Annotated in this window: 113 protein-coding genes, 5 tRNA genes and 5 pseudogenes (1 of these 123 running past the window's edge); 72 read left to right on the forward strand and 51 right to left on the reverse strand. The window is 45.1% G+C overall.

Annotated features, from left to right (window positions below):
- Nucleotides 1–102: 102 nt before the first annotated feature.
- Entirely contained in the window at nt 103–1,407 is a 1,305-nt protein-coding gene (gene tyrS / locus N5P32_RS10180) for a tyrosine--tRNA ligase (RefSeq protein ID WP_265728973.1), read from the reverse strand.
- A 106-nt stretch (nt 1,408–1,513) separates the two neighbouring features.
- Here tyrS and N5P32_RS10185 point away from each other — a divergent pair, with 106 nt between their 5' ends.
- Nucleotides 1,514–2,923 carry a peptidoglycan DD-metalloendopeptidase family protein gene (locus N5P32_RS10185; protein WP_265728974.1) on the forward strand — a complete coding sequence of 470 codons (1,410 nt, stop codon included), beginning with the start codon at nt 1,514–1,516 and terminating at the stop codon, nt 2,921–2,923.
- Between the two features lie 65 nt (nt 2,924–2,988).
- On the opposite strand, the gene trxA is transcribed toward N5P32_RS10185, so the two are convergent.
- The 6 genes from trxA to lptM form a co-directional block, all read right to left on the reverse strand.
- Nucleotides 2,989–3,315 carry a thioredoxin TrxA gene (trxA, locus tag N5P32_RS10190; RefSeq protein WP_265728975.1) on the reverse strand — a complete coding sequence of 109 codons (327 nt, stop codon included), beginning with the start codon at nt 3,313–3,315 and terminating at the stop codon, nt 2,989–2,991.
- A gap of 103 nt (nt 3,316–3,418) precedes the next feature.
- Nucleotides 3,419–4,132: an HAD family hydrolase gene (locus N5P32_RS10195; RefSeq protein ID WP_265728976.1), complete on the reverse strand. Its 714-nt coding sequence runs from the start codon at nt 4,130–4,132 to the stop codon at nt 3,419–3,421.
- Nucleotides 4,129–4,794 (reverse strand): DUF484 family protein, encoded by a 666-nt coding sequence (locus N5P32_RS10200; protein WP_265728977.1) that lies wholly within the window; start codon nt 4,792–4,794, stop codon nt 4,129–4,131. The genes N5P32_RS10195 and N5P32_RS10200 overlap by 4 nt, the downstream gene beginning before the upstream one ends.
- A gap of 7 nt (nt 4,795–4,801) precedes the next feature.
- Nucleotides 4,802–5,632, reverse strand: a complete 831-nt coding sequence (gene dapF, locus N5P32_RS10205) for a diaminopimelate epimerase (RefSeq protein ID WP_265728978.1) — start codon at nt 5,630–5,632, stop codon at nt 4,802–4,804.
- 10 nt (nt 5,633–5,642) lie between these two features.
- A complete protein-coding gene (gene lysA / locus N5P32_RS10210) occupies nt 5,643–6,896 on the reverse strand; it encodes a diaminopimelate decarboxylase (protein WP_265728979.1) in 1,254 nt (417 codons plus the stop codon).
- Between the two features lie 14 nt (nt 6,897–6,910).
- A complete protein-coding gene (gene lptM / locus N5P32_RS18235; protein WP_338265453.1) occupies nt 6,911–7,030 on the reverse strand; it encodes an LPS translocon maturation chaperone LptM in 120 nt (39 codons plus the stop codon).
- A gap of 176 nt (nt 7,031–7,206) precedes the next feature.
- Here lptM and N5P32_RS10215 point away from each other — a divergent pair, with 176 nt between their 5' ends.
- Entirely contained in the window at nt 7,207–8,028 is an 822-nt protein-coding gene (locus tag N5P32_RS10215) for a hypothetical protein (RefSeq protein ID WP_265728980.1), read from the forward strand.
- Between the two features lie 58 nt (nt 8,029–8,086).
- Here N5P32_RS10215 and argH read toward each other — a convergent pair whose 3' ends face one another.
- Nucleotides 8,087–9,487: an argininosuccinate lyase gene (gene argH, locus N5P32_RS10220; protein WP_265728981.1), complete on the reverse strand. Its 1,401-nt coding sequence runs from the start codon at nt 9,485–9,487 to the stop codon at nt 8,087–8,089.
- A gap of 154 nt (nt 9,488–9,641) precedes the next feature.
- On the opposite strand from argH, the gene hemC reads away from it, so the two are divergent.
- From hemC to N5P32_RS10245, 5 genes are read left to right on the forward strand one after another with little or no spacing between them, the layout of a single operon-like run.
- Complete coding sequence (gene hemC, locus N5P32_RS10225) at nt 9,642–10,565, forward strand: hydroxymethylbilane synthase (RefSeq protein ID WP_265728982.1); 924 nt, start codon at nt 9,642–9,644, stop codon at nt 10,563–10,565.
- A 17-nt stretch (nt 10,566–10,582) separates the two neighbouring features.
- A complete protein-coding gene (locus N5P32_RS10230; RefSeq protein ID WP_265728983.1) occupies nt 10,583–11,128 on the forward strand; it encodes a uroporphyrinogen-III synthase in 546 nt (181 codons plus the stop codon).
- 44 nt (nt 11,129–11,172) lie between these two features.
- The gene (locus N5P32_RS10235; RefSeq protein ID WP_265728984.1) at nt 11,173–11,343 is read left to right on the forward strand and encodes a hypothetical protein; all 171 of its coding nucleotides are present in this window, start codon (nt 11,173–11,175) and stop codon (nt 11,341–11,343) included.
- Complete coding sequence (locus N5P32_RS10240; protein WP_265728985.1) at nt 11,336–12,553, forward strand: uroporphyrinogen-III C-methyltransferase; 1,218 nt, start codon at nt 11,336–11,338, stop codon at nt 12,551–12,553. The genes N5P32_RS10235 and N5P32_RS10240 overlap by 8 nt, the downstream gene beginning before the upstream one ends.
- Nucleotides 12,550–13,779 carry a heme biosynthesis HemY N-terminal domain-containing protein gene (locus tag N5P32_RS10245; RefSeq protein ID WP_265728986.1) on the forward strand — a complete coding sequence of 410 codons (1,230 nt, stop codon included), beginning with the start codon at nt 12,550–12,552 and terminating at the stop codon, nt 13,777–13,779. The genes N5P32_RS10240 and N5P32_RS10245 overlap by 4 nt, the downstream gene beginning before the upstream one ends.
- Nucleotides 13,780–13,880: 101 nt before the next feature.
- On the opposite strand, the gene N5P32_RS10250 is transcribed toward N5P32_RS10245, so the two are convergent.
- The 3 genes from N5P32_RS10250 to N5P32_RS10260 all read right to left on the reverse strand — a co-directional run bounded on the left by N5P32_RS10250 (nt 13,881) and on the right by N5P32_RS10260 (nt 16,683).
- On the reverse strand, nt 13,881–15,428 hold the full coding sequence (locus N5P32_RS10250; protein ID WP_265728987.1) for a methyl-accepting chemotaxis protein: 1,548 nt from the start codon (nt 15,426–15,428) through the stop codon (nt 13,881–13,883).
- An 85-nt stretch (nt 15,429–15,513) separates the two neighbouring features.
- Entirely contained in the window at nt 15,514–16,443 is a 930-nt protein-coding gene (locus N5P32_RS10255) for a hypothetical protein (protein WP_265728988.1), read from the reverse strand.
- A gap of 54 nt (nt 16,444–16,497) precedes the next feature.
- Nucleotides 16,498–16,683, reverse strand: a complete 186-nt coding sequence (locus N5P32_RS10260) for a hypothetical protein (protein ID WP_265728989.1) — start codon at nt 16,681–16,683, stop codon at nt 16,498–16,500.
- A 91-nt stretch (nt 16,684–16,774) separates the two neighbouring features.
- Between N5P32_RS10260 and yaaA the strand changes: the two genes are divergently transcribed.
- Nucleotides 16,775–17,557, forward strand: coding sequence for a peroxide stress protein YaaA (gene yaaA, locus N5P32_RS10265; protein ID WP_265728990.1), 783 nt, complete (start codon nt 16,775–16,777; stop codon nt 17,555–17,557).
- 43 nt (nt 17,558–17,600) lie between these two features.
- Here yaaA and prmC read toward each other — a convergent pair whose 3' ends face one another.
- From prmC to hemA, 3 genes are read right to left on the reverse strand one after another with little or no spacing between them, the layout of a single operon-like run.
- Nucleotides 17,601–18,440, reverse strand: a complete 840-nt coding sequence (gene prmC, locus N5P32_RS10270) for a peptide chain release factor N(5)-glutamine methyltransferase (protein WP_265728991.1) — start codon at nt 18,438–18,440, stop codon at nt 17,601–17,603.
- A gap of 44 nt (nt 18,441–18,484) precedes the next feature.
- Complete coding sequence (prfA, locus tag N5P32_RS10275) at nt 18,485–19,573, reverse strand: peptide chain release factor 1 (protein ID WP_265728992.1); 1,089 nt, start codon at nt 19,571–19,573, stop codon at nt 18,485–18,487.
- Nucleotides 19,574–19,576: 3 nt separating this feature from the next.
- Nucleotides 19,577–20,845, reverse strand: coding sequence for a glutamyl-tRNA reductase (gene hemA / locus N5P32_RS10280; protein ID WP_265728993.1), 1,269 nt, complete (start codon nt 20,843–20,845; stop codon nt 19,577–19,579).
- A gap of 198 nt (nt 20,846–21,043) precedes the next feature.
- On the opposite strand from hemA, the gene N5P32_RS10285 reads away from it, so the two are divergent.
- The 13 genes and pseudogenes from N5P32_RS10285 to N5P32_RS10345 all read left to right on the forward strand — a co-directional run bounded on the left by N5P32_RS10285 (nt 21,044) and on the right by N5P32_RS10345 (nt 28,935).
- Complete coding sequence (locus N5P32_RS10285) at nt 21,044–22,849, forward strand: tetratricopeptide repeat protein (RefSeq protein ID WP_265728994.1); 1,806 nt, start codon at nt 21,044–21,046, stop codon at nt 22,847–22,849.
- Nucleotides 22,849–23,427 (forward strand): lipoprotein insertase outer membrane protein LolB, encoded by a 579-nt coding sequence (gene lolB, locus N5P32_RS10290; protein WP_265728995.1) that lies wholly within the window; start codon nt 22,849–22,851, stop codon nt 23,425–23,427. Before N5P32_RS10285 ends, lolB begins: the two co-directional genes overlap by 1 nt.
- Nucleotides 23,412–24,286 (forward strand): annotated as a pseudogene (gene ispE / locus N5P32_RS10295) (4-(cytidine 5'-diphospho)-2-C-methyl-D-erythritol kinase). The gene lolB and the pseudogene ispE overlap by 16 nt, the downstream one beginning before the upstream one ends.
- A gap of 72 nt (nt 24,287–24,358) precedes the next feature.
- Nucleotides 24,359–25,306 carry a ribose-phosphate diphosphokinase gene (locus N5P32_RS10300; protein WP_072842118.1) on the forward strand — a complete coding sequence of 316 codons (948 nt, stop codon included), beginning with the start codon at nt 24,359–24,361 and terminating at the stop codon, nt 25,304–25,306.
- 69 nt (nt 25,307–25,375) lie between these two features.
- Entirely contained in the window at nt 25,376–25,954 is a 579-nt protein-coding gene (locus N5P32_RS10305; RefSeq protein WP_265728996.1) for a 50S ribosomal protein L25/general stress protein Ctc, read from the forward strand.
- A 21-nt stretch (nt 25,955–25,975) separates the two neighbouring features.
- Nucleotides 25,976–26,560: an aminoacyl-tRNA hydrolase gene (gene pth / locus N5P32_RS10310; protein ID WP_265728997.1), complete on the forward strand. Its 585-nt coding sequence runs from the start codon at nt 25,976–25,978 to the stop codon at nt 26,558–26,560.
- 22 nt (nt 26,561–26,582) lie between these two features.
- Nucleotides 26,583–27,674 (forward strand): redox-regulated ATPase YchF, encoded by a 1,092-nt coding sequence (gene ychF, locus N5P32_RS10315; RefSeq protein WP_265728998.1) that lies wholly within the window; start codon nt 26,583–26,585, stop codon nt 27,672–27,674.
- A gap of 113 nt (nt 27,675–27,787) precedes the next feature.
- Nucleotides 27,788–27,862 (forward strand) — tRNA-Gln (locus N5P32_RS10320).
- A gap of 10 nt (nt 27,863–27,872) precedes the next feature.
- Nucleotides 27,873–27,949: transfer RNA gene (locus N5P32_RS10325), tRNA-Met, on the forward strand.
- 14 nt (nt 27,950–27,963) lie between these two features.
- Nucleotides 27,964–28,038 (forward strand) — tRNA-Gln (locus N5P32_RS10330).
- 28 nt (nt 28,039–28,066) lie between these two features.
- Nucleotides 28,067–28,143 (forward strand) — tRNA-Met (locus N5P32_RS10335).
- 22 nt (nt 28,144–28,165) lie between these two features.
- Nucleotides 28,166–28,240: transfer RNA gene (locus N5P32_RS10340), tRNA-Gln, on the forward strand.
- 113 nt (nt 28,241–28,353) lie between these two features.
- Nucleotides 28,354–28,935 carry a TIGR04219 family outer membrane beta-barrel protein gene (locus N5P32_RS10345; protein WP_265728999.1) on the forward strand — a complete coding sequence of 194 codons (582 nt, stop codon included), beginning with the start codon at nt 28,354–28,356 and terminating at the stop codon, nt 28,933–28,935.
- Between the two features lie 79 nt (nt 28,936–29,014).
- Here N5P32_RS10345 and clpB read toward each other — a convergent pair whose 3' ends face one another.
- The 3 genes and pseudogenes from clpB to rluD form a co-directional block, all read right to left on the reverse strand.
- Nucleotides 29,015–31,597: an ATP-dependent chaperone ClpB gene (gene clpB, locus N5P32_RS10350; RefSeq protein WP_265729000.1), complete on the reverse strand. Its 2,583-nt coding sequence runs from the start codon at nt 31,595–31,597 to the stop codon at nt 29,015–29,017.
- A gap of 125 nt (nt 31,598–31,722) precedes the next feature.
- A pseudogene (pgeF, locus tag N5P32_RS10355) lies at nt 31,723–32,468 on the reverse strand (peptidoglycan editing factor PgeF).
- Between the two features lie 63 nt (nt 32,469–32,531).
- A complete protein-coding gene (gene rluD / locus N5P32_RS10360; RefSeq protein WP_265729001.1) occupies nt 32,532–33,515 on the reverse strand; it encodes a 23S rRNA pseudouridine(1911/1915/1917) synthase RluD in 984 nt (327 codons plus the stop codon).
- Nucleotides 33,516–33,673: 158 nt separating this feature from the next.
- Between rluD and N5P32_RS10365 the strand changes: the two genes are divergently transcribed.
- A complete protein-coding gene (locus N5P32_RS10365) occupies nt 33,674–34,516 on the forward strand; it encodes an outer membrane protein assembly factor BamD (protein WP_265729002.1) in 843 nt (280 codons plus the stop codon).
- 35 nt (nt 34,517–34,551) lie between these two features.
- Here the strand turns inward: N5P32_RS10365 and N5P32_RS10370 are convergent, their stop codons facing one another.
- The 3 genes from N5P32_RS10370 to N5P32_RS10380 form a co-directional block, all read right to left on the reverse strand.
- Nucleotides 34,552–35,064, reverse strand: a complete 513-nt coding sequence (locus N5P32_RS10370; RefSeq protein ID WP_265729003.1) for a glutathione S-transferase C-terminal domain-containing protein — start codon at nt 35,062–35,064, stop codon at nt 34,552–34,554.
- Nucleotides 35,048–35,212, reverse strand: coding sequence for a glutathione S-transferase N-terminal domain-containing protein (locus tag N5P32_RS18035; protein WP_322783857.1), 165 nt, complete (start codon nt 35,210–35,212; stop codon nt 35,048–35,050). The genes N5P32_RS10370 and N5P32_RS18035 overlap by 17 nt, the downstream gene beginning before the upstream one ends.
- Nucleotides 35,213–35,323: 111 nt before the next feature.
- Nucleotides 35,324–35,536: a cold-shock protein gene (locus N5P32_RS10380; protein WP_265729004.1), complete on the reverse strand. Its 213-nt coding sequence runs from the start codon at nt 35,534–35,536 to the stop codon at nt 35,324–35,326.
- A 459-nt stretch (nt 35,537–35,995) separates the two neighbouring features.
- Here N5P32_RS10380 and N5P32_RS10385 point away from each other — a divergent pair, with 459 nt between their 5' ends.
- The gene (locus N5P32_RS10385; protein ID WP_265729005.1) at nt 35,996–37,207 is read left to right on the forward strand and encodes an ammonium transporter; all 1,212 of its coding nucleotides are present in this window, start codon (nt 35,996–35,998) and stop codon (nt 37,205–37,207) included.
- Between the two features lie 160 nt (nt 37,208–37,367).
- On the opposite strand, the gene dctP is transcribed toward N5P32_RS10385, so the two are convergent.
- From dctP to N5P32_RS10400, 3 genes are all read right to left on the reverse strand, one after another.
- The gene (gene dctP / locus N5P32_RS10390) at nt 37,368–38,393 is read right to left on the reverse strand and encodes a TRAP transporter substrate-binding protein DctP (RefSeq protein WP_265729006.1); all 1,026 of its coding nucleotides are present in this window, start codon (nt 38,391–38,393) and stop codon (nt 37,368–37,370) included.
- A 121-nt stretch (nt 38,394–38,514) separates the two neighbouring features.
- The gene (locus N5P32_RS10395; protein ID WP_265729007.1) at nt 38,515–39,915 is read right to left on the reverse strand and encodes a heavy metal sensor histidine kinase; all 1,401 of its coding nucleotides are present in this window, start codon (nt 39,913–39,915) and stop codon (nt 38,515–38,517) included.
- A gap of 39 nt (nt 39,916–39,954) precedes the next feature.
- Nucleotides 39,955–40,632 carry a heavy metal response regulator transcription factor gene (locus tag N5P32_RS10400; RefSeq protein ID WP_265729008.1) on the reverse strand — a complete coding sequence of 226 codons (678 nt, stop codon included), beginning with the start codon at nt 40,630–40,632 and terminating at the stop codon, nt 39,955–39,957.
- 284 nt (nt 40,633–40,916) lie between these two features.
- Here N5P32_RS10400 and N5P32_RS10405 point away from each other — a divergent pair, with 284 nt between their 5' ends.
- The 9 genes from N5P32_RS10405 (at nt 40,917) to N5P32_RS10445 (ending at nt 49,818) form a co-directional block, all read left to right on the forward strand.
- Nucleotides 40,917–41,930: a LacI family DNA-binding transcriptional regulator gene (locus N5P32_RS10405; RefSeq protein ID WP_265729009.1), complete on the forward strand. Its 1,014-nt coding sequence runs from the start codon at nt 40,917–40,919 to the stop codon at nt 41,928–41,930.
- 343 nt (nt 41,931–42,273) lie between these two features.
- Nucleotides 42,274–43,329 (forward strand): ABC transporter substrate-binding protein, encoded by a 1,056-nt coding sequence (locus tag N5P32_RS10410; RefSeq protein ID WP_265729010.1) that lies wholly within the window; start codon nt 42,274–42,276, stop codon nt 43,327–43,329.
- Between the two features lie 81 nt (nt 43,330–43,410).
- Nucleotides 43,411–43,815 (forward strand): ATP-binding cassette domain-containing protein, encoded by a 405-nt coding sequence (locus tag N5P32_RS10415; RefSeq protein ID WP_265729011.1) that lies wholly within the window; start codon nt 43,411–43,413, stop codon nt 43,813–43,815.
- Nucleotides 43,788–44,228 (forward strand): ATP-binding cassette domain-containing protein, encoded by a 441-nt coding sequence (locus N5P32_RS10420; protein WP_265729012.1) that lies wholly within the window; start codon nt 43,788–43,790, stop codon nt 44,226–44,228. The genes N5P32_RS10415 and N5P32_RS10420 overlap by 28 nt, the downstream gene beginning before the upstream one ends.
- Complete coding sequence (locus tag N5P32_RS10425) at nt 44,225–45,484, forward strand: sugar ABC transporter permease (protein ID WP_265729013.1); 1,260 nt, start codon at nt 44,225–44,227, stop codon at nt 45,482–45,484. The genes N5P32_RS10420 and N5P32_RS10425 overlap by 4 nt, the downstream gene beginning before the upstream one ends.
- A 28-nt stretch (nt 45,485–45,512) precedes the next feature.
- Entirely contained in the window at nt 45,513–46,244 is a 732-nt protein-coding gene (locus N5P32_RS10430) for an SDR family oxidoreductase (protein WP_265729014.1), read from the forward strand.
- Nucleotides 46,245–47,891 (forward strand): FGGY-family carbohydrate kinase, encoded by a 1,647-nt coding sequence (locus tag N5P32_RS10435; RefSeq protein ID WP_265729015.1) that lies wholly within the window; start codon nt 46,245–46,247, stop codon nt 47,889–47,891.
- Nucleotides 47,885–48,601 carry an HAD family hydrolase gene (locus N5P32_RS10440; RefSeq protein ID WP_265729016.1) on the forward strand — a complete coding sequence of 239 codons (717 nt, stop codon included), beginning with the start codon at nt 47,885–47,887 and terminating at the stop codon, nt 48,599–48,601. The genes N5P32_RS10435 and N5P32_RS10440 overlap by 7 nt, the downstream gene beginning before the upstream one ends.
- A gap of 122 nt (nt 48,602–48,723) precedes the next feature.
- Nucleotides 48,724–49,818 (forward strand): MBL fold metallo-hydrolase, encoded by a 1,095-nt coding sequence (locus tag N5P32_RS10445; RefSeq protein WP_265729017.1) that lies wholly within the window; start codon nt 48,724–48,726, stop codon nt 49,816–49,818.
- 22 nt (nt 49,819–49,840) lie between these two features.
- Here the strand turns inward: N5P32_RS10445 and N5P32_RS10450 are convergent, their stop codons facing one another.
- Nucleotides 49,841–50,734, reverse strand: coding sequence for a LysR family transcriptional regulator (locus tag N5P32_RS10450; protein ID WP_265729018.1), 894 nt, complete (start codon nt 50,732–50,734; stop codon nt 49,841–49,843).
- A 245-nt stretch (nt 50,735–50,979) separates the two neighbouring features.
- On the opposite strand from N5P32_RS10450, the gene N5P32_RS18040 reads away from it, so the two are divergent.
- The 3 genes and pseudogenes from N5P32_RS18040 (at nt 50,980) to N5P32_RS10455 (ending at nt 52,952) form a co-directional block, all read left to right on the forward strand.
- The gene (locus N5P32_RS18040) at nt 50,980–51,387 is read left to right on the forward strand and encodes a TonB-dependent receptor plug domain-containing protein (protein ID WP_322783858.1); all 408 of its coding nucleotides are present in this window, start codon (nt 50,980–50,982) and stop codon (nt 51,385–51,387) included.
- A pseudogene (locus tag N5P32_RS18045) lies at nt 51,372–51,422 on the forward strand (hypothetical protein); the annotation flags it as partial. The gene N5P32_RS18040 and the pseudogene N5P32_RS18045, both read left to right, overlap by 16 nt.
- A complete protein-coding gene (locus N5P32_RS10455) occupies nt 51,423–52,952 on the forward strand; it encodes a TonB-dependent receptor domain-containing protein (RefSeq protein ID WP_409371098.1) in 1,530 nt (509 codons plus the stop codon).
- An 86-nt stretch (nt 52,953–53,038) separates the two neighbouring features.
- Here the strand turns inward: N5P32_RS10455 and N5P32_RS10460 are convergent, their stop codons facing one another.
- The gene (locus N5P32_RS10460) at nt 53,039–54,415 is read right to left on the reverse strand and encodes a glycine--tRNA ligase (protein ID WP_265729019.1); all 1,377 of its coding nucleotides are present in this window, start codon (nt 54,413–54,415) and stop codon (nt 53,039–53,041) included.
- Between the two features lie 271 nt (nt 54,416–54,686).
- Between N5P32_RS10460 and N5P32_RS10465 the strand changes: the two genes are divergently transcribed.
- From N5P32_RS10465 to N5P32_RS10480, 4 genes are all read left to right on the forward strand, one after another.
- The gene (locus N5P32_RS10465; RefSeq protein ID WP_265729020.1) at nt 54,687–55,127 is read left to right on the forward strand and encodes a DUF3429 domain-containing protein; all 441 of its coding nucleotides are present in this window, start codon (nt 54,687–54,689) and stop codon (nt 55,125–55,127) included.
- Nucleotides 55,128–55,203: 76 nt separating this feature from the next.
- A complete protein-coding gene (locus tag N5P32_RS10470; RefSeq protein WP_265729021.1) occupies nt 55,204–55,596 on the forward strand; it encodes a thiol-disulfide oxidoreductase DCC family protein in 393 nt (130 codons plus the stop codon).
- Between the two features lie 36 nt (nt 55,597–55,632).
- Nucleotides 55,633–56,358: an SDR family NAD(P)-dependent oxidoreductase gene (locus N5P32_RS10475; RefSeq protein ID WP_265729022.1), complete on the forward strand. Its 726-nt coding sequence runs from the start codon at nt 55,633–55,635 to the stop codon at nt 56,356–56,358.
- A 90-nt stretch (nt 56,359–56,448) separates the two neighbouring features.
- Entirely contained in the window at nt 56,449–56,916 is a 468-nt protein-coding gene (locus N5P32_RS10480) for an Lrp/AsnC family transcriptional regulator (RefSeq protein ID WP_265729023.1), read from the forward strand.
- 19 nt (nt 56,917–56,935) lie between these two features.
- On the opposite strand, the gene N5P32_RS10485 is transcribed toward N5P32_RS10480, so the two are convergent.
- The gene (locus N5P32_RS10485; RefSeq protein WP_168822450.1) at nt 56,936–57,196 is read right to left on the reverse strand and encodes a DUF5062 family protein; all 261 of its coding nucleotides are present in this window, start codon (nt 57,194–57,196) and stop codon (nt 56,936–56,938) included.
- Between the two features lie 316 nt (nt 57,197–57,512).
- On the opposite strand from N5P32_RS10485, the gene N5P32_RS10490 reads away from it, so the two are divergent.
- From N5P32_RS10490 to N5P32_RS10540, 11 genes are all read left to right on the forward strand, one after another.
- Nucleotides 57,513–58,247: a GntR family transcriptional regulator gene (locus tag N5P32_RS10490; protein WP_265729024.1), complete on the forward strand. Its 735-nt coding sequence runs from the start codon at nt 57,513–57,515 to the stop codon at nt 58,245–58,247.
- A complete protein-coding gene (gene prpB, locus N5P32_RS10495) occupies nt 58,244–59,122 on the forward strand; it encodes a methylisocitrate lyase (protein ID WP_265729025.1) in 879 nt (292 codons plus the stop codon). Before N5P32_RS10490 ends, prpB begins: the two co-directional genes overlap by 4 nt.
- 61 nt (nt 59,123–59,183) lie before the next feature.
- A complete protein-coding gene (prpC, locus tag N5P32_RS10500; RefSeq protein WP_265729026.1) occupies nt 59,184–60,323 on the forward strand; it encodes a bifunctional 2-methylcitrate synthase/citrate synthase in 1,140 nt (379 codons plus the stop codon).
- A gap of 40 nt (nt 60,324–60,363) precedes the next feature.
- Nucleotides 60,364–61,851 carry a 2-methylcitrate dehydratase gene (gene prpD, locus N5P32_RS10505; RefSeq protein WP_265729027.1) on the forward strand — a complete coding sequence of 496 codons (1,488 nt, stop codon included), beginning with the start codon at nt 60,364–60,366 and terminating at the stop codon, nt 61,849–61,851.
- A 227-nt stretch (nt 61,852–62,078) separates the two neighbouring features.
- Entirely contained in the window at nt 62,079–64,091 is a 2,013-nt protein-coding gene (locus tag N5P32_RS10510) for a methyl-accepting chemotaxis protein (protein WP_265729028.1), read from the forward strand.
- A gap of 19 nt (nt 64,092–64,110) precedes the next feature.
- Nucleotides 64,111–64,281 (forward strand): hypothetical protein, encoded by a 171-nt coding sequence (locus tag N5P32_RS10515; RefSeq protein ID WP_265729029.1) that lies wholly within the window; start codon nt 64,111–64,113, stop codon nt 64,279–64,281.
- Nucleotides 64,244–65,230 carry a tRNA(Met) cytidine acetyltransferase TmcA domain-containing protein gene (locus tag N5P32_RS10520; RefSeq protein ID WP_265729030.1) on the forward strand — a complete coding sequence of 329 codons (987 nt, stop codon included), beginning with the start codon at nt 64,244–64,246 and terminating at the stop codon, nt 65,228–65,230. The genes N5P32_RS10515 and N5P32_RS10520 overlap by 38 nt, the downstream gene beginning before the upstream one ends.
- Nucleotides 65,158–66,192: a GNAT family N-acetyltransferase gene (locus tag N5P32_RS10525; protein ID WP_265729031.1), complete on the forward strand. Its 1,035-nt coding sequence runs from the start codon at nt 65,158–65,160 to the stop codon at nt 66,190–66,192. The genes N5P32_RS10520 and N5P32_RS10525 overlap by 73 nt, the downstream gene beginning before the upstream one ends.
- 257 nt (nt 66,193–66,449) lie before the next feature.
- Nucleotides 66,450–67,442: a TRAP transporter substrate-binding protein gene (locus N5P32_RS10530; RefSeq protein WP_265729032.1), complete on the forward strand. Its 993-nt coding sequence runs from the start codon at nt 66,450–66,452 to the stop codon at nt 67,440–67,442.
- A gap of 161 nt (nt 67,443–67,603) precedes the next feature.
- Nucleotides 67,604–68,281 carry a TRAP transporter small permease gene (locus N5P32_RS10535; RefSeq protein WP_265729033.1) on the forward strand — a complete coding sequence of 226 codons (678 nt, stop codon included), beginning with the start codon at nt 67,604–67,606 and terminating at the stop codon, nt 68,279–68,281.
- Nucleotides 68,282–68,297: 16 nt separating this feature from the next.
- Entirely contained in the window at nt 68,298–69,911 is a 1,614-nt protein-coding gene (locus tag N5P32_RS10540; protein ID WP_265729034.1) for a TRAP transporter large permease, read from the forward strand.
- A 96-nt stretch (nt 69,912–70,007) separates the two neighbouring features.
- On the opposite strand, the gene N5P32_RS10545 is transcribed toward N5P32_RS10540, so the two are convergent.
- The 4 genes from N5P32_RS10545 to N5P32_RS10560 form a co-directional block, all read right to left on the reverse strand.
- Nucleotides 70,008–70,751, reverse strand: coding sequence for a sulfite exporter TauE/SafE family protein (locus tag N5P32_RS10545; RefSeq protein ID WP_265729035.1), 744 nt, complete (start codon nt 70,749–70,751; stop codon nt 70,008–70,010).
- Nucleotides 70,752–70,888: 137 nt separating this feature from the next.
- Entirely contained in the window at nt 70,889–72,247 is a 1,359-nt protein-coding gene (locus tag N5P32_RS10550) for a sigma-54-dependent transcriptional regulator (protein WP_265729036.1), read from the reverse strand.
- A complete protein-coding gene (locus tag N5P32_RS10555) occupies nt 72,247–73,974 on the reverse strand; it encodes a PAS domain-containing sensor histidine kinase (RefSeq protein WP_265729037.1) in 1,728 nt (575 codons plus the stop codon). Before N5P32_RS10555 ends, N5P32_RS10550 begins: the two co-directional genes overlap by 1 nt.
- Nucleotides 73,962–74,531, reverse strand: a complete 570-nt coding sequence (locus tag N5P32_RS10560; protein WP_265729038.1) for a cache domain-containing protein — start codon at nt 74,529–74,531, stop codon at nt 73,962–73,964. The genes N5P32_RS10555 and N5P32_RS10560 overlap by 13 nt, the downstream gene beginning before the upstream one ends.
- Nucleotides 74,532–74,657: 126 nt before the next feature.
- Between N5P32_RS10560 and N5P32_RS10565 the strand changes: the two genes are divergently transcribed.
- Both N5P32_RS10565 and N5P32_RS10570 read left to right on the forward strand, forming a co-directional pair.
- Complete coding sequence (locus tag N5P32_RS10565) at nt 74,658–76,010, forward strand: FIST N-terminal domain-containing protein (RefSeq protein ID WP_265729039.1); 1,353 nt, start codon at nt 74,658–74,660, stop codon at nt 76,008–76,010.
- A gap of 46 nt (nt 76,011–76,056) precedes the next feature.
- On the forward strand, nt 76,057–77,175 hold the full coding sequence (locus tag N5P32_RS10570; RefSeq protein ID WP_265729040.1) for an EAL domain-containing protein: 1,119 nt from the start codon (nt 76,057–76,059) through the stop codon (nt 77,173–77,175).
- 22 nt (nt 77,176–77,197) lie between these two features.
- Here the strand turns inward: N5P32_RS10570 and epmA are convergent, their stop codons facing one another.
- Both epmA and N5P32_RS10580 read right to left on the reverse strand, forming a co-directional pair.
- On the reverse strand, nt 77,198–78,175 hold the full coding sequence (gene epmA / locus N5P32_RS10575; RefSeq protein WP_265729041.1) for an EF-P lysine aminoacylase EpmA: 978 nt from the start codon (nt 78,173–78,175) through the stop codon (nt 77,198–77,200).
- Nucleotides 78,176–78,399: 224 nt separating this feature from the next.
- Nucleotides 78,400–79,128 carry an SDR family oxidoreductase gene (locus N5P32_RS10580; protein WP_265729042.1) on the reverse strand — a complete coding sequence of 243 codons (729 nt, stop codon included), beginning with the start codon at nt 79,126–79,128 and terminating at the stop codon, nt 78,400–78,402.
- A gap of 258 nt (nt 79,129–79,386) precedes the next feature.
- Between N5P32_RS10580 and N5P32_RS10585 the strand changes: the two genes are divergently transcribed.
- The gene (locus N5P32_RS10585) at nt 79,387–79,827 is read left to right on the forward strand and encodes a DoxX family protein (RefSeq protein ID WP_265729043.1); all 441 of its coding nucleotides are present in this window, start codon (nt 79,387–79,389) and stop codon (nt 79,825–79,827) included.
- Nucleotides 79,828–79,914: 87 nt separating this feature from the next.
- Here N5P32_RS10585 and N5P32_RS10590 read toward each other — a convergent pair whose 3' ends face one another.
- Together N5P32_RS10590 and efp are read right to left on the reverse strand one after the other, a co-directional pair.
- Nucleotides 79,915–81,585 (reverse strand): sensor domain-containing diguanylate cyclase, encoded by a 1,671-nt coding sequence (locus tag N5P32_RS10590; RefSeq protein WP_265729044.1) that lies wholly within the window; start codon nt 81,583–81,585, stop codon nt 79,915–79,917.
- Between the two features lie 144 nt (nt 81,586–81,729).
- Nucleotides 81,730–82,305 carry an elongation factor P gene (efp, locus tag N5P32_RS10595; protein WP_265729045.1) on the reverse strand — a complete coding sequence of 192 codons (576 nt, stop codon included), beginning with the start codon at nt 82,303–82,305 and terminating at the stop codon, nt 81,730–81,732.
- 187 nt (nt 82,306–82,492) lie between these two features.
- Here efp and N5P32_RS10600 point away from each other — a divergent pair, with 187 nt between their 5' ends.
- Both N5P32_RS10600 and N5P32_RS10605 read left to right on the forward strand, forming a co-directional pair.
- Nucleotides 82,493–83,269: a KamA family radical SAM protein gene (locus N5P32_RS10600; protein WP_265729046.1), complete on the forward strand. Its 777-nt coding sequence runs from the start codon at nt 82,493–82,495 to the stop codon at nt 83,267–83,269.
- Nucleotides 83,266–83,517 carry a hypothetical protein gene (locus tag N5P32_RS10605; protein WP_265729047.1) on the forward strand — a complete coding sequence of 84 codons (252 nt, stop codon included), beginning with the start codon at nt 83,266–83,268 and terminating at the stop codon, nt 83,515–83,517. Before N5P32_RS10600 ends, N5P32_RS10605 begins: the two co-directional genes overlap by 4 nt.
- 41 nt (nt 83,518–83,558) lie before the next feature.
- Here the strand turns inward: N5P32_RS10605 and N5P32_RS10610 are convergent, their stop codons facing one another.
- Nucleotides 83,559–84,872 (reverse strand): ribonuclease J, encoded by a 1,314-nt coding sequence (locus N5P32_RS10610; protein WP_265729048.1) that lies wholly within the window; start codon nt 84,870–84,872, stop codon nt 83,559–83,561.
- 191 nt (nt 84,873–85,063) lie between these two features.
- Between N5P32_RS10610 and N5P32_RS10615 the strand changes: the two genes are divergently transcribed.
- The 3 genes from N5P32_RS10615 to N5P32_RS10625 all read left to right on the forward strand — a co-directional run bounded on the left by N5P32_RS10615 (nt 85,064) and on the right by N5P32_RS10625 (nt 87,662).
- Entirely contained in the window at nt 85,064–85,930 is an 867-nt protein-coding gene (locus tag N5P32_RS10615) for a hypothetical protein (RefSeq protein ID WP_265729049.1), read from the forward strand.
- 127 nt (nt 85,931–86,057) lie between these two features.
- On the forward strand, nt 86,058–86,534 hold the full coding sequence (locus N5P32_RS10620; RefSeq protein ID WP_265729050.1) for an NYN domain-containing protein: 477 nt from the start codon (nt 86,058–86,060) through the stop codon (nt 86,532–86,534).
- 132 nt (nt 86,535–86,666) lie between these two features.
- Nucleotides 86,667–87,662 (forward strand): GGDEF domain-containing protein, encoded by a 996-nt coding sequence (locus tag N5P32_RS10625; RefSeq protein ID WP_265729051.1) that lies wholly within the window; start codon nt 86,667–86,669, stop codon nt 87,660–87,662.
- 53 nt (nt 87,663–87,715) lie between these two features.
- On the opposite strand, the gene N5P32_RS10630 is transcribed toward N5P32_RS10625, so the two are convergent.
- A complete protein-coding gene (locus tag N5P32_RS10630) occupies nt 87,716–87,937 on the reverse strand; it encodes a VF530 family protein (RefSeq protein ID WP_265729052.1) in 222 nt (73 codons plus the stop codon).
- A gap of 184 nt (nt 87,938–88,121) precedes the next feature.
- Here N5P32_RS10630 and N5P32_RS10635 point away from each other — a divergent pair, with 184 nt between their 5' ends.
- Together N5P32_RS10635 and N5P32_RS10640 are read left to right on the forward strand one after the other, a co-directional pair.
- Nucleotides 88,122–88,409 carry an HlyU family transcriptional regulator gene (locus N5P32_RS10635; RefSeq protein WP_265729053.1) on the forward strand — a complete coding sequence of 96 codons (288 nt, stop codon included), beginning with the start codon at nt 88,122–88,124 and terminating at the stop codon, nt 88,407–88,409.
- 18 nt (nt 88,410–88,427) lie between these two features.
- On the forward strand, nt 88,428–89,444 hold the full coding sequence (locus tag N5P32_RS10640) for an alpha/beta hydrolase (RefSeq protein WP_265729054.1): 1,017 nt from the start codon (nt 88,428–88,430) through the stop codon (nt 89,442–89,444).
- On the opposite strand, the gene N5P32_RS10645 is transcribed toward N5P32_RS10640, so the two are convergent.
- The gene (locus tag N5P32_RS10645; RefSeq protein WP_265729055.1) at nt 89,441–90,274 is read right to left on the reverse strand and encodes an SDR family NAD(P)-dependent oxidoreductase; all 834 of its coding nucleotides are present in this window, start codon (nt 90,272–90,274) and stop codon (nt 89,441–89,443) included. The two genes, N5P32_RS10640 and N5P32_RS10645, sit on opposite strands and share 4 nt — an antisense overlap.
- A 156-nt stretch (nt 90,275–90,430) precedes the next feature.
- Here N5P32_RS10645 and N5P32_RS10650 point away from each other — a divergent pair, with 156 nt between their 5' ends.
- Nucleotides 90,431–92,053: a methyl-accepting chemotaxis protein gene (locus N5P32_RS10650; RefSeq protein WP_265729056.1), complete on the forward strand. Its 1,623-nt coding sequence runs from the start codon at nt 90,431–90,433 to the stop codon at nt 92,051–92,053.
- Nucleotides 92,054–92,145: 92 nt separating this feature from the next.
- Here N5P32_RS10650 and N5P32_RS10655 read toward each other — a convergent pair whose 3' ends face one another.
- From N5P32_RS10655 to N5P32_RS10665, 3 genes are all read right to left on the reverse strand, one after another.
- A complete protein-coding gene (locus N5P32_RS10655) occupies nt 92,146–92,916 on the reverse strand; it encodes a helix-turn-helix transcriptional regulator (RefSeq protein WP_265729057.1) in 771 nt (256 codons plus the stop codon).
- Between the two features lie 34 nt (nt 92,917–92,950).
- Nucleotides 92,951–93,484, reverse strand: coding sequence for a YbhB/YbcL family Raf kinase inhibitor-like protein (locus N5P32_RS10660; RefSeq protein WP_265729058.1), 534 nt, complete (start codon nt 93,482–93,484; stop codon nt 92,951–92,953).
- A gap of 139 nt (nt 93,485–93,623) precedes the next feature.
- Nucleotides 93,624–94,976 (reverse strand): sigma-54 interaction domain-containing protein, encoded by a 1,353-nt coding sequence (locus tag N5P32_RS10665; protein WP_265729059.1) that lies wholly within the window; start codon nt 94,974–94,976, stop codon nt 93,624–93,626.
- A 223-nt stretch (nt 94,977–95,199) separates the two neighbouring features.
- On the opposite strand from N5P32_RS10665, the gene N5P32_RS10670 reads away from it, so the two are divergent.
- The 3 genes from N5P32_RS10670 (at nt 95,200) to N5P32_RS10680 (ending at nt 99,535) form a co-directional block, all read left to right on the forward strand.
- Nucleotides 95,200–96,081: an MBL fold metallo-hydrolase gene (locus N5P32_RS10670; RefSeq protein WP_265729060.1), complete on the forward strand. Its 882-nt coding sequence runs from the start codon at nt 95,200–95,202 to the stop codon at nt 96,079–96,081.
- An 81-nt stretch (nt 96,082–96,162) separates the two neighbouring features.
- A complete protein-coding gene (locus N5P32_RS10675) occupies nt 96,163–97,803 on the forward strand; it encodes a bifunctional protein tyrosine phosphatase family protein/NAD(P)/FAD-dependent oxidoreductase (protein WP_265729061.1) in 1,641 nt (546 codons plus the stop codon).
- A gap of 13 nt (nt 97,804–97,816) precedes the next feature.
- The gene (locus N5P32_RS10680) at nt 97,817–99,535 is read left to right on the forward strand and encodes a SulP family inorganic anion transporter (RefSeq protein WP_265729062.1); all 1,719 of its coding nucleotides are present in this window, start codon (nt 97,817–97,819) and stop codon (nt 99,533–99,535) included.
- A 79-nt stretch (nt 99,536–99,614) separates the two neighbouring features.
- Here N5P32_RS10680 and N5P32_RS10685 read toward each other — a convergent pair whose 3' ends face one another.
- From N5P32_RS10685 to N5P32_RS10705, 5 genes are all read right to left on the reverse strand, one after another.
- A complete protein-coding gene (locus N5P32_RS10685; RefSeq protein ID WP_265729063.1) occupies nt 99,615–100,796 on the reverse strand; it encodes an amidohydrolase in 1,182 nt (393 codons plus the stop codon).
- Nucleotides 100,797–100,825: 29 nt separating this feature from the next.
- Nucleotides 100,826–101,089, reverse strand: a complete 264-nt coding sequence (locus tag N5P32_RS10690; protein WP_265729064.1) for a Txe/YoeB family addiction module toxin — start codon at nt 101,087–101,089, stop codon at nt 100,826–100,828.
- Nucleotides 101,086–101,328 carry a type II toxin-antitoxin system Phd/YefM family antitoxin gene (locus N5P32_RS10695; RefSeq protein WP_255826352.1) on the reverse strand — a complete coding sequence of 81 codons (243 nt, stop codon included), beginning with the start codon at nt 101,326–101,328 and terminating at the stop codon, nt 101,086–101,088. Before N5P32_RS10695 ends, N5P32_RS10690 begins: the two co-directional genes overlap by 4 nt.
- A 515-nt stretch (nt 101,329–101,843) precedes the next feature.
- Complete coding sequence (gene fghA / locus N5P32_RS10700; RefSeq protein WP_265729065.1) at nt 101,844–102,674, reverse strand: S-formylglutathione hydrolase; 831 nt, start codon at nt 102,672–102,674, stop codon at nt 101,844–101,846.
- Between the two features lie 65 nt (nt 102,675–102,739).
- The gene (locus tag N5P32_RS10705; RefSeq protein ID WP_265729066.1) at nt 102,740–103,855 is read right to left on the reverse strand and encodes an S-(hydroxymethyl)glutathione dehydrogenase/class III alcohol dehydrogenase; all 1,116 of its coding nucleotides are present in this window, start codon (nt 103,853–103,855) and stop codon (nt 102,740–102,742) included.
- Nucleotides 103,856–104,023: 168 nt separating this feature from the next.
- Here N5P32_RS10705 and N5P32_RS10710 point away from each other — a divergent pair.
- Together N5P32_RS10710 and N5P32_RS10715 are read left to right on the forward strand one after the other, a co-directional pair.
- A pseudogene (locus N5P32_RS10710) lies at nt 104,024–104,913 on the forward strand (LysR family transcriptional regulator).
- 80 nt (nt 104,914–104,993) lie between these two features.
- Entirely contained in the window at nt 104,994–105,257 is a 264-nt protein-coding gene (locus tag N5P32_RS10715; RefSeq protein ID WP_265729067.1) for a DUF3820 family protein, read from the forward strand.
- On the opposite strand, the gene N5P32_RS10720 is transcribed toward N5P32_RS10715, so the two are convergent.
- The gene (locus N5P32_RS10720) at nt 105,254–105,712 is read right to left on the reverse strand and encodes a GNAT family N-acetyltransferase (protein ID WP_265729068.1); all 459 of its coding nucleotides are present in this window, start codon (nt 105,710–105,712) and stop codon (nt 105,254–105,256) included. The genes N5P32_RS10715 and N5P32_RS10720 overlap by 4 nt on opposite strands.
- A gap of 195 nt (nt 105,713–105,907) precedes the next feature.
- Here N5P32_RS10720 and N5P32_RS10725 point away from each other — a divergent pair, with 195 nt between their 5' ends.
- Together N5P32_RS10725 and N5P32_RS10730 are read left to right on the forward strand one after the other, a co-directional pair.
- Complete coding sequence (locus tag N5P32_RS10725; RefSeq protein ID WP_265729069.1) at nt 105,908–106,363, forward strand: GNAT family N-acetyltransferase; 456 nt, start codon at nt 105,908–105,910, stop codon at nt 106,361–106,363.
- A 110-nt stretch (nt 106,364–106,473) separates the two neighbouring features.
- Entirely contained in the window at nt 106,474–107,166 is a 693-nt protein-coding gene (locus tag N5P32_RS10730) for an aspartate/glutamate racemase family protein (protein ID WP_265729070.1), read from the forward strand.
- Between the two features lie 95 nt (nt 107,167–107,261).
- Here the strand turns inward: N5P32_RS10730 and N5P32_RS10735 are convergent, their stop codons facing one another.
- From N5P32_RS10735 to N5P32_RS10755, 5 genes are all read right to left on the reverse strand, one after another.
- Nucleotides 107,262–108,638, reverse strand: a complete 1,377-nt coding sequence (locus N5P32_RS10735; RefSeq protein WP_265729071.1) for a class II fumarate hydratase — start codon at nt 108,636–108,638, stop codon at nt 107,262–107,264.
- Nucleotides 108,639–108,653: 15 nt separating this feature from the next.
- A complete protein-coding gene (locus tag N5P32_RS10740) occupies nt 108,654–109,010 on the reverse strand; it encodes a hypothetical protein (protein WP_265729072.1) in 357 nt (118 codons plus the stop codon).
- 241 nt (nt 109,011–109,251) lie between these two features.
- Nucleotides 109,252–109,731, reverse strand: a complete 480-nt coding sequence (locus N5P32_RS10745; protein WP_265729073.1) for an FKBP-type peptidyl-prolyl cis-trans isomerase — start codon at nt 109,729–109,731, stop codon at nt 109,252–109,254.
- A 119-nt stretch (nt 109,732–109,850) separates the two neighbouring features.
- The gene (locus N5P32_RS10750; RefSeq protein WP_265729074.1) at nt 109,851–110,438 is read right to left on the reverse strand and encodes a DUF1439 domain-containing protein; all 588 of its coding nucleotides are present in this window, start codon (nt 110,436–110,438) and stop codon (nt 109,851–109,853) included.
- Nucleotides 110,438–111,310 (reverse strand): mechanosensitive ion channel family protein, encoded by an 873-nt coding sequence (locus N5P32_RS10755; protein WP_265729075.1) that lies wholly within the window; start codon nt 111,308–111,310, stop codon nt 110,438–110,440. Before N5P32_RS10755 ends, N5P32_RS10750 begins: the two co-directional genes overlap by 1 nt.
- Nucleotides 111,311–111,437: 127 nt before the next feature.
- On the opposite strand from N5P32_RS10755, the gene N5P32_RS10760 reads away from it, so the two are divergent.
- From N5P32_RS10760 to N5P32_RS10775, 4 genes and pseudogenes are all read left to right on the forward strand, one after another.
- Complete coding sequence (locus N5P32_RS10760) at nt 111,438–111,863, forward strand: YebG family protein (protein ID WP_265729076.1); 426 nt, start codon at nt 111,438–111,440, stop codon at nt 111,861–111,863.
- 410 nt (nt 111,864–112,273) lie between these two features.
- Nucleotides 112,274–113,080 (forward strand): aspartyl/asparaginyl beta-hydroxylase domain-containing protein, encoded by an 807-nt coding sequence (locus N5P32_RS10765; RefSeq protein ID WP_265729077.1) that lies wholly within the window; start codon nt 112,274–112,276, stop codon nt 113,078–113,080.
- 171 nt (nt 113,081–113,251) lie between these two features.
- Nucleotides 113,252–115,086 (forward strand): annotated as a pseudogene (locus N5P32_RS10770) (ABC transporter ATP-binding protein).
- A 148-nt stretch (nt 115,087–115,234) separates the two neighbouring features.
- On the forward strand, nt 115,235–115,343 hold the 5' portion of the coding sequence (locus tag N5P32_RS10775; protein ID WP_265729078.1) for a multicopper oxidase family protein. The gene runs 1,205 nt beyond the window's last position; 109 of the gene's 1,314 nt are visible here — the first part of the coding sequence; it begins with the start codon at nt 115,235–115,237; its stop codon lies off the right edge, out of view.

Consider the following 115,343-nt stretch of genomic DNA (forward strand, 5'->3'; position numbering starts at 1 on the left):
TTCATTATTTTTCAAATTGATGGAAAAAGAGCAAAAAACAAAAAAAGACACCGAAGTGTCTTTTTTGCATATCTCATTGAGCCAGTCAGTTAGCATCATGCTCTACAAAACAAATAAGTGATGCTTCTTCTTACCTAGCTTGACTAGGAAGTATTTACCGAAGTAGCCATTCTCAGCAGTGAAAATGTCGGCTGCCGCCATATTGTCATCCAGGCCTTTCGCAACACCATTAACAAATACAGAGCTGCGTTGCAGTGCATCTTTGACTTGCTTACCGCTTGCCGCCAAGCCTGCATCAGCCATCAAAGTAGTCAATGGCGTCTCGACAAGATTCATACCTGACAAAGAGCTACTCGGCAAACCATCAAGCTGAATCTGCTCTAAATCCTGTTCACTCAGTTTATCTGCTTCACCACTGAATAATGCATTAGTAATCCGCTCTGCGGCCTGTAAACCTTCCTCACCATGAACCAACTTAGTTGCTTCACGAGCAAGAATGGATTGCGCTTGCGGTTTAACACCACTTTCCTGATCTGCTTTTTCAATAGCATCAATTTCTTCAAGACTTAAGAAAGTGAAGAACTTCAAAAACTTATACACATCAGCGTCAGCCGTATTCATCCAAAACTGGTAAAAGGCATATTGACTCGTTTTAGCAGGATCTAGCCATACCGCTCCAGATTCCGTCTTGCCAAATTTCGTACCGTCAGACTTAGTAACCAATGGCACAGTTAAACCAAAGGTCTGTGCTTGATTTTGTCGACGAGAAAGATCAATACCTCCAACGATATTCCCCCATTGATCACTGCCACCAATCTGTAGAGTACAATCGTAAGCGCGATTTAATTCAGCAAAGTCCATCCCCTGCAACAAAGCATAAGAAAACTCCGTAAAAGAGATTCCAGCCCCTTCTCTATTCAGGCGCTGCTGTACAGACTCTTTATTAATCATTGCATTGACTGAGAAGTGTTTGCCAATATCGCGCAAGAAGTCCAGAACACTCATTTCTCCTGCCCAGTCCAAGTTGTTTACAACTCGCGCTGGGTTAGAAACGTTATCAAATTTAACAAATTGACTTACTTGACCACGAATTTTTTCAGCCCAACCCGCCACTACATCCGATGTATTTAGTTGCCGCTCTGCAGCTTTAAAGCTTGGGTCACCAATTAACCCTGTTGCACCACCAACAAGAGCAATAGGGTTATGGCCTGCGTCCTGAAAACGTTTCAACACCAAAAGAGGAACAAGATGACCTAGGTGCAAGCTGTCTGCCGTTGGATCAAAACCACAATAAAGCGTACGACTCTCACCATCTAGATGTTTTTTTAGCTCTTCTTCCGCCGTCATTTGGGCGACAAGTCCACGAGCTTGCAAGTCATTCAACAGGTCTTTACTGCTTACAGTCATTATTTTGATCCATATCCTAGTTAGTTTATCGTACTTAAGCATTCAATTATAAAAGTAATATTGGTAGGATTATAAGGCTTTTATAAAGATTTTTCGGGTACATATTTTGATAAAGTTATTACCAACAAAGCATTTACTGTTGATTGCCGCTGTAAGTGCACTTCTGGCCATAGTACTTATAGCCATTCCAGAAGAAGAAACCGATGGGAACGAACTGATCTCCATTGACGCCAGTTTTGAGATAGTCGATCAGTCGAAACTTATGCTGCACGACCTACAAAGTCTTAGCCCAAACACCACACAACCTTTAGTCAACACAACACAGAACACAAGCATTGCTAGTAATAGCTATGATATTCCAGCGCCCGAAGCCTTAGTCAAAAAAACCAGCGCACCAACATTCAAAAAGCAGTCCGTTGAAGTAAAGCCTGGGGATTCACTATCAAAAATACTATCCAATGCGGGGATCTCAGCCCAAGATATTTACAAGGTGTCACAAGCAGATAAAAAGCAAAAAACACTAGTCCAGATGAGACCGGGGCAAACCATTCAATTTACAACCAATGAGGCTTCGGGTGAATTATCAGAATTAACACTGACTTTAAACAGACTAGACAGCGTCACCTTTGAACGCAACGAAGACGAGTATAAAAGAAGTGAAGCTTCAAGAACCCCTGACATTTCACAAACTTATAAAGAAGCCGAAATTAACAACTCATTATTTGTTGATGGGCTTCGTGCTGGAATAGACCAACCACTACTTATCGAATTAGCGAATATTTTTGGCTGGGACATCGACTTTGCATTAGATATCCGCAAAGGGGATAGCCTTAGCGTGCTATACGAAGAAAAATTTCTTGATGGTGAAAAAATAGCAAATGGCAACATCATTGCTGCACAGTTCATCAACAATGGCAGAACGTATCAAGCCATTAGGTATAAAACGGATAAAGGAGCCAACTACTACACACCCGATGGCTTAGCGATGCGAAAAGCATTTATACGCACCCCTGTCGATTTCACAAGAATTTCGTCCAAATTCAATCCAAACAGACTCCATCCTATTTTCAAAACAAGCAGACCACATCGAGGTGTAGACTACGCGGCGGCGAGCGGCACTCCAGTCAAAGCAGCTGGTGATGGAAAAGTATCTTTTGCTGGTAAACAAAACGGTTATGGTAATGTCGTCATCATTGACCACGGTAGAGGTTACCAAACCCTTTATGCCCATTTGAAAGGTTTTGCAAGAGGTATAAAACGAGGTAGCCGAGTTCAACAAGGCAAAATCATTGCTTATGTCGGCCAAACGGGCTGGGCGACTGGCCCACACTTACATTATGAATTCAGAATAAACGGCACACATAAAAATCCAGTTACAGTCAAATTGCCCAATGACGATCCTATGCCAAAAAATGATTTAAAAGAATTTTTACCTTATGCCAAGAAAGTGGTTGCCACTTTAGCCAACTCACACTCGCCTTCATTTGCACAAAAGCTGGCCTCACTTAAGGAGTGAACCATCAAACAGGCATAAAAAAAGCAGCCTGTTGGCTGCTTTTTTTTATGAAACTCAACACTAAGTTAGATTGCGCCGTTCACAAAATCAATCAATTGAGATTTAGAAACTGCACCCACTTTAGTTGCAACCACTTCACCACCTTTAACGATTAGCAATGTAGGAATGCCACGAACGTTATATTTAGGCGCTGTTTCTTGGTTTTCATCCACGTTCAGCTTAACCACTTTGATTTTACCAGCGTATTCAGCTGCAACGTCTTCCAAAACTGGTGCAATCATTTTACATGGACCACACCAAGGCGCCCAAAAATCCACAAGTACTGGGATATCTGAATTCAATACGTCTTCTGCAAATTGAGCATCTGTAATCTGGATTGTATTCTCACTCATTTATAAGTCCTCAAAATCTATGTTTAACCAATGAATGTGGCTAGTGTATCACTAAATGATTTGGGTAAAAATGCGTTCAAACAAATTAAGATAATAGAAAAAACTATCTTAATAAAGAACGAATCACTGTCGGTAATTCTAGCAACGAATGCACCTCAGCATGAGACCGAGCACCCCACTCGTCTCCCCAGTGTTGCGCCCCATGGCGATTAAACCAAATACTTTTCGCGCCTGCGTTAGATGCGCCAAAGACATCATCCACAGGGTGATCTCCCACATGAACAAGCTCAGATAAATCTACGCCCGCTTTTTTTGCTGCTATTGAAAACACATCAACAGCAGGCTTAGCGATACCAACTTGATCAGCCCGAACTGCAAAATCAAAATACTGTCCAAGCCCAACATAAGGATGAAAAACATCGGCATTACCATTCGTAATGACCGCTAACGAGTACTCTTGGCTTAACGCCTCCAACACATCAATGGCATGCGGGTACAGATCCACTTTTTGGCGCCACTCACAAAAATGAGCCAGCGCAGCCGCTGCAACAGACTCAGCTTCTTCGGATGGAAGCCCAAATTGTTTTAGCGCCAATTTATAAACAGCAAGGCGGAGCTGTGTGAGATTAGGAGCAAGTTCTGGTGTTACCGAGAGCACTTTTTTCTTTAGTTCGTCTTGTACTGACAAAGAATAGGCAGAGGAAAAGCCAGGAAAACGCACCTCAAACCAAGCCGCCATGGCGTATTCAGCCCGAGTAATAACAGGTGAAACATCCCACAGGGTATTATCTAAATCGAAGGTAATCAAAACGGTCATGGCAATAACCTCAACACAATCGCACTTAATAGGTCTGCAATGTATTGAAGAAACAAAGCTCCCTTTTCTTTATCAAACGCTGACTTACTCTCGGCTCCCAGCACAAGCACGCCGCACTTTCTCACCTCTCCTCCTTCTCGTGAAAGAAGCGGTAAAACGGCAACAGAGTGAATTGACGAAGCGTCATCAGGGAAAAGAAAGTTCATTTCATTGGTTGGCAACATGCCACAGAAACAATTGATAAAGCCTGCAGAGTGAGATAAAAAGACATCGTCTTCCACCAGCTTATGACTTCTCACAGCGCTGTCAGGAAAATCACCAAACAATACCAATGCATGATGGGATACTTCAAAGTCGTCTCTCACCATGTCATCGATAATAACAGCCAAGTCATCCAAAGAACGGCAAGTCAGCCCCGCTAATACCAAGCGACGACTTTTCTGCATGGTCGATTCGTTTTCACGAGCCACTTTTATTAGACGATCAAATTCAGCTCGATACTCAGCTGTCGTTTTACGCAATAAATGCACTTGATATTCCAGTAACGACGTCACCTTTCCATTAACTGGATGAGGAAGATTAAGACTCTCCAACAAATCAGTATTCCGAACAAAAAAGTCCGGCGTATTTGACAAGTATTGAATAACTTCTTCTTCGCTCATAATTCCTCTATAGGTAAATTTGACCTTCGAATACTTTCTCAGCAGGACCCGTCATTAAAATGGGAGTCCCCTCACCTTGCCATTCAATGTGCAGATCACCACCACGCAAATGAGCGGTTACTTTAGGAGATAACCACCCTTGCTTAATGCCCGCAACGACAGCGGCGCAGGCTCCAGTGCCACAAGCTTGTGTTTCACCTACCCCACGCTCATAAACGCGCAAGTTGATTTCATCAGGGCTAATAACCTGCATAAAACCCACATTCACCTTTCTAGGAAAACGTTCATGACACTCAATCAAAGCCCCCACTCTAGTGACTTCCTCATCAAGAAGCTGATCCACTTTGATCACAGCATGAGGATTACCAACGGACACAGGTGTCATAAAATACTCTGTATCACCAGCCATAATACTATAAAGCCCATTACAAGGATCGGCCGTAAATGGCAAATCTTGCGGCTCAAAACTCGGCGATCCCATGTCTACTGTCACCAAGCCTGCGTCCAGTACGCGCAATTGAATCGAGCCACGTTTTGTTTCTACATTGATAATGCGTTTATTCGTTAACTCACGGTCTAAAACAAACTTAGCAAAACAACGAGCACCGTTTCCGCAATGCTCAACTTCACTGCCATCCGAATTATAAATGCGGTATCGAAAGTCCATGTCAGGATCAGTGGGCGGCTCAACCACCAAAAGTTGATCAAAACCGATCCCCCAGTTACGATCACTCAGTCTCTCGATCTGCTGCTTATTAAAAAACACCTTACGAGACACCGCATCCACTACAACAAAATCATTTCCTAAACCATGCATTTTGGTAAATTTTAATAACACGATGAACTCCTCAGTCTGGCAAAATTTGCTCACCAGCTAACTGATGTTCAATCGTTTCACGAGCACGGATCAAATACGTTTTGTCACCGTCCACCATCACCTCGGCGGCGCGATTACGGCTATTGTAATTCGATGACATAGTAAAGCCATAAGCCCCAGCCGAACGAACAGCCAACAAATCACCAGCCTGAATGTCCAACTCTCGATCTTTACCTAAAAAGTCACCTGTCTCACAAATAGGACCAACAAGATCATAGTTGCGTTTACCTTCTGGCGTCGGCAACAAAGACACAGGAACAATGTTCATCCAAGCGCCGTACAAAGAAGGGCGAATAAGATCATTCATTGCGCCATCAATAATGGCGAAGTTTTTATGTGGATTGCATTTCAAAAACTCAACTTGAGTCACTAATACACCAGCATTAGCCGCAATAGAGCGCCCGGGTTCGAACGCCAATTCGAAATCCATACCTTTTACTTTATCCAATAAGAGCTTGGCATATTCAGCAGGCTCAGGTGGTACTTCGTCACGATAGCGAACCCCCAAACCACCACCCAAATCAAGGTGTTTAATCTGAATACCTTCTGCTGACAGCTGATCCACCAAGCCAATTAGGCGGTCAAATGTGTCCAAAAAGGGTTTAAGTTCAGTTAATTGGGAACCGATATGACAGTCCACGCCCATGACATTTAAATGTGGCAGTGAGTGCGCAATTTTATAAATTCGAACCGCGTCCTTGATATCGATTCCAAATTTATTTTCTTTCAAACCTGTGGAAATGTAAGGATGGGTTTTTGCATCCACATCAGGGTTAACACGCAAAGACACAGGAGCAGTCTTACCCATTTCCCCAGCCACCTCATTTAAGCGGTACAGTTCTGCTTCAGATTCCACGTTGAAACAGTGGATGCCCACTTCCAACGCTCTGCGCATTTCCACCGCCTGCTTGCCTAACCCGGAAAACATCACTTTTGATGGATCGCCACCCGCTTTCAAGACCCGCTCTAGCTCACCGATGGAGACAATATCAAAGCCTGATCCCAAACGAGCCAAAACGTTCAAAATAGCAATATTCGAACACGCTTTTACTGCATAGCAGATAAGTGTTGGGTGTGACGCAAACGCATCGGCATAGGCCTTATAATGACGTTCCAGTGTTGCTCTTGAATAAACGTAACATGGTGTACCATATTGATTAGCAATATCAGACAACGCCACATTTTCAGCATGCAGTGCTTGATTAGAATAATTAAAAAAGTCCAAAAGGGGATCCTCAGCTATAAAGACGATTCTTGTTGCGGCATATCAGCTGTGTCTGTTGGCAAATAAAGCGCCCCTTTATTTCCACAAGCGGCCAAAAAAACAGCCAAAACACACACTGAAATCCACTTCACCATCGTCTTATCTCTTCTATTTTTGATTCAGACAGTATACCTTGCAGCCAGTTCGTTTCCCAACCCCAGCAGACCAATTACACAGATATTCTTTTCTTAAAATTCTTTACTTAATGGGCAAATATCTCTGTGTTTAAATTTGGTATATTAATCTGAGACAAGACATTCACTGATACAAAATGGGCTCTACTATCGTCAACCAACCAGATCAAGACACAAAACCATCCATAAAACACCGAGTGGCGCCATGGGCGACAGCACTGTTGTGCGCAATATCGATACATATACTGATACTGAACCTGATGCAGGTCCAACAGTGGTTTGACATTGATACACCAGCATCACAGTTTGAGATGCTACTACTGCCAACCCAACCTGAAGGCTCAACGCCTGAAACACCCAAAGCGATAACCGAGACGACACAGTACGATACCGCCAACGATCAAGACGCGCCCAGTTTTTTAACGCCCGACATTGAAAGCACCCAACCCGCACCGAATACCCAAGACGTATCCTCTATCCGAGACATAGGGCCTATTAACGAAGTAGACATTGTAAATGACAACATTACCCCTGATGAAACAACCTCAAGCTTGACGCCCTCAACAATAGACTCTTCCAAGCCAGCCTTACTGGACTTATCTAACATTTCGCTTTCAGCTGACACAAAAGACACCGCTTTAGTGGGTGTCTTTTCAGAAGAGTTACGAAACAAAATCTCGGCATCCAAAGAAGCCCAAAAAGAATATCTTAAAGGCCTAACAAAAGAGGTGGATTATCCCATCACAAAAGACGCAGACGGAACACGCTATGTGAATATAAAAGGAGTCTGTTGGCGACTTCCACCAGAGGGCAGTAATGAAGGATGGGCTATTGTATTCGATGGTTGCGGAGTGAAATCCGATTTATTCCACTTCGAGCTAAACATTTCACCCAGCGTGCTTACGAATGAATTACTAGGTCCGGATTCACCATTCAACCTAAACCAGCCCACAAAATAAAATGGCCACCCTAAGGCAGCCACTCTTCAACGCAAATAGCACTCACGAAGCAAACGAACTATCGTTTTAGAAGCTCCGCTTTTGCACGCTCTACCGCCTGTAAAACTTGAGCAGGTGCTGTGCCACCAATATGGTCACGAGCAGCGACAGAACCTTCAAGTGTCAAAACATCAAAAACATCCGCTTCGATCATGCTACCGAAAGACTGCAGTTCCTCTAACGTCATTTCAGACAAGTCTTTGCCTTCTTTCACGCCATAACCCACCGCTTTACCAACCACTTCGTGAGCATCACGGAAAGCGACACCATAACGAACCAAATAATCCGCCAAATCGGTCGCAGTAGAAAAGCCTCGGCGAGCGGCTTCGTACATATGCTCTTTACGAGATTCGATCGCTGGGATCATATCGGCAAAAGCACGCAACGAACCTTTTAGCGTGTCTACTGTATCAAACAATGGCTCTTTGTCTTCTTGATTGTCTTTGTTGTACGCCAGACACTGAGATTTCATCAAAGTTAACAAGCCCATCAAATGTCCGTAAACACGGCCGGTTTTACCTCGAACCAATTCTGGCACATCAGGATTTTTCTTCTGCGGCATAATAGAAGAACCAGTGCAGAAACGGTCAGGTAGATAAATAAAGTTAAACTGAGCAGACACCCACATCACCATTTCTTCCGCCCAACGAGACAAATGCATCATAATAATAGACGCTGTTGCCGTGAATTCGATGGCAAAATCTCGGTCACTGACGGAATCCAAAGAGTTGTAAGTCGGACGCTCAAACCCCAGCAATTCTGCTGTCATATGACGATCAATCGGATACGTTGTTCCAGCAAGTGCTGCCGCACCCAATGGCAAAATATTAATACGCTTACGGCAATCCACTAAACGCTCATAATCACGTTGCGCCATTTCATACCACGCCATTAAATGATGGCCAAATGTAACGGGCTGAGCGGTTTGCAAATGCGTAAAGCCAGGCATAATGGTATTGGCTTCTTTTTCAGCCAAGCTCAAAATACCTTGCTGCAGGCGAGTCACTTCTTCTAGCAAGAAATCCACTTCATCGCGCATGTACAAACGAATGTCTGTTGCAACTTGGTCATTACGAGAACGGCCAGTGTGCAGCTTCTTACCCGTGATACCAATTTTTTGCGTTAAACGAGCCTCAATGTTCATATGAACATCTTCCAACTCGATCGACCAAGCAAATTCGCCACGAGCAATTTCATCTTCAATTTCGGTCAGACCCTGAATAATCTGATCTCGTTCTTCTGCCGTCAAAACCCCTACGCTGGCCAACATTTTGCCGTGCGCAATGGACCCTTGAATATCCTGCTTTGCCATACGTTGATCAAATTCAACAGACGCGGTAAAACGCGCAACAAACGCATCGACAGGCTCAGAAAAACGACCACCCCATTGCTGGTTCGTGGTTTTATTAGTATCAGTCATTCGGTTGGTTCCCACACAAATTCAAACAGCTGCCAAGAGTACATTAAGCGCCCCGACTTATAAAGTATTGAAAGATGACGAGTGTCGTCATAGCGAGTATCATAATGCCGATATTTTAGAGACATTTATCCCACCAAACTCACTAGGAGACGCAGTGAAAGATAAAATTGTGATCGCAACCCGAGAAAGCCAACTTGCCCTTTGGCAAGCAAACAACGTCAAAGCAAAACTCGAAAGCCTTTACCCAGAGATGACGGTAGAACTGCTTGGCATGACCACAAAAGGCGATCAAATTTTAGATTCACCACTGTCGAAAATTGGCGGCAAAGGTCTGTTTGTAAAAGAGTTGGAAAGCGCTCTAATGGATGGTCGAGCAGACATCGCCGTTCATTCTATGAAAGACGTCCCTATGGCTTTTCCAGAAGGCTTAGGCCTAGCGGTCATTTGTGAACGAGAAGACCCCAGTGACGCTTTCGTTTCAAACCAAGTTAACGCACTGAATGACTTACCAAGTGGCGCCGTTGTCGGTACATCCAGCTTACGTCGCTCATGCCAATTAAAAATGCAACGCCCAGACCTCGTCATTAAAGACCTTAGAGGCAATGTAAACACACGTCTGCGTAAAATGGACGATGGCGAATACGACGCAATTATTTTGGCCACAGCCGGGCTAGTCCGACTAGAAATGCAAGACAGAATCAAGCAGCGCATTCCAGCAGAAACCAGTTTACCTGCGGGTGGACAAGGTGCCATGGGCATCGAGTGTCGCTCTGATGATGTACAAACCATCAATTTATTAGCGCCGTTACAGCATGAAGAAACCGCCATTCGCGTTATTGCCGAGCGCGCTGTGAATGAAAGACTAAACGGTGGCTGCCAAGCCCCCATTGCTTGCTTTGCGATATTAACTGGCGATTCTATTTGGTTAAGAGGCCTCGTTGGTAGCCCAGATGGAAAAACCATGATTGAAGGCGAAATTCGTGGCCACAAAGACGATGCAAAATCGCTTGGTGTGCAATTGGCTGACGACTTACTCGCTCGTGGCGCAGACGTCATTCTTGACGCCTTATATAAATAGGAAAAGGCGTAATAGTAGTGCAAGACTGCCGTATTCTGATTACTCGACCGGAACCTGAAAACACTCTGACCTGTGAGCGCGTTCGCGCTCATGGCTGGACTGCCGTATCACTGCCTATGCTGGACATTGCGCCTTTAGATAATGCGGATCAGCAAGCACTAATACGGTCACAAGTTTTCGATATCGACACCTTTGACTACGTCATTTTTGTGAGCAAAAATGCCGCGAGAATCGCTTGTGAATGGCTCGATGCCTGCTGGCCAATGCTGCCTATTGGCGTTCATTGGATTGGCATTGGCGAAGGCACGACCAACACACTGCGAGAAGAAGGCGTTCCTGCACTCTCTAACCCAGGCCATACCACTGAAGCGTTACTTGACTGGTTGAAGCCAGCCAAAATGACCAATCAGAAAATTCTGATTGTACGTGGACTGGGTGGTCGCCCTGAACTGGGTCTCAAATTAGAAGAAAGAGGCGCGAAAGTCAGTTATCTTTCTCTCTATGAAAGAAAAAACCACACTACCACGCTCAAACTTTCTTTATGCTGCCCGATATCAATTTAATATGGGTCACCAGTGGCGAAAGCTTAAGCAATCTTTCAGAATACGTGACATTACATACACCAGAGTGGAAAACACTCCCTATACTGACACCCAGTATCAGAGTGAATCAGCAAGCGATAGAAATGGGTTGGATAAATGCATCGTGCGCACAAGGTGCAGACGATAACAGCTTGATCAAAGCGACGGAATTTCACACAGGAAAACAGAATGACTGAGAACAACAAGCAAGAGCTCAACCTAAACGACGCTAAAGAGACGTCTCCTGTTCCCCCTCAAAACAATCAGGATACTAAGTCAGGCACTCCCATCGTCGCCGCCCTGTCTATTGGTATTTCAGCAATCGCCTTGGCGACCAGTGGCTGGTTGTATTTTCAGTCAACACAAAACACCGCAGAAAAAGACATAGCCGCATTAACGATTCAGCAGGCAGCGCTTAATAAAAAGCTCGACTCCGACGTATCGAATAAAGACCAACTCAAGCAACTAATCGCACAAGTTCAAAGTGCGGAGCAATCCATCCAAACGCAAAAAGAACATATAACGACACAGCAGACACGACAAACTGAAAAAATTCAGTCGCTGGAGTCCAAATTAAACAGATTGAATAACACCACAAAAGAAGACTGGAAACTTGCGGAAGCTGAGTATTTAATTCGTCTGGCCAACCAAAGATTACTGCTTGAATCAGACAATAATGGAGCGGTCACACTGCTTGTGAATGCCGATGACATACTAAACGAGCTAGAAGACCCAATCGCCTTCGCCACACGCAAAGCGTTAGCAAAAGACATCCAAGCCTTAAAATCCATAAGTTCATTCGATTTAGAAGGCGCTTATCTTAAATTAAACGCACTTTACAACGATGTCGCCAACCTGCCACAAAGAGAACCCTCAAAAGAATGGCAAGCTAATAACGCCAATACTGAAACGCAGATCAGCGATGCCAGCACAAATCGTTTCACAACGGCGCTTGAAAGCTTCTGGCGCTCCATCCGCTCTTTAATCGTCATCAACTACAACCACAAACCCATCAAAGCCTTACTACCACCAGCAGAATACCAACAGCTCATTACTGGGCTGCAACTGCAAATAGACGTCGCTCAAGTGGCTCTGGTAAAAGGAGAGCCAGTCATTTACCAACAGGCACTGTCTCGCATCGCTACGGCCACGACGGAACATTTTGAAACACAATCAAAAAATGTGGTGTCTTTTTTGGCCAGCTTAACGGCATTGCAACAACTGAATCCCTCTCCAGACCTTCCATTGCCAAGAGAGTCGCTCATGGCCATGAAAGCCTTAATGAAGGAATGGAACAACCGCGACGTGAAGACCAGCACAACCATAGAACAGAACGACACTGACACAACCGCTCCAGATCAACAAAGCACAACAGAAACGCAAATCGAGCCAGGAGATCAAGCATGAGAAAACTTCTTTTCTTATTGGTCATCATGATGGCCGTTGGTGGCGTATTAGGGTTACTGATGCGCCAAGACAGTGGCTACGTACTTCTGGCTTATAACGGCGTGACGGTTGAAACCAGCTTATGGGTATTGATTGTTGCCATGATCATCGCCTTGTTTGTGCTTAGCTGGGTAAAACGAATCTTATTCATTGCCCTTAGACCGAGCAATTCATTGGCAAAAGTAACCGGAAACTTAGCGCAAAAAAGAGCGTCTCGAAATACCATTAGAGGCATGTTAGAGCTGGTTGGGGGCAACTGGAACAAAGCAGAAAAACTGCTTACCAACAGCGCCGATAAGGTCCCTTACCCACTAATCAATTACATTGGTGCCGCTTATGCGGCCAGCGAGCAAGATGAACACGAACGCTCGAAAGCACTGTTACGCTCTGCACACAAATCAACACCAGAAGCCGAATTCGCCATTGGTTTTGCGCAAAGTCAGCTGCAGATTAAACAGGAACATTACGAAGGCGCTCTTGCCTCATTACTTCGCCTTCAGAAACTCAAGCCAAAACACAGACAAACCCTAAAAATGTTGGTCACTGTTTACACTAGATTAAAAGATTGGGATGCTTTACTGGCGTTAACACCAACATTGAAGAAAGACGGCATATTTGATGATGACAACATGCTTGAGCTTGAAAGAAACGCATTTTTGGCACTGTTAGATAAAATTAAATTTCGTAACAAACTAGGGCAAAACAAAAAAGACCTAGTGACAGAAGTCGAAAGCCTATGGAATAAATTGGACACCTTGTCTCAAGATGATCGCATGAGACAATTGTATGCCCAGACGCTGATTCATTTTGGTGATGACAGCAAAGCAGAAAATTTTATAAGAAGCAGCCTAAACCAAAAATGGTCTGAAGAGCTGATCTATGAATATGGCAACATCAAGCAAGACAACGCTAAAAAACAGCTGGTCAATGCGGAAAATTGGCTAAAAAAAGAGCCTGCCAGTGCAAATTTATACCTTGTCTGCGGACGCTTAAGCCAATCCATGATGCTATGGGGAAAAGCCAGAGACTACTACGAGCAGGCGCTTTCACTTGATACTCAAAATGAAGCATTGGCTGAACTGAGCCGCTTACTTAAAGCAATGGGAGATACCAAGGCAAGCCAAGATCTCATGATGATCAATTTGAATCAGGCAAGCAATCAACTTAAACCACTTCCTCTGCCTTAGTAAGGCCCACTATAAAACCAAAAAAAACGCGATGATAAAAATGTTATCGCGTTTTTTATTGTTTTTTTCTCTGTTACTTACTTATTTTTCTATTACTTTTTCTATTTAAAGCGAACCACCAGCTCGTGCATATTGTCCGCCACATTTTGCAGCGAACGAATACTGTCACTGGATAAATTAGACTTCTCAGAACTTTGCACAGATAAGTCAGAAATGCGCACAACCTGTCTATTTATGTCCTCAGACACATGCGCCTGTTCTTCCACGGCCGCCGACATCTGAATCGCCATATCCGAAATATTTGACACCGCTTCAACGATGCTCACAAAAGAACTCTCCATCTCCACGATTTTTTCCAATCCAAGCACGGCATCTTGCTTGCCTCGGTTCGCAATAGACACCGAGTTTTTGGCCCCGCTGCGTAACGTCTCAATAATATGGTGTATGTCTTGGGTAGACCCTTGTGTTCTTTGTGCCAATTGGCGCACCTCATCCGCCACAACGGCAAATCCTCGACCATGCTCGCCCGCCCTTGCTGCTTCAATCGCGGCATTTAGCGCCAGTAAATTCGTTTGCTCGGCAATTTGATCAATCATTTGCGCAACCTGCGCTATCTTTTCAGAGTGGTCCGCCAACTCTTGAACTGTTGCACTAATGTCATTTACTGTCTCACTCAATTGACGTATTGAATGCCGAGTTTCATTGACAATGATTTGACCGCTTTTCGCCGACTCAAAAGACGATTTAGCGCTGTCTGATGTTGCTTGAACATGCTGAGCAACATCATTAATCGTTGTGGTCATTTCTTGCATAGCGGCAGCCACGTCTTGGGTTTCATGCTGCTGACTCACCATGCCTTTTGTTGTTTCAATGGTGAGCTTAAGGCCAATTTTGGACTGAGCGGACACTTTTAACGATTCATCCTCAAATCGGGTCAGAACCGCGTCCATTCGGGACAGCAAACTTTTCACACCAACATCCAGTGTAGCGATATCCAAGGCACTGTCTGAATAGGTAATACCGGCCAAAGGATGCAAAAAAGACGTTGATAAACGCTTTCTTAAAATAGATTGCAGTTTTGTGTGATTCAATAAAAACAAACCATTGGCCACGATACTGCCAACAAGCAAAACACCCACCCCATAACGAATATCAATACTGCCTGCAATCACTGCAGCAATAAGACTGACAACAGGTAAAATGACTCGCCAAGACAAATAAGCGCGAGGCATGACGTTCTTACCATTAATAATGCGTCGATAAATCTTTTCTGCTCTAGCCACATCCGCTCGACTAGGAACCGTTCGAACGGATTCATAGCCAACCACTTTTCCAGCGTCAGTGACCGGCGTCACATAGGCATCTACCCAGTAAAAATCACCATTCTTACAACGATTTTTCACCAACCCCATCCACGCCTTACCTTGTTTAAGCGTGTCCCACATGATTTGAAACGCTTCTTTAGGCATATCAGGATGACGAACAATATTGTGAGGGCTACCGATTAATTCGCTTTTATCAAAACCGCTGATTTTTACAAACGCATCATTACAGTGGACAATTTTGCCCTTTAAATCCGTTGTAGAAATGAGTTTCTCGTTTTGATCGAAGGTTTTTTCTTGGTTTGTGATTGGCATATTCTTACGCATCGAATAACTATCCTTATAGAAAAATGGTAAGACACGTCCCATCAGACAACGTAATCATCTTAGTAGGAAGTGTAAACGAAGCACATTAGTCTTTGCTGTTATTTAACTTTAGTAAGCATCTGTTTAACCAGCGAGTAAAAACAGGTAATAAATATGTAGGGATTTGTAAAGCACCCGCCAATGGTAAAAATGCAGGTCCTAATAACACACCAGCGATGCTGTATGTCAGCAAGACGTTTCGGTTTCCCGATGTAATCGCGGCCGTTAAAGCGATATCTTGCCCCTGTTTACGGTAAAAAAAGTATGACAAAGCAAAAAACACCGCGCACAAGCCAGTGGCAATCATAAAATAATTCAGCGCCATCATCGGATCATGATCAAAAAGCACACGAAAGCTTCCAACCAAACCAAAAGGAAAAGCAAACACCAGCAAAATTGTAAAAGGGGATATTTTTACTAGAAAGCGACTTAGAGACTCTTCTGGCAACGACCAATGAACAAGAAATGAAAACAGCATTGGGCCGAAGATAAATACGATTAGACGAATGAAGTAACTCCCCCAATCTAACTCCACCTTTTCAGTCTGATACAGTACTAGCACAACAAAAATGGACACGGGGAGAACCAGTGTGGTCGCGATAGTCATGGCCATTGCTTGTAAGCTATCAAAACCCAGCGCCTTTACTATCGCCGGAGTCGCAAACAAAGACCCTGTAGCGGCAACCGCCACCACAGCCAACAGAAGGTCAGCTTCAAACGAAAGCGCCCAACCAATAGCACCAACCACCAACATAAACACAGCGGAATGCAAAATAGCATAACGCCATATGGAAAAACGTCTTAATCGCTGAATGAGTACATTTTGCTTCATACCCAATAACGTCAACGTCATTAGCGTAAAAAGCACGACCGGAAGGAAAGGAAAAAATGCCAGTGAGACAGAAGGCAATAAGAAACCCAGAATAGCAAAAACAAACATGAAAGGAAGAGAGTGACGAACAAGGAACAACAGCATGGGGATTACACCTTAAACAGGCAGCCCATTAGAAAAACAACAGAACTATTCTAATTATTTTTTTGAGCCACTATATACTTTATTATTTTCAGGCAACTCAGCAATCTCAACCACCCAATCAGCTCTTGCTTGGTCAAATGCTTCACGCAGAGCAAGAAGTTCGTCACTTGGCGTAAGTGAGCTTTCTTGTTCGTTGCTAGGCTGACGAGCGACAGGAAATGGTATCAGATTATTCTTCATAAATTATCTCTATTAAAGCATTGTCTGGATATCTATCGACACTCTATGGATAATCTTTAGGAAACGCAATGATCAAGCCAATGGAATAACTATGAAGTTTTTAATCTCACCAGCCAAAACGCTGGATTTAACATCAGCACCTACGGTCAGTCAATTCAGCTCCCCAGAGCTATTAGATGAGGCACAACAACTCATCACCACCATAAAACCATACACACCAGCCGACATCGCTTCCTTAATGAAACTCAGCGATAAACTTGCCACACTCAACGTGTCTCGCTACCAAGAATGGGAAAAAGAACATACCCAAGACAACAGCCGTCCAGCCATTTATACCTTCATGGGCGACGTCTATACTGGTCTCGACGCTTATTCATTAAAAGAAAACGACATGCAATATGCCCAACAGTCTTTGCGTATTTTAAGCGGTTTATATGGAGTGCTAAAGCCGTTAGATTTAATGCAAGCCTACCGTCTAGAAATGGGCACCAGTCTCAAAAACGAGAGAGGTACTAACCTTTATCAATTTTGGGGAGATATTATCGTTAACAAGATTAACGAGACCCTTGATGAAGGCGAACTATTGGTCAACCTGGCGTCCAATGAATACTTCAAAGCAGTGAATAAGAAAAAGCTAACGGCGCCATTAATCACACCGAACTTTCTTGACGAAAAAAATGGCAAGTTCAAAGTCATCAGTTTTTATGCAAAAAAAGCCCGTGGTTTGATGGCTCGCTACCTGATTGAAAATCGCTGCGACACCTTAGAGGAACTTCAAGCATTTGATTTAGCGGGTTATCGTTACGACCCTCAACAATCAACCAAAGACAGTCCCGTCTTTATTCGCCCAGAAAGCGCCCAACCTAAAAAATAACGCCCATAGAAGCAGTAAACACTAACGACTGCGTTTGCTGCTTCTATGGATATTGCCCAATAGTCACTCGGTCGTTCTGACCTAAATCCTGAAAACTCTCTACACCAACAAATCCCGCGGCCTTTAAAGCCTCGCGCACTGCCGCCGCTTGATCATATCCATGCTCAAACATCAAATAGGCATTGTGCTTCATAAAACGCTGTGCAGACTGAATAATATGCTCAATATCCGCCATGCCATGATTGTCAGCGACTAATGCACTTTTCGGCTCGAAGCGCACATCACCTTGCGACAAATGCACGTCATTTGGGTCAATATAGGGTGGATTTGAAACGATCAAATCAAATGGCTCACAGTTTTCCAACGCATCAAACCAACGGCTTTGCATGAAGGCCACATTGTCTATCTTGTTTCGTAAGGCGTTACGTTTTGCCAACTCAACGGCTTCTTCAATTAGATCTACGCCAACAACGGCCGCTTTAGGTTGCTCTGCTGCAAGTGATAACGCAATCGCACCCGTTCCGGTACCAAGATCAAGAATCCGGCTTGTCTTGCTCACATCCAGCACAGACAATGCCACTTCCACTAAGCGTTCAGTGTCCGCACGAGGGATCAAGGTACAAGGCGCAACTTCCAGCTCCAGACTCCAAAACGCCTGATGTCCTAGCAAATACGCTACGGGTTCGCCTTGCGCCCGTCGAGTCAATAACGTATTAAATCGTTCGATATCAGCCGCATCGACTTGTTTATCTGGCCACGTATAAAAATACGATGTTGAAACCGACAAAACATGTGCCAGTAATAGCTGAGCGTCTAACTGCGCCGTTGCAGACGCAAAAGTAAGGCGCTCGAAAGCGCCTTTAAGCAGTTCATCTATTCGCATACGCGATGATTACCTTGATAGTGTAAGCAGCAAAAAAAACGAAATTAATTATCACCACTCAGTGCCGCTAATTGCTCTGCTTGGAATTCATTGACCAATGGATTGATTAACACATCCAAATCCCCTGCTACGATCTCATCCAACTTATACAAGGTTAAGTTAATACGGTGATCCGTCACTCGGCCTTGTGGATAATTGTAGGTACGAATACGCTCAGAGCGATCACCACTGCCGACGAGGGATTTACGTGTTTCAGATTGCTCACTCGCCGCTTTTTCCAATTCGGCCGCTTGCAAACGAGACGCTAGCAAAGACATGGCCTTGGCGCGGTTTTTATGCTGTGAACGCTCTTCCTGACACTCGACCACAACACCCGTTGGGATATGCGTCAGACGAATAGCAGAATCGGTTTTGTTGACGTGCTGACCGCCCGCACCCGAGGCTCGAAAAGTATCAATACGTAAATCGGATTTGTTGATGATAATGTCATCCACTTCATCCATCTCAGGCATGACAGCAACGGTACAGGCCGAAGTGTGAATACGCCCCTGAGACTCGGTCGCTGGAACACGCTGTACTCGATGCGCGCCAGATTCAAACTTCAGTTTAGAATACGCACCTTCGCCCACAATACGAGCGATGACTTCTTTATAGCCACCGTGCTCGCCATCACTGGCACTAACAATTTCCACCTTCCAGCGCTGTGTCTCGGCATAACGAGAGTACATGCGGAATAAGTCACCGGAGAATATCGACGCTTCATCACCGCCCGTTCCGGCACGCACTTCTAGGAAGACGTTGCGAGAATCGTTAGGGTCTTTAGGCAACAATAATTTTTGTAGAACCAGCTGCAGCTCTTCTTTTTGCGCTTGCCCAGCTTTGTATTCTTCAACGCCCATCTCTTTAATATCTGGATCAGCGTCGGTCATCATCAACTCAGCTTCGGCGATGTTTTCGTCGATTTGCTGAAACTCATTAAAACATTTCACCACAGGCTCAAGCTCAGCGTACTCTTTTGAATAAGCACGGAACAATTCTTGATCCATAATGACTTCGGCCACACCCAGTAACGCCGCTAACTCATCATAACGATCAGATAAACTTTCTAATTTTAACTTTATCGATTCTTTCATTTTTTAATTGTCTTTTTCTTCGTAGATGCCCAATACATTTGAGGCAATGGTTAATGCGTCTTGGTCTGCGTCCGCCCCAGCATCACGTAAATAACGTGTTGGGGCATGAATAAGTTTATTCATTAAACCATGCGCAAGCTTACTAACCACTTGCTCAGGAGACTGTCCCATTTCAAGACTTTTCAATGCTTTTTCTAATTCTGTATTCTTTACCGCTTCGGCAGACTGTCTAAACGAGACAATCAAGTCCGACACTTTTCTCGACTCCACCACGCGACGATAAGCGTCGACGCCTTCTTCGATCATTTGCTCTGCGGCTTTTGCCGCATCTTGCCTTGCTCTGACATTTTCTTCAATCACTGAATGAAGATCATCCACCGTATAAAGATAAGCGTCGTTGACTTCATCCACTTCCGGTTCAATATCGCGAGGAACAGCAATGTCGATCAATAGCATGGGAGAATGGCGACGTTTCGACGTTGCACGCTCTACCATGCCTTTACCTATAATGGGCAATTGGCTCGCCGTCGAAGAAATGACGATATCGGCCTGAGATAAATAGTCGCCGATCTCACCCAACATAATGGCTTCAGCATTCAATTCATTTGCTAACGTTTCCGCTCTGGCCAAGGTTCGGTTCGCAACAATAATTCGTTTAATACCATTTTCTTTCAAATGCCTTGCGACCAGCTCAATCGTCTGCCCAGCACCAATCAGCAATGCGGTACTGTTTCGAATGTCTGCAAAAATACGTTGTGCAAGACTCACCGCCGCGAACGCAATCGACACCGGATTTTCACCAATTGCCGTATCAGTACGAACACGTTTAGCGACCGAAAAAGTGCGTTGAAACAGGGATTCCAGCTCAGGACCAATACAGGATCCTTCTTGTGAAACAGCGTACGCGGACTTCACTTGCCCGAGAATTTGCGGCTCACCCAATATCAAGGAATCCAAACCTGATGCCACGCGCATCACATGTCGCACACTGTCATCATCACTGTGCGTATAGCAGTATTGCTGTAATTCTAACAAGGCAATACCGTGATATTCCCCCAACCAAGCAATTACTTCTTCTATTTTAGTGGCGTCTTCAACCGAGCAATATAATTCCGTACGGTTACAAGTCGAAACGATGACGGCCTCATTGGCTCTTTTCTCCGCAATAAGCGAAGACAAGGCGTCTATCATTTTTTCAGGCGCAAAGGCCACGCGCTCACGTATCGAGACTGGCGCAGTTTTATGATTCACACCTACAGTAATTAGCGGCATTCAGGGCTCTTCTCAAAGATCGAGATCTTAAGGTAATGACAGGAGCAAGCACGGCTCCAACATGACTCTTTACATAAAGAAGACACATTATACGAGAAATTCGCTTTTTTTCGCACCCCATATGAGCAATAAAAGTAATAGGATTAGTTTATAGTTATGCCTGACATAACGTGCCGCTAGCGATACCATAAGGGTTGTATGAATTTAGTATTGAGAAAACGCATGCCTTTTGTTTTTAGGCTCACACAAAAAGTTCGCGCAAGTGCATCAGCGAAAAAACGGCTGTCTCTTTTTATTATCCTGAGCGTGCCGTTGTTGACGGCCTGCAGTCATGATACGACCACGCCCCATGCCGCGTCATTGGCAACTCAAGCACCCCACCCCGTTTCTTCTGCAAGCAATACCGACATCGAAGCCTTGCTAAACGCAGAGTTCATATTACAAAGAGAAGGGCCAAACAAAGCCTTCGAGTCTTTTTATGCACTCGCCAGCCAATCTAACAACATCGACTTAATCGAACGACTAACACACATTGCATTGTTGTCTCAAAATCACCTATACATAGAAAGAAGCGCAAATCTCTGGCTGGCCGCGGCTCCCTCGTCAGAAACAGCTTATTCATTGAAGCTGCAAATTCTCATAAAAGACAACCGTGCAGAAGAAGTGGCAACCTTGCTAATAAACGCCATGAGACACAAAGTATCATTGCGATTCCTACCCCTATACCTAGAAGAAAACATTCGTGAAAACGATCAGGTTTCTACAATAGAAGAAGCCATTTCATTGCTTCCTATGGAGAATCAGAACAATCCCAATATTCAGTTAAGCCACGCTCATCTATTGCTGCTTTCAGGAAAATACCAGCAGGCCATTACCACCTCTGAACAGTTATTATCCAAAGATGGGATGACTAAAAACGAGGCTCTGTACCTTATTCTCGCCTTCAGCCAAAAAAATCTGGACCTGCTTGAAGACGCAATCAAGACGCTCAAAACAGCACTCATACAACAACCAAAGAGCACTAGGCTCTTAACGCCCTTGATCGACTTTCTCGTAGATGACAACCAACCCACAAGTGCAGTGGACATTTATCAAACCGCAGCGCTAGACACGCCTGAAAAGCTACAAGTTGGCATAAACTTAATGCGAACACTATTGGAACACCAACACGCTGAACTGGCATTGCAAATCGCCAGCAGCTTACCCCAAAAGCAGCTTGGCCTTTCGGATCAAATTAATTATTTAACGGCTATTGCGCTTGCACAATTAGGGCAAAAGCCACAAGCCATCGACACCATGGAAAAAGTGGACGGCACATTACGAGCCAACGCCACCAATCAATTGGCCATATGGTTCTATGAAGAAGGCAAAGAGCAGGACATCAACACTATGGTTCTGCGCAGAACACCGCGTGAAAACATGCCAGAACAAGTCGCTGCCATCAGCCACCTTCATGAAGAAAAGGGTCAAACGGATTTATCCTACGAACTGGTAAACAACGCCCTTGTAAACCTTCCTGAATCCGCGCCATTACGATACAGAAAAGCCTTGCTTGCCGACACCCTTGGCTACTGGGATATTACCGAGTCAGAACTAAAAACATTATTGCAAAAAGACTCGGATAACCCTCAATATTTAAACGCTCTTGGCTATACGTTGCTCACCAGAACAGATCGACTCGATGAAGCCATGCGCTACATCGAATCTGCGTACGATAAAAACAATGAAGACCCCGCTATTATCGACAGCTTAGGGTGGGGATTCTTCCTTAAAGGAGAGTTAGAGCAGTCTTCTTATTACTTAAAAAAGGCCTGGTCGATATTACCAGACGCAGAAATCGCAGCGCATTACGGCGAATCTTTATGGAAACAGCGACACTACAAAGAAGCCTTATCCATATGGAAAACAGCACTAGAAACAGCGCCAGATACACCGCTATTACTCGACACCATAAAACGACTGTCACCGTCGTTACTTGAAGACTTAACACAGGACAAGCCATAATGAATTATCGCACACTTGGCGTTATCGCCTTCACCGCACTGATTAGTGCCTGTAGCACACGCCCCACAGGACCGATCACCCCTCCACCAGAGAATGTTCAAGCCATATCGAAATGGGAAACCTCTGGCCGCGTCGGCATTCGTACCCAAAATGACGCGGTGTCTGGCAACTTTTCTTGGCAAAAAGCCCCAGATACATTTGAACTAAACATCGTGGGACCTTTTGGACAGGGCGCCACCAAGCTTGATCAATCTGTCGATGGGGCTGTCACCTTGTCATATGAAGATACCGTGGTAAAAGGCAACGACCCAGCCACACTTCTACAACAAGAGCTCGGCTGGGAGTTTCCAGTTCAGCAAGTCACCTACTGGATAAGAGGTTTGGCGTCACCTAACTCATCCGCCACCATTACCAAGAACGCTGACAGCCAATTACCCAATCAAATAGAACAAGACGGTTGGCTCATCACTTACAGCAATTTCACAAAAGTAGATGGCTTGTCCTTGCCACAAAAAATGCAGGTTTCTAACCCTCCATTTAAAGTAAACCTAATCATCAATCAATGGACTATTCAGTAACTAAGATGCGACTACCTTCTCCCGCAAAATTAAATTTATTTTTACACATTACTGGCCGACGAGAAGACGGCTATCATGAACTGCAAACGCTGTTCCAATTTATTGATCTGTGCGACACCATTGACTTCACATTGACACGTAACAATCAGATCACTATTTCGCCGATAATCGAGAACCTACCAGCTGAGGACAACCTAATTTATAAGGCCGCAAAATTGCTCACGCCCTATAAAAAAGACGCCCATTTCGGCATCGATATTATCCTGACAAAACAATTACCTATGGGTGGCGGAATTGGCGGCGGCAGCTCAAACGCAGCCACCGCCCTACTGGCCTTAAACGTCCTATGGGAATGCCATCTCCCATTGGAAAAGCTCGCTGAGCTGGGCGTGCAATTAGGTGCTGATATCCCTGTTTTTGTTATGGGTTTTGCGGCCTTTGCTGAAGGGGTTGGCGAAAAGCTGCAAAAAGTGGAACTGAAGACCCCTATTTTTTACTGCTCAAACCCAATTGTCACGTCTCAACTGGTCAAATTTTTACCGATAAATATTTGACAAGAGACACCCCTCCCATCAGAATATCGCACGCCTTGAAGCTGGGTGGGCATAATGATTGCTTAGACGTGGTAAAAAAGCACAATCCTGAAGTCGAAGAAGCGTATTTATGGTTGCAAAATCATGGGGATGCGAAGCTGACAGGAACTGGCGCTTGCCTCTTTTTAGCATTTGATAATATGCGCGACGCAGAACGAGTAAGATCGCTTACACCAAATAAATGGCAGAGTTGGGTTTGCCGCGGTTGTAACACTTCTCCTACACATGATGCGCTTAGCCAGTGGATTGAGCAAAATCGAGGGTAGTCTGTCGCTTTTCGAAGCCACTATTTCTCAGCCAGTCTGTTTCATCGCTACAAAATACAAAGGGTATACACAGTGTCCAAGTTGATGGTTTTTACCGGTAATGCAAACCCTGAACTCGCTCGCAGAGTAGTTCGCCGTCTAGGATTACCTATTGGTAACGCAACAGTCGGCAAGTTTAGCGACGGAGAAATTACCGTTGAGATCAATGAAAATGTTCGAGGTAAAGACGTCTTCATTATCCAATCTACCTGTGCACCTAGCAATGACAACTTGATGGAACTTATCGTCATGGCAGATGCGTTACGCCGTGCGTCCGCCACTCGTGTCACTGCTGTTATTCCTTATTTTGGATACGCTCGTCAGGATCGTCGCGTACGTTCTGCTCGTGTGCCCATTACAGCAAAAGTGGTTGCAGACATGATCTCTGCCGTTGGCATCAATCGCGTATTAACGGTTGATTTACATGCAGACCAAATCCAAGGATTCTTTGATATCCCTGTTGATAACGTTTATGCAACCCCTTTACTACTTGACGATTTGCAGCGTCAAGGCCATGAAAACATCACGGTTGTTTCACCTGATGTAGGTGGTGTTGTTCGTGCTCGTGCTTTTGCAAAACTACTTGATGATGCGGACTTAGCTATCATTGATAAGCGTCGTCCGCGAGCCAACGAAGCACAGATCATGCATTTGATCGGTGACGTTGCAGGCAAAACATGCGTTCTTGTCGACGACATGTGTGATACCGGTGGTACTTTATGTGCCGCAGCAAAAGCGCTAAAAGAACACGGCGCTGCCAAAGTGCTTGCTTACTGTACTCACCCAGTACTGTCTGGCAAAGCCATTGAAAACATTAAGAATTCCGTGCTTGATGAGTTGGTCGTGACTGATACCATCCCATTGACACAAGAGGCGCTTAACTGCCCTCAAATACGCCAATTGTCGATGTCTGACATTATGGCGGAGGCTGTTCGTCGCGTTTGCAACGAAGAGTCTATCAGTGCCATGTTTGGGGCCTAAGCCAAACATTAACGCTCGGAGCGGGTCGCATCTCTGGGCACAAACTTTATTTATTATTAGGAAATTACCATGTCATTATCTATTAATGCCGTAGCACGTACTCAAGAAGGTAAAGGTGCGAGCCGCCGCCTTCGTAACGAAGGCCTAGTGCCAGCTGTTATTTATGGCGGTGAGACTGCTCCAGTATCTATCTCTTTGAAAGACAACGAACTACTTAAAGCTGTTGGCACTCCAGGCTTCTTGACTGGCCTTGTTGAAGTAACAGTTGAAGGTAAAACTGAGCAAGTTCTTGTTAAAGCCCTACAACGTCACCCATCTACTGGCGCTGTAATGCACATGGACCTTCAGCGCGCTCAAGCTGACAAAGTGATCACAACTCGTGTTCCTTTAAGCTTCATCAACGCCGCTCAAAGTGAAGGTGTTAGCAAGCAAGGTGGTCGTTTGACTGTTGAATCTAAATTGGCTGAAGTTCGTTGTTTGCCAGCGAACCTACCTGCTGTATTGACAGTAGACGTGATCAAAGGCCAACTTGATCAAATCTTCCACCTATCTGATGTTATCCTTCCTGAAGGCGTAGAGTTGGTTTCTTTGTTGAAAGGCGAAGATCACGACCAACCTATCGCTCGTATCGGTAAGTCTAAACGTTAAGATCTCATTGAAGGCAGCATTGTGGCAGGTTTCAGATTATTAGTAGGCTTGGGAAACCCAGGCAGCGAATACGAGAACACTCGCCATAATGCAGGCGCTCAGTGGATTGAGGCATTGGCTCGTCAGAGCCAATGCTCTCTTCGTTCTGAAAAGAAGTTTTTCGGCCAATTTGGCAAAGTTTATATAGCTGGTGAAGAGTGCTATCTCCTTATTCCCACCACCTATATGAATTTAAGTGGCAAAGCGGTTCAGGCTGTCAGCCAGTTTTACAAAATCCCTCCAGAAGAAATTCTAGTAATCCACGATGAATTAGACATCGCTCCGGGCACCGCAAAACTGAAACAGGGTGGCGGCCATGGTGGACACAACGGATTAAAAGACATCATTGCAAAGCTTGCCAATAACCGAGAGTTCGGCCGCCTGAGAATTGGCATTGGCCATCCAGGGCATGCAAGCCAAGTCGCTAACTATGTACTAAAAAAAGCAGCGCCTGACGACTACGCAAAGATCGAACAGACAATCGACGAATCATTACGCTATATTGATGACATCGTTCGCGGCAACCTAAACGCCGTGATGAATCAACTTCATAGCTTCAAAGCATAATCATTTAATTAGGAATCTCACTATGGGTTTTAATTGCGGCATCGTTGGGCTACCTAACGTTGGTAAATCGACTCTATTTAATGCATTAACCAAAGCAGGCATTGGCGCTGAAAACTTCCCATTCTGCACCATTGAACCAAATGCTGGTGTTGTCGCTATGCCTGATCCACGTCTGGATGCACTAGCAGAGATTGTTAAACCAGAGCGTGTACTGGCTACTACAATGGAATTTGTTGACATTGCAGGCCTAGTAGAGGGCGCATCAAAAGGTGAAGGCCTTGGCAACAAATTCCTTGCTAACATTCGTGAAACAGATGCAATTGCTCACGTAGTTCGCTGTTTTGAAGATGAAAACGTCATTCACGTTTCAAATCACGTAAACCCAAAATTAGACATTGAAGTCATTAACCTTGAGCTGATATTTGCTGACATCGAATCCATTGATAAGCAACTGTTCCGTACCGCGAAAAACGCAAAAAGCGGCAACAAAGACGCCATTGCCCATAAAGCCTTCCTAGAAAGCATCAAAGCTCACCTAGAAGACGGTTTGCCAGTACGTTCTATGTCTTTGTCAGACGACCAGAAGAAAGAAGTCCGCTCATTGCACTTATTGACAACCAAACCAACCATGTATATTGCCAACGTGGCGGAAGACGGTTTTGAAAACAATCCGCATCTTGACCAAGTGCGTGAAATTGCAGAAGCAGAAGGCGCCATGGTGGTTCCAATCTGCAACCAGTTAGAGGCTGAAATTTCTGAACTAGACGCCGAAGAGATGCAAGAGTTTCTTGATGAGATGGGCATGGAAGAACCAGGTCTAGACCGTGTAATACGTGCAGGCTATGAACTATTAGGCCTACAGACCTACTTCACAGCAGGCGTCAAAGAAGTTCGAGCTTGGACAGTAAAACAAGGCGCAACCGGCCCACAAGCCGCTGGTGTGATCCACACAGACTTCGAGAAAGGCTTTATCCGCGCCGAGGTAATTAGCTACAACGACTTTATCCAATATAAAGGCGAAAGTGGCGCAAAAGAAGCCGGAAAATGGCGCCTTGAAGGCAAAGACTACATTGTAAAAGACGGTGATGTCATGCATTTCCGCTTTAATGTTTAACCTTTAAAAAAACATTTTAAGAAAACACTTGACCCATTAACAAGTTATATGAATAATATCGCGCCACAGAGGCAGTAGATCGATTTGTATAAACTGTTTTTGTGTCAGTCTGTTGGGGTATAGCCAAGCGGTAAGGCAACGGGTTTTGATCCCGTCATGCGTAGGTTCGAATCCTTCTACCCCAGCCAACAGACGAACGGCTATGTAGCTCAGTTGGTTAGAGCACATCACTCATAATGATGGGGTCACTAGTTCGAATCTAGTCATAGCCACCAACAATTCGATATGTTGGGGTATAGCCAAGCGGTAAGGCAACGGGTTTTGATCCCGTCATGCGTAGGTTCGAATCCTTCTACCCCAGCCATCGACGCGTTTATTATATATACAGTTAAGGCTATGTAGCTCAGTTGGTTAGAGCACATCACTCATAATGATGGGGTCACTAGTTCGAATCTAGTCATAGCCACCAACTTATAAAAGAAATCCTTTATTGGGGTATAGCCAAGCGGTAAGGCAACGGGTTTTGATCCCGTCATGCGTAGGTTCGAATCCTTCTACCCCAGCCAATTCTTCTCGATCCTTTCAAGTAACTGACACTCTTCCTTTATTTCACTGGATTTTGTTTTTCTACGTCCTATAATTATACAAACTCTTCTCAACTTGTTAATGGACAATACTCATGAAATCAGCCCTTTTACTCTCAACCGCTTTATTGGCAAGCGCTGCGCATGCCGATGTTCTTGGTTTAACCGCTGAGACTGGATCTTTCATCACTAACGATGGAGAAGATTTTAACTCATACTTTGGTGTTGCGATTGAACACCCAATCCCAGTCATTCCAAATATTCGTCTACAAAATCAAAGTCTAAAGAAATTTGGCGACTCCAACCTTGACCTTTCCTACAATGACTACACTCTTTATTATGAGTTTCTTGATGGTTTATTGTGGTTGGATCTTGATGCAGGTGTTACTTTCCGCAAGATTGATGACGCAGGCAATTCTGACATTGATGGCACTTATCCTCTAGGCTATGTGTCCGCTTACGTGAGTATTCCAGGAACAGCACTGTCTGTTGGCGGTGAAGTTAAGACTGGCGGCGGAAGCGATGCAGACATTACTGACACGACCTTTAAAGTCAAATTCCAACCTCTAATATTTGCAGGCATTGAAGCAGGCTACCGCACAGTAACAGAAGACTTCTCTTCGGCTGGCAAGTATGAGCCAAAAGGCGCTTTCATCGGCGTGTTTGTTGATTTCTAAGCACCTCATATAGAAACGAAAAATCCCGCTGAATCATGAATCATCATTCAGCGGGATTTTTTATGACTACAATCGAAGACTAATTGGTTTTTGAAAAGCCAATTTGCCCATCAATAACATCGGCAACAATCTCATCACCCGTAACAAAATGACCGGACAATAACTCATTGGCCAATGGGTTTTCTATCCATTTCTGAATAGCTCGCTTCAACGGTCTTGCACCATACACGGGGTCATAACCCACTTCGACCAATTGATCTGAAGCCGTGTCCGTTAACGTCAGTGTCATTCCCATTTCAGCCAAACGCTCATTTAAATGAGATAACTGAACCGCTGCTATACCTTTAATTTGCGTTTTCATTAGCGGATGAAACACGACCGTTTCGTCAATACGGTTAATGAATTCAGGGCGAAAATGCGTCCCTACCACACCCATCACTTTGGCTTTGATCTCTTCATATTGATCCGCAGACCGATATTCTTGGATAAAGTCCGACCCCAAGTTAGACGTCATCACGATCACTGTATTTCTAAAATCCACCGTGCGACCTTGTCCATCGGTTAGGCGACCATCGTCCAAGACTTGCAAAAGAATATTGAACACATCTGGGTGCGCTTTCTCGACCTCATCAAGCAGCAACACGGAATAGGGGCGACGTCTTACTGCCTCCGTCAAATACCCACCTTCTTCATACCCCACGTACCCTGGAGGCGCACCAATCAAACGGGCCACTGAGTGTTTTTCCATAAACTCAGACATATCAATCCGTACCATCGCCTGCTCGGTATCAAAAAGAAACTTCGCCAAAGACTTACACAGTTCCGTTTTCCCCACGCCTGTAGGCCCTAGGAATAAAAATGAGCCATTAGGTCGGTTTGGGTCAGCCAAGCCAGAACGAGAACGACGCACCGCATTAGAGACCGCCAAAACGGCTTCATCCTGTCCCATTACGGATTCATGCAATGCCTCTTCCATGCGCAACAACTTATCACGCTCACCTTCCAGCATTTTATCTATGGGAATTCCCGTCCAACGAGACACCACAGTAGCAATCTCTTCTTCTGTTACTCGTCGTTTTAACAAGAGCGTTTCCGTACTTTCTTCTGCCTTGCTGGCTTTTTCAATCTCAGCCTCCAGCATGGGAATCACACCATACTGTAACTCAGACATTTTCGCCAAATTACCACTACGACGAGCCTCCTCCATTTCCTGACGGACAGACTCCAATTCTTCCTTGAGCTTTTGTGCACCTTGTACGGCGGCTTTTTCAGCGTTCCAAATTTCTTCTAAATCTGAGAATTGCTTCTGCAAGCCATCTATTTCAAGATCAAGCTCAGCCAGACGCACTTTAGACGCTTTGTCCTTCTCTTTTTTCAGCGCTTCTTTTTCAATCTTCAATTGAATCAAACGACGCTCTAAACGGTCCATGTCTTCTGGCTTAGAGTCCATTTCCATGCGAATACGACTGCCTGCCTCATCGATCAAATCAATGGCTTTGTCCGGCAATTGACGATCTGTGATGTAACGTTGCGACAGTTTCGCTGCCGCTATGATGGCCGAATCGGTAATATCCACACCATGATGTACTTCATAACGCTCTTTTAGACCGCGTAAAATAGCGATGGAATCCAAAACACTTGGCTCTTCCACCAACACTTTCTGAAAGCGTCGTTCCAGAGCCGCGTCTTTTTCAATGAACTGTCGGTATTCATCCAACGTGGTGGCCCCAACACAATGCAGTTCGCCACGGGCAAGCGCAGGTTTCAGCATATTTCCGGCATCCATAGAGCCTTCTGATTTACCCGCCCCCACCATGGTGTGAATTTCATCAATAAATAAAATCACCTGGCCTTCTTGCTTAGCCAATTCATTCAACAAGGCTTTTAGACGCTCTTCAAACTCACCGCGATACTTAGCCCCCGCGATTAACGCCGCCATATCAAGTGAAAGTACACGCTTGTTTTTTAACCCTTCTGGCACTTCACCGTTAATGATTCGCTGTGCCAACCCTTCTACAATAGCCGTCTTACCCACACCAGGCTCGCCGATTAAAACCGGGTTATTCTTACGTCGACGCTGCAGAACTTGAATCGTTCGACGAATTTCATCATCGCGCCCAATGACCGGGTCAAGCCGACCTTCCGCCGCTCTCGCCGTTAAATCCACCGTGTATTTATCCAATGCTTGACGACTTTCTTCCGCATCAGGGTCATTCACAGAGTCACCACCGCGAATATTATCTATCACCACCGCAATGTCAGCCTTGGTCACGCCACTGGCTTTAAGGCTTTTAGCAAGATCATCTTTGCCATCAAACATCGCCATTAATACCAGCTCAGAGGAAATGTACTGATCTTTTCGCTTCTGCGCCTCTTTGTCTGCAAGGTTCAGTAATCGACCCAACTCAGGAGACATCTGCACATTGCCATCGTGGTCATTCACTTTTGGCAGGCGCGTCAATAATTCATTAAGGCCATCTCGAAATTTGGCCACAGGTATCCCTGCCTGCTGCAAAATAGGGCGAGTACTTCCACCCTGCTGATCCAACAACGCCATCATTAAGTGAAGCGGCTCAATGTAAGAATGATCTTGCCCAAGCGCAACGGACTGAGCATCGGAAAGGGCAAGCTGTAATTTACTGGTTAAGCGGTCTATACGCATAATCTGACATCCTTTAATAAACATAAGATGAACTGGTCAATTAATAGCTTAATAATCCCCAATTTCAGCTTTTCAAGATTGGCAGTGTCATTTTTTTGACACTGATCAGTAAAACCCATCAAATTTTACCTATCCAACCAAATAACAGACGCCATTCTCCCCGTTACAGCTTCTCGTCGATAAGAATAAAAACGCTCAACATCGCGAAAAGTACAGTAATCACCGCCATAAATGTGCTCCACACCAGCTTTTTTAATCGCTGCGCAGCCAACATATACAGGTTGCCCAGCCACTTACCACTTTCGCCAGAAGGCTTAAACGCCTCCTTCGCCTCAGACAAAACAGAAACAAAGGCCTCTTTTACTTCGTCTCCCACTTCAAAAGCATCTGGACCAATTGCAGGCCCCAGCCACACCATCACCTTGCTCTTATCGTCAAACTTGGCCAATGTGGATTCCAACACACCGGCACACAAACCACGCCAGCCAGCATGCGCTACTGCCACTTGCGTTCCTGCCTGATCGCAAAAGAAAACCGGCAAGCAGTCAGCTGTCAGCACCACACACACCTGATTAACGTCTCTCGTCATGGCGGCGTCCGCTGCCGCTGGCAAATATTCGCAAGGCAGGGTCACAACTTCTGTACCATGAACCTGATTTAACCAAATCGCAGAGTCCGGCATATCAATATAGGACGCAAACAATCGTCGATTTTGATCAACAGCAACAGGGTCGTCTTGAACGTGAAGACCTAAGTTCAGCGCATCATATGGCGCACCGCTTACTCCACCAATACGCGTAGACACATAAGCACGAACAGAACTTGGCGCAGGCCAAGTAGGCAAAATAAAAGAAGCACTATTTGCAGACATCGATATCCTCGGAACCAAAAATGAAAAAGGCAGCTCGAAGCTGCCTCTGTTAATACCCTATGCTTAGAAATATTCGGAATCGTTACTGCCCGACTCCACCATATCCCTTTTAAGCGCGTCCAAAAGCTGCTTCATATCATCTGGTAAATCAATTTCCCATTGCATCCACTCACCTGTAATAGGGTGAGAAAGCTCTAGCTTCTTAGCATGCAACGCCTGACGACGGAAGTGACGCAATTCGTCCTGCAACTCAGGAGAACACGCTTTTGGCATTTTCAGGCGACCGCCATATTGCGGGTCGCCCACCAATGGGTATTGGATGAACGCCATATGCACGCGAATTTGGTGCGTTCGCCCTGTTTCAAGCTTCAAACGAATGTGCGTGTGATTTTTAAAGCGCTCTACTAAACGGTAGTGAGTCACAGCGTCCTTACCGTTTACCGGCTCAACTGCTTGCTTTTGACGATTATGGGGATGGCGGCCGATTGGCTCGTCAACGACACCGCCGCCGGTCATGACACCAATGGAAATGGCTTCATATTCGCGCCCCATACTGCGTTCTTGTAACTGAAAAACCAAATCTGTTTGCGCAGCCAATGTTTTAGCAACCACCATCAAACCTGTGGTTTCTTTGTCCAGACGATGGACAATCCCCGCTCTTGGAATATGAGCGGTTTCTGGTGCGTGATGAAGAATCGCATTCATCAAGGTGCCGTCTCGGTTGCCTACAGCAGGATGAACAACCAAACCAGCAGGTTTATTAATAATGATGATATCGTCGTCTTCATAGACAATATCGAGCGCCATTTCTTGCGCTTCATGATCCGCTTGCGCCTCAATCACGATATCAAGAGTCACAACCTCACCACCAAATAACTTCTCTTTTGGCTTAGTGATTTTGCCATCAACTTTCAAAACCCCTTCTTTGATCCAAGTCTGGATACGAGAACGGGAATAGTCGCTGAACAATTCTGTTGCGATTTGATCAAATCGGCTCCCTCCTAAATCGAAGGGAACTTGGGCTTCTTTTACTATTCGCTCTGCCATACAATGTACTTTAATCTGTTGTTTTCAGCGCAATAATTTTATCATTGGCTGAAAGTGAAAAAACGTGTAGCGCCTTGCACTTCATCATCTTTCGCAATTTAACGCTACAAAATGCCGATTGAGGCTAATCTACTACCATATCAAGGTTTTGATTATACATGGGATTTCATCACTCGTTGCTCCGATTCTCTGGAATAGTAAGTTTTTCTTTGTTCATTGTGGCCTGCTCTAGCCAGCCAGTACAAGAACCCGACCTCCCTGAACGAGTTTATTACGACAAAGCTCAACAAGCGTTAGAGGAAAATCTTCCTTCAACGGCGATCAAACATCTAAAAGACTTAGATTCTCGCTATCCGTTTGGTGAGTTTAGCACTCGCGCCGAACTCGACCTCATCTATGCTCAAATGGAAGCAAGCGACTTTATCGCTGCGCACGCCACAGCAGAGCGGTTCATCAAGAACCACCCCGAGCACGACTCTATTGATTACGCTTACTACATGCGGGCCCTGTCTACCTATAAAGGCGCCGAAAGCCTGATGTCTCGTTACCTCGACTTAGACCCAAGTGAAAGAGACTCAAAGGAGCTGTCAAAAGCCTTCAACGAACTGGCAGACTTCACTTCTCGCTACCCAAAAAGCAAGTATGCCCCTGACGCGAAAGCTCGTATGTATCACCTTCGCGAAATGGTGTCACGACACGAACTGCAAGTGGCTCGTTATTACTTAAAAAGAAAAGCCCCACTTTCTGCATTGCGTCGCAGCCAAGAAGTGATTTTGCACTTCCCTAGCACCCAATCAGTAGAAGAAGCGTTAGCGATCAGCGTGCAATCCTACAAGGATTTGCAACAGGCCGATTTAGCGCAGACAAACCTCGCGGTATTAAAACAAAACTTCCCAAAATCTACACACCTAGACGAGCAAGGAAACTTTATTCCGCTAACGCTTCCCAGTGATGCGGACCCAAGTTTCTTATATTGGGTGACCTTTGGCTTAATTGACTGACCTTCGGTTTAATTAATTTAAAGGTACGTTTGTATTCAGCGGGCAGGAAACACCACGTTTTCTTGCTCGCTTGTCCACATCGGATATTTCTTCATAACCACATTGTTAAAGAGTGCAGAGTCTAAAAATAGTGACAACCATTTTTTGACATTATCGTATTCACTTTCATCAAATCTTTTCTGATTCACCGCCGCAAACTGACGCACAAATGGGAATACCGAGATATCCGCAACACTCAACTTCTCCCCCATTAAATACGAACGCAAACCCAAACGACGATTCAGTCGCCTTAAAAATACCTCGCATTGAGCAAAGTAATAGGATTCGCTGAATTCAGTATAGCGATCGGCGTACTTATAACGATCCAACCATTTTTTAAAAAACACATCATTATATCTGATCCAAGCGCTCATCTTATTACGCTGACACGCATCAGAAGGCCATACGCTATTCACCTTGATTCGATTATTACTTTTGGATAAAGCCCATAAGATTATATCCATACTTTCAGGATAACGCGCACCATCCATATCAACCAGCTGCGGCACACTCGACCTCCCCTAATGACAGCAGCGCTTCAGGTTTCGCTTTAAGCACGACCTCCCTGAGATTCACTGGAACATTCAAATACGCAATCGTGTATCTCGCACGAATCGCATAAGGGCAGCGCCTAAAGGAATACAAAACAGGTAACAAGCACCCTCCTAACTTCTACATATCATTTATTTAAGGCATAAAAAAACCATGCTTATCTATCGCCAATAAGGCCAAGAAAAAGCATGGTCTTTGAGAATATCAAAGATTCAATTATACGATGGTAACATTTTCGGCTTGAGGACCTTTTTGGCCTTGAGTCACTTCAAATGTAACGCTCTGGCCTTCTTGCAAAGTGCGGCGACCATTACCATTAATTGCACGGAAGTGAACAAAAACATCTGCTCCGCCTTCACGCTCAATAAAACCAAATCCTTTTTCGTCGTTAAACCACTTAACAATACCTGATACTAACTGACCTGACATAATAACCTCATTTTATGCTGCTCTTAAATGAGCAATCTTTTAACTTAGCCAAAATGAATTTGACCTCAAGCAACGATTCAATATTAAGTGTATTAAGAATGAAACATTAGCATTCCAAAATATACTTACTTCTCGATAATAAGTCGTTAGAAATAAAATAGAAAGTATCTGCATAAGAGTATTGTTAAAAAAGGTAACTTGATTGCGGATACATTCATTAACTGGCTTCGGTTCATATTCCCAGAACAAACCAAGAAAAACAAAAAAGCACCAATTTAGAACAAGCATTAAGAAAAAAACACCGAAAGCACCAAAAAAAAGCATCATGGAACAATTATTGCTAGTTGTTATGAAATACATTTGTCGCTCTATGATAAGGCACCCAAAAAGCCCCAAAAAAGAGCATCAGATCAGGCGTTATAACCATAACAGTGCAAAAAGAACATTAGGAGTCGCCCCGTGTCACCCACAAACAGTGCAGTCGAAATGCTGGTTTCCAGCTCAAATACGCTTTTCATACTTCTTGGCGCCATCATGGTCTTTGCCATGCATGCAGGGTTTGCCTTTCTCGAAGTCGGAACCGTCCGTCATAAAAACCAAGTCAACGCATTAGTTAAAATAATGACGGACTTCGCCGTATCTGCGCTTGTGTACTTCTTTATTGGCTACCACATCGCTTACGGCGTGACTTTTTTTGACAGCGCAGCCGTGTTGGCTCAAGAAAATGGCTACAGTCTGGTGAAATTCTTCTTCTTAATGACGTTTGCCGCTGCCATCCCTGCGATTATCTCCGGTGGTGTTGCTGAACGCGCCAAGTTTTACCCGATGCTGGTTTCAGCCGCGATCATTGTTGGTGTGGCTTATCCGTTTTTTGAAGGGATTGTCTGGAATGGCAATTATGGCTTCCAAGATCTTTTAGAAACGCACTTCGGTGCGCCATTTCATGATTTTGCTGGTTCGGTCGTCGTACACGCTTTTGGCGGTTGGGTCGCATTGGCAGCCATCATATTATTAGGCACTCGACGTGGTCGCTTTAGACATGGAAAACTGGTGGCATTCGCCCCTTCTAACATTCCTTTTCTTGCTTTAGGGGCTTGGATTTTATGTATCGGTTGGTTTGGCTTCAACGTCATGTCGGCACAAACATTAGACGGCATCAGTGGATTGGTTGCTGTTAACTCATTAATGGCTATGGTGGGCGGTATTATCGCAGCCATGTTGTGTGGTAAAAACGACCCAGGCTTTATTCATAATGGACCACTGGCTGGATTGGTGGCAATTTGCGCGGGTTCAGACATTATGCACCCAATTGGCGCCCTCGTAACCGGCGCGATAGCTGGAGCAATCTTCACTATTTTATTCACACACATCCAACAAAAATTCAAACACACTGACGACGTGCTAGGTGTTTGGCCTTTGCATGGCGTTTGTGGTGCATGGGGTGGCATCGCCGCTGGCATTTTTGGTTCCGAAACGCTAGGCGGACTTGGTGGTGTTAGCTTTACCTCCCAATTAATAGGAAGCCTAGCAGGAATCGTCATTGCAACAGCAAGCGGATTTGCTGTGTATGGTATAGTGAAAACAGTGAATGGATTACGCCTCAGCGAAGAAGAGGAATTTAACGGTGCCGACTTATCCATTCATAAGATTGGCTCAATAGGTAAGGAATAACCCCTCACCCGCGTTACCTAATAAAAGTGCTGCTTATATTAGGTAACGTCACCTCAGGTTAAAGCTAATCAAACGTCATGGTGTTTAATGACCACTTATTGATAAAATCCTGCAAACAAGAAAATGATGCTACTGGTAACCTTAATATTAACCTGTTTACTTAATGGTTGTATGTATTAAGGATTTGAGTGACACGATCAATAACGCTAAAGGCAGTTTGATTGTCGCTTGGCAAGTTTTTCGCCCAGTCACGTTGGTGTGCAGCAAAATCAGACGTTTTTGCCCATGCTTTAATTTCTTCATCCGTCAGCTCTCTAACAGAGTTTCCTTGCTCTTTAATCAGGCTCACCATTTCGGCGTAACGTTTGTCCATTAAGTGCCCCAAATAACGATAAGAATATTCTGCTGCACGACTAAAGGCTTGTTTGTCTTCTTCTGCCAACTTTTCCCACACGTCATTATTGATGGCGATAATGTATAAATGACCTAACCAAAGTTGTTGAGAAATAAGTGAGTGCTTCGCTGTTTTATGAAGGTTTAGGTTATAGGCACTGTCGATGTTAACCAAGATTCCGTCTAGTCGACCATCATCAAGGGCATCGTATACTTCTGGTCCCCAATGCATTTTTACTGGCTCTGCCCCCACACTTTTTAGAAAATCTAAGTGCCAGAAACTCGCTGAGCGCCATTTCTGATTCTTGATCTGTGCAATATTCGGTAATTCGGAAGTGCCAAAAAATCCGGCAGGGAATCCGGTTGATAAAAAGATGGGACGGATATTATTACTATCAAGCTCTTGGCTGAACTCTGGAATTCGATCATACACTTCGCGGAAAAATTCAACTTGCTTGGCACCAGATGGCCCAACTGGAAAACCTTTGAATATCTGATGAAGAGGCATTTCTTTGGCTTTATATTCTGGAACAATAACGCTGATATCGTTTTTACCGGAGCTTAATGCTGGTAACGCATCGTATGCAGCAGCTAACTCGCCATCCCAATGTCGTTCGATGACAACTCGACCTTTAGACTCTCTTTTAACCGCGGGAAAGAACACTTCATTCAGAAACTGCATTCGCATGCCATTTAGAGGTTGGTGGTCACTGTATTTCAATACCGTTTCAGCTTGAACTTGGGCAATGCTTAACAGCACACAAGAGACCGTTAGTAACTTTTTGATAAACATAATCGAGCTTCCTCTAAATAGACAGCAGTTTGATTTTAAGATGAAAACTAACGGTTTAAATAGCTTGAACTCGTTAGCTTTTACTTACTCTATCAAATGCTCCATGTCACAAAGCTGACCGCTAGCTTACGTTTTTGTCAGAATTTTCTTGATCCAGTGCTAAGGTAAAGCCGAAAGTATTACTACCATTTTCACTCTGCACAAAAACATTGCCTTTGTGCATTAACGCAACAGCCTTCACGATAGAAAGCCCCAATCCGTGGTGGATATGGCTGCCACTTCGGGACGAATCGACGCGATAAAAACGCTCAAACAACCGCTCCAAGTGTTGATTTTCTATCATCTCGCCCTGATTCGAAACAGCAACCGAAGCAAGGTTTTTGTCTTGTTGAATCGTCACCTTTATCGTTGAGTTGTGACGCGCGTGTTGAACACCGTTGCCTAGCAGGTTGGCTAAGGCTCGATGGAAAAGCCGATGGTCAATACAGGCGATCGCATCACCTTCGATTTCAACAGTAAGGTTATTTTCTTCGAGCAGGGTTTCAATATAGTCCAAGGTTTTTTGCGCTTCTTGGTGTAATGACACAGTAGTGATTTGCGTTGCGATTTCCCCAGCTTGGGCATGTGACATAAAAAGCATGTCATTCACAATCGACGTCATACGCTCGAGCTCTTCTAAGTTCGATCCGAGCAAGTCTTCTAGCTCCGCTATGTCATGTTGATGAGACAGACTAAGCTGAGTTTGTCCGATCAAATTGGTCAGCGGTGTTCTCAGTTCATGAGCAACATCAGCATTGAAACTTTCGAGCTGTTGCCATGCGACTTTTTGTCGATCTAAAACACCATTAAAAGACATCGCCAATGTTTGTAACTCAGTGGGAAGTTGAGTGGTATCTAAACGTTTATCATAGTTGCCTGGCTCGAATGTTTTTGCTTGTAAACTGAGCTTTTTGACTGGCCTCATGCCCATCGTCGAAATACCGAACCCCAGTAACGCCACCAGCGAGATGCCAAAAATACTGATTAAGACTAACGTTCGGGTAAACTCATTCAGCGTTCCCACATAGGCGGTTGAGTCAATAGAAACAGAAAAACGTAACTCTTTGTTTTCATCATCAAACGAAGTAAACGTCGTGTAGAGATAATGATCTGATGACATCGCGCTGTTCGATGAAATCAGGCTAAATCCCTCCGTTAGCGGCACTTGTCCCATTTCAGTCAAACTGTTATCGCCGAGCAATACGGTTGAATCCGAATCAAACACCCAATACTTAACACGCCCTCCCTCAGCTTCCGTTAAATCAGCAAGTTTTTTTACCAAGCGTTGCCACGCGTCTGGGCTAGTGCGCGAGCCTATCCAAGGCTCAATTAAATTGGCTCTGAATATCAGTTCATTGTGCATCTGCTTGGTCAATGAATCGTCCAAAGACGACCTTAGTAATAAGCCATAAGCAGATAATGTAAGCATGGAGCACAAGGCAAACATAATGGATAATCGGCTGGCAATGGAGCTGGTTTTCATAACAATCTTCTACCTACAATCACCTAATTTCGATCTAAATTAGTCTCTCGTTTCAAGCACGTAACCCATGCCTCGAACCGTGTGTATTAATTTTTCTGTATAAGGTAAATCGACCTTACTTCTTAAACGTTTCACGGCGACCTCTACCACATTGGTATCGCTGTCAAAATTCATGTCCCATATTTGCTCCGCAATCATCATTTTCGACAATATTTTGCCCTGATTTCTGACCAACAAACTAAGCAACGCAAACTCTTTTGCGGTTAGCTCTAAACGGTCATTGCCTCGGGTGACTTTTCTCGCGATTAAATCCAGCTGCAAATCATGAATGCTTAAATGCGTCATTTCTGCGCCATCCACTTGCTGCCTTCTTAGCAATGCTTGAATACGAGCCACCAGCTCACTTAAAGAAAAAGGCTTACATAAATAGTCATCCGCACCGTGACGTAGCCCCTTAACACGTTCTTCTACAGAGCCTTTGGCCGACAGCATAATAACGGGAGTGTTTTTATGACCTCGTAACCGATCCAAAATGCTATAACCATCTAAACCGGGTAGCATGACGTCTAAAATAATCGCCTCATAATCATGCTCCATGGCTAGATGCAAGCCATCTAAACCATCAACTGACACATCAACATTAAAGCCAAGTTCTTTTAATGCTCGCTTGATATAGGCTGAGGTTTTTTCCTCATCTTCGACCAAAAGTAGTCTCATAACGCTTCTCACTAAACAGCTTAAAATGACATTGCTCTCTCATATTAGAGGTTCAGGACTGACTTAGCATGGATATTTTTCTGACAAAAATGTCAGAAACGACCGATTTGATTGGCTTTAAAAAAGTAAAATACGCTTGCAAGACAGACTATGATCTTGTTTAGTGACGCAAATTTAAAGCACAGTTAAACGTTTTACAAAAAGCTTGCCTATCCCATTAATCATCTGCTAGCCTTACAGCTGTTAAACGTTTAACTACAAATACAAAAAAAGGTACGTTTACAATGAGAAAGCCTTCAATCCGTGAAGTCGCCAAATTAGCCGATGTGTCGACGGCAACAGTGTCTAACGTCTTTTCTGGCAAAAAACCTGTTAATGACGAACTAAAAGACAGAGTACGCAACGCTGCGGCTCAACTCGGCTATCAAGTGGATCGCGCTGCGTCCCAACTTCGTTCACAACGCAATAAAGTAGTGACGGTGTTGGTGCCAAATATCACAGATACCTTTTTTGCTACCATTGTTTCCCACCTTGAAAACTTGGCTTTTGAACATGGTTACGATGTCATTGTGGCAAGTTCTCATGATCGTGATGATGTGGAAGCGTCACGCGTAAAAGCCTTAATGAGCTGGAAACCGGCAGGCATGATCGCCATTCCTTGCTCTGGTCAATTATCAGAATCACTGCTTAATTTAAGACACCTTTGTCCTACGGTATTAATTGACCGTGTCGCCGTTCACGCAACGCCCTTTGATACCGTCACCATAGACAATCGATCTGCTGGTGAAATGGCATGCCAACACCTCACTCATGCTGGCCATGAAAACATCTTAATTGCAGCATCAAATTTGTCCTTTCCACCGATTCGAGAGCGGGTGGAAGGGGCTTTTTTAGCCATAGAAAAAGCCAACTTAGCCAAGCCTGATGTCATTGAATTAGGCTCGGAGCTAGAGGGCGGGGCGATAAAAATCGCAGACTGGTTGGCAAACCATCCCAAGCCGACGGCCATATTCGCGCTAACCAACGTCACGACACTGAGCACACTTACCGCATTGGCAGAATGCAACATCAAAGTCGGACAAGACATTTCTTTAGTGGCTTTCGATGATTACGCTTGGATGTCTGCAAGAAGTACCAGCCTTACCGCAATACGTCAGCCTGTTGAAGAAGTCGCTGCAAGTGCATGGTCTAAATTGCTAGAACGCATTGATTCGGACAGAAAAAACATAGATCCCAATGCCACAGTTCTTGATGCAACGCTGATAGAGCGCCACTCAGTGAAAAAAATAGAAAAGTAGATTTAAGACTCTAAAAATGGAGAGCGATCGGATTACGATCCTTTAAATTACAACTGTTGAAATCTAAATAAGGAGGCCAAGATGCAGAGTTAAGAAGCGAAAAAGAAGCCGGTAACACTGACGTTTTACCATAACCCATTAACCCTACACCTTAGCTAAGGTTAGCACTCAATAAAGATGTCTAACCGACTTCCATCACTGTTGCAGCAGTTTTGAAAGCCGTGTTCAGTGTATTACATCTGAATTTTATAACCAATAGAGCAAGACAGGGTAACAAAACATCAGCCACTCATTTGGCTGTTGTGGGCGACTTTCGCCTAAATTATTGATCGGAGTGTAAGTAATGAAATCTATAGCAATAAAAACAATCGGTTTTACTACGCTTGCCGCTACGTTTGGCGCCTTATCAGCACACGCTGAAGCATCGTCAACCGTGGCGTTCTTGATGCCAGATCAGGCATCAACTCGATACGAAGAACATGACTTCCCAGGCTTTAAAGCCGCCATGAATAAACTCTGTTCAGACTGTAAATTAATCTATCAAAATGCCAATGGCGATGTGACTTTACAGCAACAACAATTTAACTCTGTGATCGCACAAGGTGCCAAAGTCATTGTACTTGACCCTGTGGATTCCAGTGCCGCTGCCTCTTTAGTGAACTTGGCTCAGAGCCAGGGCGTTAAAGTCATTGCTTACGACCGCCCTATTCCCGGAAAAGCCGCTGACTTCTATGTTTCTTTTGATAACAAAGGCATAGGCAAAGCCATTGCGGAAAGTCTCGTTAAACATTTGGAAAAAATGGGCGTACCAAAAGACAAAGGCGGGATTCTGCAGATTAACGGTTCTCCTACCGATGCAGCAGCGGGGTTAATCCGTGACGGCATTGACGAAGGCCTAGACAACAGCGGGTACACCACACTGGCTGAGTACGACACGCCGGATTGGGCGCCACCAAAAGCGCAGACATGGGCGAATGGTCAAATCTCTCGCTTCGGTTCCAATATTTTAGGTGTGGTTGCCGCGAATGATGGTACGGGTGGGGGAGCCATTGCCGCGCTAAAAGCCGCTGGAGTAAATCCTCTTCCTCCCGTTACGGGCAATGACGCGACGATCGCGGCACTTCAGCTGATCATTGCAGGTGATCAATACAATACGATTTCCAAACCTTCTGAAATCGTTGCCGCCGCCGCGGCCAATGTCGCTGTGCAAATGCTTAATGGAATCACACCTGTTGCTAAAACGACTCTGTATAACACACCTTCGGAGCTTTTCGTTCCTGAAGTCGTGACTCGCGAAAACATCAAAGAAATCGTCTTTGATAGCGGTGTTACCTTCGCAGGTGATGTGTGTACTGGTCGATATTTAGCCGGCTGTAAAGAGCTAGGTATTTGGCGATAACGACGCGCTGAAACACGAATGCTCCGCCGCTCGATAGACCAGAGCGGCGTTTTTCCTAACATAATCCCAGTGGAGAAAACCATGTCTTCCAACGCTTCTGCGCGTTTAGAAGGGCTTCAGCCTATTCTAAGTTTGCGTAAAGTTTCTAAAAATTTTGGTGCGGTTGCCGCACTCACTGATATCGATCTTGATGTTTATCCCGGCGAAGTGGTTGCCCTAGTAGGTGACAATGGAGCAGGGAAATCCACGCTTATTAAAACCTTAGCAGGCGCCCATTCACCGACTTCTGGCACGATTCATTTTGAAGGGAAAGAAGTGGTCATGAGCGGCCCTAGTGATGCTTTGGAGTTAGGCATTGCTACGGTTTTTCAGGATCTTGCTCTGTGTGAAAACTTAGATGTTGTCGCCAATATTTTTTGGGACAAGAAAAAAGCCCTTTACACCTGGATGAAACAGAAATGGAAGTCACCTCATGGACCTTATTAAACGAGCTAGCGGCGCGCATTCCTAGCGTACGCGATGTGGTGGCCTCTTTGTCTGGCGGCCAACGTCAAACGGTGGCGATTGCACGCTCATTATTATCAAACCCCAAAATCATCATGCTTGACGAACCGACAGCTGCATTAGGCGTCGCCCAAACTGCCGAAGTGCTAAACCTAGTCGAACGCGTTAAAGCCAAAGGCTTGGGTGTGATTATGATTTCTCACAACATGCAAGACGTAAGAGCCGTTGCCGATCGCGTGGTGGTGTTACGACTGGGTAAGAATAACGGTGTGTTTAATGCAGAGGCATCCAACGAAGAGTTAATTGGCGCAATCACTGGCGCCACAGACAATGCTGTTTCCAGAAGAGCAAAACGTTTAGCCGCGGCTGAGCAACAAGTCGAGGAGTTACCATGAGCGACCCAATCAACAAACCCGTAAAAGAAACCGTCTATTTAGACCGAAGTGATGTGCGTGTCACGCATTCTGATAGCGTCTCAGACAGCATTAACGCCTTTATTGATCGAATCAAATCGGGCGATTTAGGCTCTCTGCCAGTGGTGATTGGTTTGGTATTAATTTGGAGTATTTTTACCGCAATCAACCCTATTTTCTTATCACCTAATAACCTAGTGAATCTGCTGTTTGATTGCTCAACTGTGGGCATTATCGCCTTAGGTATTGTCTGTGTTTTGATGCTCGGCGAGATTGACCTTTCCGTTGGTTCCATGAGCGGTGTTGGTTCTGCTTTACTGGGTGTTTTATGGGTAAACCAAGGCTGGCCGTTGGCTTTGGCAATTGGAGCAAGTTTGTGTGTGGGCGCCATGATGGGCTTTGGTTACGCGTTCTTGCGAACCAAGTTTGGGATGCCAAGTTTTGTGTCTACGCTGTCTGGATTAATGGCCTTGTTGGGATTCCAGCTGCTGATACTAGGTTCAACAGGCTCCATCAATTTGCCGTATGGTTCTTCTATGGTGAATTTTGGTCAACTCATGATCATGCCTGCATGGGCGGCGCATTCTTTTGCCTTCGTTCCAGGTCTTGTGATTGTTGCTATGGGCAACCGTGTCCGTAATAAACGTCAATCCGTCAACCTATCCGCCAAAAGTCTGAATAGCATTTTATTCAAAGCCTTGATTGTTACCTGTGCTCTGCAAGCGGCGGCATTTTATCTAAATCAATCTCGTGGCGTGCCATGGATGTTTGCGCTGTTTGTCCTGTTGGTTATTGCGATGGATTACGCCCTAACGAGAACGAAATGGGGTCGTTATATGTTTGCGGTAGGCGGCAACGCCGAAGCGGCTCGTCGCGCCGGTATTAATGTTAAAGCCATCTATATCAGCGCCTTTGTCTTGTGTTCATCTTTAGCGGCGTTAGGCGGTGTGTTAGCGGCCTCTCGTTTAGCTTCAGCAAGCCAGCAAGCGGGTACTGGGGATGTCAATTTAAACGCGATTGCTGCTGCTGTTATTGGCGGAACCAGTTTATTTGGTGGTCGTGGTTCTGCTTGGTCGGCATTACTGGGGATTATTGTAATTCAATCCATTGCCAATGGCTTAACACTGCTCAACCTTTCATCCTCTCACCGTTACATGATCACAGGCGCAGTATTGGCCATCGCAGTCATCGTGGACAGTGTCGCTCGTCAAAGTCGTGTTTCTCACGGTAAAGCATAAATAACGTTATCGTTTAGGAGTAATGGTTATGAATACAAGTTTAGATGGAAAAGTTATTGCGATAACGGGCGCTGCATCAGGAATTGGCCTAGCATGCACAAAAGCCTTTATTGAAGCTGGTGCTGAGGTTGTGCTGATTGATCGATCTGCAACGGCATTAGAAAATGCGTGTCAGGAATTGGGGAATAGAGCCCTTCCTTTAGTGGTTGATCTTTTGAATAACGACGATGTTGACCATATGCTAAAAGGCATCTTGTCTTTAACCGAGGGACGTTTAGATGCGTTCCACGCAAACGCAGGAGGTTATGTTGGTGGCGTTTTCGCAGATGGCAATCCTGACGAATGGGACCGTATGCTGAATCTTAACATCAATTCGGTATTTCGCTCTGTGCATGCGGTTTTGCCTCATTTAATCGCACAAAAAGGCGGCGACATTATTGTCACCAGCTCCATTGCCGGCATTGTTCCTGTTGTTTGGGAGCCTATTTATACGGCATCAAAACACGCTATTCAGGCATTCGTACACACACTTCGTCGCCAATTAAGTGTTCACTCTATTCGCGTTGGCGCCGTAGCACCGGGGCCTGTGGTGACGGCACTATTGGATGATTGGCCAAAAGCCAAAATGGAAGAGGCGCTTGCCAATGGGAGCTTAATGCAACCTGACGCTGTCGCGGATTCGGTTGTCTTTATGTTGACAAGACCCGCCAACATAACAATACGTGACCTTGTTATTTTACCTAACAGTGTGGATTTATAAATGAGCCAATTATTGCATGATGTGTCTGCGTCCTATGTGATTGGTGTGGATGTTGGGACAGGAAGCGCGCGCGCTGGTTTATTCGATTTACAAGGCAACATGTTGCACGTCGTCAAACAGGACATTACGACCTTTCAAGATGACAATGCGCGTTTTGAGCAGTCATCAGAAAACATTTGGCAGGCTATTTGCACCTCTGTAAAAGCAGTTGTATCGGCTTCAGCTTTACCGACTAAGTCGATTGTCGGACTGTCTTTTGATGCCACTTGTTCATTAGTCGTTATGGGGCAGGACAATCAGTCACTGCCTGTTGGCGAGCATGGCATAGCAGAGCGTAATGTGATGGTGTGGATGGATCAGCGAGCTACGGAGCAAGCTCGTATGATCAACAATCTTGGTCACTCGGTTTTAAATTATGTGGGAAACCGCATATCCCCTGAGATGCAAACACCAAAGTTATTGTGGTTGAAAACACATCTACCTGAAACCTATCACAATGCTCAGCACTTTTTTGACTTGACCGATTATCTCACCTTTCGCGCATCAGGGTCACTGGCCCGTTCCATTTGCACTGTAGTGTGTAAATGGACCTATTTGGCGCATGAAAATCGCTGGGATAACTCCTATTTCGAAGCCATTGGATTGGAGGAACTGTCCGCGACGCAATTTTCTAAAATTGGTACGGATATTGTTCCGCCGGGAACCGCACTAGCCGATGGATTGACTGATGATGCAGCCGAACAACTTGGATTACTCGCGGGTACCGCCGTCGCGGCAGGATTGATTGATGCTCATGCTGGTGGCGTTGGCTCTGTCGGTGCACGAACAGAAGAAGGTACAGCATCGCCTGCAGAGTGTTTGGCTTATGTGTTTGGGACATCAGCTTGTACATTAACCACATCCTCGTCGGCGACGACTGTTCCCGGTGTATGGGGGCCGTATTTTTCGGCAATGATTCCGGGAACATGGCTAAACGAAGCGGGGCAATCTGCCGCCGGTGCGGCGATTGATCATCTGGTATCAATGCACCCGGCGGCACCAAAGGCAAGCCTTCTTGCCAAAGATGCAGGCTTTCCTTTAAGTGTTTGGCTATCTAAACAAGCGCAAACCAAGATAAGTCACGCCAGTGATGCCGTTAATTTGGCGAAAAATGTACATGTAGTTCCTGAATTTCTAGGCAATAGAGCGCCATTTGCAGAGCCAAATGCTCGGGCGATTATCGCGGGGTTGGACATGGATAAATCCATTGATAGTCTGATTACGCTTTATATTGCTGGCATCTGTGGTCTTGCTTACGGCTTGCGTCAAATTATTGAGGCACAAGCAAACCAAGGCTTAAACATAGCGCATGTCGTAATCAGCGGGGGAGCTGGTCAAGACCCTCTAGTTCGCCAGCTTATTGCCGATGCCATTGGCAAAGAAGTAATCGCACCCAAGGCGGATGAGCCAGTGTTGCTTGGTACAGCTATGTTAGCAGCGGTTGCAGCTGGCAAGCACTCCAACGTAGAAAGTGCAATGAGAGCCATGTCTTCTTTCGGGGAGAGATATCCACCTAACCTATCCGCGGAACACCAGAAACACGAAGGCCGCTATTTGGCGTTTCTCAAGCTGCAATCTGCTGCTAGGGAGCTTCAGTCCATATGTTAAGTAGAATCAGAAATGCTCAAAGTATCAATAAGACATCCATCGATTTGATTATCTTTGATTGTGACGGGGTTTTGGTGGACAGCGAATTGCTGTCCATTGACGCCTTACATCATTTGATCATAGCGCAAGGCGGCGCCCTGAGCAAAAGTCAAGTCATTCAGCAATTCCAAGGGCGCAGCATGAAATCTGCACAAGAAGAGCTTTTTGCAACTCAAGGCGTTGAACTAACACAAGCATCAATAGACGACATGAACATGCACTTATTTACTCGCTTTAAAGCCGAGCTTCAAGTTGTTACTGGTGTAGAAGCGTTTATTGAATCATTAACAATACCTTGCTGTGTCGCCTCTTCCTCTCACCCAGAGCGGATCGATGTTAGTTTAGAAGCCACTCAGCTTAAAGCGTATTTTACGGGCAATGTTTTTTCTTACACCATGGTGAAATATGGCAAACCTGCTCCAGATTTATTTCTTTTTGCTGCTGCAAAAATGAAAAGCACGGCTGACCGAACTTTAGTGATTGAAGACAGCCCAGCAGGAATAGAAGCCGCTCGACGAGCCGATATGTTGTGCATTGGGCTAACGGCTGGCTCCCACGCAAAAAATCCCAGCCATAAACAAAAGCTGATAGATGCCGGTGCAGATTGGGTTGTTGATAGCTACGAAGAGGTATCAGATATCATTACCTCTATAGTATGTAAGCGCATTTAAAAGAAATAAGGAAAAGCGGCCAGCATGTTTGTCTAATTTTAAGGAACGCGTTGCAATTCCACTATTAGCCCAAATTATAGACAGCTTACTACTTACTTTCTCGTTAAAGGGTGCAGTTATTAATGTTAGCCATTAAAGTCATTTTGTCTGTATTAGCCATGCTTGGTCTTGCCATTTATTTTATTAATGTAAATTTAGTCGCCAAACCAGCTCCTACTGCGAATGCAGAATCTGAGCATTTCTATGGCAATAAATTCCATAATGAACAACCAAGAACTCCCTTGTCTTTTAAAGACACAGCCGCTTTGTGGGTGCGATTTTTTACTGAGAAAAAAGTCGATACAACACCTGACATTACGATCCCTGTCGTGCCTATGCAACGAGCCGATTTGGACGCTCTGAGCAACGACGCGCTGCATTTGGTGAAACTTGGTCACTCTTCCGTTTTGTTGAAAGTGTATGGTGAGTATTGGCTAATTGATCCCGTTTTTTCAGAACGTGCGTCGCCTTTTTCGTTCGTTGGGCCAAAACGATTCCATCAACCGCCGATTGACCTAAAAGATTTACCCCCTATCGATAAAGTACTGATTTCTCACAATCATTATGATCATTTGGACAAAGCAAGCATCAAAGCTTTAATGGCCAAAACACAGCAATTTTTGGTTCCAAAAGGCATAGATGGCGACTTAATTAATTGGGGGATTGAGGCCAATAAGATCATCACGTTCGATTGGTGGCAAGAGCTTCAAACTCACCAAGGTTTGATTGCTTTTACGCCTACGCAGCATTTTTCTGGCCGTGGCATGGGCGATGGCAATTCAACACTGTGGGGATCTTGGGTGATTAAAACGCCGAAGGAAAGTCTCTTCTTTAGTGGAGACTCAGGTTATTTTGCAGGCTTTAAAGCGATTGGTGACCGATATGGGCCATTTGACCTAACCTTAGTAGAAACAGGCGCTTATGATAAAGACTGGGCGGATATTCACATGACGCCAGAACAAAGTGTGCAAGCTCATATCGACTTACAAGGTAAGGTGATGATGCCAATCCATAATGGTACTTTCGATTTGGCCTTTCATACTTGGCACGACCCATTTGATCGGGTGGTCAATGAGGCAGAAAATCGAAACGTGGCCCTAAGCACACCGAAGTTTGGCCATGTATTTTCTTTAGATACGCTCCCACCACTGACACCTTGGTGGAAAGCGACGCAGTAATACAACACAGAGGCAAAGCGGCTTAATAAAACGCTTTCGCCTCTTCACGCAAATGCTGAATTAAAGTTTGCATTTTTTTCGGCAAATGCCCAAAAGGGTATTGCAGGTACACAGGTAAGGTTTTCCCTTTCCATTCAGGTAAGCAGGAAACAAACACGTCTGGATGACGGTGTAGATGTTTTTTCGCAAAATAATGCGGCAATAATCCGACGCCTTTTCCACGAGCTATGGCATCCGCATGCAACGCATACTGATCCACCGTAAGACGAGATGGCGGTAACTCAAATGACACATTACCCTGTGTTTCGTGATCCAATGTAATGTTGTTTTGATCATTTTTTAAGGTATCAACCCACGCAAAATGATTCAGTTCCGCTGGATGATTTAACATACCGATACGTTCCAAGTAGGCCGTACTGGCATACAAACCTTGACTTAATTCGCCAATTTTTTCGGATCGCAACTGATCGTTAGTTGGTTCCCCCACCCACACACAAATATCGTTGCTTTTTATCTCTTGAAAAAGCTGATTGCCTGTCCGAATTTCAATATTGACCTGAGGAAACTCATCCAGAAAATCAAACATCAACCCTGTAAACCAGCCTCTCACCAGAGTTGTGTGAACATACGCCACAATGGATCCACTGACCTCTTCTTTTAATTCTTCAACCGCCTTATGACCTTCGTCTGCGACATTCAGCATTTTCTTAGCAAAGGGCAAAAATTTGATGCCAGCTTCATTGGCAATTAAACGATTGGCTTGTCGACGAAGTAAAGGCTGTTTTAAAGCGTCTTCTAAATGGCTAATACGGCGGCTCAAAGTGGATTTTGATACCCCTAATTGTTGAGCGCTTTCTTTTAAATTGCCTGTCTCCATAACAGACACAAACGTTCTTACTTCATTTAGATCGTACATTCATTTTCCTCAGATCCAACTTTTAAGATATTCCAGAACGCCAATACGAAGTGCTGATCTCTCCTGCTAGCAGCAAGAAACAGCTTTGGTCCTTAACTTTGCTGATGTTGCGCAAAGAGGAACAAAACGTACCACCACAAATCGATCACATTACTAGATAATACAAATGATAAGCATTCTTAATATCTTTTAAGATTCAATTATACAAAATTAGTTCCCTTTCAACTATGGAGAAAATGTTCATAATGACCCCTTCACACCGTCACTATAAACTTACCGTTCTTGCTACCATCATTAGTGCTACAACGCATTCCGCAACGCTACTAGCCGAAGAAAATAGTGTCGACCTAGATAAATTGGTTGTAACGGCTGCAGGCTATGAGCAAGAAGTCGCAAGCGCTCCAGCATCAGTGAGTGTCATTAGTCGAGAAGAAATTGAATCGCAATCTTACACAGATCTTACTGATGCATTACGAAACGTTCCTGGGGTTGTTGTTACTGGTGGCGGAGCAGGTGATGGTGGTGTTGATATCAGCTTACGTGGAATGCCTGCAAATTATACTTTGCTACTCGTTGATGGTAAACGCATATCCAGCCGTGAGAGTCGCCCTAATGGAAATGCTGGTTATGAAACAGATTGGCTACCCCTCTAGATGCTATAGAGCAAATCGAAGTTGTAAGAGGCCCCATGTCGACACTGTATGGTTCCGACGCGATTGGCGGTGTTATTAACATCATTACACGAAAAGTAAGATCGGAATGGTCCGGTAGTATTCAACAAGACGTGACCTTTCAAGAAAACGACGATTCGGGAGATTACAAACAAACCAGTTTCAACATAGCAGGCCCTCTGATTGAAAACTATTTAGGTATACAAATATATGGTCGCAACTATAGCCGTGATGAAGACAATATTTTAAACGGCTATGAAGATAAAGATTTGAACAGCCTATCCACAAAATTAACCTTTACACCCAACAGCAATCACGATTTTACATTAGAAGCAGGTCAAACAAATCAACGACGTATTTCCTTAATGGGAAAAACGGCGGCAACTGAAGGTTGTCGTGGTGGTTGTACTGACTCAAATACAAAAACAGTTGAAGACCATTTCGCTATATCTCATACAGGGCGTTGGGATATAGGTACAACAGAAACCTTTATTCAACGTGAAAAAACAGATAACCAAGGACGCGATATCAGTATTACTAATACCTCGGCAAAAACCAGTTTTGTGATGCCATTCGATTCGCAAACATTCACAGTTGGCGCCAACTTTGAACATGCTGAATTGAACGACCAAGACTCCAATACTATCTCTGATCGCACACAAATCAAATCAACTCAAACGGCTATTTTTGTAGAAGATGAATGGTACGCAACGGATGAATTAAGCATCACAGGTGGCGCTCGTTTAGATCATGATGAAAACTTTGGTGACCACATTAGCCCTCGCTTATATGGTGTATGGCAAATGTCATCTGACTGGATATTAAAAGGTGGGGTATCTGGGGGATTTCGCTCTCCAACTTTAAGGGAAATCACCTCTGACTGGGGACAGACTAGCCGTGGTGGCAACATATATGGCAACCCAGACTTAAAACCTGAAACGTCCATTAGCAAAGAAATCAGTCTAAATTATAATGGCGCAAATCAACTAAACGCATCTTTTACTATTTTCCATAATGACTTCAAAGACAAAATTACACGAGTAACATGCCCTACAACTATTTGTACCGATGGTGCTAACACCTATGGGGCCGATCCAACATATCGGATAAACGTTGATGAAGCCGTAACGCAAGGAATTGAAGCAAGTATTACTAAAGGCCTAACTGCAAGCTTGGATATTAATGCTAGCTATACTTTCACCCATTCAGAACAAAAAACAGGTGAGTATAAAGGAGAACCTCTGACTCAACTCCCAAAACATCTATTTAGCGCAGGATTAAATTGGCAGAATACAAAAAAGCTTAATTCATGGGGACGATTAACCTACCGTGGGGAAGAAAGTCAGCCAAATACCGGCCCTTCATCCAGCGCCATTGTTGCACCATCTAGCACCATTCTTGACGCAGGCATAGTTTATAAATTAACACAAGAATTCACGCTTAAAGCAGGGATCTACAACCTACTTGACGAAGAAATTCTTTATGATGAATATGGATATGTTGCAGATGGCCGTCGATATAGCGCCGCTGTAAACTACGTATTCTAAGGTTTTTTTAAACCTACATTTGCAATAAGGCAAACACAAAAAAACCACGCCCTCCAAAGGCGTGGTTTTTTTGCCATCAACAAAAATTAGTTTTGGTTGATGAAGTAATTAATCACGTAAGCTGGCAATTCTGCCGCTGGCACAACAATTTGCTCCATTGTGTCACGATCACGAACCGTTACTGGCGCGCCTTCTTGTTCAATAGAGTCAAAATCGACAGTGACACAGATTGGCGTACCCACTTCGTCGTGACGACGGTAGCCTTTACCTACGTTACCCGTGTTTTCATAAAGAATACGGCCAAGACCAAGCTTCTGTAGCTTGTTCTTCAATTCTTTAGCAAGCGCAACGATTTCTGGCTTATTCTTCTTAAGCGGCATAATAGCGACTTTGATCGGTGCTAGATGCGGTTTGAACTTAAGAACCGTACGAGTCGTACCGTTTGGTAGCTCTTCTTCTGTATAAGCTTCTGTCATCACAGCCAATAGACCACGATCTAAGCCCGCAGAAGGTTCGATACAGAAAGGCACTTCCCACTTATTTTCTTCCAGATCACGAATTGCCAGTTTAGCCGTTGAATGTTCGTTCTTCTTCACTTTTGCAGAAAGACCGAATTCTTCTTGAGCTTTAGTATGAGAACCTAGATCGTAATCGGTACGGTTCGCCACGCCTTCTAATTCTTCAAAACCATGTGGAAACTTGTACAAGATATCCACAGTCGATTTAGAATAATGTGCCAAGTCATCACCAGTCACGTATTCAAACTGGATATTCTCTTCCGCTAGACCTTGATCCAACCACCACTGTTTACGAGTGTTGACCCAGAAGTCATGCCATTTTTCATCTTCGCCTGGCTTACAGAAGAATTCCAATTCCATTTGTTCGAACTCGCGAACACGGAAGATGAAGTTACGTGGCGTAATTTCATTTCGGAAAGATTTACCTATCTGTGCAATACCAAATGGCAAGGTACGAGAAGTAGAATCGACCACGTTTTTGAAGTTGGTGAAGATACCTTGTGCAGTTTCTGGTCGAAGGTAAGTGTAAGACTCTTCGTTCACCATTGGCCCAACGTTCGTTTTAAACATCAGGTTAAAATCACGTGGCGCAGTAACATTCGTTGAACCACAGTTATCACACACTTTAATGTCTTTCATGTGGTCGGCGCGCATACGAGACTTACATTCGTGGCAATCGACCATTGGATCGGTGAACGTGTCTTCGTGACCTGAGTATTTGTAAACGTGTTTGTTTTGAATGATGGCAGCGTCTAAGCCTTCAACATCATCACGCTCGTAAACCATTGAGCGCCACCAAGCGGCTTTTAGGTTGTTTTTCAATTCAATACCTAGCGGACCGTAATCGTAAGCACCTTGCATACCACCGTAGATTTCACTGCCTTGGAAAATAAATCCGCGACGTTTACATAGGGAGACGAGTTCATCCATTGTTTTAGCTGGCATTTCTAAACACACCTTAAGCAAAATTCGTTAATAAAGACGCAAAGACCGTTGCGGCATCACGTTCAATTCAAATATAGCCGACCATTGTACTCTTTGACCGTATCTCGCTCAATGGCGATTCATCATGAGTAAAGACAAAAAACTTTACACTTTTATGCACAAAAATAGGACAAAACAAGGTCATTAAGTACTGTTTTACGGCCCAAATTATTAGATAATTCGCATTGTTTTCATATTTGTATTTTTAACCGTACTTTTTATAGGTAACAACATGCGTTCTTATAAGCCCGTAGTCATAACACTTGCTACGTTGAGCATTCTTCCTTTTCTTTTGGCAACCTATTTAAACCTTGCCAACGACACCTTATTTGGCAAAACTGGGGTGACATTTTTTGCGACCTATGGCGCCATTATTTTAAGCTTCATTAGTGGTGTATTGTGGGGGCGAGTCATTGAGCAACCTGAAAATAACACAGGCAAAACGCTGCTAATCTCAAGCAATATTATTTTGCTGTCTGCTTGGTGCTCTTTATTGATGAATACACCCGAACTTTCCGTGGTGCTGCTGTTACTTGGATTCATTAGTCTTTACTGGATTGAAGCCCGCTGGTTAAAGCCAACCAAAACAATCAAACCGTATTTGTCGATGAATTTCGGACTGACTTCCATTGTGTGCGTCATGCACTTACTGGTTTTGTACCCTCACTATTAAAAGATCGAGCCAAACTGATCTAATCTTTTCTTAACCTCGTATCATTACTCATCAATCAGATTAAGAGTAATGATACATGCTGACGATCTTCTACGATGGCCACTGCCCGCTTTGTACCGCTGAAATGCAAACACTTCGGTCATTAGACCATCATAATCAGCTCCAATTAGAAGACATTCACGCTGACGGTTTCAAGAATAAATTTCCACATATCGACCCAATCGAAGCGGATAAGCTTCTTCATGGCCAATTGTCGTGTGGAAAAATACTCAAAGGATTAGACGTCACCTGTCTTGCGTGGAAACTCGTGGGCAAACACAAATGGATGCAGGCACTCCGATGGCCAGTCATTCGGTTTTTTGCCGATATGGGCTACAAGGTTTTTGCTCGTTACCGTCATCCAATATCTGCTTTTGTGACTGGCAAACCACGCTGCGCATCATGCCTTAAAGATCGCTGTGACCTTTAGCGGATTTCGCCACTTTCGTTTTTTTGGAGTTTTAACATGCCCACTTTCTACGCTCTCGTAATAGGCGCGAGCAGCACGATAGCTCAAGCCGCAATTCAACAATTTGAAGGCGATCAAGACTGCCTTGGAATATTGGCAGTCAGCCGGTCTTTACCAAACAATCCAGTTGATGAAAAAACTCAATGGCTAGAGTCTGATTATACGGAAGCCAGTATTCAGCAAGTCTGTAAAAAACTGACGCCTTATTCTGGAAAGATAAATAAAGTCTTGATCTGCAATGGTGTTTTGCATGACGAGAGTATGATGCCAGAAAGAAAGCTAGAAGAAATCAGAGCTTCTCAGCTAGAAACAATATTTCATACCAATACCATCATTCCCATGCTGTGGCTCAGCCAGTTATTACCCGTTTTACAAGGCGAGCAAGCTACACAAGTTGCATTATTCAGTGCTCGAATTGGTAGCATTTCAGATAATAAAACTGGCGGCTGGTACAGTTACCGAGCCTCAAAAGCCGCTCTCAATATGCTGATTCAAACCAGCGCAGTGGAATACGCCAGAAGAGCAAAAAACGTCAAGCTTATTGCTTTTCATCCCGGCACCACAGACACACCGCTATCCAAACCTTTTCAACGATCTGTGCCAAAAGACAAACTTTTCACTGCAGACTTTGTTGCCACACAGCTTTTATCCATTATGAAAAGTGTCACCATGGACAACAAAGCCGCGTATTTGGATTGGAATAACCACCCCATAGACTGGTAATCAGCCTCAAATCCAGCATTACCCAACAAAGTGTTGAATTAAACACCGAGAATCTCTTATCGTTAATACTACTTTAATGAGATGCACTCTATGGAAAACCTAGACTCGACCGATCGTAAGATTCTTAATTTTTTACAACACGATGGCAGCCTCAGCGCGACAGACATCGCAGATAAAATAGGCTTGTCCCAATCGCCTTGCTGGCGGCGCATTCATCGTTTGCAACAAGAAGGCTACATTCGTTCGACACAAGCGATTTTAGACAGAAACAAGCTGGGATTGGGTATCGTCGTCTTGGTGAACATCAAACTCTCTTCCCATGGCAGAAAGATGTTGGATGAATTCGAGCAAGCCATTGTCGACTACCCTGAAGTGGTCGAATGCTGGACGATTTCTGGCGCGATGGATTACAGCTTAAGAGTGGTGTCCAACAGCATCGAAAGCTACGAACACTTCCTACGCAGCCAGTTATTGCAACTGCCACACATTCAGGAAGCGCAGAGTCATTTCACCATGCGCGAAGTGAAAAACATCACCACACTGCCGCTGGAGATTTAATAACGAACACTACAACAATTTACTTAAGCAGTGGATCGTCTTTTGGAAGCAGTTTTTGAATCCACAACGCAAGCTTGTGCTTCATGCTGGGTAAGTCTTCTTTGTCCGCAGGCAACGCCACCACCAACTTATCCAATACCAATAATCGATAAATGGCTTCGGTTTTTTCATTCGCCGACATGGTGGAAGAAAAACCCGCATAGCCACGTTTAAGCGCATAATTTTCGCCAACTTGAATGGCTTTTTTACTCAGTGCCGCTTCATTTTTAATTTTTTTCATCGTTTCCCTTCTCTTTGATATTGTCTAATCCACCATTCACACAAGGTTATTGTCGACAGATTAGATCATGAGGATATTGACAGCCTTTTCACGACTCTATCAGTTTTTGCCACTCAACCAAGCATTCCTCACCAATAAAAAGAAAAAACCACTTAATAAACACAATGTTAGTGACTGAACGCTCTCTCAACACGGATATGTCTACGACTAAAGAATAAGATGAAAAACCAGAAACTGTTGACAATCTATATTGATAAACACACAAAATACGACTATAACTTTCAATATTGTCAACAATAAAGCGCTTCGTCCTTTTATGAACAACCTTATTTCGATCAAATCCGCGACCCTGTCTGAAGACATCGCACAGCAACTGACTAATGCCATTGTGCAGGGAGATATTCCCCAAGGCAGTAAGATATCAGAGCCAGAGCTCGCCAAACAATACGGCGTTTCTCGCGGGCCATTAAGAGAAGCCATCGTCAAACTAGAAGGCCTAGGCCTAGTCACCCGCACCGCCAATGTGGGCGCTCGTGTTATTCAGCTCAACACGCAAGACATGCTAGACACCTTTACTATGCGCGAAGCATTAGAAGGCATGGCCGCTCGGTTAGCCGCCAGCAATATGCCATCGGATGAAATAGACAGCTTGTACGCATTGCTCAACAAGCACCAAGCGCACCTAGATGCCAATCAAGACGAACATTACGTGCAACAAGGCGGCAACGACGATTTTCATTTGCGCATCATTCACGCCAGCGATAACGCCAAGCTGATTCGTTTATTGACCGAAGAACTGTATGCAGTAATTCGCATGTATCGTCGTCATACCGCAGACCAACGCAGCGACCCGCGTCAAGCGTTACGCGAGCACAAAGCCATTTTGGATGCGATAGCGAACCATGAAGGCGACCTTGCTGAACTGTTGATGCGACGCCATATCAGCCGTGCCAGAAAACTACTGGAACAAGCGATGCAACAAGCAGCAGCCAGCTCACAGCCGCCATCCATTCACCACACATCGAATAAAAATAAGAGAGGAAATCAATGAGCAAATTGTCCGCAGGCGCCCGTTTTAGACACGCCGTCGCCACCCAGTCACCACTGCAAGTGGTGGGCGCGGTAAACGCATATTGCGCCATGATGGCGGAACAAACGGGCCACCATGCCCTTTATTTGTCTGGCGGCGGCGTTGCTAACGCCTCTTATGGTTTGCCAGACTTAGGCATGACAGATTTACACGATGTGTTAGAAGACGTTAGGCGCATTACGGCCGCTTCAAACCTGCCACTCTTAGTCGACATTGACACAGGTTTTGGTGGTGCCTTTAACATCGCCAGAACCATTCAACAAATGGAAAAAGCCGGCGCGGCGGCTGTGCATATTGAAGACCAAGTCCAACAAAAGCGCTGTGGTCATCGCCCCAATAAAGCCATTGTCAGCCAAGACGAAATGGTCGACCGTGTAAAAGCCTGCGTAGATGCGCGAGTTGACGACGACTTTGTCATCATGGCGCGCACCGATGCCTTGGCAGTTGAGGGTATGGAGTCGGCTATCGAACGCGCGATTGCGTGTGTTGAAGCCGGTGCCGATATGATTTTCCCCGAAGCCATGGTCACCTTGGACCAATACAAAGAATTTGTCGCTGCGGTGAAAGTGCCAGTACTGGCAAACATCACTGAGTTTGGCGCAACACCATTGTTCAGCAAAGAAGAATTGGCCAGCGCTGGTGTGGATATTGTGCTTTACCCACTCAGCGCATTTCGCGCCATGAACAAAGCCGCCTTAAACGTCTATCAGCACTTATTAAACGATGGTCACCAGCGCAAGGTAGTCGACACAATGCAAACCCGTAACGAGCTTTACGAGTTTCTCAACTACCATGAATACGAAAACACATTAGACGCGCTCTTCTCCAAAAAGTAAGAGTCCCCGTTTTTTAGAAATAACAATCTCTTCTCTAACAATAAGAAAAAGGAGTAGAAAAATGGCTAAAGTACTTTCTGGCGCGGGTCTACGAGGCCAAAGCGCAGGCGAAACCGCACTCTGTACCGTTGGCAAAGCCGCTTCCGGATTAACCTATCGTGGCTACGACATTGATGTCTTAGCGGACAAAGCGAACTTTGAAGAGGTCGCGTATCTCCTGCTATACGGCAAATTACCTAATCGCACACAACTGCACGATTACGAGCAAAGATTAATGAGTTTACGCAGCTTGCCTGACGAGCTAAAAGCGGTTTTAGAACTGATTCCCGCCAGTGCTCATCCAATGGACGTGATACGCACAGGCTGTTCTTTTTTAGGCAACCTTGAACCTGAACTGCCGTTTGAAAAGCAACCCTCGATGGCTTTACATAGCGCCGATCGATTGGTCGCGACGCTGCCGGCTATGGTGGTTTATTGGTATCGTTTCACCCACGATGGCGTACGCGTTAATACACACAATGCCAACGTACCTTCTTTGGCAGGTCATTTCCTCACCATGCTGCATGACAAAGAACCAAGCGCCCTTCACACCCAAGTGATGAACGCCTCTTTGATCTTGTACGCTGAACACGAGTTTAACGCCTCGACCTTTACCGCTCGTGTGTGCGCTTCTACTTTGTCCGATATGTTTTCCTGTGTCACCGGCGGCATTGGCAGCTTACGTGGCCCACTTCATGGTGGTGCAAATGAAGCGGCGATGGACATGATAGAGCCATGGAAAACCCCTGAGGCAGCCGAATCTGCCTTGATGCAAAAACTCGCCAATAAAGAAAAAGTCATGGGCTTTGGTCACGCTATTTACAGTGAGCGAGACCCACGCAACGACATCATTAAAAAGTGGGCCAAAAAGCTCAGCGAAGACGTCGGCGACGATCACTTGTACGCCGTGTCAGAGCGCTGCGAAGCTGTCATGTGGCGCGAGAAAAAACTCTTCTGCAACGCCGACTTTTTCCACGCCAGCGCGTATCGCTTTATGGGTATTCCCACCAAGTTATTTACGCCGATTTTCGTTTGCTCCCGTGTTACTGGCTGGGCCGCTCATGTCATGGAGCAAAGAGCGAACAATCGCATTATTAGACCAAGCGCCGATTATATTGGGCCGGAGCATTCTGAGTGGATCGACATCGACGACCGCCATTAATCCAACATAAGCATAAAAATTTAACGATTAAGGATCACAAATGAGCAATAACGTAGACCTAAACAACCGCCCAGATTACGACCAAGTCATCCAAGATATCGCGGATTATGTACTGAATTTTAAAGTCGAAAGCCAAGAAGCGCTCGACACAGCACGCAATTGTTTAATGGATACCCTCGGCTGTGGTTTGCTTGCCCTACGCTTTCCAGAATGTACTAAACACCTTGGCCCCATTGTACAAGGCACAGTGGTGCCGAATGGTGCTCGCGTTCCGGGTACGTCTTTGTCCCTCGACCCCGTGAAAGCCGCGTGGGACATTGGCTGTATCATTCGCTGGTTGGATTACAACGACACCTGGTTGGCGGCAGAATGGGGACATCCATCTGATAACTTAGGCGGTATTCTGGCCGTCGCCGATCACCTTTCACAAGTTCGACTATCCCATGGCGAAAGCCCAATGACCATGCGTGAAGTGTTAGAAGCCATGGTGATGGCACACGAAATTCAAGGCGTTATCGCCCTAGAAAACTCGTTCAATCGCGTGGGTTTGTGTCACGTTTTATTAGTGCGCGTAGCCTCAGTTGCTGTGGTGACCAAGATGATGGGCGGTGACAGAGAGCAAATAATGGCGGCGATTTCGCAAGCGTGGGTCGATGGTTCCGCCCTGCGGACTTATCGCCATGCGCCAAATGCTGGCTCGCGTAAATCTTGGGCGGCGGGCGATGCAACGTCTCGTGCGGTGCGTTTGGCCGATATGTCAATGCGAGGAGAAATGGGCATTCCCGGTGTGTTAACGGCCGATCAGTGGGGCTTTTATGATGTATCTTTCTCGAAAACCAACAAAGACCAAGCCATCAAACCTGATGACAAACGTGAGTTTTCTTTCTCGCAGGCTTACGGCACCTACGTGATGGAAAACGTCTTGTTCAAGATCTCTTTCCCAGCCGAGTTCCACGCTCAAACCGCCGCCGAAGCGGCCGTTACCTTGCACCCTCAAGTAAAAGATCGCTTAGCAGAGATCGACAAGATAGTGATTCGTACTCATGAATCCGCGATTCGTATTATTTCCAAATCTGGCCCATTGGCAAATGCCGCCGACCGCGACCATTGCTTGCAATACATGGCCGCCGTGCCGTTGGCCTTTGGTAACTTAATCGCTGAGCATTATGAAGACGACTTTCATGCCGCCAACCCCATCATCGATGAACTGCGTGACAAAATGGAAATTGTCGAAGACAAACGCTTCACCGCGGAATATTTAGAAGCCGACAAGCGCTCTATCGCCAACGCAATTCAAGTGTTCTTTAAAGATGGCAGCAGTACCGAAGAGGTCGTGGTGGAGTACCCTGTCGGACACCGTCGTCGTCGCGAAGAAGGCATTCCCTTATTAGAACAGAAATTTAAAAACAACTTGGCTACGCGCTTTCCACATGGTCAATGCCAAACTATTTTTACACTTTGCAAAGACCAAGCTGAATTAGAAGCCACTCCTGTGAATCGCTTCATGGACTTGTTTGTTATCGGGTAAAACAAATCGAAAAACCTATAATGCCCCCATAAAACTGGGGGCATTGTTACCTCTAAACCGCCCTGCCTTTTATTCCCCGTCGTTAAAAACAATTCTTAATTATTAAGCAAATTGATTCATTGTATTGTCAATCTGTATACTTGGGTGTATGTTCACCTTAAATAAGAATGATTCTTATAAACACCCCCCAGTAACAGTAACTAATTACCCATAAGGAAATAAACCTCATGTTGTCTTTCGTTAAGAAAGCCTCGTTGCCTAAACAACTTGGTCTCGGCACGTTCATTGCTATTCTTGTTATATTCACCGTGGTTGTCTTGATCATTGATCGACTGTTTAGTTACGAAATCAACAATATAGTAACAAGTCACCAAGAAAAAGAAGTCGCACTGATTGCACAGCAACTTGAAACAAAGTACCAGCTACTAACCAAAACGGCCGATCGATTCAGCGATATGCTGGCCACACAGCTCAATACACTGTCGGTGGATACGAGCCAAACTCGTCCGACACTCACCTTGAAAGGTGTTTCACTTAACAGCGATGCCACCCTACTAAACGAATTCGCACGCTCAGCACAATTAGAAGCCAGCATTTTAACCAAGACCGCAAATGGCTTGGTGCGAATCAGTACGACGTTAAAAAATCAAAATGGCCAAACGGCAACAGATAGCATAGTAACCGTTCCTAGCGCCATCAAAGCATTGCAAACACATACAGCGCAAACGGCTCAGACCACGCTTTGGAATAAAAAGTACATCAGCCATTATGCCAGCCTAAGCAACCAACCCAATGTGGTCATTGAGCTGCTTATTCCCTATTCCGCTATTTTAGAATCGTCAGCTCAGTCGATTAACAGCATGCAATTTGGTAAAACAGGTTATGCCTACGTCACCGACACAGGGGAAAATGAGGGCACGATTCTTATTCACCCAAGTTTGGCCGGAAAAAACTTGTATTCTGAATTTCCTGATTTAAAAAACATCTTCCAACAGATGTACCAAGCAGACAGTGGAATTGTGACCTATGCGGTAGAAATCCCTGGTAAAGGGAAAGAAGCTCGCTCTTCTAAAGCGCTCTATCAGCATGTAAAAGGCTGGGATTGGGTAGTGACATTAAAATCCTATAACGATGAATACCAAGAAGAGATCAATAATATTGTCTGGGCTATTGTCATCGTCTGCGTGCTTGCAGCGTTACTGCTCAGCGCTATTCTATGGTTCTTTATTCGATCGTCTTTGGCGCCATTGAAAGAGATATCATCTGGACTTCATCAATTAGGTGAAGGCAATTTGGCGTTTCGCTTTAAAACCAAAAAAGACGCTGACAGCAACAACGAGATGGATTTATTACAAAACGATGCCATCCAGATGCGTGACAGTTTAATCGCGTTGGTTAATAACATTCTGACCACAAGCAAAGCGTTGTTACAGTCTACTGACGGCATTTCTTCGGCTAACAATACGCTGCGTAACAGCGCTAATAACAGTCAAGATTCAAGCGCACAAGTGGGTGCCGCGATTTCACAAATCGCCATGTCGATTCAAGAAGTCGCTCAGAGCTCTAATCAGGTATCGGAAGAATCGGTGGAAGTGCGCCAATTAACCCAAGAAGGTAACAGTGCGGTTGAACAAGTGGAGCACACTGTCAGTGACTTGTTGCATGCCTTTAGCAAAGCGTCAGACACCATTCAAGAAGTTGAAAGCAGCTCTAAAAACATTGGTGAAGTGGTTACCGTCATTAGTAACATCGCCGAGCAGACCAATTTGCTTGCCCTTAACGCAGCCATTGAGGCCGCACGCGCAGGCGAGCAAGGTCGAGGCTTTGCCGTGGTAGCCGACGAAGTTCGAGTGCTGGCACAACGTACACAGCAATCGACAGAAGAAATCCGAAACGTCGTTGAACGCCTGCAAAATAACAGCCGTTCTGCTGTAAATGAGATGGAGCAAGGTCGCAATCAAGTTGACGCCAGCGTTCAACAAGCCAATCATGCCAACAGCCTTTTGACAAAGATTTATCAATCCATGCAAAACGTTGAAATTGGTATCAATAATGTCGCCGCCGCAACCGAAGAGCAAAGCGTCGCCTCGACTCAAATTCGTCAAAACTCAGAAGATCTTCAAAAGTCGGCATTAGACACATTGGCACAGGCCAATACCTCGCAAGAGCACAGCCAAAATATCAGTGAGCTTGCTTCTAAGCTGCAGAAGGACTTGGCTATTTTCACATTGAAAAAATAGTCTAACCGCAAGGAATTTTATGACTCAGTCTGACAACCACCGCCATTGTTTGCTTTTAACAGGCTCGCCAAATGAGGTGCTGTCAGACTTCCGTCAGCTCTGCGAACATTTTTCCTCTGTATTGATTTCGGCTCATGATGTGGGCCAATACGATGAGTTACTTGCTTCACCTTCCTCACTCCCCCCTTAAAACGTGTTCTTTTAAACACGCTCGACAAGAGCTTGGCAGCAGTCACGATGCCATTTTAGTGGATTTATCTCAGGGTGTTTCAGCCAGTGCATTGGCCATATTGGCAGGTACCGTTCGAGGTAATGGAGTATTTGCGATTGCACTGCCCAATGAAGATTGGCTCTCAATGACCGATCAGGACTTAGCGAGATATTTGCCTTGGCCTTACGAACCTGCACAAGTCACTTCAGCGTTTAAGCGCTATCTGCTAGATCAACTTCAAAGCGAGGCATCGCCTTTTCGCTCTGTACCCGATCAGGTTACCGCGCTACCAGCATTGTCTCCAGTAAACGCCAATGCGCCACTGACCAAAGAGCAAACTGACGCCCAAGCCGATTTGTTTGCAGAACAAGCCAAATCCTATGTGCTTATCGCTCCACGTGGACGCGGTAAATCCACCTTGCTTGGCGATTCAATCGCAAAGCTGATTCAAGCAGGAAAGCGCGTTGCTGTTTGCGCACCAAATCAAGAAGCGATTGTTAGCCTAAAAGCACGCTTTGATCAGCAGATGAATCAAAACCACATAAGCCTGCCTTTTTTTGCGCCTGACGCATTAATAAGCGATTCCTCTTATTGGGATTTTTTGTTTGTAGACGAAGCGTCGATGATTCCATTGCCGTTGCTCATGACATTGAACAACAAAGCCGAACATGCTCTTTTTAGCACCACGGACTACGGCTACGAAGGCGCCGGGAAGGGCTTTGGCATTCGTTTTTGCCATCATTTAGCTTCGCAAAAAACACCCCATAAACACGCCTTAAAAACACTCACACTGAACCAACCGATTCGATGGGGGGAAATGACCCACTTGAGAATTGGATCAACAACTGCTTCTTTTTGGCCCCACCAGAGAACAACGCCAACACCATCAAGGATGTCGATAAAGCGACCATCGAATATTCAAAACTGACAGGCGAGCAATGGCTCACCCGCTCGCCATTGCTCGCCGATACCTTCCAATTACTGGTAAGCGCGCATTATCAAACCTCCCCAGATAACTTGCGTTGGGTTTTGGACGACCCTTCAGTATCAACACATGTATTGCATCGCGCCGGACAAGTACAAAGTGTTGCCATAATGACAAAAGAAGGCAATTTACCAAACACACTAAGCCAAGAAGTGATGCAGGGAAAACGCCGACCAAGGGGGCACTTGGTGCCGCAGTCCTTACTGGCCCATGAAGGAATAGAAAACGCGGGACAGTTCACTTACTGGCGCATCAGTCGTATTGCCACCGACCCAAGTCTGCAAAATCAAGGCTTAGCGTCTCAATTGCTGGCGCAAATAAACAGCGCAGCACAGCAAAATTGCGACTTCTTGTGCAGTAGTTTTGCGGCGACCATCGATGTGGTGTCTTTTTGGTTAAAAAATGGCTATGTTCCCATCAGAATGGGCACCGCCAAAGATCACGCCAGCGGCGGCTATTCGCTGATGGTGGTAAAACCCATATCAGACTCAGCACGCCACTTAACCAGCAAATGGCAAGCCACCTTCATTGAGCAATTTACCCTCAATCTACTGCTGCAATATTCTGATTTACCCACGGAATTGATTCTGCTTATGTTGGGACAATGCTCGCCAGCGCAAGGTAAACTCCCCACTCTGGCGCAATTATCAGCAAAAGACTTACAGGATATTGCGTTGTTTGTAGAGCATCACCGTCCTTTTGACAGTATCCGTGCTGTTTTCCTCAAAGCAACGCTATCGCTTGCCCTACAAGGTCAATTAGACTCCCAAAAAGCCACTCATAGACTGTTATTAGAAGCCGCATTAGGCAGAAACACCGAACATTCTCGCCAAGACGCCAAGTTAGCGGGCAAAAAAGCCATGCATCAAAGTTTCAAAGCCATCTTATCGACACTCCTTCTTTAAAATGGGTGAATACCCACCCATTTTTAAATTCACCATGTGTGCAATCCCCCTATTACATACAGTTTAGTCTTTTAAAAATGCAGCCATTTATTTTTTATTTATAACAAAATCAATAGGTTAAAAACAAATTAAAGAATTGGCACAGATTGTGTAAACAGTATGACAAGCGCCACCTGTTTTGCTCGGTCGGTTTTGGTAACAAATCCTACTAAAAGTCAGGTAAACAATAATAATTCAGTTTTTGGAGTCTTATAAAAATGAAAAAAATCAGCTTAGCTCTTACATCTCTAGCACTTACTCTTTCTGCTGGCACAGCGATTGCGAACTGTGACCCAGGTGAGCGTGTTGTTAAATTCAGCCACGTAACAGGCGGTACTACTCACCCTAAAGTGGTTGCGGCAAATAACTTTGCAGAACGTGTAAACACAGAAATGAATGGCAAATTGTGTGTTGAAGTTTTCCCTAACTCCACACTATTTGGTGATTCAAAAGAACTTGAAGCCCTACTACTAGGTGATGTTCAACTACTTGCTCCATCATTGTCTAAATTCGGTTCTTACACAGACAAATATGGCGTATTCGATCTTCCTTTCATCTTTAAAGACATGGATCACGCGATCCGTTTCACCAAAACACCTGAAGGTAAAAAACTTCTTACAGAGATGGATGAATACGCAGGTTTTGTTGGTCTAGGATACTGGATGTCTGGCATGAAATATTTCTCTGCCAACAAACCTCTTTTGGTTCCTAGTGATGCGAAAGGTTTGAAATTCCGCGTACAAACGTCTGACGTTGCTAAGCAAATGATCGCAGCGATGGGCGCATCTCCTCAAGCAATGGCATTCTCTGAAGTATACGGTGCCTTGCAAACTGGCGTTGTAGATGGTCAAGAAAATACGTGGTCAAACATCTACACGAAAAAATTCTACGAAGTACAAGACAGCACAACAGAAACGAACCACCAATTGTTGGCTTACTTATTCATGACATCGTCTGAATTTTTGAAGAGCCTATCTCCAGAAGACCGTGCTCAGTTCACTCAAATTGCGGATGAAGTTACTCAAGCAGCTAACTTGAACGTAAAAGCAGCAGAAGCGGCTAACCGTGAAAACATCCTAAAAGCCGGCGGCAAAATCAATACGCTGTCACCAGCTCAGCGCCAAGAATGGGTGGACACTATGAAACCCGTTTGGAAGCAATTTGAAAGCTACATCGGTAAAGATTTGATTGACGCTGCTGCCGGCGCTTAATCACTCTACTACCCAGCAGTGAGCTGACCTTAGCAGGTCAGCTCTTGTGATTTCCCCTGTGCTCACTTGATAACGGCCTGATGTTGGCCAACCTCAGACACAGATGACACCACTAAGCTGCTTTTTACTCTGTTCTGGTCCACTTAGTTAAGGAGACCCCCATGGCACTTTGGCCGCATCTTTACTTACTTATTTTCATCATTATTCTTTGGGTGCTGGAAAAACGCTTCCCAAAAGTCATGGAACGAGCGGAAGAAAACCTGTTAATCATCGTTATTTCTTCCATCATGGCGGTATCGTTTGGACAGGTTATCGCACGTTACGGCTTTAACACAGGCTGGGACGCCGCACTCGAATTTAATACCGTTGCCTTTTCATGGTTGATCCTTTTGGGCATGAGCTACGGTATCAAAACGGGCCTTCATCTTGGCGTCGACATTGTGCTTAACGCCGTTCCAAAACGCATCACAAAAGCCTTGTCTTTATTTGGTGCGGCGGCGGCCATGCTATACGGTCTGATCCTGCTCGATTCCACTTGGTTGGCGATGTTGGGTGTCGACGTTAGTGGTGGCGCAATCGAATATTGGTTAAAAATGTTCAAAATCGGCATAGGCTCTGAAGAATTGCGTTACCCAGAATTTGTTCAAGAAATGTTTGGTTTACGTCCACGCGTCCATCGTTGGATTGTGTTGGTTATTCTGCCAATCAGTTTGGCTCTACTTTCTTACCGATCTCTGCAAGCCTTTATTGATATCGCACGTGGCAAACGTGACATGTTGATCAGTGGTCATGAAGCGCAAGATCTTGTTAAAGAAAATCAAAACGTCTTGAAAGACTAGGCGTAGGAGCTTAATTATGGAATCAATCATTCTATTTTCACTGGTTATTGTCCTGCTATTTATTGGCTTGCCAGTGGGTATCTCGTTGGGCTTATCGTCCATCTTGTTTATTACTTTTTTCTCACATGACTCTTTGTCATCGGTTGCTATTTCTCTGTTTGGGGCGGGTCAGCACTATACGCTGTTGGCTATCCCGTTTTTCATTATCGCTTCGTCTTATATGTCGACAGGCGGCGTAGCGAAACGTTTGATTAATTTCGCGATTGCCAGTGTTGGTCATTTCCGTGGTGGCTTAGCGATGGCGTCTGTGTTGGCGTGTATGATGTTTGCGGCCTTGTCTGGATCGTCTCCAGCAACAGTGGTTGCCATCGGCACTATCGCCATTGCGGGTATGACTCAAGTAGGTTATTCAAAAGAATTCGCCGCAGGCATCATTGCTAACGCGGGTACATTGGGTATTTTGATCCCACCATCCATCGTAATGGTAGTGTATGCGGCGTCCGTAGACGTGTCTGTTGGTCGTATGTTCTTGGCTGGGGTTATTCCTGGCTTGATGGCTGGCGGTATGTTGATGTTGGCCATCTATGTGGTAGCGCGTATCAAAAAGCTACCAGCGGAAGAATGGAAAGGCTTTGGCAATCTAATTCGTGGTGGTAAAGAAGCGGGCTGGGGCTTGTTCCTAGTTGTGATCATCATGGGTGGTATTTACGGTGGTGTGTTCACGCCAACAGAAGCGGCGGTGGTTGCGGCGGTTTACTCTATGTTCATCGCACTGTTTGTTTACCGTGACATGGGCCCGTTAAAAGGCCAAACATGGACAAACGACAACGACGCACCTCATGCGCGTGTTGGCTTTAACGGTACCGTTTATGGCGTGTCATTCTTCCTAGTGTGGGAAATCATGTCGTTCTTCATGTTCGCTGACAGCGAAACAGTGACAGGCGGCGATCGTGCTACTTGGGGTGCGATCATGTCCGTTGCCTTGGCGATCTTCTACGTTTACAAACGTTCTAGCAAACTAGAACAATCGATTGGCGCTTGTTTGACGGCGGGCATGCCAATTTGGGGTCGTAACTTATCTATGATGCTTCGTGGTTTCTTCCCATCTTTGTTTGGCGAAGAGTCTCGCAAAGTTATGTTGGAAGGCACAAAAACCACCATCATGCTGATGTTTATCATCGCCAACGCTTTGTTGTTTGCGCATACATTATCGGCAGAGCGCATTCCACAAATGATCACCGAGTGGATGCTTGGTGTCGGCTTTAACTGGTTTACGTTCCTAATCGCTGTCAACATCTTGCTGTTGATCGGTGGTCAGTTCATGGAACCATCTGGTCTATTGGTTATCGTTGCCCCTGTGGTGTTCCCAATCGCAATGGAGTTGGGCGTTGACCCGATTCACCTAGGTATCATCATGGTGGTAAACATGGAAATCGGTATGATCACACCACCGATTGGTTTGAACCTGTTCGTAACGTCCGGCATCACCGGTATGAGCTTGGCGCGTGTGGTAAAAGCCGCCATGCCATTCGTACTCGTATTGATGGTGTTCTTGGTGATGGTGACTTACATCCCTGCATTGTCTACCGCATTGCCTTACAGCATCATGGGACCAGAGATCGTTCAATAACGGTCTCATTTACCCAAACTGTAAGCAGAAAATTTATAGAGTTTAGCGCCCTTCGGGGCGTTTTTTTTGCGCTCGACTCTGCAGATGTCCTTCAAACTACAGCAATACAATCGCTTGCCAAATCAAGCGCAGCGCCATGATGGTCAATACAATGTTAAAGATCCGATGAAAATGACGATCTGGCATACGTTTCAGCAATCTAAGACCCACCCAAGTTCCTAGCGCACCACTCAACACCATACAAAACAATAACGGCAGCCAAGCGCCTAAAGGAAAACCTGCCGCTTCAAACACGGTTACTTTTAAAACATGTTGCAATGACATGGCCGTGGCAAACGTGGCAACGGTGCGAAATCGATCCGCATGAATCTGTTTTACAAATGCCGCGACCAAAGGCCCTGTCGCTCCAGCAAACAAGGTGATAAATGTCGTAACGGCTCCCGCTATGACGGTTCCCCATGTGCCTAAAATCATTTTGGGTAATGTTGGCCCCCAGCATAAATACAAAATAAACAAAGCAATGGTGAGATACATAATCGCCGGTGGTAAAGCCACCAAGACAAAGCTACCAATAAAGGCTCCCAGCAGTGCACCAGGCAAGAAAGCCGCAATCAGCTTCCAATCGATATGTCGCCAGCTCATCGCCGCTCTGCCTGCGTTTGAACCCAACTGAGCAACACCATGCAACGGAATAATCAACTGAGGCGGTAGCACTTGCGCCATCACACCCAATAGCATCACACCACCGCCAGCACCAAAGCTCGCGGTGAAAAAAGACGTGAGCCCTGACACAACCACCAACAAGACGACAATGTGCGGGGAAACTTGCTCAAATAGCACAGAAAAAAGGTCATAGGCACCGATTTCGTAAGGAGGGAAACAAGGGAGAATAGCAAAATGGGCAGTAAAAATCTTAGCCTGCCCATTCTTATCAGTGATACAGAAAATTAGGAGTTAAAAAGAGACTATTTAGGCAATTACTGCTTATAAAGGTCTTTATCCAAATCATACTTACGCATTTTGTCGTAAAGCGTCTTACGCGGTAAGCCAAGCGCGTCCATGGTGTCTTTAATAGACCCTTTTTGACGCAACAACTCCTGCTCTAACAGCGTTTTCTCAAAGCGCTCCATTTGCTCAGGCAATGTCATGACCCCTGGGTTATTTTCATTGATAATGATTTGATCAAATTCAAAAGACCCCGCTTCCCCCATTAGGACATAACGTTCCGCAAGGTTTCGCAGCTCACGCACATTGCCCGGCCAGTCGTAGCTCAATAAACTGTGCATTCGCGCCGCAGACAATGGTTCAGATTCACGCTTGTACTGAGCAATAGCCACCAAACAAAAGTGCTGCCACAGCAATGAGATATCGTCTTTTCTCTCTCGCAATGGTGGAATATCCACACGTACAACGTTAAGCCGATAATACAAATCTTCGCGGAAAGTACCGCCTTCACTTAGCTGTTTCAGATCAACTTTGGTCGCGGCCAAAATCCGTAAATCCAAGTCGATGGCCGTGTTAGACCCCAAACGCTCCAAGCGTCGCTCTTCTAACACTCGCAATAAACGAATTTGCATCGACATGGGCATGCTTTCTATTTCATCTAAAAATAGCGTGCCACCGTTCGCGTGTTCGAGCTTACCGATCCGTTGCGTTTTAGCATCGGTAAACGCGCCTTTTTCATGACCAAACAGCTCAGATTCCATGATCGAATCAGGCACCGCGCCGCAGTTAATCGCCACAAAAGCATGACCACGCCGGGAACTGTGTTCGTGAATATAACGGGCCACCAGCTCTTTACCGGTTCCCGTTTCACCTTGAATCAGAATATCTGCAGCGGTGTCCGCCACATGCAACAAAGCCTGACGTAAACGATGAATACCCGGTGTGTTGCCAATGATACGAGGCCCCGGAGCGTTTTGCGCAGCCAACTCTAGACGTAAATTGCGGTTTTCAAGGGTTAAGCGGCGTTTCTCTGAGGCTCGACGAACCACCTCTATAAAGTCTTCATTCGAGAACGGCTTTTCAATAAAGTCATACGCGCCGTCACGAATCGCACTCACCGCCATGCTAATGTCACCGTGCCCCGTGATCAGAATGAACGGAATTTCTGCATCAATTTTTTTGACGTCTTCAAACAGCTCTAAACCACTTTTGCCGGGTAAGTTAATATCGCTCACAATCACCCCAGACCAATCCAGTGACAATTGCTCAATCACACCTTGAGCGGTTGCAAACTCAGTCACATCAAAATCTTCAAGTTGCAATGTCTGAGAAATCGCGATGCGAACCGCTTGTTCATCATCGATCAATAAAACTTGCTTGCTGTCCGGCATTAAGATTCCTCTTTGGCAATAATGCTTTGCGGGCTAAATCGGGGTAGCCTAACACAAAATTCTGCACCCCCAGAGTCTCGATTTTGCGCACTGATCTGTCCGCCCATCGCTTCAACGATACGCTGACTAATAGACAAGCCCAATCCCAATCCTAAACCAGAAGATTTGGAGGTAAAAAAAGGTTCAAATAAATGTTTGGTGGCTTCTTCGCTCAAACCATTACCCGTATCTTGGACACTGATAATAATTTGCGCGTCCGTTGCTTTTTGCTCTATTAAGACCCGACGCTCGTTCGTGGCGTCTTCCGCTATCGCATCCGCCGCATTGGCCAACAAATTCACCAACACCTGTTCCAAAAAGACCATGTCACCATTCACAATAAAGCCCAAATCCTCCCCGACTATGAGCTCAATATTGGCCTCTTTATAGCGTGGGCTCATAATCTTTAGAGCACCCACAATGGCCGTCTGCACTGCAATTGGCCCCTGCTGCACATCCCCTTTTCGAGCAAATACCTTGAAGCGAGCAATAATATCACCCATGTGGTGACCAAGCTGGCTAATGTGTTGCAGATTCGCATGGGCTTGCTCATATTGCCCACGGTCTAAAAATTTCAATCCATTTCCGGCAAACGCTCGGATCGCCGTTAAAGGTTGGTTTAACTCATGATTCAGCCCCGCACTAAGCTGCCCTAACACAGCCAATTTAGCAGTTTGTATGAGCTCGCGCTGCGTGCCTTTGTGCTCTTCAATTTCTTGGCGTAATCGCGTGTTGGCACCTTGCAGCTCAACGGTACGTTCTTTGACTCGCTCTTCTAGATCAATACGCGCTTGGGTGATGTCTTGTTCGTAACGTTTCCGCTCAGTCATGTCATGAAAGGTCACCAAATAACTGCGTCGATTAGGCAGCTGCATCTCACACAAGGTCATTTCTACCGGTACTGATTGATTTGAATAACACAAATGCCCCTCACGAGTGAGAACCTTAATGCCTAAATCACTTGCGGCGTCCAAAAAATCATCCTGAGAAGTTGTGATAACTGAACTTTGTTCATCGGGTTGAAACAAGGTATCCAATGTCTGTCCCACCAGTGGTGCCAGTGGTTGCCCCACCAGCTTTTCAACCGCCGGATTAAAGGATTCTATTTTGTGATGCTCATCCAATGTCACCAAGCCCGCTTGTGTGTTTTGAATCACTTCGCGAATGTAGGCTTGATTGTGTCGCGTCATTTCATTGGCATCAGAACGCTCTCGTAGCATTCGGCTTCGTAACATAGCCAAGCCAAAAAGCAACGCTGTGATGGTCACACCGCCAGCAAAAATAGCGCGCCATAGGGAAATCTCTTCATTAATGGTTTTTAGTGGCGCCAATATCGAAATTTTGAAATCCAATAAACGAATCGGGCGACTCATACGCAAAAATGACATTCGCTGTAACTCTTCGGTGCCATTAGTCATGGTGTTTTCTAACACGTCGATGATCTGAGATTTTTCATCAAACGGTTTTTGATAGACGATCGCCAGCTTTTCAATGGATTGTCCAAAATAGCGTTGTGAATCGGCAATGCGTTGCAATTCCAAATGAGACAATTCTCCTAGCACGCGATACAGCCAATTCGGGCGAGAACTGCTGAACACAATGCCATCGGGATCAAGTAATAAAAATTCATAATGCTGATTCGCAAAGCGTTTTTCAAACTGTGTCAGATCCACTTTTACAACGGCCACACCAATAATGGAATCGCCTTCATAAACAGGATAGGAAAATAATACCCGCGCCGATTCGACGTGGTGCCCAGCGCATAATAACGCCCCGGCTTGCCCCGAATGGCGTCTTTAAAATAGGGGCGAAAGGCGAAATTACGGCCGACAAAACTGGCCTCTTCACGGTAATTAGACGCCGCAATGGTCAACCCTTCCATATTTAAAATGTAGCTGTCTGAGGCTTCAGTAATGCGGTTGATTTGCTCAAGCTCGCGATTCAACTGATTAATATCCGATTCAAAGCCATCGCGCAGTGCTTTTCTGACCCGATCGTTGGACGCCAATAACGTCGGCATGTGCTGATATTTGGCAATGGCGCTTTCTAACACGCTGGCAAGCTGGTTTAACTGCTCAAAGGAATCAATGCGTAACGCTTTAATTTGCTGGTTTCGTAACGCTTCTCCGCCCTTCCAAATAGACAGCGACGTGATGATAAACACCACCACATACAGCCAAAACACATGTTTTTTAATGCGGTTTATATCGAAAAATTTGACGTTCAAACGGCCACGCTCACTCAAGTAATGATCCTGCAGAAGGGACAGACTAAATGTGTGTCTTGGATTGAATTCATGTGCGCTTTAAGGCATCTTTGAAGGATACGCAAAACTGTGCACGTTTTATGAATTTTATTAAATAGGATAAAAATGCATTCCATCAGTATACATTGTCAATCGATTGATGATCTCATTCAAAAACTGGAAGGAATACAGCCGCCCGACCTTATCCAACTATACGGCACCTTTTCGATTAAAGAAGCCAAACCATGGGCAATATATTTAACACAGTGCTTTCCAGACGCGTGCCGTATTGGTATGGCAAGCCAGCGACACATCTCAAACGGCCAAGTCAAAAATGATGGCGCCACGCTGATTTTATCCTATTTCAAACGCAGTCACCTGACTTATAACACTGTCCCTTACGACGACCAAAAAATTGAACGATCAGGTCAGCAGTTGTTCGCGCCTTTTCTTGCCAGTGATGAAAAAAACCAAGCCAGTGCTTACATTGTACTGGCCGATACCAAAGACGCCATTCAAGATGACTTTTTCCGCGTCTCCCAAGAAAACGACTTAACCATCAGTGGTGGACGAGCAGGCCTATTCGAACCAGGCAATAGCTGGGTGCTGTGCCAAGAAAACTTATACCAAAATCAATCTGTTGCTGTGGGCATCATTGGTGAATATTTAACGCAGCAGCGCGATGTCTTTGTCGACAATATCGCCATAGGTCGTCGAATGTTGGTCACCGCCAGCGAAGGCAAAGTCATTAAACAAATCGACCATTTGCCTGCTCAGCAAATTTATCAACGCTATTTGTCCAATGGCGAACGCATCAGTCTGACACTTGCCAACCGATTCGCACTGACAACCGTACACAATAACGTAGAAATAAACGCGGTTCCGCTCAGCTGGGAAGGCGACGGCGGCATCTTAATGAGCGAAGCCATACCAGAGGGCGCATACGTTAAATTTCTCTATTTTCACCCCGCTCAGTCGCTCTACTCTATCGTTCCTAAGATTCAGCACCTCAATGAACAACTGCCTGAAAGCATTTTTGTGTTCAATTGCATCAGCCGCGAAGACTTTCTGGAAGAAAAACCAACCGATAAACTCAGCATGCTTAATCAAGTGCTGCCATTGCATGGAACCTACTGTTTTGGAGAGTTCTTTTCGACTCAATTTGGCACAAGAATCATGCAACATGCGCTCACTTATTTGGCAGTTCATGAATCTGGCTGCGGCCTAAAACGAGAAGCGGAGCCGATCCAGCTTCCGGATGAACGCGACTCTTTAGCCCCCATGTTCAACCTAATTGGTAATGCATTCCAAGAACTGGAACAAGAACACGCTTCTTTTGGCTACTCCTGCGCTAACCCAGACACCAACAACGATTGGCTACACGATCTCGCAAACCGGGTTACTGAATCGTTTTTCATTACTGGGGCGCTTGACCAATCATCAAGACATCGCCCACCTTGTGGTTATGCGCATTCGTAATTTCTGATTAATCAATCAACAATATGGCTACAACGCCGCAGACGATTTGTTTGCCCAATTAGCCCATTATTTAAAACGTCGTCTGGGCACCAACTCTGTGGGCATTGAATTTACCTGTTATCGCCTGTCAGCCAACGAAATCGCCGTGTCGATTCACAGTCAGATTGCACCGAATAAAATTCTTCGATTGTTTCGCAATTTAGCCGAAGACATCGAAAACGAAGAATTCTCCACCATGAAAAAAGTGGAGCATTTGCTCACACTAAGCTTGTCTGTTGGTATGGCGTCGGTGCTTGATCAAAATGGTCGTGCGCTTTGCGATCAATCGCATTTGCTGATCAAAGCCAGCGAAGCAAGACGCTATGCGCAAATGAATAATCAACCCATTTATTGGAATGGCGACCTGCCTGATAATGCCTCCACCGAAGAAAATTTGGATTGGATTTTAAAGATTCGTAAAGCGCTAGAAAACGATGACATTTTCGCCTACTTCCAACCTTACTATGACAGCAAAACAGGAGAAGAAATCGGCGCAGAAGCGCTGCTCAGAGCACGCATCGATGGGCAAATCGTCAGTCCAGCGTTCTTTTTAGACTTGATAAAACAAACGCAATTGTACTCAAAAATTACTCTAACCATGCTCGCAAAGTGCGAACGTATTCTTAACACTTATCCTAAGGTAAACGTCGCCTTAAACTTATCTGTATTGGACTTTAAACATTACGCCACGTTAAAAGCCCTGCGCCAGTTTTTTGCACGCAACAAGGTAAATGGGCGTTTGACACTGGAAATCACCGAATCCGAATCCATCCAAGACTACGATTGGATCAGCCCAATTATTAATGAATTCAGAGAAGCTGGTGCGCTATTGGCCATAGACGATTTTGGGGCAGGCTATTCTAACTTAGAAAAACTCATCGCATTGAACCCAGACATTCTCAAGCTGGATGGCTGCATTATCAAAACCATTGATAAAGACGAAAAACTGCAAAAGTTAGTACAACATACCAACAACCTTGCGCATTCTCTGGGAATAAAAACCCAAGCCGAATTTGTACACAACGACGCCGTCAAACAACACTTAATAGACTTGAAAATAGATTACTTACAAGGGTATCACTTATCCGAACCACTCAGCGAAACCGAGTGGCTTGAACGTCATTAAACACACACATCGCTTTCTTTGCTTATGCCCGCGCATGAGCAAAGGGCAGAACCTCAGTAATGTGTGTTTTATGACACAACAGCATGAGTAGACGATCAACGCCTAATGCCACCCCAGCGCAATCGGGCAGTCCACTTTGTAATGCGCTAATTAGTCGTTCATCAAACTGCCGATTCGACAAACGCATTTCCTGACGTGTTCGCTTATCTTCGGCAAAGCGTCTTGCTTGCTCCTTAGCATCCGTCAATTCATGATAGCCGTTCGCCAGCTCCATGCCTTGCCAATACAACTCGAAACGCGACGCCACCAGCAAGCCATGCTCATCGACAACTGTTTTTGCTAGGGCTGCCTGAGACGCGGGGTAACTGTGAATAAAACAAGGGGTGTATTGACCAATAGCAGGCTCAACTACACTAGAAAAAAGTAACTCAAGCAAGGTATCGCGATCATCTTCCTGCAAGCCGTATTCTGTGTGTTCATGAGCACATTCTTGTAACTGGAACAATGTCGCAGTGAAAGGATCAAGTCCGGTATGACGTAAAAACGCCATTTGATAACTGAGTCGCTCGCACGTCAACGTCTCGTCATTTAACAGCACCGACAGCAACTGTTGAATCTCATCCATCAATTGCCAATGATCAAATCCCACGCGATACCACTCCAGCATGGTAAATTCGATGCTATGGCGGCGGCCAATTTCCTCGGCTCGGAACACTTTTCCCAACTGATAAATAGAACCAGAGCCTGCGCATAACAAACGCTTCATAGCGAACTCTGGAGAGGTTTGAAGGTAATACGTCAGGTCTTCACCTTGGGAACGCGTCTGACTGGTTAATACTTCAATATGTGGATCAGTAATACTGCCCAGAGACAGACACTGAGTATCCACCTCCATCACCTCACGCGAATCGAAAAAAGCGCGAATGGCTTTCAGTAACTGCGCACGCTTTTGTAAAATCGAAAGGTCCGCACTGGGTTGCCACAAAGAAGCGTCGTACATAAAAAACACTCTGAAAAATAAAGTGCATCATAACAAATACAAGGTCACAAATTTACTGCGAAGAACACTATTTTCATCTCCCGCCATGCCAAACGTAGGCGTGAACACTAAATCAATGTCATGCTTGATTTTCAGATCATTTTGACAAACCTAAGCCGAAAAACACTGTTGATAAACACAGTACTTATCAACAGTGTTTATCAACAGCCAAGTAAACAGCTCCGCTATAAATCGAACTGCGATGGCAACATCACCACATCTCGAATCGTTACATGGCGAGGACGCGTTAGCATGAAAATGAGAGCGTCAGCCACATCGCTGGCTTCCATCAAGCTGCCTTTTGCCTTGGCTTCTGCCAGTTTTTCCGCAGGCCAATCAGATAACAAAGAGGTAATAACTGGGCCAGGAGACACCGAGCCGACACGAATACCATGCTTGCTGACTTGTCTACGTACCGTTTGCACAAAACAATTCATCGCCCATTTTGAAGACGCGTAAACCGGCTCCCAAGGCGTTGGAAAATGCCCTGCTAACGAACTGGTGATTAAAATATCACCCACGCCTCGTTCAATCATATGCGGCAACACATCGCGCACGTTTTTAATGACCACGTTGATATTCAGATTCAACATGCGATCTATGGCGTCGTTATCGGCATCGACTAAATCACCGCCCACATACAAACCTGCATTCGCGTGAAAAATATCGATCACCTTGGTTTTCTCTAAAATACGCGGAACCAAAGCGGAGCAAGCCGCAGGATCAAGCAAATCTGCCGCAAGCGTCACGACGTTATCGCCATGTTGTTTTTGCAATGCATTAAGCGCCGCTTCATCACGGTCAACAATGACAACGGTTGCGCCTTCGGCCAACATGCCTTCCACGCTGGCCAACCCAATTCCAGAGGCGCCACCCGTTACTACGGCTACTTTTCCAATTAATGCGTTAGACATGCGTTACCTACTTATTGTTATTGATGGATAAATTTTCAGATGAAACACGCTACCACTCTATGATGAAAAAATTCTGCTACTTTTTTGCGCATAACTGATCTTAAACAAAGGCCGCCGCCAGAACACCACGCTTGCCTGTGCTTTTTTATTGTTCAGTTTTTTTGATCATTTACCTCAAAATCCTCCGTTACTTAATTGTTTTTTTTAGCGGTATAGTTCGCTCATCGTAAACAACCTCTATTTAGGCAAGGAAATACTATGAACTCTCTAATTCAAACAATCACTAAAACAACGTCTGGCGTGGCAAGTACGATTTTGCGCATTCCGGTTGGCTTGATTCTTATGGCGCATGGTGCGCAAAAACTGTTCGGCATGTTTGGCGGATATGGTTTGGAAGGCACTGGGCAATTTATGGCGTCACTTGGCTTAGAACCAGGTTACTTGATGGCTCTGCTCGCTGGCAGTGCAGAATTTTTCGGTGGTTTGGCTCTGGTGATTGGTTTACTCGTGCGCCCGGCCTCTGCAGTTATTGCCTTTACTATGGTCATGGCTATTTTCTCTGTGCACATTTCAAACGGATTATTCATGGCTAACAATGGCTATGAATACGCGCTAACCCTTTTGATCGTTGCCATGTCGTTGGTATTCAGCGGTGCTGGCGCGCTATCTGTTGATAAAGCCCTATCCAGCAAGCACTAATCGAACTGGCATTGTCCTGTTCTTTCAACACCTCGCGGCAAATGTCGCGAGGTGTTGAAATCAAACCTGTGGGTCTTACAAAGCTGGTTAGGTACTCAAAATTACCTGATTGCGTCCTTGCTCTTTTGCTTTGTATAAGGCCGCATCCGCACGATTAAGCACTTGCTCATAATGCTCATCACTTGCCTTGCACATAGCTACACCAAAGCTCGCCGTGACAAACAAAGCCTCGTGCATGTCGGTTGATTCCACTCTCTGACGAAGCCGTTCCGCCATGTCGTGTGCCGTTTTTTCCTTAACATTTGGCATCAGTACAGTAAACTCTTCGCCACCAAAACGAGCAACCATACCAGCGTCACCAATAACGTCGACCAATATTGTCGCCATTTTTTTAAGCACTTTATCGCCTATTGAATGTCCGTAGTGATCATTTATTTTTTTAAAATGATCAGCGTCCACCATGATGACAGCAAATTCATGATGTGACTCTCGAACGGATTGATACTCTTTCTGTAAGGCTTCATCTAATGCTAAACGATTAAACACCTGTGTCAGTGGGTCTTGGCGGACGATGGCCTTTAAAGATTGATTACTGGCTTCTAATTGCGCGGTTCGTGCCTGAACCTTGGCCTCTAAAGTCACGTTTAATTGCAATAATGTTTGCTCGCGGTCCAATAACGATGACATCATTTCCTGTAATGAGCGACTCAAGCTGGTGACTTCATTTAAGTGGCTGTCATCTTGGAAAGTTACGTGACGATCCCCTTGCTGAATCCGCTTTGCCGTTCTGGCTAATCGCTCTAAAGGAAGACTTAGTGAACTGGCCAGCCGATAGGCCAGCAACATACAAAACAGCGTAGATATTCCCCCTAATATCAACAACAGACGATGCACTTCCCTCACAGATTGCATCGCAATATCAGCGGGTTGTCGCACCACAATACGCCAGCCTAATTGAGTAGATTGCGGAGAAACCACTGTCACAAGACTGGTAAGGTAATTTTCATTGTCAGACCAAACAACAGATTCGAACTGACCACTGTTAGGCAGAGTGTTAGGCACATCCATCTCACCCACATAATTGTCTGGGTAAATGATTTCTTGGTTATTATCGATGATAAAAATATCCACCGACGCTCCGTTAAACTCATTATTAAAAGACGAAGCAAGCACCTCTTTCACCCACGCCCAATCAGCATGAGTCGCCACAACACCTTTTAGCACTCCGTCTTTCCCAATCACCGGCGCAGCAAAGTCCACAAACCGAATAGGCATGCCGTCTTTGGGTTTCGGCAATAACTTTTCGAGCAAAAGTGCTTTATGAACATCGCCGATATAAGCACCAGAATGGCTGTGGATAAACCAAGGGCGCTGACTAACATCCGCGCCTTTCAAAACCCCATCACCTGACGCCAACACAATGCCATTTTCATCAGCAAACCCAATCCAAGCATAATGTTTGTAAGAGTTTTTGATTTGATCAATGGTTTCTTGCAGCCCGCTGAGATCTTGGCCCTCATAAAGAGAAAGGCGTTTGCTCAATAGAACAATTTCCCGTTCACGTTCAATAAGGCTCGCTGTCAGCATATTTGACACCGATTGACTGATGCTAACCAATGACTCGCCACTGGCTGCCGAAAGTCGAGTGGAGGCAACATGATAGAGATAAGTAACAAGTACCAAACTAAGAGACAACAACAGGCCACCGGTTAATAAAGTAATGCGGCTGCGAAATGTATTAACCCCTTTGAACACCATGAAAGAGACCTGCTATGACGTATTATAAATAATTATAGAATAAGCAATAAATCGTGCCTTATACAGACAATTCTCCAACAAAAAAGGCCCTCGATAGTCTCCTATCGAGGGCCCTTCAATTTACTCGGTACGTTGTCTCAGGAATTATTTACCTGTTGCACGAGAAACGTATTCGCCAGTACGAGTATCAACACGCAGCACTTCGCCGATATTAATAAACAGTGGTACACGAACCATAGCACCCGTTACCAAGAAAGCAGGCTTAGAGCCGCCGTTCGCCGTATCGCCTTTTACACCTGGATCGGTTTCTTTTACTTCAAGTTCAATGAAGTTAGGGGCTGCAACCGCCAATGGCGCGCCGTTGTATAATGTTACAACGTATTTTTCTTGCTCTTTTAGCCACTTAATCGTGTCGCCAACAGCCGTTTCATCCGCTGCGTGTTGTTCAAAAGAACCATCCACAGCCATGAAGTGCCAGAATTCACCGTCGGTGTACAAGTACTCCATGTCGGTGTCCATTACGTCAGCAGATTCAAGCGTATCGCCCGATTTAAAAGTACGCTCCCACACTCGTCCAGAACGTAGGTTACGTAGCTTAATGCGGTTAAAGGCTTGGCCTTTACCTGGTTTAACATGTTCGTTATCGATAATCGAACATGGATCACCGTCAACCATTACTTTCGCGCCGCTGCGCATATCGCTGGTAGAAATATTAGCCATACATCCTCACAGTATATTTTTAGAGAAAAGGCTCTGACTGGCGTATCATGTCAGTCCCAAGATCTCTGCAAACTCTTTTTCACTTCCTGATACACAGTAGAAAAGAGCGTTTGCAAAGATCTCTGAGAGCCATCGGCCAAGTAGGCCAAAATAAGTTGGCGCAATCATAACCCAAATGAACACAATTTTGCAGATATTTGACGTGATCCCTATTCATACTAAGAACAATTTAAGCTGGTCGCAACACCTGTCGCAGGCCATCACCTCGTTACCCGAACTGGTTGAGCATTTAGGCTTGCCAAAAAGTCTCGCTCAACAAGGCGCAGAAGCGCATCAGAGCTTCAAATTGTTGGTGCCGCGCCCTTATTTGTCTCGCATTGAATATGGCAATCCAAACGATCCGCTGCTGTTGCAAGTTTTACCCAGCCTCTCAGAAATGCAAAAAGTCGTGGGCTACACAAAGGATCCGCTAGAAGAAGCTGACCACAATCCGCAAAAAGCCATCGTACATAAATACAAACGCCGTTTATTGGTGATCACCACAGGCACTTGCGCGGTAAATTGTCGCTATTGCTTCCGTCGTCATTTTCCTTATGGCGAAAATCAACTGGCGCAAGCCGAGTGGGAATCGGTAATCGACTATCTAAAAGCCCACCCAGACGTCAACGAAGTGATCTTGAGCGGTGGCGACCCTTTGATGATGAAAGACAGCTTGCTCGCCGATAAGCTCCATAAACTGGAGGCCTTGCCGCAAATTAAACGCCTACGCATTCATTCACGTTTGCCTGTGGTGATTCCAGATCGCGTTTGCGACGACATGCTAACGTGGATCACAGCCAGTCGCCTCGACATCGTCATGGTGTGGCACATTAATCATGCCAATGAAGTGGACGCAAATCTGGCTCAAGCGGCTGACAAACTAAAAAAGCGGGCGTCACCTTGCTTAACCAAGGGGTACTATTGAAAGGCGTTAACGACTCGGTAGAAGCCCAAGTCAACTTGAGCGAGGCCGTTTTCGATGCCGGCATTTTGCCGTACTACATGTTCACTTTAGATCCGGTAGACGGCGCGGCGCATTTTGATATTTCTATCGAAGATGCTCAACGCTTGATGGGAAAAGTGGCTGCGGAATTACCAGGGTATTTAGTGCCAAGGCTAGCCAAGGAAATCCCTGGCAAGCCTGCGAAAAGTGTCTTCGCTCCGACTTTTTAGAACGAATAAACTTTAGTAAGAATGTACTTTATTCACTGTCTTTACCTAAGCAGTGCAATCCGCCCCACTTTTACTTGCTGACGTCGAATGCTCACGTTAGGCGCCAGCTGGTATAAGTCGCCATTGCGTCCAACAAGCTGGCTTGGTACATGGCTCTGTTTCGCCACTTCAGCGTGAGCATCTAAATGCTGAGGTTCGCCATGAACGGGAATGGCCAGTTGAGGCTGAACCCAAGTATAAAGCTGCTTGAGTTCTTCACGGCAGGGATGACCACTCACATGAATGGTTAAATCGGTGTCATGAGCTTGCAAGGTGCGGATTTTTCGACCTTTAAATTGCTCGACCAATCTGTCGATGGCTTGCTCATTGCCCGGAATTCGCATGGAACTGAAAATCACCAAATCATCGGCTTCCAGACTTAGATCAAAGCAATTGTCTGCGGCGAGTCGGTTCAAGGTCGCCCTTGGTTCGCCTTGGCTTCCCGTCACCACCGCCAGCACTTCTTCTCTTGGTAAGTAACCAAGATGTGCGGCATCAATAACCGGCAAATCATCAGGCCAATGCCCAGTTACTCGAGCCGCACTGACCATGTTGGTAAGCGATCGTCCGATCAAAGCAAGATAACGACCGGTTTCTTTTGCCACCTGTCCCAATGCAATTAGGCGTGCAACATTGCTGCTGAAACAGCCGACAACAACACGATTTTTTTCGGCTTCAATGGTGGTTAATAAGCCCTGATAACAGTCGCTTTCAGACGGCGAAAAACCCTCTTTTAATGCATTGGTGGAATCACACACCATGGCGAGAATGTTTTCTTTGGCTAACGCTTGAAAGGCGGCAGGAGAAAAACCATCACCTAAGATGGGTTTTTTATCGATTTTCCAATCGCCGGTATGAAAAATTCGCCCTGCTGGCGTGTCGATGGTCATCGCATACGGTTCTGGAACCGAGTGCGTCAATTCCAACCATTTGACATTAAACACACCGATTTTTTTGGTTTCGTTTTCTTTTACTTCGATAATAGGCACTTGATCGGTTAAGCCGACCTGAACCAACTTACGACGCAGCACTTCGGCGGTAAACGCCGTGGTATAGACAGGGCATTTAAAACGTCGCCACAAAAATGGCAATGCGCCCACATGATCTTCATGAGCATGAGTAATAACGATGCCAGCCAAACGCTCTTTTTGCTCACTAATAAAACGTGGATCAGCGCAGACAATCTCAGACGTACGCAGGTCATCAGGCGTTAATGGCTCATTAAAAGAAACGCCGCAATCCACCATCAACCACTGGCCATCGTGGCCATACAAGTTCATGTTCATGCCAATTTCGCCAGTGCCACCGAGAGGCAAAAACCATAAATCCTCTTGCGAGGGAATCAAAGATGAAATAACCCACTCCTTGTGATGATCAGCAGTAACCTCTGCCGTATTGTGTCTATGGTACGCATTTTCCGTTAATATCCCAGCTTACACTGAAAATAGAGAGGCAAAAGGCCTTTTCTTCTTTTTATTCCCCGTTTTATTAGTCTTGGAATCAAGCCGTGATCACGACAAACAAATTTCAGGCCTTACTTGGTAAAGCCGTCAGCTACTTCATTTTATTATCTTGTTTGGCCATTTTAATGATCTACCTTGTGCAACGGTTTGGCGGAGACTACGCCGAGCAAAAAATCAAAGAACAATTGGAACGGTCCGGCCTCGCCCCGTTTGTGCACTACGAAAACATTCACCTCGACCCATTCACTCTGACGCCTTCTCTAGAAAACGTCATTGTTGGCGATCAAAGCGCACCTTGGTTGCGTTTTGCTCGAATTTCACTCAACAACTATTTAATCAACTACCCTAACCTGAGTGTGGACTTTTGGATTCAAGAAAGCCCAATCAATAGCCTGTCCCGTGATACGGGTCGCTTAATGCGTGCCGCTGGAATAGACACATTGCTAGGCAAAGGGTCTTTTTCATCCAACGTTGATGGTGAATCAGTAACGTCCCAATTCAAGCTCGACATCAAAGACCTTGGCAAACTGACCGTGGCTTCACACATTAATCTGCTGGATCAGGCGATCGACATGGCCGATTTACGAGCCGACATACTTGCCTCACTCGCACTGGGTCAACCTGAAGCGTTAGCCATAATTTATGGGGACACCATTGAGTTAAATTCGTTAAACGTTCAATACCAAGACACGGGATTATTCACCCACTTGTTCCCGCACTCGACAATGTCTCAAGATTCACAGAACAGTCACCTAACTGGGTTAAAGTTCGCAAGCCAAGCATTTGGGCTAGCACCCGCGGATTCAAGCGAAGCGGATCACATTGCTAAAACAGTACTGACGTTTTTGAATAACCCAAATCAATTGTCACTGTCCATGTCTCCCTCTCCAGCAATAAGTCTAAAAAATTGACCTTATTAGCGAACGAAGGTTCCCTATACCAAGGCACAACAATGCGCATCGCAAACGATTAACGCCATTTCTTTTCATTACGAATGCTTGTACCGTGGTGTTTTTTCAGAAGATGACTAGGAAAGGCATGAAAAATGTGACTATTTTGGTAGATGTTCAAAATGTCTATTACACCACCAGACAAGCGTTCGGCCGTTCATTTGATTACAACACCTTTTGGAAACAAGCGACGGAAGGCCGTAATGTGATCAAAGCCATTGCGTATGCCATCGACAGAGGCGATGAAAAACAACGACAATTCCAAAATATCCTTCGTGCCATTGGCCTGGAAGTGAAATTAAAGCCTTTTATTCAGCGCTCGGACGGTTCAGCAAAGGGCGACTGGGATGTGGGTATTGCGATTGATGGTATCGAATACGGTAAAGGCAGCGATGTGCTTGTGCTGCTTTCAGGTGACGGCGATTTCGATATTCTCGCCAAAACATTGAGGGAGAAATATCAAACCCAAGTCGAGGTATATGGTGTCGAATCCCTTACTGCGCAATCATTAATCAATGCGGCGGACAGTTTCTTTCCCGTCGATAACAAATTGTTACTAAAATAAATACAACTTGGCTATATTTTTAAGAGAGAATGTGAAAATCAATGTTTTCATATTTACTTCACAGACAAATAAAAAGCCAATGATAAGCCACAAAAACCCGCAACTGATAGACGCCAGAGTAACCTTGCATAAGTGGCTGAGCCTCGCTACGGCGATTATTGTCTTTTTTTCTCTTTGTTAAATATTGTGGCACTCAATCAGCCCTCTTTGGGTTTTGTTGAAGGCGGGTTTGGTCTGCTTAATTTGTATTTTTATCACCAAGCTCAACAGGGCAAAATGCAAAGTTGGCACAGCCACATCTTAATCGCCTCTCTCACCATTACTATTTCGTATGCCGTTTATACTGCGGATTTAAGAGCGGGATCGGCCTATTGGCTGCTTGTTTTACCACCACTGTACTGCCTTCTCACCGGCTCTAAGCGAGGGCTTTTTTATACCATTGCGCTCTCTTTACCCGCCATCGCCATTTTATTTATAAAATCCGACCCCGAAAATTATCTCGGCTATCGCTCGGTTATCAATTTTGTGCTCGCGTACTTTTTGTCGTATGTCATTTGCTACTTATACGAAAATCAATACACAACAAGAGACATCACATTACAAAAAATGGCGTTCCAAGACCCGTTAACGGGCGCAAAGAACCGTCATGCGTTAAAGCTGTTTTTTGAAGAATTTAATAAGAAACCAATAGATCCTTTTTTGGGAGAGCCCCAAGAAACGCACTTATTGATTGTCGATATTGATTATTTTAAAAGCGTAAATGATGAATTTGGCCATGATGTAGGAGACTCGGTTCTAATCGAAATCACTGAGCTATTGCACTACTACACGGACAACGACCAAGTGTACCGGATCGGCGGAGAAGAATTTCTCATTGTCTTGCAGAAACACGATGGCAAACAAGCCTTTAGCTTTGCAGAAACAATTCGAAGAAACATTGAGAACTCGGTGTTTCGCTACCATCAGCAGAACATAAAAATCACAGTGAGCATCGGCATCGCCCAACTCAATAAAGGCCAAACATTCAAAGAGTTCTTCAAAGTCGCTGACAAAAACCTATACTCTGCGAAAAACAAAGGACGTAATTTGGTGCATCATGACACCATGAACATTAGCGAAGCGATGTAAACCAAGACGATGTAAATCGACGCAACGCCATTCAATACAGGCTCATTGCATTATTAATGGACAAATGTGTCTAAAAACAATGCCTCAACCTTGTCTCTCGCCCAAGGCGTTTTTCGCAAAAATTTCAGGCTGGATTTAACAGACGGATCGCTCTTGAAGCAATTTATATTGATGCGAATCGACAACTCTTCCCAACCATAATGCTCTACTAGGTCTGTGACAATTTTTTCCAGCTTTATCCCATGCAAAGGGTTGTTTACTTGCGTTCCACTCATTTCTATTTACCTTGTTATGTACATTCATAATTTTTCGCAGTATACAGTAAAAGCCCTTGCCACCCTGAGACATAATCCAACTTCTAGAATAATTCTGCGCAGAAAGAACAGAAATCATTCAATGATGTTTGACTAATAAGACAAATCCCCGAAAAATAGTCAAAAACATTAGGAGAAAACTCTCATGGGTATTTTATCTAGCCTAAAAGGGCTATTTGCCGGCACAGAAAGCGCACCAGAAAAAGCAGAAGACACCGTGGAATACAAAGGTTTTTCTATTATTCCAGCCCCAATGAAAGACGGCGGCCAATATCGCGTCGCGGCGAGCATCACCAAAGGCGAAGGAGACGAACTCAAAACGCACAATTTCATTCGATCCGATTTAATGCCAAACCGTGATGAATGCATTGAAATCACACTTCGTAAAGCCAAGCTCACCATAGATCAACTTGGTGACACTATTTTCAATTAATTGAACGAGAAGATCACAATGAGCGCACCGATAGGACAACACTGGAAACAAATAGATGATTGTGAAGACCTATTAGGTGCCGATTTTCGAGCTCGCACCTATGCATTTCCAGGCCCGAAAACCCAAGTTTGCACCACCCTAGTTCATCATATTGGCAACCCTGACAGCACAAAAGCCATCTTGTATGTACACGGTTACACCGATTATTTTTTTCAAACGGGATTAGCCGAACATTTTGTGCGTCTTGGCTACCGTTTTTATGCAGTAGACCTTCAAGGCTACGGTCGCTCTATTCGCCCATCCACGCCACCAAACTGGTGTGAATCCATAGAACAATATGGGCAAGATTTAGACATCGCTTTAGCCACCATGAAACAAGACGGCGTGAACGATGTTGTCATTTTAGGACACTCCACTGGGGGACTGGTCGTCTCAACCTATTTGGCGCAACCCTATGCTTTACCTGAACGAGAAAGCCATTACCAAAAGCCTTTTCCAAATATTCTTGGCTTGATGTTGAACAGCCCGTTTCTGGCTTTGCCTTTCCCACCCACAGTGTTGAACCGAATAAACTGGCCGATACGAGCCATCGTGTCTTTATTGCCCTTTTGGTATATGCGCGCCAAAAAAATCACCCTTTACGCTAAAACCTTGCATTGTGTTTTTGGTGGCGAATGGGACTACCGATTAGATTGGAAACCGGCTCAAGGGTTTGATTTGTCCTTTCATTGGCTTAGAGAGATCATTTCGGCGCAGCACAATTTAGTAAAACAACACCTAACGATTCCTACCCTACTTTGCCATTCGAACATCAGCACTATTGGCAAAGAAACCATCGAAGAAACCCAACAAGGGGACGGTGTTTTGGACATAGAAAGCATGCAAGACGCTGCCCACAAAATATTCAGAAACCTAACCAAAGTGTCTATCGCACAAGGGTTCCATGATTTGTATCTGTCTCATCAGACAGCGCGTGACGCCTATTTATCGGCCATGACGGATTGGTTAGACGAGCAAACAAAGGCGCTAACTTAAGCGCCTTGACGTCGCATTACCCAATCCAACAAAACCGTTGGTAATACACGCTTCATGATCACTGCGGCGTATGTTGGCAGAGTCACATAATACCGTGCTCTTGGGCGAGTGGATTCCAAAGCATGGATGAGCTTTTCAACCACCGCGCTGGCAGGCAGAGTCTGCGAGGAAGCGACGCCCTCTTTGCTCAAGCGAGTAATGGCTTCAGCATAACCCTTTTGATGACGACTGTTTTCCATATCAATATTGTCTTGTAGCGCAAGCAAAGCATTAGCACGAAAACGACTTTCAATTGGACCAGGCTCAATAAGGCTGACCTTAATCGGCGTATCAGACAACTCCAAGCGCAAGGTGTCCGTTAAACCTTCCAATGCAAACTTACTGGCGTTGTAAGCACCACGAAATGGCGCCGCGACCAACCCTAATACAGAGCTGTTATTAACAATACGTCCAAAACCTTGAGCCAGCATGATTTTCAAAACTTTCGTCGTCAACTCATGCGTACCAAAGAAATTGCATTCAAACTGAGCTCGTAACGCGTCAACGGGCAAATCTTCCACAGCCCCCGGTTGGCCATAAGCACCGTTATTAAACAAAGCAAACAACTGACCATTAGTCATTGCCAGCGTTTCTTCAAGGCCTCGTGAAATAGAAGCCGAATCCGCTAAATCCAAACACACCACATGCTTAATGCCCTGCGCTTTTAGCGCCTCAACATCTTCTTGTTGGCGACAACTGGCAACGACAAGAAAATCACGCTCTTGAAGCATTTTGGCTGCCTCTAGACCAATCCCCGACGAACACCCTGTAATGAGAATAGAATATTGCATAGCGGCTCCTTTGAAGAAAAAACATCGTGCTTTGGATGGTACCAAAATGTCGCACAAAGTGCCTTTCTATTGATTTCGATCACAATATAAACAGCCACTCCAGCCCATAATCCCTGCTTATAAAACACACACAATTTTCTGTTAAAGGGATGTCACATGAAACTCAGCTCAATTAAAGTCAGTCATAAACTGTGGGGGCTTATTATCGTTTTAGTCGCCTTACTGGTCACCTTTAGTGCAACCACCTACCGCGAACTGTACGCTGAGTTATTACAAGCCCGTCAATTGCAAGTCAAAGAACAGGTGGATAACGCCTACTCACTGGTTGCCTTCTACGCAGACCAAGCGGATACGATCGGCGAAGACAACGCCAAACAGTCGGCACTCGCCGCCTTATCTGCATTACGCTTTGGCGAGGACGGGTACTTCTGGGTAAATGACATGCAAACCAAACTCCTTATGCACCCATTCAAACCACAAAATGCCGGCAAAGACATGTCTAATACAACGGATGCAAAAGGCCAATTTCATTGGAAAAATATGGTCTCTGTGGTGAAACAGCAAGGCGAAGGCTATGTTGAATACGCCTACAAAGGCCCTCAAGTAAGCCAACCAGAAGACAAAGTATCCTATGTTAAAGGCTACCAACCATGGGGCTGGGTGATTGGCAGCGGAGTTTTATACAGCAGTGTCACCGACATATTCTGGAAGTCGATTACCCAATCAGCCATCATTGAAATGTCATTGATAATGCTCGCCATGATTGGAAGCATTTTGATTGTTCGCAACATCACGCAGCCATTAAAAACCGTAACAGAACACCTACAACATATTTCTAATGGCAACCTAACCAAACACATCGATATGCAACGTGCTGATGAGATTGGCATCTTGGCCAATGCGGCCAATCGAGTATCCAGTTCCCTAAACGACACGCTACTCGAAGTCGACCACGCCATCACAGAGTTGCAAGCCGTGTGTGTTCAAATGCAAGGCAACAGCCTCAATACCCAAAAAGGCATGGATCACCAATTCCAAGAAGTCGAACTGTTGGCCACCGCCATGAATGAAATGTCTTATTCTATTAAAGACGTTGCACAACATGCCAAAGACACGGCGGACGCCACTCAAACGGTTCAAACCATTACCCGTCAAAGCAGTCAAGACCTTGATGCCACCAACATCGACATTCAGAGCTTAACCACGCACATTGAAGGAGCCAACGACGTCATCATTAAACTACTAGAGCAAACAGGCGATATCGATTCCGTGCTGGGGGTGATTGGCGATATTTCAGAACAAACCAATTTGCTCGCACTCAACGCCGCCATTGAAGCCGCTCGCGCAGGTGAATTGGGTCGTGGCTTTGCGGTAGTTGCAGACGAAGTACGCTCACTGGCCAGCCGAACTCAAGGCTCTACCGTCGAAATCCGCGCAATTATTGAAAAGCTACAACATCAATCAAAAGAAGCATCTACTTCCATGGCCACCAGCACAGAACAAGCGGAACGCGGTGCCGGCCGAATGCATGTGGCCGCTGAAAACCTCAAAAACATGCTGATTCAAGTCGATGACGTGTCCGCAAGAAGCTTACAAATCGCCTCCGCAGCAGAGCAGCAAGGCGCCGTGGCCGAAGAGATCAATCACAACTTGATGGGCATTCGTGAAGTGTCTGAAAAAGTATTGGAAGACTCTCAACAAGTGTCCGAAGGCAGCACCATGATCGCCAAAATGACCGACGAGCTAAGTAAGAAAATCAAACAGTTCCAGTTTGCTTGAGAGCCTTTCTATCCTGTAACAAGAGGTGAGCTAAGCACTCATCTCTTTTTCGTTTAAGCTCGCTGCGGTTAAAAACGTAAATATGATTTTAACTAAAGCGTCCTTATATATTGACTTGGCGTTACTCCAAATGACTTGTAAAAGCGCTGACTAAAGCGTTCTTGAGACTGGTAGCCGCAACGCACCGCAATGTCGATTTGTTGATCGTAACCTTGTTGCATCAAGCTGATTGCATGATTCATACGCACTCGGGTTAACAGGGTTCTAAACTGAGTATTTTCTTCTTTCAAACGACGAATCAAGGTAGCTCGACTCATTGAGAAATGGGCCGCAACTTGATCCAATTGATAATCCTGCCATGGCGCTTGTTGCATGAGTTCAGTGACTTTTTGCGCAAAGGGCACAGAATGCCCATCAAAAAGTAGATGCAATTTACCGACTTCGGCCATCTGTTGATAAAAGCCATTAATCCAATACGCTTGAGCCGTCTCACTCAATCCATCGATATCCAATCCCATTAAGAAATCAAGACTCTCCATCAAAGCGCGGCTAGGTTTAAAGCGCGGCGACCACTCACCATCTACTGCCATGCTTAGCTGTATCATGGCTTCTGGAGGTGACAATAAAAAACTCATCTGCACTGACAAAAATCGCGCTTTGGTTGGCTCATTTTCAAACGTCAGTTGTTGCCCTGCTTTTGTTAATAGCAAGGTCGATGCATCAAATTCCAACACATCATCTTGCCAGAATAGACGTTTACGCCCTGAACGAATTTTAAAGAGGCTAGGAGTAAGAATCGCCACATTACGCAATCGCTGTGCTTGTACCCCATACACATGACTGACTTTAAAAGCAGGACGCATTGTTACTCACTCCTAAACCCTAATAAATGATGGATTAACGATGATAAGGTGCGACCAGCACGGCCTTACCGATGGCCATACTGCGCACGGTAAAACCCGCTAACGCGGATGAAACATCGGCATTTAGATCCAGCTTTTCGACAGGCAATGCCCAAACCGTAAACTGGTAACGGTGCATATTATCGCCTTTAGGAGGACAAACACCGCCAAACCCCACACTACCGTAATCAGACTTCAGCTCAGTTGCACCCAGCTTAGTTAAGTCAGCACCTTGAGCCAAAGACGACACAGAAGCTGGAATATTAAACGCAGACCAATGCCACCAACCACTGCCTGACGGCGCATCAGGGTCGTATGCGGTAAGGGCAAAACTCTTTGTGCCTTTTGGTGCATCTGCCCACTGCAGTTGTGGCGACTTATTCTCCCCTGAGCAACCGAAACCATCAAACTCAAACACTTGCGGTATTTTCTTACCCTCTTGAATATCTTGGCTGGTTAATTCAAATGCATTGCTGCTCATGGAGACTAAGCCACTTAACGCTGCCGTCATAAAAATTACTTTATTCATCATTGTCACCTTACTGTTTTAATCTTTAGAGTCGTTATAGTAAGGATTCAAGATCATTCGAACTCGACAAAAAGTATCTTATTAAGACCTTAAATTAATTTTTTTGACACTTTGTGCTCTACCTCATGAAAAAACTAAATCACTCCAGTTTTCGATACAAGGATCGCAAGCTGATCCCTGCAATCTCAGCCACTTGTTCCTTATTGTTGTCGTGTGCGGCCATGAGATCGGACAAGTAACGCTTTTCTGCTGTTTTTAAATCCACCCACGCAACCTTTTCACCTTCCGCGGTTTGCCCATACGTCACCAGCGTGAGCGATAAATCCGTTTGTTGGTGAATGCTCGTATCGATATTTAGGCTCTCCAATATGGTGTCACGCTCAATCACATTGGTGTCAGTTAACAACACAGCTCGGTTCAAGATATTACTGAGTTCTCGAATATTGCCGGGGAAAGGGTAATGTTGTAACGCCTGCAACGCAGAGTGTGTTAAGTGGTATTCTTTTCGCTCACTGATGCGTTTTAACAAGGTGCTAATCAACAAAGGCAAATCCGCTTGACGATCGCGCAACGGAGGAACAAAAATCGGGAATACATTAATTCGATAATACAAATCCTGGCGAAACTCGCCTGCTTTCACCATTTGCGCGAGGTTTTTGTGAGTGGCGCAAATCAACCGAAAGTTGGTGTGTTTGATCGTCGAAGACCCCACAGGGCGAAACGCACCCGTTTCAATTAGGCGTAACAACTTTACCTGCATCGACAACGGCACATCACCAATTTCATCTAAAAATAGCGTACCGCCATTGGCCAATTCCACCAGCCCAGTTCGGTTACTGTGAGCCCCCGTGAACGACCCTTTGAGATGACCAAACAGCTCGCTTTCAAACAGTGAATCCGTCAGGCCAGCACACTCCAGTGTGACCAACGAATTTTTAGCGCGATCACTGCCTTGGTGAACGGCCTGAGCTACCAACTCTTTACCGCTACCAGATTCGCCTAACAACAAGACCGAAGCATCGCTGTGGCTCACGCGAGTGATCTTTTCCAACATCTGATTAAAGGCCTTACTCGCCCCCACCAATTTGGCGCTACCTTCTTCCACACTGGCCACCGAAACCGGCCGCAGCAGCTCAACAAAAAACAACAATTCGCCCTGTTCATTATGAATCGGCAACATTTCCACATCGACGTGTTCTTTTCCTCGCGGCGTCTGGTGAATGTGTAAAACACGTTCTTTCCGCCCTGACTGCAAAGTGGCAGACAAGGGGCAATCCTCTCCCGCTTCATCACAAGGTACCGTGTAGCCGTGCGATATTTCAAAGCAACGAGCAGGCTTATCCAGCGCGATGTCACCAAATTGATCTCGATAATGCTGGTTAAACGCCACAATACGGTAATCCGTAGACACCAAAATAGCAGGGCAATCATAACCCTCTAACATACTAGCAAAGCCGCGAGTAGCCACTGTGTCGGATGCAATGATCTTCATAATTCCATGCCATTAATGTCAAAAATTTACGCCAAATATGACAAAAGAAATTACATTAGTCAAATCTAATTAATAAAGAAAAAAACACAAAAATTTATTTAACCTTAAATTTCAATAAGTTAAATAAAAATATTGTGTTTGGCACGCTTTCTGCCTTTGTACCAAGTATCCATCCAACAAATGGGCATTCCATTTGTGAAGAAAACCGACATTGAGGTGACACATGACAACCCATTTAACGGCAAAACCTGACGTAGCTGTATTTTTTGATAAAGACTCCAGTACCTTTTCTTATGTGGTGAAGGACCCAGCGTCGTCAAGCTGTGCGATCGTAGACAGCGTTTTGGATTTTGACTATGCCTCTGGTGGCACCTTTCACAAAAGCGCCGACGACATCATCGACTACGTGATCGCGCATAAACTGAAAGTAGAATGGCTAATAGAAACACACGTCCACGCCGACCATCTTTCTGCTGCCCCTTACATTCAGAAAAAATTGGGCGGAAAAATTGGCATTGGCGCACAAATCACGACGGTTCAAGAAACCTTTGCCAACGTATTTAATGAAGGTACTGACTTCCTACACGATGGTTCTCAGTTCGATTACCTCTTCCAAGATGGTGAACAATTCCATATTGGCGACATGCCATGCACCGCGCTTCACACCCCCGGCCACACACCAGCTTGTTTTACACATGTTCTGGGCGACGCTGTTTTCGTTGGTGACACATTATTTATGCCTGACGCCGGAACGGCACGCGCGGACTTCCCTGGTGGAGACGCCGGCATCCTGTTCGACTCGGTTCAAAAAATCTTAGCGTTGCCAGAAGATCATCGTATCTTCATGTGCCACGACTACTGCCCGAACGGCCGAGAATTAGAGTACCAAACCACCGTCAAAGCCCAGCGCGAGCAAAATATTCACGTCAAACAAGGCATCAGCAAATCAACCTTCGTTGACCTAAGAGAAGCTCGCGACAGAACCTTGTCCATGCCTCGCCTGATTTTGCCATCGTTACAAATCAACATGAGAGCAGGACACATGCCAGAACCAGAAGACAATGGTTTATCTTATCTAAAGATTCCGTTGAATGCATTTAAGTAGATCGTAACGACAAGAGCAACTAACTATAAATATCCTAATGACCATTAGGCTAAATAATAATTATATAAAGTGAGAACAGCCATGTTACGCAAACAAATCACAGACAACTATTCCGTCTCTGAGCAGATCAGCTTAGACGATGTAGACGCTTTAGCAGAATCTGGCGTCACACTTATCATTTGTAATCGACCAGATGGTGAAGAGGAAGGACAATTACCTTTTGCCGATGTTGCCGCTTATGCAAAAGAAAAAAACATTAAGGCTGAGCACATTCCGTTTGCTGGCGGGCAAATGACAACAGCCGATGTTATAGCATTTCAAGCTGCCATTAAAGATGCAGATAATATTCACGCCTATTGCCGAACCGGTAATCGCTCTAGCCAAATTTGGCAAGCAGCTCAGGAAGCTTCACCTGCTGATCCCTCCACTCAAGACAATAAAGCCTCTTCCGCAACAGCCGATAAAGCACAGCCTAAAGAAGACAACAAAACAACCACTCAATACGATGTTGTGGTAGTCGGTGCAGGCTCAGCCGGTATTTCTACCGCCGCCAGTTTATTAAAACGCAAACCTGGCTTGAAAATTTGTTTGATTGATCCTGCTGAAAGTCATTTTTATCAGCCCGGTTGGACGCTGGTAGGCGGCGGTGTGTTTAAAGCAGCCAATACGCGCCGCAACATGGCTGATGTTATTCCAGCACACACAAAATGGCTAAAAGAAGCGGTAAAAACGTTCTTGCCAAATGAAAACAAAGTTGTGCTCGAAAACGGCCAAAAAATAGCTTATCAATACCTAGTCGTGGCGGCTGGTATCAAGCTTAATTGGGACGCCATTGAAGGCTTATCAGAGACATTAGGCCGCAACGGCGTGACATCAAATTATCGTTACGACTTAGCACCTTATACATGGGATTTAGTTAAAAACTTAAACGGCGGCAAAGCCGTATTCACCCAACCGCCCATGCCAATCAAATGCGCAGGCGCGCCACAAAAAGCCATGTATTTGTCATGCGATCATTGGTTGAAGAATGACAAACTGAAAGATATCAATGTCTCATTTTACAACGCAGGTGCCGTACTATTTGGCGTTGCTGACTATGTTCCTGCTTTGGAAAGTTATATTCAAAAATACCAAGTAAATACTCACTTCACTCACAACCTAGTCAAAGTGGACGGTCCAAACAAACGCGCCTATTTTGCCACCACAGACAAAGACGGTGAGAAAAGCATCGTAGAGACCGAGTTCGATATGTTACATGTTTGCCCACCACAAACAGCTCCAGACTTCATTCGCAATAGCCCATTAGTGGATGCGGCTGGCTGGGTCGATGTGGATAAAGAAACCTTGCAACATACCCAGTTCAAAAACATCTGGTCATTAGGTGATGTAAGCAACACGCCAAACGCAAAAACCATGGCAGCGGCTCGTAAACAAGCACCGGTCGTGGCACAAAACATTGCTGATGCTATCGACGGAAATACGATAAGAGCCATCTACGACGGTTACGGCTCCTGCCCGCTTACCGTTGAACGCGGCAAGATTGTCTTGGCGGAATTTGGTTACGGCGGAAAGCTGCTGCCGACCTTCCCGACATGGCTGAACGATGGCACCAAACCCACCTATCTCGCTTGGGTGCTGAAAGAAGACTTGCTGCCTCCTTTCTACTGGCACGGGATGCTGAAAGGCTATGAATGGTTTGTTAAACCAACAATGCGTAAGTAACGAGAGCTTCAAGATGACCATTGAACGTTTCATTCCCGCCCTGTCTTGGCTAAAGACCTATAACCGTGGGCAATTTAGCCAAGACGCCACCGCGGCGTTTATCGTCACCATGTTGCTGATTCCTCAGTCACTGGCGTATGCCATGCTGGCTGGGGTGCCACCAGAAGTGGGTTTATATTCCAGTATATTACCTTTGGTTTTGTACGCTTTCTTTGGCACCAGCACATCTTTGTCAGTTGGCCCAGTTGCCGTGGCGTCACTCATGACGGCGACGTCACTGGCGGTGATTACCGAGCAAGGTACAGCCAGCTATCTCACTGGTGCTATTACGCTCGCTTTGTTATCTGGCACCATGCTAGTGATCATGGGCGTAATGAAACTAGGCATGGTAACAAACCTGCTTTCTCACTCGGTGATTTCTGGGTTTATTTCTGCTTCCGGTATTATTATTGCGCTGAGCCAGCTGAAACACATTTTGGGCATTCAAGCCCATGGCGATAATGTTGTCACACAATTGCTTTCTATGCTGGAAAACATCGGTCAATTTAAACCCATGACCTTTGTGATTGGCGTTTCTGTCATCGCATTTTTGCTGTTAGCTCGTCGTCACGCGAAACGTTTTTTGATCATTCTAAAAGTTCCTGAAGCATCAGCGGCGTCGTTGGCCAAAACAGCCCCCATTCTCGGTGTGTTATCCAGCCTTGCGGTGGTGTATTTATATGATCTACCGTCCCATGGCGTGGCGATTACTGGACACATTCCCGCAGGATTGCCGACCTTAATGTTCACCTTGCCTTCCTTGGACTTGATTAAAGAGCTGGCACTGCCTGCACTGATGATTTCCATTATTGGCTATGTAGAGTCCATTTCCGTTGGCAAAACGTTGGGCGCTAAACGACGTGAAAAAGTCAAACCGAATCAAGAGCTGATTGGTTTAGGGGCCGCCAACATTGCTTCAGGCGTTTCAGGCGGCTTTCCTGTCACCGGTGGGTTTTCTCGCTCTGTGGTGAACTTTGATGCCGGTGCGGTCACTCAGCTTGCCAGCATCATGACGGCTCTCGGTATTATGATCGCGTCTTTGCTGTTAACGCCTATGTTGTACTTTTTGCCCAAAGCCACACTGGCGGCGACCATCATTGTAGCGGTCACAACCCTGATAGATTTTTCTATCTTGAAAAAAACCTGGCTGTTTTCTCGCAGTGATTTCTATGCCGTGCTCGCAACCATAGTAATTACCTTGTTGCTTGGTGTGGAAGTGGGTGTCGCTTCTGGGGTCGTTTTATCGATTGCCTTGCATTTGTATCGTACATCGAAACCACACGTGGCCGAAGTTGGCTTGATCAAGGGCTCAGAGCACTTTCGTAATGTGAAACGCTATGAGGTAGAAACTTCCCCTCAATTGCTTTGTTTACGACCAGACGAGAGCCTGTTCTTTGCCAATGCAACGTTTTTGGAAGATCACATCATCGACACCATTAGCCAGCGCAAAGACATTAACCATGTGGTGATTCAATGCAGCGCCGTGAATGAAATTGATTTCAGCGCCTTAGAAATGCTTGAAGCCCTTAACCTGCAATTAAAAAGCTTGAACATAAAACTCTCGCTTTCGGAGGTAAAAGGCCCCGTAATGGATCACCTAGAATGTAGCGGATTCCTGCAGCACCTCAATGGCAAAGTGTATTTATCGCAATTCCAAGCGTTTAAAGATATTACACAATCCTCAGCCAGCTAATAACTAATACCAAATACCTAAGCAAGCAGAGACAAAAAATCCAATGGCGTTGCGGCCATTGGATTTTTCTTGGTGTATGTTAACCACGCCCTATCAATACACAATTATGCCCCTCTTGACCATTTAACTGACGAATAATATCCAGAAACAAATCTCGACCAACAGGAATCAAACCATCGGGGAAGTCGTAATCAGGGTTATGTAATTGTGGGCTCGTGTGTCCTGCACCCAAGGCAAACATAGCGCCTTCTTTTGCCGTGGCGGTGAACTGACCAAAATCCTCTGACCAACGCATTGGTTCATCTAATAACGCAAAAGGCGTTTGAGTATTATCACAAGCACTGACCACCAAATCACAACCTTGTTGAGAGTTAACGCTGGCCTGAAACACATCGTCGTACTCAAACGAAATACTCACGTTCTCACGCGTTGCGATCGCTTGAGAAAAACGCTCTGCGTGCGCCACCAATGTTTGCATCCCTTCATTGGTTTCACTACGCAACGTCACCATCACCACCGCATCGCCAGGCGAGGTACCAAAGGCCACTTCACCCAGTTTTGCATGAATCACGGTCACCCAATTGCGTCCCAATGATGTAGCTTGCGCGACATTGGCAGGCAAACCATTTAATTCTTGAATAATATGGCACATGGCATTGGCAGGACTGATGCCGTTTTCGGGGTGGGCAGCATGGGAAGTTTTGCCTTTTAGATGGATAATCATGCCTCGGGACGCACAATTGAAGGTACCCGCTCGCACCGCCACCTTACCGAGCTCTAAACTGGGGTAATTGTGCAAGGCGAAAGCATAATCGGGCGCGATGTCAGAAAAACGCGGGTCTTGTACCATTTGAATCGCTCCCATACCGGTTTCTTCTGCCGGCTGAAAGCACAGCACCACGCGCCCTTTTTGCGGACGATGCGTCGCCAATTCTGCACCCAGCGCCGTCACAATACTCATGTGCCCATCGTGTCCGCATTTATGGGAAACCCCCATCACTTTCGATCGATGCTCAAAGTCATTAGTCTCTTCGATGGGCAAGGCGTCTAACTCGCTGCGAATTAAGGTGGTTGGGCCACTTTGCGCACCGTTAAACACAAACGCCAGGCCCGTTCCGCCAAGCCCCGTGATCACCTCATCCGCAGAGAAAGCCTGAAACTCTTCGAGAATTCGAGCCGCCGTCGCTTGCTCTTGATTTGACAGCTCTGGGTTCTGGTGAAGGATTTTACGAAACGCGATTAGCTCATCAAAAGATTGCATAATTGGGCCTATTCTGACTAATAAGGGTACTACTCGTAATGACTCCAAAGCCGAAGTATTTTTATCATTTTCTCAGCGTCTAACACTTGATAAACAAGTCTGTGTTGAATGTTAATTCTGCGTGAATAAGCACCAGAAAGGTCACCGATTAACTTCTCAAACGGAGGTGGTTTTTGAAAGGGGTCCTGCGCGACCAAACTGAGTAACTCTTGAGCTTTTGGTTTCAGCCCACTAGACGCTAATTTTTTTGCATCCTTCTGAGCTTGCTTGGTATAAATCAACTTCCATGTCACCAATCTAACTCCTCATCACATTCACTCGCGGGAGTATCCATTCCCTCGCGAATAGATTCACGCATATTAGGCACTGATAGTAAAAACAGGGTTTCCTGAATCGCTGACCAGTCTTCTTCCGATACCAAAACCGCATTATTACGCTTACCAGTAATAACGATAGGCTGATGAGAATCTGCTGTTTCGTCAATCAATCGATACAAATTACTACGTGCTTCTGTTGCCGTCATTCCAGCCATCACACACCTCAAAATAGTTCAAATAACAATCAGATTTTACGCTTTATAATACGTACGTCAAGACGGACGCTTTTCATTTTTCATCAGCCTCTCAATCGAAATATAGACTCAGTCAGCAAGAGTGGATTTTTTTACACATTGCTATAGAAAAACCTTAGACTCAAAAACATTAAACAAAAAAATAAAGCTGCACTGGAAATTAAAATCAGCAAGTTATCCACAGAAAAACATAAACTCTCTTTATAAGTTTATAAAGAGAGTTTTTTGTTAAAAAAGCCAAGGGAGTTAAGAGAAGCTAGACATATTAACTGGTCTTTTCAAAAGAAACGCCGCTTGGTTTGAGTATCCTCTGAACCTGCTCTATCTGCAGTTGTTGGCCTAAAGGCCAACCTACAAAACGGCGGATCACGCTTCGCTCATGCCGCCCTACGTGTTGTTTTAAATAGGTTTTCAAGCAATAAAAAAGCGAGCCACGGCTCGCTTTTGTCGATTCCAATGAAGAGAAAAACTAAGTGTTAACTCAAGGCTCTAGAATGATGTTCTAGGTGATCATCAATAAAGCTGGCGATGAAATAGTAGCTGTGGTCGTAGCCTGGTTGACGGCGTAGCGTGATCGGGTGTCCGGCTTTTTCACAGGCGACTTCTAGGGCTTCTGGTTTAAGTTGTTCTACCAAGAAGTTGTCGGCTTCACCTTGATCAATAAACAAGGGTAAGCGTTCACTCGCGCTCTCGATTAGCAAAGTAGCGTCCCACTCGTTCCAAGTGGCTTTGTCTTCACCCAAGTATCCCGTGAAGGCTTTTTCGCCCCAAGGACAGTTAGTTGGATTAACGATCGGGGCAAATGCTGAGACAGATTGATACTTGCCTGGGTTCTTTAACGCACAAATCAGAGCACCATGCCCACCCATAGAGTGACCAGAGATAGAACGCTTATCAGTCACTGGGAAATTCGCTTCCACCAAATGCGGCAGCTCTTGAACCACGTAATCATACATGCGGTATGTATTTGAATACGGTTCCACTGTCGCGTTGACATAGAACCCCGCCGCCGAACCAAAGTCGTAGCTTTCGTGCTCATTCGGATAATCCGTACCGCGTGGGCTGGTATCTGGACAAACAATGGCCAAACCTAATTCTGCCGCTTTACGAAAGGCACCGGCTTTTTGCGTAAAGTTCTCATCATTACAAGTCAAACCTGACAGCCAATACAAGACAGGCACTTTTTGCGTTTCCGCTTGTGGTGGCAGGTAAATAGCAAAGGTCATGTCACTTTTTACCGATAAGCTTTCATGCTTGTAGCGCTTCAACCAACCGCCGAAGCTTTTGGTACTGGATAGCAATTCCATAGATGTCTCCTAATCTACGTGAGATAAGCTCACATTGCGGGCTTATCTCAACGGCGTCATTACGATTACTTATCGAAAAGAATGACAGTACGGATACTCTCGCCTTTGTGCATCAAATCAAATGCTTCGTTGATGCGTTCAAGCGGCATAGTGTGTGTCACGAATGGGTCGATTTCGATCTTGCCGTTCATGTAGTCTTCTACGTAACCTGGCAACTGGCTGCGGCCTTTTACGCCACCAAAAGCCGAACCTTTCCAGACTCGGCCAGTGACCAATTGGAATGGACGTGTGGAGATTTCTTGTCCCGCACCAGCAACTCCGATGATGATGGATTCGCCCCACCCTTTGTGACAGCACTCAAGCGCAGAGCGCATAACTTGTACGTTACCGATACACTCAAACGAGTAATCCACACCGCCATCCGTCATCTCAACGATAACGTCTTGGATAGGCTTATCGAAGTGTTTCGGATTAACGCAATCGGTCGCGCCGAACTGCTTCGCCATTTCAAACTTAGATTCATTGATATCGATGGCGATGATCTTCGACGCGCCAGCCATGCGAGCGCCTTGGATAACCGACAAACCAATACCGCCCAAGCCAAAAACAGCCACCGTTGCGCCTTCTTCAACTTTCGCTGTGTTCAGAACGGCGCCAATGCCTGTGGTGATACCACAACCTAGCAAACAGACTTTTTCTAGCGGCGCATCTACATGAATTTTTGCCAACGAAATTTCAGGAACCACACTGTACTCAGAGAAAGTAGAGGTGCCCATGTAATGGAAAATAGGCTCGCCGTTGATGCTGAAACGGCTAGTACCATCTGGCATTAAGCCTTTACCTTGGGTCACACGAACCGCTTGGCAAAGGTTGGTTTTACCAGATTTACAGAACTTACACTCGCCACATTCTGCTGTGTAAAGTGGAATAACGTGATCTCCTACTTTGAGTGTCGTAACGCCTTCACCAACGGCTTCAACCACACCCGCGCCTTCGTGACCTAGGATAGCAGGGAAAATACCTTCTGGATCTTCGCCCGACAAAGTGAACGCATCTGTGTGACAAACGCCCGTCGCCACCATGCGAACCAGTACTTCGCCTTTTTGTGGGTCTTGAACGTCCACTTCTTCGATTTTAAGTGGTTGGCCTGGGCCCCAAGCAACTGCTGCTTTACATTTCATTGCGTTCTCCAAAGTGTGTGTTATTCAGTTTCAATGCAAACAGTGTAGACGCAATTGATTACTAGGATAATGCCCAATTTAGAAAATGATTATTGCCATACAGCAACAATCCTCTTTCACTTTATGGAAAATACGGTAATCTGAGCGTTTGGACATAAGGGGGATACAATGAAAAACTGGGAAGCCATGGAAGCGTTTGTCGAAGTCGTCCGACAAGGCCGCTTTTCTGCCGCCGCTGTTAAACTCAACGTCTCTGCCTCTCACATCAGTCGTTTAATTACTCAGCTGGAAGCAGAACTGGGCACCACCTTGCTGTTCCGCACCACAAGACGCATTCGCTTAAGTGAGGCAGGCGAGCTGTATTACCAGCATTGCCGTGGTTTGCCAGAGGCGCTAAGCAGTGCTGAAGAAGTGATTTCATCGCTAAATCAAGCCCCCATTGGCCCCTTTAAAATGACCTGTGCCACCACGTTTGGTGAACGCTACATTGCGCCTTTGATGAACGATTTTTTGTTGGGTCACCCAAAGATCGAACTGGACTTTCATCTCACTAACCGTGCAGTCGACTTGATCGAAGAAGGCTACGATCTTGCCATTCGCATGGGCGCCATGAAGGATTCCAGCCATTTGTCACGCCGCCTGTGCGATCGAGTGGAATACCTTTGTGCGTCTCGGGAATACATCGACCAACACGGCATGCCGCATACGTTGGCGGAACTCAACAAACACAGCTGCTTAATCGGCTCAAAAATCATTGGCTGTTTCAACAAGACGGACAACGCAAAGAAATGAAAGTAAGCAGCAACTGGCGCAGCAATTCTGGCCCTGCTTTACTGGATGCCGTGCGAAAAGGTTTGGGGATCGCTCAGTTGCCAGATTATTACGTGGCCGACGACCTAGCCAGCGGAAAACTCATCCCTTTACTGACTCATTACCAATATCCATACAGTGGCGTTTGGCTGGTGTACCCAAAAGTTCGTCAGCCTTCACCTAAGTTACAAAATATATGCGATTACTTGATCCAACGTTTTAAGCAAGATCCGCCTTTTGCCAAATGATACTCGTATGTTTAAATACCCAACGCGCACGTATTTTACGCAGTGCATTTCTAACCATAACGCACCATTAAGCGAAGCCCATGTTTTCACAAGAAGATCTCGTACAAGTTGCCCGTCAGACAATGCCATTTGGAAAATACCAAGGCCGTGTTTTGATCGATTTACCCGAAGCCTATTTATTGTGGTTTGCCCACGAAGGCTGGCCGAATGGCAATTTGGGACAGTGGTTACAGCTGGCGTTGGAAATCAAAATCAACGGTTTGGAAAAGTTGGTCGATCCTCTGCGTAAACCTGCCGAGAAAAAACCAAACGAGCCAAAAGTTCGCATCCGCTTTGATGACTAAGCAGTGGTTTTAGATCGAGGGAAGACATAATACAACACGCCGTGATCTTCTTTGTCAAAAACAAACCCTGCGCGTTCGGAGGCCTTAATAGACGCAATGTTGCCAACTTTGATTTCCGCCAATAAGGGGTCTTTGAAGTAGCCAATGATGGTCGATAGCATCTTCTGTGCAATGCCTTTTCCGCGCGAATCAGGCGCCACAGTCCACGACAATTCCCAAGCATCCGCCACGCGATCTGCTCGGCACGTTCCGACCGCTTCACCGTTCATTTCGGCCACCCACAAACGACGCATCTCAGGATGACGCAAAGAATTCTCGAGCCACACAAGGTGTTCCTCAAGAGTAATTTGATCCATATGATGAGAAGCCATACGTGTTTCTAGATCATTACGCCATGACAACAGTTTTTCTGCATCAGCCATTGTTGCCGGCCGTAAACACACTTTATCTGCCATAAGAAACCTTCCATTAGTTCAAATGTATAAGACAGTTTAATAGGAGTATATACCTTTATTTCCTAACGACAGCTAGTGCTATTTTTTACCACATTTTATATGGCATTTATCCTACCAAAAGGTACAAAAGTTGCTTATTTTTTTGAGTCACAAAAAACGATATTTTCCCTTTAAACAAACAGGACACACCACCTAATGGACATTAGAGTTGATGATTTATCTGGTTCAGAAATCAAACAATTGCTTACCGAACACCTTGAAGACATGTTTGCTGTATCGCCGCCAGAATGCGTATTTGCATTGGATTTAGACGGCTTAAAAAAGCCCAACATTACCTTCTGGACAGTGTGGCAAGACAGTCAATTGCTCGGTTGCGGGGCACTGAAAACGTTAGACGATACACACGGTGAAATTAAGTCCATGCGCACCACCAGCGCCGCGCGCAACAAGGGAGTTGCCTCTACACTACTGCGCCATATTCTCGATGCAGCAAAACAAAAAGGGCTCAATAAAATTAGCCTAGAAACTGGGTCACAAGACTTCTTTGCGCCCGCTAGAAAACTCTACGCTAAACACGAATTCCGTGAATGTGACCCCTTTTCAGATTACAAGCTAGATCCTCACAGTGTTTTCATGACCAGAACACTCTGAAAAATTAGCCATCACAGTTTCGCTGTTTATTCGTTCAAACTGTGCATTACGGGCGATTTATAAGCCCGTTAGACTGCAAGGATACGTGGCAGACCAAAAAGAGAGCGAACATGAAAACGATCGGCATCATTGGCGGAATGAGTTGGGAATCCTCCGCCTTGTACTACAAAACCATCAATGAGTTAACCAAGCAGCGCCTTGGGGGATTACATTCCGCCAAGGTCATTTTAAACAGCGTGGATTTTGCTCACATTGAACGTCTGCAGCACCAAGGTGACTGGGAGCAATTGGGCGATATGTTGGCCAATGAAGCCACTCGTCTGGAACGCGCCGGAGCCGATTTTCTGCTGATCGCGACCAATACCATGCACAAGGTGGCAGATGCTGTTCAAAGTGCGGTGCAAATCCCTTTATTGCATATTGCCGATGCGACAGCCAAAGAATTGGTTCAACAAAAGCATCAAAAAGTTGGCTTTATTGGCACACGTTATTCTATGGAAGACGATTTTTATATCCGACGTTTAGAAGAGCAATACGGGTTGGATGTCATTACGCCATCGAAACAAGACAGGGACAACATTCATAAAATTATTTACGACGAATTGTGTCTCGGAAAGATCCTTCCTGAATCGAGGGAAATTTACATTGATATAGTCAATCGGCTTAATGCCGCAGGCGCAGAAGCCGTCATTGAAGGGTGCACAGAAATCACCCTATTATTAAAGCAAGAGCACGTTGCCGTCCCCTTGTTTGATACGACCTACATTCACGCGCAGGCCGCCGTGGACACAGCATTGGAATAAGTGATTAATCACAAAAAAAGCCAGCGCGAACGCTGGCTCGTTTTTCATTATTTGGAAAGGGAGGAACCAAATAAAGAAGCCTGATTCTTTAAACACTAAATCCCACCATGGGTTAATTTTGCAGGATCCAGCAAGGCGAGCAATTCTTCTCGACCAAGATCGGTCTCTTCCTCCGCCACATCCACAACCGGGCGACTTTCTTTATAAGCCCTTTTCGCAATGTCAGCGGCTTTTGCATACCCAATAATTGGATTTAATGCGGTAACTAAGATCGGGTTACGATGCAGCGCTTCATTCAATTTATCCTCATTAACGGTTAAAGTCGCGATGGCATTATCCGCCAATAGCTGCCCACTGTTGGCCAGTAACTTGATGCTGTTTAACAGGTTTTTAGCGATCATTGGCAACATAACATTCAATTCAAAATTACCCGATTGACCGCCAATTGTGATCGCCGCGTCGTTACCAATCACTTGCGCTGCCACCATCGCTGTTGCTTCTGGAATCACAGGGTTCACTTTGCCCGGCATAATAGAAGAACCTGGCTGTAAAGCGTGTAGACTAATTTCGCCTAATCCCGCCAATGGCCCCGAGTTCATCCAGCGCAGGTCATTGGCGATTTTCATATAGGTTACGGCAACCGCTTTTAACTGGCCAGATAACGCAACGGCGGTATCTTGAGAACCAATTAAAGCAAAAAAATTCTGCCCCTTAGTAAACGTCACTTTGGTTAAATCAGACAGTTCTTTAGCAAACAACACGGCAAATTCAGGATGAGCATTGATCCCCGTACCCACCGCCGTCCCACCTTGGGCAAGCTGAGTCGTTTTGCTTTCTAGATACGTTAAATTGTCGATGTTATCTTGCAGTTGCGCCGCCCAAGCGTGAAAAGTTTGATCCAATCGAACCGGCATGGCGTCCATTAAATGCGTTCGACCTGTTTTCGTGTACCCCGCGAGCGCTGTGCCTTTCTCAACAATAGTGTCCTTTAAATGCTCTAAAGCAGGCAGCAGATGACCTGTTAACTCTAACGTCGCGCTGATATGAATAGCGCTCGGGATAACATCATTACTGCTTTGCCCGTAATTCACATGATCATTCGGATTAACCACTGAACCATAGTAACGACTCGACAAAGTTGCAATCACCTCATTGGCGTTCATGTTCGAGCTGGTGCCCGATCCCGTTTGAAACACATCCACAGGGAAATGCTGCATTAGATCGTCGGCGTTGAGCAGCTCATCACAGGCATTTTGAATGGCCTTGGACATATCGGGCGTAATGCATTCGAGTGTTTGGTTAGCACGAGCGGCCGCCGCTTTGATTAAAATTAGAGAGCGAATAAAGGCTTCAGGAAGTGGCTCGCCACTGATTGAAAAGTTGTTAATGGCACGTTGCGTTTGGGCGCCATAGAGTGCATTTTCTGGGACGTCTAACTCGCCCATACTGTCTTTTTCAATACGCATTTTCATCGGTTGGTAATGCCCCTATTGTTCAAAGGAAGAAATAAAGTAATGACTCAGAATCCGTAAACTGTGTTCCATTTTGAAATAGTTTTTCGCATCTTGATAAGTAACGATCAAGTGCTTTAAATGCGACAATGGTTGATACACCTTGTCTAAACAGGTCTGACGCCAATGAGGTGCAACGCGGGTGTCGCATACCGTATCCAGCAAAACATTGAACACACGCTGATGCAGCAAAGTCGCATCGGTGATGCTCAAACGCTCGGCATATTCTTCCGTCAGATTCAAATAATGATAGAGCACTTCGGGAGAGTCCGCACATTGCCCTCCTTGAATGGTTTGTTCGAGCACTGAAAATGGCACTAGATAATGACTCATTGTTTCGCCCCTTGAATTCACATCAAAAAATATAAATGATAACTATTATCAATAATGTGCATGAAGGCAGGATCTGTCAAGGTGTTGATAACGATTCTTATTAATTTTTGATAATACGTCTGTTTGCTTGATTTCAATCAGCAAAATAAATGCCCAAAAACGCAAAAGCCCCTGCTACCTAATTGGGTAACAGGGGCTTCTCAGAGGAATACTTTTATTTTGTATTCAATGCGTCTGGCTATTAGTGATGATGACCACCCACGCCGTGCGCATGACCATGTGCGATTTCGTCATTCGTCGCCTCACGCGCATCTACGATTTGAATATTGAATGTTAGGTCTTTACCAGACAATGGGTGATTCAAGTCGACAGTGGCATGTTTCAAACCAACCTTAACAACCGTTACCTGACGCATGCCTTTGTCTGTTTGTACCATGGCAACCATACCGGCTTTCCAGCGCTTCGCACCTTGTAGATGTTTTACTGGCACTTGTTGCTGACGATCTTCATGACGCTCGCCATACGCATCAGCGCATGCCACCGTCACTTCAAATTCGTCACCAACGGCTTTGCCTTCCATTGCTTTTTCAAGCCCTGGAATAACGTTGCCGTGACCATGCAAATACGCCGCTGGATCTTTACCCGCAGACGTTTCAATTAGCTCTTCGCCATGACGCAATGTGTAGTGAAATTGAACGACTTGGTTGTCTGCAATCGACATGATGTTTCCTTAGTATCTGGTTATGTAATATTCGGGCATTATAGTGATTATAACGCCACTTACCTAGACTCTTATTTGTTACTTTCTCAAAACGACACTGCCACAAAACAGCGCATTATTTAAAAAATGGACAGTTCTAACGAGTCTTCTTTAATTATGATGTCTTTCACCATAGAGGCCGCTGTTTTTTCGAACGGTGAATGATTCAGCACATAAACTGGGTGTTCATCAAAGTACTGAACCAAAGCTTTTTCAAAATCATCATGCAAGGAGCCCAATGTGGAGCGCAGCATTTTATCGTTAAAACTGGAGCCCTCTACCTCAATTTTGGTTATTTTTGGCGCCACCAAATACAAACGGTCTTCTTCAATACGCACCCCCGACTCAAAAGACGGATTGACCTTAGTCGTCAAGGAAAAGGTCTGCCCAAATGCCGACAGCGTTCCCGTCATATTGCTGGTCAAATCAACCAGCACCAAACCGCCATCGCGTTCTGTGAAATCAATGTGGGCGGCGGTCACCGTCAAATCGAGGTTTAACGTATTGCTGTCTAACGTTAATTCAATGTGGTTTTGTTGTGGCTGAGCAAGTTGCTTTGTGACTTCTTCATTGACCTCGTTTTCAGGAATGCGAAAGCTGTTACAACCCGAGGTAATCAGCGTGGTGGACACCAACATTAACAACATAAAGGTACGCATCAGTGTCATTATTTATTCTCCACCGTCTGTTGGTTTGCAAGTCGATTGGCATACCAAAAAGCCATAAAATCTTCCGTCACTTTTTGCTCTATCTCGACCGCCTCATCTGTTGGACAAAAAAGAGAAATGCTAAACACGTTGTAACCTTCTACCGTAGTGGTAATGCGAACACGTGGTTCCGGTCCTGAAATTTTAATGTCCAATCGTTTTTCAATCAGGCTGTTATAACGAATAGCCACATCATGAAAATGTTCACTGTACTCACGAATTTTGTCCAATATTTGTTCTTTAATGGTGAACAAATTCACCTCGTCTGTCGCACGCGAAATAGAAAACGTATGCGTGACATAACGACGCATATAGTTCAAATTTTGAACCGTTTGCAGCAGCAACACACTGTTTGGCACCACTGTCGTTCGTCCTGTGTAAGCGTAGCTGCCGCCCTTCAAATCCACTTCAAACAACGTGGTCGATAGCCAATCACTGTCGGTAACTTCGCCTTCATAATTGGCGATCCGAATCCAGTCTCCAACCTGATAGGGTCGCGTACTCGCTCGATAAAATGCGCCAATGATACAGGCAATAAATTCCTTAGTAGCAATCACCAAAGCCACCATAAAAGCAGCAATAGATATGGCAATGTTTTGCAATTCCGACGACCAAATCAACACCAAACCAACCACAAGAAAAAGGTTGAAAATGTTATCCACCGTGTTGATCCGCTGACGTTTTTTATCGTGTTCAATATTCTGATGAAGGCGAATCGCACGTTTCGTATAACGTCGCACAATATAGGACAATAAAATCCAAGCAAGCGTCAAAACGATCTCAACGTGATCCATTAAAATTGAAAGGTCTAATTGGGAAAAATCAACGGGCATAAAAAGTGTTTCCTTTGTCAAGGGCGTAACTTTAACAACCATTGTTCAGATCAACAAATAAAAGCACTAGACAAAGAGGAAAATTATACTGTACATTTATACAGCATTATTTTTCAAGAGGTGGATCATGCCTGTAATTATCAAATATGTTGTAGAACGCGATGGAATCGAAAAAATGACGTTTACTTCAAAAGCCGAAGCCGATACATACGACAAACTTTTAGACACGGCGGAAGCCTTATATGACTTATTGGATCAAAGTCATTTAACGAAAGATCATGGACAAAAAGAAGCACTTTCTATGTACCTTGCTGAAAACAAAGAATCGTTGCTGGACATTTTAAGCAATAAAAAGAAAACAGCTCAAAAAGCGAAAAAGCCAAGCCCAAAAGCCACCAGCACACAACTAAACTTGACAGAAGCGACCGCTAAAAAAACGCTGGAAGACTTGGTTATTGAAACAGACGAAGACATTGTATACAGCGAAGAAGACAGCGCGGCTGTATTTGATATGGATGATACCAATGACTTCCAAGAAAGTGATGCCGCATAAAGCGGCATTTTTTCTTAAATAAAAGAAAAATCATGCAATATTTCTCAATATATCGAATATTTATTGCACAAAAAAACCTAACCATGATGCAGACCTAGAAAAGTCTAAAATTCCAATCAAAATCAGATTGATTTAAATCACTATTGTGCAAAGTAATCCCTCCATTTAGCGATTCACATTTCGTAACATTTAGTAAATAATTAGTAAGTAAATTGACTAATAACTTTCGAAATGGGAATAAAACCGATGCAGCTAGCGATAATTCTATTGCTCATTGCCACTCTTAGTGTGTGCTCGATGTATTACATCTACACTTACCGAGGAAACATTCGCTATACCAGCTGGTCAGAATATTTCCGCAAAGGTTGGCCTATTTTTGCCCCATTAAACTGCTTGTTGTATTTGTTTTCGTGCAAAAAGTCCGTCGTCCTATTATCGATACATTGCAATACAAAGAACTGGACGTATTGCGTGACAACTGGGAAATTATTCGTGACGAAGCCCTTGCTCTTCAACAACAAGGCGACTTAGAAAACATAAATAAGCCCGGCTCAGATGCCTATTACGACGTTGGGTTTAGAACCTTTCACAAATACGGATGGCGTAAATTTTACGTGAAGTGGTATGGCTACACTCACACATCGGCGCAAACCATGTGTCCGAAAACCACTGAAATTTTAAGCAAAATCAAGAACATAAACGGAGCAATGTTTGCATTTATGCCTGCTAATTCCGAACTAACACGCCACCTTGATCCTGTTGCCTGTTCACTGCGTTATCATCTGGGACTCGAAACACCGAACTCAGACGATTGCTTCATCAATATTGATGGCGAACAATACGCTTGGCGCGATGGCAAAGACCTTCTGTTTGATGAAACCTATCTGCATTTTGTTAAAAACAACACAGACCAAAGTCGTTTGATTTTGATGTGCGATTTTGATCGCCCAGTTAATCCACTCGGTAAAATCATTAATTTTTGTTACAAAATACTGATGCGCGCGTCCATCGTGCCGAACACCAGTGACGACAAAAGTGGCCTCGCGAATAAAATATTCAAAACAGTCACACCGCTGCTAGAGCAAAGCAAAGTCCTAAAGCAAACCAACCGTAAAGCCTATAAACGCCTAAAATACACAGTCAATAGCCTATTACTGCTGGCCATTGCAGGCATCATTGTGGGTGTCGTGCAGTTAATTTCTTGGTTATTCTTTTAACCGATTGAATCCGTTTAGTATTAAAAGGGAGAGCAATGCTCTCCCTTTTTTATCATGCCCACTCGCCTAGTTATTTTCCTTTCAGATTACACAATTCACAGAACAATAAAGAACACTCTTTTGGCTTATACTATGACGTCTTTCACCGCCCCTGACCTCTAGGCTCGCTATATGAAACCTGCCGCTTCACCAAATAATACTGTCGATAAAAACATGCTTGGCGTGTTTCGTTATAGCCGTCGCGCCATTGATTTGGTGTGGAAAACCTCCCCAGCGTTAACCATCGGCTTGGCGATGGCGACTCTAGTTGCCGGTGTCACGCCAGCCGCCATGGCGTATGTGGGACAATTGATCGTAGATGCCGTCGTGGCAGCTATGGAAAGCTACAAACAAGACCAAGTCTTGCATTACCAAGCCGCTCTCAGCTACGTGTTATTGGAAGGCATCTTGGTTTTAGTCATTGCTGCCGCACAACGCGCTTTAACCGCTCAGCAGGCCATTTTACAAGGATTATTAGGCCAAAAAGTCAACTTGCTGATCTTAGAGAAAGCCCAAAGCCTAACACTCTCGCATTTTGAAGATTCAGAGTTTTACGACAAATTAGTTCGTGCTCGCCGTGAGGCCTCCAGCCGCCCGCTTGCTCTGGTGAATAAAACCTTTGCCCTGCTACAAAATGCCATTACGTTATCCAGTTTTGCGGTCTTGCTGTGGCACTTTTCGCCGTGGGCGTTGGCATTATTGATTTGTGGCGCTTTGCCTTCTTTTATCGCCGAGGCCAAATTTTCTGGTGATGCTTTTTTAATGTTTCGTTGGCGCTCCCCGAAGTGCGCCAGCAAAACTATTTAGAAACGCTACTGGCGCGAGAAGACAACATCAAAGAAGTTCGTCTGTACCAACTGGGCGACCGTTTTTTGCAACGCTACACCGAAATATTCATCAAGCTATTCAGAGAAAGTAAGCGACTGATTTTGCGCCGTGAAAGCTGGGGCTTCGCCCTTGGCGTGATAAGTACCTTAGTGTTTTATGGCGCCTATGGTTGGATCGTCAGCGACACCATTATTGGCGCGATTACTTTGGGACAAATGACTATGTATTTGCTGTTATTCAAGCAAGGTCAAAGCTCGGTTTCCGCATCACTCACTTCCATTAGTGGCATGTACGAAGACAATTTATATCTATCTAATCTTTACGAATATTTAGAACAAGAAACGCCGCTTTCGACTTCTGGCCTTTCAAAAGGCACTATTCCAAACGATGGCATTCGTTTTGAAAACGTCTCTTTCCAATATCCAGGTAACGAACGCCCGGCACTTGCCAACATCAACCTGCACATTCGCCCTGGTCACAGCCTTGCGATTGTTGGAGAAAATGGCTCTGGCAAAACCACACTGATCAAACTACTAACGCGACTGTATAACCCAACCCAAGGGCGAATCTTGCTAGACGGCTTGGATTTGCTGGAATGGGAAGAAAGCGCATTACTAAAACGTGTTGGCGTGATATTCCAAGACTTTGTTCGCTATCAATTTATTGTTGGCGAAAACATCGGCGCTGGCGATAACGACAGATTTAACGATCAAACCGGTTGGAAAAAAGCAGCCGAGCTTGGCAAGGCCACCGACTTTATTGATGAGCTGGAACAAGGTTACCAAACCCAACTTGGCCGCTGGTTCCGTGGCGGACAAGAATTGTCTGGTGGGCAATGGCAAAAAATCGCCTTGGCCCGCGCTTTCATGCGCGAAGACGCCGATATTTTGGTGTTAGACGAACCGACAGCAGCCATGGACGCCCAAGCCGAAGCCAATATTTTCCAGCATTTCCAAGAGCATACTAAAGATAAAATGGCGATTCTGATTTCTCACCGTTTTTCTACCGTACGACTCGCATACGAAATTATCGTCATGGAACATGGGCAAATTAAAGAACGCGGCACCCACGATTCACTATTAGCACAACAAGGCCAATACGCGCATTTATTTACCTTGCAGGCGCAAGGCTATCGCTAAAAAACTGACCCAAGCCACTATGGCGTGAGTGTTTTTTGTTATGCTTTGCCTCATTAAATTCGTTCTTTGCCGAAGTTTACGAGAATAACTCACAGGAAAAACCGTTTTGAACCGACGTAATTTTATAAAATCTAGCCTTTTAGTCGCCATGAGCAGTTCACTGCCGAGAGTCGTTCTTGCCGCTACACCGTCTGCGGGTTTCGACTATGAATTAATCATCGAAGCGGCCGCTGTGAACATCGTAGCTGGCGGCAGCA

The sequence above is a fragment of the Marinomonas pontica genome (genome assembly GCF_026191375.1).
GTDB classification, from domain to species: Bacteria; Pseudomonadota; Gammaproteobacteria; order Pseudomonadales; family Marinomonadaceae; genus Marinomonas; species Marinomonas pontica.

What these genes read in the sequence shown, in the direction of transcription:
- N5P32_RS10400 (WP_265729008.1), bottom strand. Translation starts at nt 40,632, where the DNA reads ATGAGACTACTTTTGGTCGAAGATGAGGAAAAAACCTCAGCCTATATC.
- yaaA (WP_265728990.1), top strand. Translation starts at nt 16,775, where the DNA reads ATGAAGTTTTTAATCTCACCAGCCAAAACGCTGGATTTAACATCAGCA.
- N5P32_RS10635 (WP_265729053.1), top strand. Translation starts at nt 88,122, where the DNA reads ATGGGTATTTTATCTAGCCTAAAAGGGCTATTTGCCGGCACAGAAAGC.
- N5P32_RS18040 (WP_322783858.1), top strand. Translation starts at nt 50,980, where the DNA reads ATGACCCCTTCACACCGTCACTATAAACTTACCGTTCTTGCTACCATC.
- fghA (WP_265729065.1), bottom strand. Translation starts at nt 102,674, where the DNA reads ATGGAATTGCTATCCAGTACCAAAAGCTTCGGCGGTTGGTTGAAGCGC.
- N5P32_RS10510 (WP_265729028.1), top strand. Translation starts at nt 62,079, where the DNA reads ATGTTGTCTTTCGTTAAGAAAGCCTCGTTGCCTAAACAACTTGGTCTC.
- N5P32_RS10685 (WP_265729063.1), bottom strand. Translation starts at nt 100,796, where the DNA reads ATGCAATCTTTTGATGAGCTAATCGCGTTTCGTAAAATCCTTCACCAG.
- N5P32_RS10410 (WP_265729010.1), top strand. Translation starts at nt 42,274, where the DNA reads ATGAAATCTATAGCAATAAAAACAATCGGTTTTACTACGCTTGCCGCT.
- N5P32_RS10465 (WP_265729020.1), top strand. Translation starts at nt 54,687, where the DNA reads ATGCGTTCTTATAAGCCCGTAGTCATAACACTTGCTACGTTGAGCATT.
- N5P32_RS10345 (WP_265728999.1), top strand. Translation starts at nt 28,354, where the DNA reads ATGAAATCAGCCCTTTTACTCTCAACCGCTTTATTGGCAAGCGCTGCG.
- prpB (WP_265729025.1), top strand. Translation starts at nt 58,244, where the DNA reads ATGAGCAAATTGTCCGCAGGCGCCCGTTTTAGACACGCCGTCGCCACC.
- N5P32_RS10440 (WP_265729016.1), top strand. Translation starts at nt 47,885, where the DNA reads ATGTTAAGTAGAATCAGAAATGCTCAAAGTATCAATAAGACATCCATC.
- N5P32_RS10675 (WP_265729061.1), top strand. Translation starts at nt 96,163, where the DNA reads ATGTTACGCAAACAAATCACAGACAACTATTCCGTCTCTGAGCAGATC.
- N5P32_RS10255 (WP_265728988.1), bottom strand. Translation starts at nt 16,443, where the DNA reads ATGCTGTTGTTCCTTGTTCGTCACTCTCTTCCTTTCATGTTTGTTTTT.
- prmC (WP_265728991.1), bottom strand. Translation starts at nt 18,440, where the DNA reads ATGCGAATAGATGAACTGCTTAAAGGCGCTTTCGAGCGCCTTACTTTT.
- N5P32_RS10670 (WP_265729060.1), top strand. Translation starts at nt 95,200, where the DNA reads ATGACAACCCATTTAACGGCAAAACCTGACGTAGCTGTATTTTTTGAT.
- N5P32_RS10745 (WP_265729073.1), bottom strand. Translation starts at nt 109,731, where the DNA reads ATGTCGATTGCAGACAACCAAGTCGTTCAATTTCACTACACATTGCGT.
- trxA (WP_265728975.1), bottom strand. Translation starts at nt 3,315, where the DNA reads ATGAGTGAGAATACAATCCAGATTACAGATGCTCAATTTGCAGAAGAC.
- argH (WP_265728981.1), bottom strand. Translation starts at nt 9,487, where the DNA reads ATGACTGATACTAATAAAACCACGAACCAGCAATGGGGTGGTCGTTTT.
- N5P32_RS10640 (WP_265729054.1), top strand. Translation starts at nt 88,428, where the DNA reads ATGAGCGCACCGATAGGACAACACTGGAAACAAATAGATGATTGTGAA.
- N5P32_RS10660 (WP_265729058.1), bottom strand. Translation starts at nt 93,484, where the DNA reads ATGAATAAAGTAATTTTTATGACGGCAGCGTTAAGTGGCTTAGTCTCC.
- N5P32_RS10480 (WP_265729023.1), top strand. Translation starts at nt 56,449, where the DNA reads ATGGAAAACCTAGACTCGACCGATCGTAAGATTCTTAATTTTTTACAA.
- N5P32_RS10460 (WP_265729019.1), bottom strand. Translation starts at nt 54,415, where the DNA reads ATGCCAGCTAAAACAATGGATGAACTCGTCTCCCTATGTAAACGTCGC.
- N5P32_RS10630 (WP_265729052.1), bottom strand. Translation starts at nt 87,937, where the DNA reads ATGAGTGGAACGCAAGTAAACAACCCTTTGCATGGGATAAAGCTGGAA.
- N5P32_RS10645 (WP_265729055.1), bottom strand. Translation starts at nt 90,274, where the DNA reads ATGCAATATTCTATTCTCATTACAGGGTGTTCGTCGGGGATTGGTCTA.
- efp (WP_265729045.1), bottom strand. Translation starts at nt 82,305, where the DNA reads ATGGCTAATATTTCTACCAGCGATATGCGCAGCGGCGCGAAAGTAATG.
- N5P32_RS10260 (WP_265728989.1), bottom strand. Translation starts at nt 16,683, where the DNA reads ATGAAGAATAATCTGATACCATTTCCTGTCGCTCGTCAGCCTAGCAAC.
- N5P32_RS10705 (WP_265729066.1), bottom strand. Translation starts at nt 103,855, where the DNA reads ATGAAATGTAAAGCAGCAGTTGCTTGGGGCCCAGGCCAACCACTTAAA.
- N5P32_RS10730 (WP_265729070.1), top strand. Translation starts at nt 106,474, where the DNA reads ATGAAAACGATCGGCATCATTGGCGGAATGAGTTGGGAATCCTCCGCC.
- N5P32_RS10470 (WP_265729021.1), top strand. Translation starts at nt 55,204, where the DNA reads ATGCTGACGATCTTCTACGATGGCCACTGCCCGCTTTGTACCGCTGAA.
- N5P32_RS10395 (WP_265729007.1), bottom strand. Translation starts at nt 39,915, where the DNA reads ATGAAAACCAGCTCCATTGCCAGCCGATTATCCATTATGTTTGCCTTG.
- N5P32_RS10430 (WP_265729014.1), top strand. Translation starts at nt 45,513, where the DNA reads ATGAATACAAGTTTAGATGGAAAAGTTATTGCGATAACGGGCGCTGCA.
- N5P32_RS10585 (WP_265729043.1), top strand. Translation starts at nt 79,387, where the DNA reads ATGAACTCTCTAATTCAAACAATCACTAAAACAACGTCTGGCGTGGCA.
- N5P32_RS10655 (WP_265729057.1), bottom strand. Translation starts at nt 92,916, where the DNA reads ATGCGTCCTGCTTTTAAAGTCAGTCATGTGTATGGGGTACAAGCACAG.
- prpC (WP_265729026.1), top strand. Translation starts at nt 59,184, where the DNA reads ATGGCTAAAGTACTTTCTGGCGCGGGTCTACGAGGCCAAAGCGCAGGC.
- N5P32_RS10490 (WP_265729024.1), top strand. Translation starts at nt 57,513, where the DNA reads ATGAACAACCTTATTTCGATCAAATCCGCGACCCTGTCTGAAGACATC.
- N5P32_RS10475 (WP_265729022.1), top strand. Translation starts at nt 55,633, where the DNA reads ATGCCCACTTTCTACGCTCTCGTAATAGGCGCGAGCAGCACGATAGCT.
- N5P32_RS10760 (WP_265729076.1), top strand. Translation starts at nt 111,438, where the DNA reads ATGCCTGTAATTATCAAATATGTTGTAGAACGCGATGGAATCGAAAAA.
- N5P32_RS10715 (WP_265729067.1), top strand. Translation starts at nt 104,994, where the DNA reads ATGTTTTCACAAGAAGATCTCGTACAAGTTGCCCGTCAGACAATGCCA.
- N5P32_RS10425 (WP_265729013.1), top strand. Translation starts at nt 44,225, where the DNA reads ATGAGCGACCCAATCAACAAACCCGTAAAAGAAACCGTCTATTTAGAC.
- ychF (WP_265728998.1), top strand. Translation starts at nt 26,583, where the DNA reads ATGGGTTTTAATTGCGGCATCGTTGGGCTACCTAACGTTGGTAAATCG.
- dctP (WP_265729006.1), bottom strand. Translation starts at nt 38,393, where the DNA reads ATGTTTATCAAAAAGTTACTAACGGTCTCTTGTGTGCTGTTAAGCATT.
- N5P32_RS10650 (WP_265729056.1), top strand. Translation starts at nt 90,431, where the DNA reads ATGAAACTCAGCTCAATTAAAGTCAGTCATAAACTGTGGGGGCTTATT.
- N5P32_RS10435 (WP_265729015.1), top strand. Translation starts at nt 46,245, where the DNA reads ATGAGCCAATTATTGCATGATGTGTCTGCGTCCTATGTGATTGGTGTG.
- prfA (WP_265728992.1), bottom strand. Translation starts at nt 19,573, where the DNA reads ATGAAAGAATCGATAAAGTTAAAATTAGAAAGTTTATCTGATCGTTAT.
- N5P32_RS10200 (WP_265728977.1), bottom strand. Translation starts at nt 4,794, where the DNA reads ATGAGCGAAGAAGAAGTTATTCAATACTTGTCAAATACGCCGGACTTT.
- N5P32_RS10540 (WP_265729034.1), top strand. Translation starts at nt 68,298, where the DNA reads ATGGAATCAATCATTCTATTTTCACTGGTTATTGTCCTGCTATTTATT.
- N5P32_RS10215 (WP_265728980.1), top strand. Translation starts at nt 7,207, where the DNA reads ATGGGCTCTACTATCGTCAACCAACCAGATCAAGACACAAAACCATCC.
- epmA (WP_265729041.1), bottom strand. Translation starts at nt 78,175, where the DNA reads ATGTACGACGCTTCTTTGTGGCAACCCAGTGCGGACCTTTCGATTTTA.
- N5P32_RS10365 (WP_265729002.1), top strand. Translation starts at nt 33,674, where the DNA reads ATGGGATTTCATCACTCGTTGCTCCGATTCTCTGGAATAGTAAGTTTT.
- N5P32_RS10590 (WP_265729044.1), bottom strand. Translation starts at nt 81,585, where the DNA reads ATGGTGTTCAAAGGGGTTAATACATTTCGCAGCCGCATTACTTTATTA.
- N5P32_RS10405 (WP_265729009.1), top strand. Translation starts at nt 40,917, where the DNA reads ATGAGAAAGCCTTCAATCCGTGAAGTCGCCAAATTAGCCGATGTGTCG.
- N5P32_RS10445 (WP_265729017.1), top strand. Translation starts at nt 48,724, where the DNA reads ATGTTAGCCATTAAAGTCATTTTGTCTGTATTAGCCATGCTTGGTCTT.
- N5P32_RS10380 (WP_265729004.1), bottom strand. Translation starts at nt 35,536, where the DNA reads ATGTCAGGTCAGTTAGTATCAGGTATTGTTAAGTGGTTTAACGACGAA.
- N5P32_RS10735 (WP_265729071.1), bottom strand. Translation starts at nt 108,638, where the DNA reads ATGAAAATGCGTATTGAAAAAGACAGTATGGGCGAGTTAGACGTCCCA.
- N5P32_RS10195 (WP_265728976.1), bottom strand. Translation starts at nt 4,132, where the DNA reads ATGACCGTTTTGATTACCTTCGATTTAGATAATACCCTGTGGGATGTT.
- N5P32_RS10415 (WP_265729011.1), top strand. Translation starts at nt 43,411, where the DNA reads ATGTCTTCCAACGCTTCTGCGCGTTTAGAAGGGCTTCAGCCTATTCTA.
- N5P32_RS10455 (WP_409371098.1), top strand. Translation starts at nt 51,423, where the DNA reads ATGTCGACACTGTATGGTTCCGACGCGATTGGCGGTGTTATTAACATC.
- prpD (WP_265729027.1), top strand. Translation starts at nt 60,364, where the DNA reads ATGAGCAATAACGTAGACCTAAACAACCGCCCAGATTACGACCAAGTC.
- N5P32_RS10520 (WP_265729030.1), top strand. Translation starts at nt 64,244, where the DNA reads ATGAGTTACTTGCTTCACCTTCCTCACTCCCCCCTTAAAACGTGTTCT.
- N5P32_RS10305 (WP_265728996.1), top strand. Translation starts at nt 25,376, where the DNA reads ATGTCATTATCTATTAATGCCGTAGCACGTACTCAAGAAGGTAAAGGT.
- N5P32_RS10725 (WP_265729069.1), top strand. Translation starts at nt 105,908, where the DNA reads ATGGACATTAGAGTTGATGATTTATCTGGTTCAGAAATCAAACAATTG.
- N5P32_RS10565 (WP_265729039.1), top strand. Translation starts at nt 74,658, where the DNA reads ATGCATTCCATCAGTATACATTGTCAATCGATTGATGATCTCATTCAA.
- N5P32_RS10695 (WP_255826352.1), bottom strand. Translation starts at nt 101,328, where the DNA reads ATGGCTGGAATGACGGCAACAGAAGCACGTAGTAATTTGTATCGATTG.
- N5P32_RS10530 (WP_265729032.1), top strand. Translation starts at nt 66,450, where the DNA reads ATGAAAAAAATCAGCTTAGCTCTTACATCTCTAGCACTTACTCTTTCT.
- N5P32_RS10620 (WP_265729050.1), top strand. Translation starts at nt 86,058, where the DNA reads ATGAAAAATGTGACTATTTTGGTAGATGTTCAAAATGTCTATTACACC.
- N5P32_RS10720 (WP_265729068.1), bottom strand. Translation starts at nt 105,712, where the DNA reads ATGGCAGATAAAGTGTGTTTACGGCCGGCAACAATGGCTGATGCAGAA.
- hemA (WP_265728993.1), bottom strand. Translation starts at nt 20,845, where the DNA reads ATGCCGCTAATTACTGTAGGTGTGAATCATAAAACTGCGCCAGTCTCG.
- N5P32_RS10580 (WP_265729042.1), bottom strand. Translation starts at nt 79,128, where the DNA reads ATGTCTAACGCATTAATTGGAAAAGTAGCCGTAGTAACGGGTGGCGCC.
- N5P32_RS10740 (WP_265729072.1), bottom strand. Translation starts at nt 109,010, where the DNA reads ATGAGTCATTATCTAGTGCCATTTTCAGTGCTCGAACAAACCATTCAA.
- N5P32_RS10550 (WP_265729036.1), bottom strand. Translation starts at nt 72,247, where the DNA reads ATGCCGGACAGCAAGCAAGTTTTATTGATCGATGATGAACAAGCGGTT.
- N5P32_RS10750 (WP_265729074.1), bottom strand. Translation starts at nt 110,438, where the DNA reads ATGACACTGATGCGTACCTTTATGTTGTTAATGTTGGTGTCCACCACG.
- N5P32_RS10420 (WP_265729012.1), top strand. Translation starts at nt 43,788, where the DNA reads ATGGAAGTCACCTCATGGACCTTATTAAACGAGCTAGCGGCGCGCATT.
- N5P32_RS10250 (WP_265728987.1), bottom strand. Translation starts at nt 15,428, where the DNA reads ATGCGTAAGAATATGCCAATCACAAACCAAGAAAAAACCTTCGATCAA.
- N5P32_RS10285 (WP_265728994.1), top strand. Translation starts at nt 21,044, where the DNA reads ATGAATTTAGTATTGAGAAAACGCATGCCTTTTGTTTTTAGGCTCACA.
- tyrS (WP_265728973.1), bottom strand. Translation starts at nt 1,407, where the DNA reads ATGACTGTAAGCAGTAAAGACCTGTTGAATGACTTGCAAGCTCGTGGA.
- N5P32_RS10665 (WP_265729059.1), bottom strand. Translation starts at nt 94,976, where the DNA reads ATGAAGATCATTGCATCCGACACAGTGGCTACTCGCGGCTTTGCTAGT.
- N5P32_RS10755 (WP_265729075.1), bottom strand. Translation starts at nt 111,310, where the DNA reads ATGCCCGTTGATTTTTCCCAATTAGACCTTTCAATTTTAATGGATCAC.
- N5P32_RS10535 (WP_265729033.1), top strand. Translation starts at nt 67,604, where the DNA reads ATGGCACTTTGGCCGCATCTTTACTTACTTATTTTCATCATTATTCTT.
- lolB (WP_265728995.1), top strand. Translation starts at nt 22,849, where the DNA reads ATGAATTATCGCACACTTGGCGTTATCGCCTTCACCGCACTGATTAGT.
- N5P32_RS10245 (WP_265728986.1), top strand. Translation starts at nt 12,550, where the DNA reads ATGAGAAAACTTCTTTTCTTATTGGTCATCATGATGGCCGTTGGTGGC.
- rluD (WP_265729001.1), bottom strand. Translation starts at nt 33,515, where the DNA reads ATGGCAGAGCGAATAGTAAAAGAAGCCCAAGTTCCCTTCGATTTAGGA.
- N5P32_RS10240 (WP_265728985.1), top strand. Translation starts at nt 11,336, where the DNA reads ATGACTGAGAACAACAAGCAAGAGCTCAACCTAAACGACGCTAAAGAG.
- N5P32_RS10450 (WP_265729018.1), bottom strand. Translation starts at nt 50,734, where the DNA reads ATGTACGATCTAAATGAAGTAAGAACGTTTGTGTCTGTTATGGAGACA.
- clpB (WP_265729000.1), bottom strand. Translation starts at nt 31,597, where the DNA reads ATGCGTATAGACCGCTTAACCAGTAAATTACAGCTTGCCCTTTCCGAT.
- N5P32_RS10485 (WP_168822450.1), bottom strand. Translation starts at nt 57,196, where the DNA reads ATGAAAAAAATTAAAAATGAAGCGGCACTGAGTAAAAAAGCCATTCAA.
- N5P32_RS10680 (WP_265729062.1), top strand. Translation starts at nt 97,817, where the DNA reads ATGACCATTGAACGTTTCATTCCCGCCCTGTCTTGGCTAAAGACCTAT.
- N5P32_RS10515 (WP_265729029.1), top strand. Translation starts at nt 64,111, where the DNA reads ATGACTCAGTCTGACAACCACCGCCATTGTTTGCTTTTAACAGGCTCG.
- lptM (WP_338265453.1), bottom strand. Translation starts at nt 7,030, where the DNA reads ATGGTGAAGTGGATTTCAGTGTGTGTTTTGGCTGTTTTTTTGGCCGCT.